The organism is Chryseobacterium sp. HNCC26DJ238 (genome assembly GCF_057180465.1).
Map to the genome: position 1 here is coordinate 1 of NZ_JBXUGI010000008.1, position 115343 is coordinate 115343.

At 35.9% G+C, this 115343-nt stretch carries 110 protein-coding genes and 1 other RNA gene (1 of these 111 running past the window's edge); 31 read left to right on the top strand and 80 right to left on the bottom strand.

Annotation, left to right across the window (positions count from 1 at the left end; translation table 11 throughout):
• Nucleotides 1-99 precede the first annotated feature (99 nt).
• The 3 genes from AC2A07_RS08940 to AC2A07_RS08950 all read left to right on the top strand — a co-directional run bounded on the left by AC2A07_RS08940 (nt 100) and on the right by AC2A07_RS08950 (nt 3226).
• On the top strand, nt 100-651 hold the full coding sequence (locus tag AC2A07_RS08940) for an REP-associated tyrosine transposase (RefSeq protein WP_484050111.1): 552 nt from the start codon (nt 100-102) through the stop codon (nt 649-651).
• 789 nt (nt 652-1440) lie between these two features.
• Entirely contained in the window at nt 1441-2382 is a 942-nt protein-coding gene (locus tag AC2A07_RS08945) for a helix-turn-helix domain-containing protein (RefSeq protein WP_484050112.1), read from the top strand.
• Nucleotides 2383-2467: 85 nt separating this feature from the next.
• A complete protein-coding gene (locus tag AC2A07_RS08950) occupies nt 2468-3226 on the top strand; it encodes an SDR family NAD(P)-dependent oxidoreductase (RefSeq protein WP_484050113.1) in 759 nt (252 codons plus the stop codon).
• A 115-nt stretch (nt 3227-3341) separates the two neighbouring features.
• Here the strand turns inward: AC2A07_RS08950 and AC2A07_RS08955 are convergent, their stop codons facing one another.
• Both AC2A07_RS08955 and AC2A07_RS08960 read right to left on the bottom strand, forming a co-directional pair.
• Nucleotides 3342-3779: a nuclear transport factor 2 family protein gene (locus tag AC2A07_RS08955; RefSeq protein WP_484050114.1), complete on the bottom strand. Its 438-nt coding sequence runs from the start codon at nt 3777-3779 to the stop codon at nt 3342-3344.
• Nucleotides 3780-3821: 42 nt separating this feature from the next.
• The gene (locus tag AC2A07_RS08960) at nt 3822-4205 is read right to left on the bottom strand and encodes a DoxX family protein (protein ID WP_484050115.1); all 384 of its coding nucleotides are present in this window, start codon (nt 4203-4205) and stop codon (nt 3822-3824) included.
• Nucleotides 4206-4320: 115 nt separating this feature from the next.
• Between AC2A07_RS08960 and AC2A07_RS08965 the strand changes: the two genes are divergently transcribed.
• Nucleotides 4321-4728 (top strand): winged helix-turn-helix transcriptional regulator, encoded by a 408-nt coding sequence (locus AC2A07_RS08965; protein ID WP_484050116.1) that lies wholly within the window; start codon nt 4321-4323, stop codon nt 4726-4728.
• 91 nt (nt 4729-4819) lie between these two features.
• Here AC2A07_RS08965 and AC2A07_RS08970 read toward each other — a convergent pair whose 3' ends face one another.
• The 4 genes from AC2A07_RS08970 to AC2A07_RS08985 form a co-directional block, all read right to left on the bottom strand.
• Nucleotides 4820-6550 (bottom strand): UvrD-helicase domain-containing protein, encoded by a 1731-nt coding sequence (locus AC2A07_RS08970; RefSeq protein WP_484050117.1) that lies wholly within the window; start codon nt 6548-6550, stop codon nt 4820-4822.
• 148 nt (nt 6551-6698) lie between these two features.
• The gene (locus AC2A07_RS08975) at nt 6699-7121 is read right to left on the bottom strand and encodes a UPF0158 family protein (protein ID WP_484050118.1); all 423 of its coding nucleotides are present in this window, start codon (nt 7119-7121) and stop codon (nt 6699-6701) included.
• A gap of 406 nt (nt 7122-7527) precedes the next feature.
• A complete protein-coding gene (locus AC2A07_RS08980) occupies nt 7528-8511 on the bottom strand; it encodes an aldo/keto reductase (RefSeq protein ID WP_484050119.1) in 984 nt (327 codons plus the stop codon).
• Nucleotides 8512-8540: 29 nt separating this feature from the next.
• Nucleotides 8541-8924 carry a nuclear transport factor 2 family protein gene (locus AC2A07_RS08985; protein WP_484050120.1) on the bottom strand — a complete coding sequence of 128 codons (384 nt, stop codon included), beginning with the start codon at nt 8922-8924 and terminating at the stop codon, nt 8541-8543.
• Between the two features lie 492 nt (nt 8925-9416).
• Here AC2A07_RS08985 and AC2A07_RS08990 point away from each other — a divergent pair, with 492 nt between their 5' ends.
• Nucleotides 9417-10310, top strand: a complete 894-nt coding sequence (locus AC2A07_RS08990) for a helix-turn-helix domain-containing protein (RefSeq protein WP_484050121.1) — start codon at nt 9417-9419, stop codon at nt 10308-10310.
• A gap of 37 nt (nt 10311-10347) precedes the next feature.
• On the opposite strand, the gene AC2A07_RS08995 is transcribed toward AC2A07_RS08990, so the two are convergent.
• The 3 genes from AC2A07_RS08995 to AC2A07_RS09005 form a co-directional block, all read right to left on the bottom strand.
• Nucleotides 10348-10929: a 5'-methylthioadenosine/S-adenosylhomocysteine nucleosidase family protein gene (locus tag AC2A07_RS08995; protein ID WP_484050122.1), complete on the bottom strand. Its 582-nt coding sequence runs from the start codon at nt 10927-10929 to the stop codon at nt 10348-10350.
• A gap of 22 nt (nt 10930-10951) precedes the next feature.
• Entirely contained in the window at nt 10952-11650 is a 699-nt protein-coding gene (locus AC2A07_RS09000) for a DsbA family oxidoreductase (RefSeq protein ID WP_314491089.1), read from the bottom strand.
• Between the two features lie 77 nt (nt 11651-11727).
• Nucleotides 11728-12894 (bottom strand): MFS transporter, encoded by a 1167-nt coding sequence (locus AC2A07_RS09005; RefSeq protein WP_484050123.1) that lies wholly within the window; start codon nt 12892-12894, stop codon nt 11728-11730.
• A gap of 178 nt (nt 12895-13072) precedes the next feature.
• Between AC2A07_RS09005 and AC2A07_RS09010 the strand changes: the two genes are divergently transcribed.
• On the top strand, nt 13073-13453 hold the full coding sequence (locus tag AC2A07_RS09010; RefSeq protein ID WP_314491095.1) for a helix-turn-helix domain-containing protein: 381 nt from the start codon (nt 13073-13075) through the stop codon (nt 13451-13453).
• A gap of 158 nt (nt 13454-13611) precedes the next feature.
• On the opposite strand, the gene AC2A07_RS09015 is transcribed toward AC2A07_RS09010, so the two are convergent.
• Entirely contained in the window at nt 13612-14745 is a 1134-nt protein-coding gene (locus tag AC2A07_RS09015) for an MFS transporter (RefSeq protein WP_484050124.1), read from the bottom strand.
• A gap of 211 nt (nt 14746-14956) precedes the next feature.
• On the opposite strand from AC2A07_RS09015, the gene AC2A07_RS09020 reads away from it, so the two are divergent.
• Complete coding sequence (locus tag AC2A07_RS09020) at nt 14957-15886, top strand: alpha/beta fold hydrolase (RefSeq protein ID WP_484050125.1); 930 nt, start codon at nt 14957-14959, stop codon at nt 15884-15886.
• Between the two features lie 36 nt (nt 15887-15922).
• Here AC2A07_RS09020 and AC2A07_RS09025 read toward each other — a convergent pair whose 3' ends face one another.
• The 4 genes from AC2A07_RS09025 to AC2A07_RS09040 form a co-directional block, all read right to left on the bottom strand.
• On the bottom strand, nt 15923-16840 hold the full coding sequence (locus tag AC2A07_RS09025; RefSeq protein ID WP_484050126.1) for a helix-turn-helix domain-containing protein: 918 nt from the start codon (nt 16838-16840) through the stop codon (nt 15923-15925).
• A gap of 150 nt (nt 16841-16990) precedes the next feature.
• Nucleotides 16991-17890, bottom strand: coding sequence for an SDR family oxidoreductase (locus AC2A07_RS09030; protein ID WP_484050127.1), 900 nt, complete (start codon nt 17888-17890; stop codon nt 16991-16993).
• A gap of 83 nt (nt 17891-17973) precedes the next feature.
• The gene (locus AC2A07_RS09035; protein ID WP_484050128.1) at nt 17974-18891 is read right to left on the bottom strand and encodes a helix-turn-helix domain-containing protein; all 918 of its coding nucleotides are present in this window, start codon (nt 18889-18891) and stop codon (nt 17974-17976) included.
• A 45-nt stretch (nt 18892-18936) separates the two neighbouring features.
• Complete coding sequence (locus tag AC2A07_RS09040; protein ID WP_484050129.1) at nt 18937-19776, bottom strand: SDR family NAD(P)-dependent oxidoreductase; 840 nt, start codon at nt 19774-19776, stop codon at nt 18937-18939.
• 176 nt (nt 19777-19952) lie between these two features.
• Here AC2A07_RS09040 and AC2A07_RS09045 point away from each other — a divergent pair, with 176 nt between their 5' ends.
• The 8 genes from AC2A07_RS09045 to AC2A07_RS09080 all read left to right on the top strand — a co-directional run bounded on the left by AC2A07_RS09045 (nt 19953) and on the right by AC2A07_RS09080 (nt 24921).
• Nucleotides 19953-20288 (top strand): hypothetical protein, encoded by a 336-nt coding sequence (locus AC2A07_RS09045; RefSeq protein WP_484050130.1) that lies wholly within the window; start codon nt 19953-19955, stop codon nt 20286-20288.
• Nucleotides 20289-20296: 8 nt separating this feature from the next.
• Nucleotides 20297-21049, top strand: coding sequence for a hypothetical protein (locus tag AC2A07_RS09050; protein ID WP_484050131.1), 753 nt, complete (start codon nt 20297-20299; stop codon nt 21047-21049).
• Nucleotides 21050-21123: 74 nt separating this feature from the next.
• Nucleotides 21124-21453 carry an SMR family transporter gene (locus AC2A07_RS09055; protein WP_314491115.1) on the top strand — a complete coding sequence of 110 codons (330 nt, stop codon included), beginning with the start codon at nt 21124-21126 and terminating at the stop codon, nt 21451-21453.
• Nucleotides 21454-21530: 77 nt separating this feature from the next.
• Entirely contained in the window at nt 21531-22253 is a 723-nt protein-coding gene (locus AC2A07_RS09060) for a DUF2071 domain-containing protein (RefSeq protein ID WP_314491116.1), read from the top strand.
• Nucleotides 22253-22747 carry a hypothetical protein gene (locus AC2A07_RS09065; protein WP_484050132.1) on the top strand — a complete coding sequence of 165 codons (495 nt, stop codon included), beginning with the start codon at nt 22253-22255 and terminating at the stop codon, nt 22745-22747. The genes AC2A07_RS09060 and AC2A07_RS09065 overlap by 1 nt, the downstream gene beginning before the upstream one ends.
• Nucleotides 22748-22880: 133 nt before the next feature.
• Nucleotides 22881-23885, top strand: a complete 1005-nt coding sequence (locus AC2A07_RS09070) for an SDR family NAD(P)-dependent oxidoreductase (protein ID WP_484050133.1) — start codon at nt 22881-22883, stop codon at nt 23883-23885.
• Between the two features lie 158 nt (nt 23886-24043).
• Nucleotides 24044-24553: a hypothetical protein gene (locus tag AC2A07_RS09075; protein WP_484050134.1), complete on the top strand. Its 510-nt coding sequence runs from the start codon at nt 24044-24046 to the stop codon at nt 24551-24553.
• A 56-nt stretch (nt 24554-24609) separates the two neighbouring features.
• Nucleotides 24610-24921 (top strand): hypothetical protein, encoded by a 312-nt coding sequence (locus AC2A07_RS09080; RefSeq protein ID WP_314491123.1) that lies wholly within the window; start codon nt 24610-24612, stop codon nt 24919-24921.
• 186 nt (nt 24922-25107) lie between these two features.
• On the opposite strand, the gene AC2A07_RS09085 is transcribed toward AC2A07_RS09080, so the two are convergent.
• Nucleotides 25108-26136, bottom strand: coding sequence for a threonine aldolase family protein (locus AC2A07_RS09085; protein ID WP_484050135.1), 1029 nt, complete (start codon nt 26134-26136; stop codon nt 25108-25110).
• 85 nt (nt 26137-26221) lie between these two features.
• On the opposite strand from AC2A07_RS09085, the gene AC2A07_RS09090 reads away from it, so the two are divergent.
• Nucleotides 26222-26875, top strand: coding sequence for an iron dependent repressor, metal binding and dimerization domain protein (locus tag AC2A07_RS09090; protein WP_314491130.1), 654 nt, complete (start codon nt 26222-26224; stop codon nt 26873-26875).
• A 109-nt stretch (nt 26876-26984) separates the two neighbouring features.
• Here the strand turns inward: AC2A07_RS09090 and AC2A07_RS09095 are convergent, their stop codons facing one another.
• From AC2A07_RS09095 to AC2A07_RS09110, 4 genes are all read right to left on the bottom strand, one after another.
• Nucleotides 26985-28154, bottom strand: coding sequence for an aminotransferase class V-fold PLP-dependent enzyme (locus tag AC2A07_RS09095; protein WP_484050136.1), 1170 nt, complete (start codon nt 28152-28154; stop codon nt 26985-26987).
• 217 nt (nt 28155-28371) lie between these two features.
• Nucleotides 28372-29517, bottom strand: a complete 1146-nt coding sequence (locus AC2A07_RS09100; protein ID WP_314491136.1) for a hypothetical protein — start codon at nt 29515-29517, stop codon at nt 28372-28374.
• Nucleotides 29518-29541: 24 nt separating this feature from the next.
• Nucleotides 29542-30444 (bottom strand): TssN family type VI secretion system protein, encoded by a 903-nt coding sequence (locus AC2A07_RS09105; protein WP_314491139.1) that lies wholly within the window; start codon nt 30442-30444, stop codon nt 29542-29544.
• A 54-nt stretch (nt 30445-30498) separates the two neighbouring features.
• Nucleotides 30499-31440 carry a type VI secretion system baseplate subunit TssG gene (locus tag AC2A07_RS09110; RefSeq protein WP_314491142.1) on the bottom strand — a complete coding sequence of 314 codons (942 nt, stop codon included), beginning with the start codon at nt 31438-31440 and terminating at the stop codon, nt 30499-30501.
• 525 nt (nt 31441-31965) lie between these two features.
• On the opposite strand from AC2A07_RS09110, the gene AC2A07_RS09115 reads away from it, so the two are divergent.
• From AC2A07_RS09115 to AC2A07_RS09130, 4 genes are all read left to right on the top strand, one after another.
• Nucleotides 31966-32757 carry a S1/P1 nuclease gene (locus AC2A07_RS09115; protein WP_484050137.1) on the top strand — a complete coding sequence of 264 codons (792 nt, stop codon included), beginning with the start codon at nt 31966-31968 and terminating at the stop codon, nt 32755-32757.
• Nucleotides 32758-33153: 396 nt separating this feature from the next.
• Nucleotides 33154-34020, top strand: coding sequence for a sigma-70 family RNA polymerase sigma factor (locus AC2A07_RS09120; RefSeq protein WP_034757900.1), 867 nt, complete (start codon nt 33154-33156; stop codon nt 34018-34020).
• Between the two features lie 65 nt (nt 34021-34085).
• Complete coding sequence (locus AC2A07_RS09125) at nt 34086-34718, top strand: hypothetical protein (RefSeq protein WP_484050138.1); 633 nt, start codon at nt 34086-34088, stop codon at nt 34716-34718.
• Nucleotides 34719-35837, top strand: a complete 1119-nt coding sequence (locus AC2A07_RS09130) for an FAD-dependent monooxygenase (RefSeq protein ID WP_484050139.1) — start codon at nt 34719-34721, stop codon at nt 35835-35837.
• 77 nt (nt 35838-35914) lie between these two features.
• Here AC2A07_RS09130 and AC2A07_RS09135 read toward each other — a convergent pair whose 3' ends face one another.
• The 8 genes from AC2A07_RS09135 to AC2A07_RS09170 form a co-directional block, all read right to left on the bottom strand.
• Nucleotides 35915-38692: a multicopper oxidase domain-containing protein gene (locus AC2A07_RS09135; protein ID WP_484050140.1), complete on the bottom strand. Its 2778-nt coding sequence runs from the start codon at nt 38690-38692 to the stop codon at nt 35915-35917.
• 100 nt (nt 38693-38792) lie between these two features.
• Complete coding sequence (locus tag AC2A07_RS09140) at nt 38793-39266, bottom strand: DUF3347 domain-containing protein (protein WP_484050141.1); 474 nt, start codon at nt 39264-39266, stop codon at nt 38793-38795.
• 97 nt (nt 39267-39363) lie between these two features.
• Nucleotides 39364-39741: an HYC_CC_PP family protein gene (locus AC2A07_RS09145; protein ID WP_484050142.1), complete on the bottom strand. Its 378-nt coding sequence runs from the start codon at nt 39739-39741 to the stop codon at nt 39364-39366.
• Between the two features lie 112 nt (nt 39742-39853).
• Nucleotides 39854-42058: a TonB-dependent receptor plug domain-containing protein gene (locus AC2A07_RS09150; RefSeq protein ID WP_314491166.1), complete on the bottom strand. Its 2205-nt coding sequence runs from the start codon at nt 42056-42058 to the stop codon at nt 39854-39856.
• 42 nt (nt 42059-42100) lie between these two features.
• Nucleotides 42101-42910, bottom strand: a complete 810-nt coding sequence (kdsA, locus tag AC2A07_RS09155; protein ID WP_484050143.1) for a 3-deoxy-8-phosphooctulonate synthase — start codon at nt 42908-42910, stop codon at nt 42101-42103.
• A gap of 191 nt (nt 42911-43101) precedes the next feature.
• Nucleotides 43102-43629 (bottom strand): DUF1697 domain-containing protein, encoded by a 528-nt coding sequence (locus tag AC2A07_RS09160; RefSeq protein WP_484050144.1) that lies wholly within the window; start codon nt 43627-43629, stop codon nt 43102-43104.
• A gap of 128 nt (nt 43630-43757) precedes the next feature.
• On the bottom strand, nt 43758-45245 hold the full coding sequence (locus AC2A07_RS09165) for a hypothetical protein (RefSeq protein ID WP_484050145.1): 1488 nt from the start codon (nt 45243-45245) through the stop codon (nt 43758-43760).
• 100 nt (nt 45246-45345) lie between these two features.
• Entirely contained in the window at nt 45346-48831 is a 3486-nt protein-coding gene (locus AC2A07_RS09170; RefSeq protein ID WP_484050146.1) for a glycosyltransferase family 117 protein, read from the bottom strand.
• 223 nt (nt 48832-49054) lie between these two features.
• On the opposite strand from AC2A07_RS09170, the gene AC2A07_RS09175 reads away from it, so the two are divergent.
• From AC2A07_RS09175 to AC2A07_RS09185, 3 genes are all read left to right on the top strand, one after another.
• Nucleotides 49055-50092, top strand: a complete 1038-nt coding sequence (locus AC2A07_RS09175; RefSeq protein WP_314491181.1) for a cysteine synthase family protein — start codon at nt 49055-49057, stop codon at nt 50090-50092.
• 74 nt (nt 50093-50166) lie between these two features.
• Nucleotides 50167-51429: an aminotransferase class I/II-fold pyridoxal phosphate-dependent enzyme gene (locus AC2A07_RS09180; protein ID WP_314491184.1), complete on the top strand. Its 1263-nt coding sequence runs from the start codon at nt 50167-50169 to the stop codon at nt 51427-51429.
• A gap of 256 nt (nt 51430-51685) precedes the next feature.
• Entirely contained in the window at nt 51686-53878 is a 2193-nt protein-coding gene (locus tag AC2A07_RS09185) for a B12-binding domain-containing radical SAM protein (protein ID WP_484050147.1), read from the top strand.
• A gap of 393 nt (nt 53879-54271) precedes the next feature.
• On the opposite strand, the gene AC2A07_RS09190 is transcribed toward AC2A07_RS09185, so the two are convergent.
• The 3 genes from AC2A07_RS09190 to atpD form a co-directional block, all read right to left on the bottom strand.
• Nucleotides 54272-55102: a hypothetical protein gene (locus AC2A07_RS09190; protein WP_484050148.1), complete on the bottom strand. Its 831-nt coding sequence runs from the start codon at nt 55100-55102 to the stop codon at nt 54272-54274.
• A 77-nt stretch (nt 55103-55179) separates the two neighbouring features.
• Entirely contained in the window at nt 55180-55461 is a 282-nt protein-coding gene (locus AC2A07_RS09195) for a F0F1 ATP synthase subunit epsilon (protein WP_314491192.1), read from the bottom strand.
• An 84-nt stretch (nt 55462-55545) separates the two neighbouring features.
• Nucleotides 55546-57054, bottom strand: a complete 1509-nt coding sequence (gene atpD, locus AC2A07_RS09200) for a F0F1 ATP synthase subunit beta (RefSeq protein WP_314491194.1) — start codon at nt 57052-57054, stop codon at nt 55546-55548.
• A 230-nt stretch (nt 57055-57284) separates the two neighbouring features.
• On the opposite strand from atpD, the gene AC2A07_RS09205 reads away from it, so the two are divergent.
• Nucleotides 57285-58205 (top strand): bifunctional riboflavin kinase/FAD synthetase, encoded by a 921-nt coding sequence (locus AC2A07_RS09205; RefSeq protein ID WP_484050149.1) that lies wholly within the window; start codon nt 57285-57287, stop codon nt 58203-58205.
• A 6-nt stretch (nt 58206-58211) separates the two neighbouring features.
• On the opposite strand, the gene AC2A07_RS09210 is transcribed toward AC2A07_RS09205, so the two are convergent.
• Nucleotides 58212-58802, bottom strand: a complete 591-nt coding sequence (locus AC2A07_RS09210; RefSeq protein WP_484050150.1) for a hypothetical protein — start codon at nt 58800-58802, stop codon at nt 58212-58214.
• A 208-nt stretch (nt 58803-59010) separates the two neighbouring features.
• The gene (locus AC2A07_RS09215) at nt 59011-59364 is read right to left on the bottom strand and encodes an MmcQ/YjbR family DNA-binding protein (protein WP_484050151.1); all 354 of its coding nucleotides are present in this window, start codon (nt 59362-59364) and stop codon (nt 59011-59013) included.
• Between the two features lie 149 nt (nt 59365-59513).
• Here AC2A07_RS09215 and AC2A07_RS09220 point away from each other — a divergent pair, with 149 nt between their 5' ends.
• Nucleotides 59514-60170 (top strand): NAD(P)H-binding protein, encoded by a 657-nt coding sequence (locus tag AC2A07_RS09220; protein WP_484050152.1) that lies wholly within the window; start codon nt 59514-59516, stop codon nt 60168-60170.
• Nucleotides 60171-60246: 76 nt separating this feature from the next.
• Here AC2A07_RS09220 and AC2A07_RS09225 read toward each other — a convergent pair whose 3' ends face one another.
• From AC2A07_RS09225 to AC2A07_RS09265, 9 genes are all read right to left on the bottom strand, one after another.
• Nucleotides 60247-60825 carry a glutathione peroxidase gene (locus tag AC2A07_RS09225; RefSeq protein ID WP_484050153.1) on the bottom strand — a complete coding sequence of 193 codons (579 nt, stop codon included), beginning with the start codon at nt 60823-60825 and terminating at the stop codon, nt 60247-60249.
• A 41-nt stretch (nt 60826-60866) separates the two neighbouring features.
• The gene (locus AC2A07_RS09230) at nt 60867-61529 is read right to left on the bottom strand and encodes a histidine kinase (RefSeq protein WP_314491210.1); all 663 of its coding nucleotides are present in this window, start codon (nt 61527-61529) and stop codon (nt 60867-60869) included.
• A 68-nt stretch (nt 61530-61597) separates the two neighbouring features.
• Nucleotides 61598-62329, bottom strand: coding sequence for a 3-deoxy-manno-octulosonate cytidylyltransferase (gene kdsB, locus AC2A07_RS09235; protein ID WP_484050154.1), 732 nt, complete (start codon nt 62327-62329; stop codon nt 61598-61600).
• A gap of 160 nt (nt 62330-62489) precedes the next feature.
• Nucleotides 62490-63743: a pyridoxal phosphate-dependent aminotransferase gene (locus AC2A07_RS09240; protein WP_484050155.1), complete on the bottom strand. Its 1254-nt coding sequence runs from the start codon at nt 63741-63743 to the stop codon at nt 62490-62492.
• 119 nt (nt 63744-63862) lie between these two features.
• On the bottom strand, nt 63863-65578 hold the full coding sequence (locus AC2A07_RS09245) for a phospho-sugar mutase (RefSeq protein ID WP_484050156.1): 1716 nt from the start codon (nt 65576-65578) through the stop codon (nt 63863-63865).
• A gap of 153 nt (nt 65579-65731) precedes the next feature.
• Nucleotides 65732-66433, bottom strand: a complete 702-nt coding sequence (locus AC2A07_RS09250; protein ID WP_484050157.1) for a GIN domain-containing protein — start codon at nt 66431-66433, stop codon at nt 65732-65734.
• Nucleotides 66434-66439: 6 nt separating this feature from the next.
• Nucleotides 66440-67171 carry a DUF3667 domain-containing protein gene (locus AC2A07_RS09255; protein WP_484050158.1) on the bottom strand — a complete coding sequence of 244 codons (732 nt, stop codon included), beginning with the start codon at nt 67169-67171 and terminating at the stop codon, nt 66440-66442.
• A gap of 297 nt (nt 67172-67468) precedes the next feature.
• Nucleotides 67469-68419, bottom strand: a complete 951-nt coding sequence (locus AC2A07_RS09260) for a glycosyltransferase (protein WP_314491224.1) — start codon at nt 68417-68419, stop codon at nt 67469-67471.
• Between the two features lie 17 nt (nt 68420-68436).
• Complete coding sequence (locus AC2A07_RS09265) at nt 68437-69030, bottom strand: DUF4199 domain-containing protein (protein WP_484050159.1); 594 nt, start codon at nt 69028-69030, stop codon at nt 68437-68439.
• A gap of 132 nt (nt 69031-69162) precedes the next feature.
• On the opposite strand from AC2A07_RS09265, the gene ffs reads away from it, so the two are divergent.
• Nucleotides 69163-69260: signal recognition particle sRNA small type (gene ffs, locus AC2A07_RS09270), an RNA gene on the top strand.
• A gap of 67 nt (nt 69261-69327) precedes the next feature.
• Here ffs and AC2A07_RS09275 read toward each other — a convergent pair.
• From AC2A07_RS09275 to gyrA, 8 genes are all read right to left on the bottom strand, one after another.
• Nucleotides 69328-70014, bottom strand: a complete 687-nt coding sequence (locus AC2A07_RS09275; protein WP_314491230.1) for a metal-dependent hydrolase — start codon at nt 70012-70014, stop codon at nt 69328-69330.
• Nucleotides 70015-70403: 389 nt separating this feature from the next.
• Entirely contained in the window at nt 70404-71333 is a 930-nt protein-coding gene (gene menA, locus AC2A07_RS09280) for a 1,4-dihydroxy-2-naphthoate octaprenyltransferase (RefSeq protein WP_484050160.1), read from the bottom strand.
• Between the two features lie 11 nt (nt 71334-71344).
• Nucleotides 71345-72850, bottom strand: a complete 1506-nt coding sequence (locus AC2A07_RS09285; RefSeq protein WP_314491237.1) for a PH domain-containing protein — start codon at nt 72848-72850, stop codon at nt 71345-71347.
• Entirely contained in the window at nt 72834-73379 is a 546-nt protein-coding gene (locus AC2A07_RS09290) for a PH domain-containing protein (RefSeq protein ID WP_484050161.1), read from the bottom strand. Before AC2A07_RS09290 ends, AC2A07_RS09285 begins: the two co-directional genes overlap by 17 nt.
• Before the next feature lie 3 nt (nt 73380-73382).
• Entirely contained in the window at nt 73383-74021 is a 639-nt protein-coding gene (locus AC2A07_RS09295) for a hypothetical protein (RefSeq protein WP_484050162.1), read from the bottom strand.
• Between the two features lie 72 nt (nt 74022-74093).
• The gene (locus tag AC2A07_RS09300) at nt 74094-74930 is read right to left on the bottom strand and encodes a 1,4-dihydroxy-2-naphthoyl-CoA synthase (protein ID WP_484050163.1); all 837 of its coding nucleotides are present in this window, start codon (nt 74928-74930) and stop codon (nt 74094-74096) included.
• 314 nt (nt 74931-75244) lie between these two features.
• Nucleotides 75245-76300 (bottom strand): tetratricopeptide repeat protein, encoded by a 1056-nt coding sequence (locus AC2A07_RS09305; RefSeq protein WP_314491248.1) that lies wholly within the window; start codon nt 76298-76300, stop codon nt 75245-75247.
• A gap of 27 nt (nt 76301-76327) precedes the next feature.
• Nucleotides 76328-78919 carry a DNA gyrase subunit A gene (gene gyrA / locus AC2A07_RS09310; protein ID WP_484050164.1) on the bottom strand — a complete coding sequence of 864 codons (2592 nt, stop codon included), beginning with the start codon at nt 78917-78919 and terminating at the stop codon, nt 76328-76330.
• A 149-nt stretch (nt 78920-79068) separates the two neighbouring features.
• Between gyrA and AC2A07_RS09315 the strand changes: the two genes are divergently transcribed.
• Nucleotides 79069-79383 (top strand): DUF4286 family protein, encoded by a 315-nt coding sequence (locus tag AC2A07_RS09315; RefSeq protein ID WP_484050165.1) that lies wholly within the window; start codon nt 79069-79071, stop codon nt 79381-79383.
• A gap of 44 nt (nt 79384-79427) precedes the next feature.
• On the opposite strand, the gene AC2A07_RS09320 is transcribed toward AC2A07_RS09315, so the two are convergent.
• The 9 genes from AC2A07_RS09320 to uvrA all read right to left on the bottom strand — a co-directional run bounded on the left by AC2A07_RS09320 (nt 79428) and on the right by uvrA (nt 86047).
• Nucleotides 79428-79607 carry a hypothetical protein gene (locus AC2A07_RS09320; RefSeq protein WP_314491256.1) on the bottom strand — a complete coding sequence of 60 codons (180 nt, stop codon included), beginning with the start codon at nt 79605-79607 and terminating at the stop codon, nt 79428-79430.
• A gap of 95 nt (nt 79608-79702) precedes the next feature.
• On the bottom strand, nt 79703-79843 hold the full coding sequence (locus tag AC2A07_RS09325; protein ID WP_314491259.1) for a hypothetical protein: 141 nt from the start codon (nt 79841-79843) through the stop codon (nt 79703-79705).
• Nucleotides 79844-79996: 153 nt separating this feature from the next.
• Complete coding sequence (locus AC2A07_RS09330; protein ID WP_314491262.1) at nt 79997-80491, bottom strand: GNAT family N-acetyltransferase; 495 nt, start codon at nt 80489-80491, stop codon at nt 79997-79999.
• Nucleotides 80492-80495: 4 nt separating this feature from the next.
• Nucleotides 80496-81008, bottom strand: a complete 513-nt coding sequence (locus AC2A07_RS09335) for a DUF421 domain-containing protein (RefSeq protein WP_484050166.1) — start codon at nt 81006-81008, stop codon at nt 80496-80498.
• A 109-nt stretch (nt 81009-81117) separates the two neighbouring features.
• The gene (locus AC2A07_RS09340; protein ID WP_314491265.1) at nt 81118-81522 is read right to left on the bottom strand and encodes a hypothetical protein; all 405 of its coding nucleotides are present in this window, start codon (nt 81520-81522) and stop codon (nt 81118-81120) included.
• 234 nt (nt 81523-81756) lie between these two features.
• Entirely contained in the window at nt 81757-82338 is a 582-nt protein-coding gene (locus AC2A07_RS09345; protein WP_484050245.1) for a leucine-rich repeat domain-containing protein, read from the bottom strand.
• Nucleotides 82335-82541, bottom strand: coding sequence for a hypothetical protein (locus AC2A07_RS09350; RefSeq protein ID WP_484050167.1), 207 nt, complete (start codon nt 82539-82541; stop codon nt 82335-82337). The genes AC2A07_RS09345 and AC2A07_RS09350 overlap by 4 nt, the downstream gene beginning before the upstream one ends.
• 68 nt (nt 82542-82609) lie before the next feature.
• On the bottom strand, nt 82610-83209 hold the full coding sequence (locus AC2A07_RS09355; RefSeq protein ID WP_314491274.1) for a hypothetical protein: 600 nt from the start codon (nt 83207-83209) through the stop codon (nt 82610-82612).
• A gap of 9 nt (nt 83210-83218) precedes the next feature.
• On the bottom strand, nt 83219-86047 hold the full coding sequence (gene uvrA, locus AC2A07_RS09360; protein ID WP_484050168.1) for an excinuclease ABC subunit UvrA: 2829 nt from the start codon (nt 86045-86047) through the stop codon (nt 83219-83221).
• A gap of 194 nt (nt 86048-86241) precedes the next feature.
• On the opposite strand from uvrA, the gene AC2A07_RS09365 reads away from it, so the two are divergent.
• Complete coding sequence (locus AC2A07_RS09365) at nt 86242-86808, top strand: Crp/Fnr family transcriptional regulator (protein WP_484050169.1); 567 nt, start codon at nt 86242-86244, stop codon at nt 86806-86808.
• A gap of 147 nt (nt 86809-86955) precedes the next feature.
• The gene (locus AC2A07_RS09370; protein ID WP_484050170.1) at nt 86956-87255 is read left to right on the top strand and encodes a putative quinol monooxygenase; all 300 of its coding nucleotides are present in this window, start codon (nt 86956-86958) and stop codon (nt 87253-87255) included.
• 139 nt (nt 87256-87394) lie between these two features.
• Here the strand turns inward: AC2A07_RS09370 and AC2A07_RS09375 are convergent, their stop codons facing one another.
• The 3 genes from AC2A07_RS09375 to AC2A07_RS09385 form a co-directional block, all read right to left on the bottom strand.
• A complete protein-coding gene (locus AC2A07_RS09375) occupies nt 87395-89269 on the bottom strand; it encodes a type VI secretion system baseplate subunit TssF (protein ID WP_484050171.1) in 1875 nt (624 codons plus the stop codon).
• A gap of 20 nt (nt 89270-89289) precedes the next feature.
• On the bottom strand, nt 89290-89730 hold the full coding sequence (locus AC2A07_RS09380; protein WP_314491287.1) for a GPW/gp25 family protein: 441 nt from the start codon (nt 89728-89730) through the stop codon (nt 89290-89292).
• Nucleotides 89731-90121: 391 nt separating this feature from the next.
• Complete coding sequence (locus AC2A07_RS09385) at nt 90122-91537, bottom strand: APC family permease (protein WP_314491290.1); 1416 nt, start codon at nt 91535-91537, stop codon at nt 90122-90124.
• Between the two features lie 142 nt (nt 91538-91679).
• Here AC2A07_RS09385 and AC2A07_RS09390 point away from each other — a divergent pair, with 142 nt between their 5' ends.
• The gene (locus AC2A07_RS09390) at nt 91680-92186 is read left to right on the top strand and encodes a DUF4920 domain-containing protein (RefSeq protein ID WP_484050172.1); all 507 of its coding nucleotides are present in this window, start codon (nt 91680-91682) and stop codon (nt 92184-92186) included.
• 1272 nt (nt 92187-93458) lie between these two features.
• Here the strand turns inward: AC2A07_RS09390 and AC2A07_RS09395 are convergent.
• Nucleotides 93459-94568, bottom strand: coding sequence for a M14 family zinc carboxypeptidase (locus tag AC2A07_RS09395; protein ID WP_484050173.1), 1110 nt, complete (start codon nt 94566-94568; stop codon nt 93459-93461).
• 843 nt (nt 94569-95411) lie between these two features.
• On the opposite strand from AC2A07_RS09395, the gene AC2A07_RS09400 reads away from it, so the two are divergent.
• Complete coding sequence (locus AC2A07_RS09400) at nt 95412-95948, top strand: helix-turn-helix domain-containing protein (RefSeq protein WP_484050174.1); 537 nt, start codon at nt 95412-95414, stop codon at nt 95946-95948.
• Nucleotides 95949-96087: 139 nt separating this feature from the next.
• Here AC2A07_RS09400 and AC2A07_RS09405 read toward each other — a convergent pair whose 3' ends face one another.
• The 18 genes from AC2A07_RS09405 to AC2A07_RS09490 all read right to left on the bottom strand — a co-directional run.
• The gene (locus AC2A07_RS09405) at nt 96088-96951 is read right to left on the bottom strand and encodes a lysostaphin resistance A-like protein (protein ID WP_484050175.1); all 864 of its coding nucleotides are present in this window, start codon (nt 96949-96951) and stop codon (nt 96088-96090) included.
• A gap of 76 nt (nt 96952-97027) precedes the next feature.
• Entirely contained in the window at nt 97028-97825 is a 798-nt protein-coding gene (locus AC2A07_RS09410) for an AraC family transcriptional regulator (protein ID WP_484050176.1), read from the bottom strand.
• 149 nt (nt 97826-97974) lie between these two features.
• Nucleotides 97975-99738, bottom strand: coding sequence for a flavin monoamine oxidase family protein (locus AC2A07_RS09415; protein WP_484050177.1), 1764 nt, complete (start codon nt 99736-99738; stop codon nt 97975-97977).
• 15 nt (nt 99739-99753) lie between these two features.
• Nucleotides 99754-100941, bottom strand: a complete 1188-nt coding sequence (locus AC2A07_RS09420; protein ID WP_484050178.1) for an FAD-dependent oxidoreductase — start codon at nt 100939-100941, stop codon at nt 99754-99756.
• 471 nt (nt 100942-101412) lie between these two features.
• The gene (locus tag AC2A07_RS09425) at nt 101413-102579 is read right to left on the bottom strand and encodes a proline dehydrogenase family protein (protein WP_314491310.1); all 1167 of its coding nucleotides are present in this window, start codon (nt 102577-102579) and stop codon (nt 101413-101415) included.
• 64 nt (nt 102580-102643) lie between these two features.
• Nucleotides 102644-103573: a UbiA family prenyltransferase gene (locus tag AC2A07_RS09430; protein WP_484050179.1), complete on the bottom strand. Its 930-nt coding sequence runs from the start codon at nt 103571-103573 to the stop codon at nt 102644-102646.
• Nucleotides 103574-103584: 11 nt separating this feature from the next.
• Nucleotides 103585-104511: a mevalonate kinase family protein gene (locus AC2A07_RS09435; RefSeq protein WP_484050180.1), complete on the bottom strand. Its 927-nt coding sequence runs from the start codon at nt 104509-104511 to the stop codon at nt 103585-103587.
• Between the two features lie 72 nt (nt 104512-104583).
• The gene (locus AC2A07_RS09440) at nt 104584-106062 is read right to left on the bottom strand and encodes an MFS transporter (RefSeq protein ID WP_314491316.1); all 1479 of its coding nucleotides are present in this window, start codon (nt 106060-106062) and stop codon (nt 104584-104586) included.
• Between the two features lie 516 nt (nt 106063-106578).
• Nucleotides 106579-107757 carry an acetyl-CoA C-acyltransferase gene (locus tag AC2A07_RS09445; RefSeq protein WP_484050181.1) on the bottom strand — a complete coding sequence of 393 codons (1179 nt, stop codon included), beginning with the start codon at nt 107755-107757 and terminating at the stop codon, nt 106579-106581.
• Between the two features lie 353 nt (nt 107758-108110).
• Nucleotides 108111-108515 carry a hypothetical protein gene (locus AC2A07_RS09450; RefSeq protein WP_484050182.1) on the bottom strand — a complete coding sequence of 135 codons (405 nt, stop codon included), beginning with the start codon at nt 108513-108515 and terminating at the stop codon, nt 108111-108113.
• On the bottom strand, nt 108512-108895 hold the full coding sequence (locus tag AC2A07_RS09455; protein WP_484050183.1) for a hypothetical protein: 384 nt from the start codon (nt 108893-108895) through the stop codon (nt 108512-108514). Before AC2A07_RS09455 ends, AC2A07_RS09450 begins: the two co-directional genes overlap by 4 nt.
• Nucleotides 108896-109052: 157 nt before the next feature.
• Nucleotides 109053-110135: a hypothetical protein gene (locus AC2A07_RS09460; protein ID WP_484050184.1), complete on the bottom strand. Its 1083-nt coding sequence runs from the start codon at nt 110133-110135 to the stop codon at nt 109053-109055.
• A gap of 92 nt (nt 110136-110227) precedes the next feature.
• Entirely contained in the window at nt 110228-110914 is a 687-nt protein-coding gene (locus AC2A07_RS09465; RefSeq protein WP_484050185.1) for a hypothetical protein, read from the bottom strand.
• Nucleotides 110880-111434, bottom strand: a complete 555-nt coding sequence (locus AC2A07_RS09470) for an RNA polymerase sigma factor (protein ID WP_484050186.1) — start codon at nt 111432-111434, stop codon at nt 110880-110882. Before AC2A07_RS09470 ends, AC2A07_RS09465 begins: the two co-directional genes overlap by 35 nt.
• Before the next feature lie 114 nt (nt 111435-111548).
• Nucleotides 111549-112829 carry an MFS transporter gene (locus AC2A07_RS09475; RefSeq protein WP_314491336.1) on the bottom strand — a complete coding sequence of 427 codons (1281 nt, stop codon included), beginning with the start codon at nt 112827-112829 and terminating at the stop codon, nt 111549-111551.
• A gap of 17 nt (nt 112830-112846) precedes the next feature.
• A complete protein-coding gene (locus AC2A07_RS09480; protein ID WP_314491338.1) occupies nt 112847-113446 on the bottom strand; it encodes a bifunctional nuclease domain-containing protein in 600 nt (199 codons plus the stop codon).
• Between the two features lie 175 nt (nt 113447-113621).
• A complete protein-coding gene (locus AC2A07_RS09485; protein ID WP_314491341.1) occupies nt 113622-114569 on the bottom strand; it encodes an electron transfer flavoprotein subunit alpha/FixB family protein in 948 nt (315 codons plus the stop codon).
• Nucleotides 114570-114610: 41 nt separating this feature from the next.
• Nucleotides 114611-115343: the 3' portion of an electron transfer flavoprotein subunit beta/FixA family protein gene (locus AC2A07_RS09490; RefSeq protein ID WP_484050187.1), read on the bottom strand. 14 nt of this gene lie beyond the right edge of the window; only the last 733 of its 747 coding nucleotides appear in the window; its start codon lies beyond the right edge, outside the window; the stop codon is at nt 114611-114613.

Genomic DNA, 115343 nt, shown 5'->3' on the forward strand with positions numbered 1-115343 from the left:
TTATTAGCACAAGCAGATGCAGTAATGATGAGCAGGTTGTCTGCGCCGGTATTTTGGTTTTTAAATTAGAATTTGTATTTTTATTTTAAACAAAACACAATGAGCAGAAAATATAAATTCCATGAAAAGGATGGTGCCTATTTTATCAGCTTTGCAACTGTTTTCTGGATCGATGTCTTTACAAGAAAAGTTTATTTTGACATTATCATAGATTCTCTGGATTACTGCAGAAAAAATAAAGGAATGATCATTTTTGGTTACTGCATTATGCCTAATCACATCCATCTAATATTCCGTTCTGGTACAGGACAGCCTTCAGAACTTATCAGAGATTTTAAAGGATTCACTTCAAGAAAATTACTTAAAACAATTAAGGAAAATTATCGGGAAAGCAGAAGAGAATGGATGCTTTATATGTTTAAAAAAGCAGGCAGCAAAAATTCGAATGTTACTGAATATCAATTCTGGCAGCAAAACAATCATCCTATAGAATTATGGTCGCTAAAAGTATTTGAGCAAAAGCTCAATTACGTTCATCAAAACCCTGTTAAAGGTGGTTTTGTAACAGAACCTTGGGACTGGAAATACAGCAGTGCAAAAAACTATTATACAGATTTTGATGGAGTTTTGCAGATTGATATTAATAGATAATTAAATAAATAAATGCTGGCACGAGCTGGAAGCTCGCGCCAGCATTTATTTATAGTATAAGTCTTTTTTAATACATCATGTTAGCGCGAGCTTCCAGCTCGTGCTTAATAATAATTATATATTTTACTGCTTTAAATTCAGTAAGTAGATTGTTAAATAATTCTATATTTTAAAAAGTCTTATAATTTATATTATGTTAACTTATAAATTTTTCAGGAATTGTATCTGATTGAAATGCAGCATAAAAATACATATTCTGAAAAACTGAATTGTAGCCTTCTACAGCTTATCAGTATAGATTCCAAATCTCATTGTACTGTTTTATATAATTTTGACAGTTGAATATTCTAAGACATCAGTAAAATCTTCTGTACGAACTAATGTGAAAATTTGTAATTACAATTACTCACAATCTGATATTTTATTTTTAACGGCTGAAATCTAATTCCGGTGATTACTGACATTTCAAAATCTACGTTAGAAATTGTACAGATTTACATTCAATGCATTCGGAATTACAAATTGACTAAAATACCTGGAATTCTTATTTTCATTTGTAGCAAGCGGTATCGGTTTTTGGTGAAATTTCTGTTACATACGCTAAAATTTGCACATTCAAATAAAAATTACTCAGTATGTTCTCCTATTCCTGAAGTATACCAATGACTTATTAAATTTCCAGGATACAGAATAAAGATTGCTACATCGGTAAAAAATTAAAAAAATATATCTACGGAAAAGTCTGTATAAAATTATTTTTTAATACTATATTTGATTTTTACAAACAGAATGAATTCTATCACCATCAAAGAATTTTATCAGGATATTTTAGGTGAAAGCTGTCCTGATATCAGTCAATTTCTGAATGACAATATTCATAAGGACGTTGGTCATTTCAATGTTTTTGACATTTCAGAAATCTCTAAAAACTGCACAGCAAAAACAGGAATGCCTTACAACAGGAGAACCTATTACAAAATAAGTCTTATTAACGGCAAGAATAAGGTGGAATATGCTGACAAAACCGTACATATTGAAGATTGTGCAGTTTTATTTGCCTCTCCAAAAATACCTTACAATTACACGCATCTGTGTACAGAACAGTCGGGACATTTCTGTGTATTTACCAAAGATTTTTTACCTGCTTCCAAAACAGGATTTGAGTTAGATAATCTTGGAGTTTTCTCTCCACAAAGCGACTTTGTTTATCAGATATCAACAGAACAGTTTCAAAAATTTGAAGAAGTTTTCCTTAAAATGTATGAAGAAATACAGTCTGAGTATGTTTATAAATATGATTTATTGCGTAATTACTTAATGGAATTGATACATTTTGGTCAGAAATTAACGCCTATTCTTCCTATTGAGAATAACAAAACTGCAGCATCAAGAACCACATCCCTGTTCATTGAATTGTTGGAGAGACAGTTTCCTATCGAAAATATCAGCCAGCTTCTGCAATTGAAAACACCAGCAGATTTTGCCGGGATTTTAGGCGTTCATGTAAATCATCTGAACAGAGTTTTAAAAGAAACTACAGGGAAAACAACGGGAGAAATCATCAGAAGCAGAATTTTTCAGGAATCTAAAATACTGCTTACCCAGACGCAGTGGAATATTTCAGAAATTGCTTTTACACTAGGTTTTGAAGAAGTCGCTCATTTTTCCAATTTCTTTAAAAAATACAGCAGGCAGTCTCCGCAGCATTTCAGAGAATTATTAATTGTTTGATTTTTATAAACTTTCATTTGATTTATGCAAATGTACTGATGCGCTGATTTTTCAACTTTGTACTGTTAATTAAAACAGTAAAAAAATGACAAGTAAAATAGGATTAGTAACCGGCGCAAGCCGTGGCTTGGGAAAAGATTCAGTTATAGCCCTGGCAAAAAAAGGATTTGACATTATTCTTACCTATCAAACCAAAAAAGAAGCGGCAGACGATGTTGTGAAAGAAATTGAAAGCATTGGGCAAAGAGCTTTCGCACTGCCTCTAGATATTTCAACGACAGCAGGTTTTGACCAATTTGCACATGATGTAAAAAATATACTGGACACTCAGTTCGATTCTGCAAAACTGGATGCATTGGTTAATAATGCAGGAATCGGTATCAATCAAAGCTTTGAAACCACAACTGAAGAGATCCTGGACGCAATGACGAATATCCATTTCAAAGGACCTTACTTTTTGACTCAAAAATTATTGCCTTTATTAAAAGACGGAAGCAGTATTGTGAATACCTCTTCCGGTCTTGCAAGATTTTCTTTTCCAGGATATTCCGCTTACGGGGCAATGAAGGCAGCTGTTGATTCATTATCGAAATATCAGGCGTTAGAATTGGGAAACAGGAAAATCAGGGTCAATTCTATTGCTCCCGGTGCAATTGAAACAGATTTTGGAGGTGGTGTAGTTCGTGATACGCCAGACATGAATAAACATCTGGCTTCTGAAACAGCGCTCGGAAGAGTTGGTGTTCCGGATGATATCGGAAATGTCGTTGCATTCCTTTGTTCTGATGAATCCAAATGGATTAATGCACAAAGAATAGAAGTTTCCGGAGGGTTTAGAATCTAATTCATCCTAAAATAAAGTAGTGAAATCCCATTCGACAAAATGTTGAATGGGATTTCACTACTTGTAATTATTCCTGGATTCTGTTGTCAGGCTTTAGGATATTTTATTTTCATGACTAAGAAAGCGCTCTTGATTCAACAATAATGAAATAAGCTATACGTTCTTTAATAAACCACTTCCCGTTTTGAAAAATATACTGGTCATCATATTTCACACTGTAATCCGTTAAAACATCTCTTCCCTCCTCTTCTCTAATCATTTTTATCTGACTGTAAGATGTACCGGATGCCTTATCACCATCAATTTTCACTGTGTGCTGCCCGTTTAGTGTAAAATACTTTTTCACCTTTGCCGCGTGACCACTGAACTCTTTTTCCATGGTATCTCTTCCTGAGGTATTGCCAACTAAGTTTCCACCCATATATACTTTATAGGTCAAATCCGGAGTAAATAAATTCATTACTTCAGAGATTTTCCATTCGTCACCTAAGTAAGCATAGTCATCAATCAGTTTTCTCAACTCTTCTTTTGTTTTTAAAATTTCTAATGTCATTTTTCTATTGTTTGAATTAATTATTTAATTTTTCAGTTTCAATTAGTAGTCAGTTATCATTTTTGTACCTGAAAACAGAGAACGATCACGTAAAAAAGCGGTGATCCAAATAAGCACAAGCGGAATTAAGGGATTGAGAATTGATCCGTCATGGGAAAGCTCTGTTGCCATTGCGCCTGCAAAATAACAGCTGATTAGAAGAAAACCAATACGCATTGTTTTTGGGAAAACAAATAAAATAATGAATATCATCTCCATTAAACCTAAAGCTGTCGCTGAATTCGGGAGATTAAATTTAGCCAGTCCTTCTACTGACCATGGCAGATGAATTGCTTTCATCAAACCACTAAGGATTACCATCACTGTGACCAGAACAGTAAGAATAAAGATCAATGTTTTTCTCATTTTTGAATGAATTATTTTCATAATATTTTTGTTATAACAGAATTTCTTTTGATTATCACATGACAAAATTATAGTATATTTGATTACAATTTATTAGTTGTTACCTAAAGGTTAGTGACTAACAAAAATAATAGCTATGGCAGAATCAAAAGAAAATCAAATAGATAACAAGGCATTTACTGACGATTGCCATAAAGTTTTAATGGCAGTTTCGGATGCATTATATGCCATAGGAGGTAAATGGAAACTGATGATCATTATTGCTATGGCAAGAGGAAATAAAAGATTTACCGAAATTCAGAGACAGGTTACCGGAATTTCAGCACGAGTGCTTTCGAGTGAATTGAAAGAATTGGAAATGAATGGATTTATCTGCAAAAATGTAGAAACCGGTTACCCTGTAAGCATAACTTATGAACTTCTCCCCTACAGTCACACGTTGGAAGAAGTTGTAGGAGCAATGACAAAATGGGGAATGCAGCACAGAGATAAAATAAAATCTGAAATGTCTTCTCGGAAATCCGATTCCGAAAAACAGAAATAATCATTGATCCTGATATTCTTATCTGTACGGACGATTTTCCTGGTCTTTTAAGAATGTAAAATGTACTGGTTTTTATTATTGACAGATATCACTACAAATAAAAATCATCCAGTTCAAGCTTTCTGATTCTTGCAGCAATTGAACTCTTTGTACGACCGAAATGTTTCGCGAGATCTTTTGCACCGATACCTTCAGAAAACATCTTGCTAAGTTCTGCATCAAGTTTTGGAGTCCAGGGTTGATGGGCACTTTTGTGTTCTTCCCTCACTTTATCCGGCAAGTATGATTTTCCGCTTTTCTTATCTTCAGTGATATTTTTAATAATCTGAATTTGTGCAGATTCAGGAAAAGCAGTCGGCATTAATGATTCAGGAATATGGATTTTGCTCTTAGTCCGGGTGACTGCAACATACAGCAAATTGATTTCTTCATTCAATTTTGCCGTATTGACTTCCCGTTTTTTTTCCTTTTCCAGTTTTTCCAGAGTCTCTTCAGATATGAAATCATTTGCCAAAATCACACGATCATACTCCATTCCTTTACAGCGGTGAACCGTTGAAAAAATCATTTCTGCTTTTTCTTTATCATCACCATCAACATGCTTCTCTTTAATGGTTTTGATAATACCGGGTATCTTATTGCCATACTCTTTTACAATTTCAACCATCATGCCCAGCTGAAGATCTTCCGTTTTTCCGATATAATCTTCCAGTTCTTTGAGGTTTTTCATTGCTTTAATAAGTTTATCTTTGATAAAAGTCCGCTTATCATTTTTTAAATTTAAAACATCATACAGTGATGCACCTTCATCGGCATACGTGTAAGAATTAATATTTCCCTCAAAATAGATATGTTTAACGTTCTTTTTATCCGTAACATATTCTATGGCTTTTAAAAGGAGTCCGAGATTGGTTCTTGCAAGAACGGCTTTCGTTTTTATTTCGCCCTCTTTTCCATTTCCACTGATAGAAATGATTGTATCATCATTGATGTATTTTTTATATTTTAAAACTTCCATCGCAAGATTTGCAATATCCTGACTGAAACGGAAACTTGCAGAAAGATGATGAGTCTCAAAATCAGCTTTTTCCAGAGAATTAACGGCAAAACGCCACCCGTAAATCTGCTGATGGGTATCACCTACAATCACTTTGACAGCATTCTGTTTAAAGAAAACTTCAAGCATTGCCGGAGAAGCATCCTGCCCCTCATCAAAAAGAATATAATCAAAAGGGAGCTGCGGATTGGAAATCTGAAATTTTTTAAGATAAAAATCATGGGTAATTTCAATTTCCCCTTTATCCATCTTACTGAGCAGCAATCTCGTCTGTAACAGGATATATTGATAAAATGTCGTGACAAAAATTATCGCATTCGGATCTGTAACCGTATCCAGATAATTAAGATCCTGAACTTTAATTTTATCACTGTTGCAGAAATACGTGATGAATTTACTGATATGATTGGCAATAATATATTCGGTATGTTTTTCTTCGTTTCCCTGCAGGTTTAAAAGTTCTGCAATTTCGTTGGTTTTATATCCCTGAGCCCTGATTTTATAATTATTTTGATAAACAATATGTTTGTAAGCCAGGGAATGTGCGGTTTCTACCGTAACATTATGAAGTCCTTTTTCTTTGAATTTTCTGGCAGCTTCCAGTTTTACAGACTTATTGAAAGCCAGATACAGGATTCTGCTGTCTGAAGGTCTTGCTCCTGCATATTCAATAATGGTCGTTGTTTTGCCCGAACCGGCCACCGCATTTATTTTAATATTTCCTGTAGAATTGATAATATTTTCTTGTTCCTTCGTCCACTTCATTTCTTAAAATTAGTGAAATTTAATTGATTTACCGGTACCACAGGAAACAAAAAATTCAAGGTTTTTAATGATGTAAATTTTCTGTCTTTATGTATCCAATAAGTCACAAAATATAGAAAAAAATAAAAAATAAGCTATGTATAAAAGATTAAACTGTGATCTTTAATGCGATCAATTGATCTTTTACGAATTCTTTCTGTTGTGATGATTTAAATGAGTACCATTCTTCAAGATTCTGATCATAATCATCCAGAATAGATTTAAAATTTTTAAATGGTTTTGGTTTTGTTAAAGCTTCTGATAATTGAGCTTTCAGGACCGGATGATCATCCATATTTTCTGTAAAGGAAGACATTAATCTGAAAGAATATGAGGAATCCCATTTTTCAATTTCTATATAATGTACAGGATCGCCTTTCAATTTCTCCCGTTGAGTTTCCCAGAATTCATCATCTACAAAAAAAAAATCTGAATCATCAGGAAAAGTTATCAGAGTTAATTCTTTGATATGCAGGTAGACCTTCAGACCGCAATCAAGTTCCTGCTCGATTTCTGTAATTAATTGTTCCATTTCCTGTCTTTATTTTGAAAATATTTAACTGTAAAATTAATAATGTACGTGGATCCAAACGCAAAACTATGTTAATTTTTGCAACAATAAAAATAGCCGGAGTCCTCACTCCGACTGTTTACAACGGTCTTCAATTTTTTTAATATTGAAAAAGGATCATTAGCACAGTTTTTTCTTTGCACCATACTCTGTTGATTTATCAGGTTCTTTTTAGCTCATACTTCTCAAAAGCAAAAAGAGTAATTAAAGAAAAGGATTACTGTGTTTCCTATCGTATTAAAGACATCTCGAAAACTCCCCTATTTTACCGCATGTTCCCTTCCTGATCACATCAAATTCCGGCTGCATTATCCTTATAAACTGTTTTGTGGTGAATGAAAATTAAATTCCCTGAAGTAATCTCATCTTATTTTCCAACTCTACTCTGCAAGTGCTGTGGATACCGTTCTCCTGCAATTTTGATCGCCTCTAAAGATTTTCTGATTTTTGATAAATCTACAGAAGACAGTTCAACAGAGACAGCACCCGTATTTTCCTTCAGACGGTGCAATTTTGTTGTTCCCGGGATAGGAGCTATAAAAGGTTTTTGAGCCAGCAGCCATGCCAGAGCAACCTGAGCAGGAGTTGCATCTTTCTCAGCGGCAACTACTGTCAATAAATCTACCAAAGTCTGATTGGCTTTCCTGTTTTCTTCCGAAAATCTTGGAACAATATTTCTGAAATCATCTTTCTCGAATCGGGTATTTTCATTAATTGCTCCGGTCAAAAAACCTTTTCCTAAAGGACTGAACGGTACAAAACCAATTTCAAGTTCTTCCAGAACAGGGATGATTTCTTTTTCAGCATCCCGGAAAAACAACGAATATTCACTTTGTAAAGCAGTAACCGGCTGTACAGCATGAGCTTTTCTGATGGTTTCAACACCTGCTTCCGATAAACCGAAATATTTTACTTTACCTTCAGTAATCATATCTTTTACTGTTCCTGCAACCTCTTCTATGGGTACATTCGGATCAACCCTGTGCTGATAAAACAAATCGATATAATCTGTCTGCAGTCTCTTCAGAGAATCTTCAACCACTTTTCTTATTCTTTCTGGGCTGCTGTCAAGACCTTTGGTTGAATCTCCATCCTGAAAACCAAATTTTGTAGCAATAAAAACATTCTTACGGATAGGTTTTAAAGCTTCTCCTACCAACGCTTCGTTGGTAAATGGTCCATAACATTCGGCCGTATCAAAAAATGTAATCCCATTTTCATAAGCTGATCTTATCAATGAAAGAGCTTCCTGCTTTTCTGTAGGTTTTCCGTACCCGAAGCTTAGCCCCATACATCCCAGTCCTAATTCGGAAACTTCGAGTCCCTGGTTTCCTAATGTTCTTGTTTTCATTTTTTTATTTTTAAATATGATTATTTTAATTAAAATATTTGGGCAACAGATTTCAGTATGATCCATTTTCCATTTTGTTTTTCCAGTTCCATAGTCTGCTGCAGTCTCCAGGTATTTCGTGTTCCCCAGATTTGGGCATCCAGAAGATTCTGTCCCACAAAAGTAGCATGACAGTTCGTTATCTCCACTGATGTTTTCACCTCCGTGCAGGAATAGTATTTCATACTTTCGTTTTTTATTTCTGACAACCATTCATTTTTAGACTGTATATAACCCGTAATATGGGTCAGCGTAAAATCATGACCCAAAATTTCACTGATTCCGTCAGTATTTTTTTTAATCATTAACTGTGTGAGCTGACGCGTTATCACCAGAATTTCTGACTGATCATCGTCTGTACTTAAAGTTTTCATGTTCAATTAAATATTTAAAACTCATTTTATCTTTCACCCAACCACTTCACAAAAGAAGGATCACGGTGATCAAAAAAAGCGCTCTGTCTGGCATCCAATGTTGCAGTAGCCATCATATCCTCTTTCCCATTTTTCAATAATTTTATTGAGTTCAAAACCACGTTGTGATATGACTGATATGACAATACAAATGTCCGACGATTGCTTATGGATTCTCTTATACCGATTACTGCATTGCTTACCATTTTTACTGATCTTATTTTTATCCGTTTGTTCTGAATAAAAACTCGACTGCATCAAGCGGATATAAAGCCAGACATGATTCCATTATCTGGAAATAGAAAATTCAGTCACTCGGTATCATTTAAAAAAATGGAAAATTGAAGGTGTATGATACAGATTACGGATCTTCTTACCATTATTACTGATTTGATTCAATTTTTACTCATCATTGACAGGTAATGTCTAATTTTGTTCACAATTAAAAAGAATATGGATCGAGTTGTAAATTTCAGTACAGTAAATGACTACAGTCAGTTCAATAAAAATGAGACTTTACATCCGTTGGTCAGCGTAGTGGATCTTTCAAAATCTGATCCCAGAACATCTCATAAAATGACTTTTAATGTTTATTGTATTGTTTTGAAACAGACCCAATGCGGAGATTTGAGATATGGTAACAATACGTATGATTATCAGGATGGAACTCTTGTTTTTTTTGCCCCGGGACAGGTCGTTGAAGTTGTAAGCGATGAGATTTACCAGCCAACGGGTTTAGCGCTGGCTTTTCATCCTGATCTTCTCGTGAATACTCCTCTGGGAAAAAGGATGTCTGAATTTGGTTTCTTCTCTTATCACACCAGTGAAGCACTCCATCTTTCTGATAAGGAAAAAAAACTGGTTAGAGAATGTTTTGATAAAATCTCTCATGAATTACAGCAGTCAATAGATAAACACAGCAAAATGCTGATTACTTCCAATATCGAACTGTTTCTGAATTACTGCATCCGTTTCTATGACCGGCAGTTTATCACGAGAGATAATGCAAACAGGGGGATACTGGAAAAATTTGAAGAACTGATGAATGATTATTTTTCATCAGATAAACCTCACAATATTGGCTTACCATCTGTTGCATGGTGTGCAGATGAGCTGCATTTATCGGCTAATTATTTTGGTGATCTGATCAAAAAGGAAACCGGAAAATCGGCACAGGAATATATTCAGTCAAAAGTGATTGATGTAGCAAAAGAAAGGATATTTGACGCTGACAAATCAATCAGCCAGGTAGCCTATGATTTGGGGTTTAAATATCCTCAGCATTTTACAAGACTTTTTAAGCAAAAAGTCGGAGTTTCTCCTTTGGAATATAAAAATCTGAATTAATTGATCATTTTATTCTGAAAGAAACTCTAACCCTATTTTATGCAAATAAAAGCTTCCTGAAAGCTTCAGAAGCCAAATGAACCTGCACAGCCCAATCATCTGCAGCATCACTTCCCGCATCATCGGATATATATTTTAAGCATAGAAATGGAATATTTTCCTGCAAAGCAATAAGAGCAAGCGGGTATGCTTCCATATCGATAACGTTATATTCTGTATTGATATGATTCATTTCAAAACTGTCGCCGCTGCCGCAGGTTCCCTCCTCAACCTTACTCATTTTCAAACCGTTTTCAAGAATGATCGGAATACCGGATAACGGGGTCTCAAATTTTCTGAAACCAAGACCGCGGGCATCCATATCCCGCTGGATAAACTGAGTGCAGCAGATGATTTCCCCTTTTCGAAAACCCACTCCGCCAGCGGAACCCAGATTGACAATCAGTTTTGGTTTTTTCCCTGCAATTTCTTTTGTCAGTGCAACAGCTGAATTTACTTTTCCGATTCCGGTAATCAGTTTTTGGGTATGATCAAAAGCATCTCCCGCTTCAGATTCTAAAGCAAAAACGAAAACAGTATCCTCAACGGCAAACGTTGTTTCTTCGTTTATTTTTATCATTTTCGATTAAAAAAATATTGGATTAAATACTGCAGCCGTCGGTATCACAGGACAAGTCAGTACTGCCGGAACCTTTAAAAGGTTTTACTGTTTCATTATAGGTCTGCGTTAAAGCCTCTTCAAATACCTGCGAAGGCTGTGCTCCTGAAACTGAATATTTTCCGTTTAAAATAAAAAAAGGAACTCCTGAAACACCATTATTACGGGCCTCCAGGATATCCTGACTGACATGATCATCAAATTCATCAGAGCGTAAAGTCTGTATGGCCTCTTCTTTTGAGACCCCTATATTTTGAGCTAAATCAGACAGGACCTCAATATTTCCGATATTTTCCCCATTCAGAAAATGAGCTTTGAACAGCTCTTCTTCCATCTCTGAAGACTTTCCGTGCTTTTTTGCTAAATGAAGCAGCTTGTGCGCAGGAAAAGTATTGGTGATCAATGCTTGTTCAAAATTAAAATCGATGCCTGAAGCTTTACCCATCTGGATAACCTGTGCTGTCATCTGCTTAGCCTGCTCTTCAGGAAAACCTTTCTTTTCCCTGAAATATTCAGCAGTAGTTTTTGTTTCTGATGGTTCTAAAGTGGGATCAAGCTGGAAACTCTTCCACTCTACTTCCACTTCTTCTTTGAAAGGGAGTTTTTCAAGTGCGTGCTCAAAATTCTTTTTTCCTATATAGCAAAACGGACACATCACGTCTGACCAGATTTCTATTTTCATCTTATTTAAATTTTTAATACCATAATTATTCTGTCAAAGTTAGCGGATCTCTTTCATTGTAAAAAAAATATCACGAATTATTCTTGGTATAAATACGGTAATTTCTGATTTCGTTCTATTGCTTTTCTTATAAAAATCATTAACAGAGCAAGTATTCCGAAAACAAAACCTATCCAGGGATTGTACTCAACACCATAGGAAATAATCATCCATCCGCCTAAGGTTGTACCCAGGGTCACTCCCAAATTTCCAAATGATGTTGCCAGACTGTTTGCGAATTCCATTGATCCGGGAACGGATGAGATCATATAGGTTGATGCATTCAGAAAACTCGGGGAATACAGAAATCCCCATATCCCAATGACAATGATATTAGCTGTAAGATTTTCTCCTGAAAAGTACAACAATACAGGTAGAATGATTGTTCCGGAAAGAAACAATGCGGTAGTATTGGCGATATTTCTGCTTAACATCTTCCCGGCTATCCAGTTAGCAAATACGCCAATGATCCCGAACACGAAAAGCATATAACTCACCCTAACTGTATCCATTCCTTTTGCCTTATTCAGATAATCTGCAAAATAGCTGTACGTAGAAAACCAAGCGGTAATCATAAAAAAATTCATGGCGGTGCTGACAATAAAAGTAGGTTGTGATAATATCTTTAATTGACTGGAGTATGATTTTTTCTCTTTCACAGGTAATGACGGCAGTGAAAAATAAATGATGACAAGAGCAATTATACTTACGCCGGTCTGAACAATAAACGATGATTCCCAAGATGATATACCAGACAGCCATGTCGCAAACGGCACAGTGGTCACCATGGCAATAGCAACTCCACTGAAAACGATACTCATCATTTGGTTTTCATGTTTTTTATCAACCTTTGATATGGCAACAGACAATGCAGTTGCAATGTAAACGGGTTGTAGAAATGCAGGAAGTATTCGTACGAACATCAGCAACCAAAACGGTGGAGACAACGACGAAATAATTCCGGTAACCAAAAAAACAGAAATAGACGTTAGCATTATTTTTTTGCGGTCAAATCCTGAGGTAAGCAAAGTCATAAAGGGACCTGTAAGTGCAATAATTAATGCAAAAGCACTTAATAAATACCCTGCTTTATCAATGCTTATTTTATAATGTTCAGCAATTTGAGGTAAAATTCCGATGACTCCGAATTCTGTTGTGATTACTGCGATAAATCCTAGACATCTAATGTAGGCGTACTTTTTCATTGTTAAATTTTATTTTTTAAATTCTGTGATATTGGGTATTAGTTCTGTATATGCTTTCTTTTTAGGATGAATACTGATTTTCTGCATGTTTCTGTTTTTTAATACCACAAAATTAATCCGAAGACTTAAATTTGCACAGTACACAGCTAATTGTCTGGTACTAACAAATTTGTAAGTAATGGGAACCAGAAAGGAAAATTCGACGAATAGTATTAACGAGCAATACATTACACAGGAATGTGATCTTACCTATGCCGTATGTAAAATTGGCGGAAGATGGAAACTTTTAATACTCTGTAAATTAGAGCACGGAAAATTACGCTTCAGTGAAATCCGCAGAAAAATAGCCGGAATCACAGAAAGAATGCTTACCCTTCAATTAAGAGAAATGGAAAAAGAAGGATTGGTAAAAAGAACGGTCTATGCAGAAGTTCCTCCAAGGGTTGATTATGAACTTACAGAAATTGCTGAAGAACTAATTCCGATCTGGAAGCAGCTAGATCAATGGGGCAGAAAACACAGAGAATTAATTCACAGTCAATCTGTAAAAGAAAATTAAAGTTTATAAAAATCAGTCGGATGTGAGGGATAACTTTCGCCCACGGTTTCCTCTGATTACTATAGATTTTTAATGCCGGAGAAAAAATTCATAAAGATCCGCAGGAAACTTTTCGCTGATTGTTGATTACAAAGATATTTATAATAAACTGCCTATCCTCAAGCACTCACTTTTTTACTGAAAATCAAATGTGCAGCCAATGCCAATGATCCCATAATGACTCCGACAAGACAAACTCCATTCCACTGTGCATATTCCCAGGCTAAAGATGCAAGCCATGTTCCAAGTGATCCACCGATGAAGTAAGACACCATGTAAACGGTGTTTAAACGGTTAACAGCGGTCGTTTTGAGTAAAAAATAATTCGTCTGATTCATAATATGGCTCGACTGCACACCCAGATCAATCAATATCACACCAACAATCAATCCCCAATAGGTGTTTCCTGCAAAATAGGTAAATCCCCAGCTGCCAATCAGAATCAGTAGTGCATACAATATAATGCGGTTTAAACTGATTGCTGCCTGAAGTTTCCCAACTTTTGCAGCAGCTAAAGCACCAACCGCTCCGGCGAGGCCAAAACTTCCCACCACCGAAGCTCCGACTTCAAACGGAGGTCTTTCCATGTGGAAAACCAAAGTAGTAAACAGTGCACACATCGACCCGAAGGCCATCGCTCCACGGAAAGAGGCAAGCTGCAGAACAGGCTGGGTTTTTGCCAAATGGAGGACGGACCTCATCAGTTCAAGGTAAGTCCCTTTAAAGTTCGGTTGTAATACAGGAAGCATTTTGTAGACAAAGAGCCATACCAGAAGCATCAGTCCTGCAGCAATGCCATACATCGTACGCCATCCCCAGAGTTCACCGACAATTCCACCTACAAATCTTGACAGTAAAATCCCCAGTAATAAACCGGAAACTACCAATCCTATATTTCCGGATTTTTCTTCTTCAGAAGATAATTCAGCGGCTATCGGTACAAACAGCTGGGGGATTACAGAGGTGATTCCTATAAGTAAACTCGCTGCATACAGCATCCACAAATCAGTGGCAAATGTCATCCACAACAGTGCCGCAAAAACCAAGATCAAATCGATCAGAATCAGTTTTTTGCGCAAAAACTTGTCGCCTAAAGGTACGATCAGCAATAATCCGCAAGCGTATCCCAACTGGGTAAGAACAGAAATTTTTCCTGCTGCGGTCTCTGAAATATCGAAATCCTTGGAGATAAGTCCTAAAAGTGGCTGGTTATAATAATTATTGGCAACCACAAGTCCGGAAATAACAGCCATAAGCCAGACTACGGTTTTTGAGATACGTGAAAGATTTTGCACCTGATTGTGAAGTTAAATTTGAATATTGTATCGTGGAATTCTTAGTAAAGATAAGGATTAACAATAATCTGACGGATGATAAAACTAAAAACTTCCTGAGTTTTTAGTTTTATCATTTCCTGTTAACAAAAATTATAATGTATATTCGGTTTTAATAAATATTTGCGTAGTGACTAAAATTATACTTCTTCTTTCAACTGTTATAACAGGTATTGTCAACGCTCAAAGCCTGTCTTTATATTCTAAAGCGTATGGAAAAAGTACAGATTCTCCAGTCATCTTTATTCACGGCGGGCCGGGAGGTAACTCTACCCTCTTTGAAGCGACAACGGCACAGAAGTTAGCTGACAAAGGTTTTTACGTTATAGCCTATGACCGTCGTGGTGAGGGACGTTCTGCAGACAGCACCGCAACATTTACTTATAATGAAGCCATTAAAGACCTGGAAGAAATTTACACACTTTACCATATCACAAAAGCAAACCTGATTGCTCATAGTTTTGGAGGTTTAGTGGGAACAATTTTTGCCGACCAAAATCCTCAAAAAGTAAGTGCTTTGATCCTGGCCGGAGCATTATTTTCACAGCAGGAAACTTATGATCATATTATAAGTACAACAAAAGCAATCTATAAAAAGAATAATGACAGCTTGATGCTTTCTAAAATTATTAATATTGAACATCTGGATAAAAACTCTGCCGCTTACAGAAAACAGTGTTTTGACCTGGCTGATCAGAATAATTATTTTAAAATGCCTTTTCCGACAAGACAGGCTGATCATCTGCGGAAAATTTATGAGAAGAGTGATTTCTATAAAAATAATATACGAAATTCTCAGGCTTCAAATGTATTTTACAAAAATGAAATCAAAAATAATATTGATACAAAAACAATCTTGAAAAAACTCAGAAAGCAAGTAAAATTATTTGCCATTTACGGTCAGCAGGACGGTATATTTTCTGATCAGCAAATGAATGACATTCGGAAAACAGTCACTGGAAAGAATTTTAAAATCATCGAAAACTGTTCCCATTACCTATTTGTTGATCAGCAGCATATATTTATTGATACTGTTGGTCAATGGCTGAAAAGTAACTGATTACTACAAAAAATAAAATTATATCATTTGCAGCTCTCAGTTAAATAATTTCCTGAATTCCAGAGGTGAAATATCAGTTTTAGCCTTAAAAAATTTACTGAAAGACTGTGAATGTTCAAAACCGAGTTCATAAGCGATTTCACTTACTGAAAGGTCAGTTGCAGATAATTTTTCTTTGGCTTTTTCAATCAGCTTTTCGTGAATAAGTTGTTGCGTGGTTTGCCCGGTTAATGACTTCAGCATACTGCGCATATACTGTGGTGACATATTAAGTTCAGCAGAAAGATATTGAACCGTCGGCAGTCCTTTTATATTAAAATCATCTTTTTTTAAATAGTCATCAAGCAAGATTTCTAATTTTTCCAAAAACTGATGATGTGCTTTTTGACGGGTAATGAACTGTCGCTGATAAAATCGTTCTGAATAATTCAATAACGTTTCGAGCTGGGAAATAATAATGTTCTGACTGAACTGATCAACGTTGGTCTGATATTCCTGCTTAATATTTTCAATGATTTGCTGAACTTTTATTTCTTCATCTCCTGATAAAAACAAAGCCTCATTAACAGAATAATCAAAGAATTCATACTTTTTGATTGCAGTTGCAATTGGCGTATTCCATAAAAAATCCGGATGAATCAAAAGTGACCATCCTGTAGGATTTTTAGCATTTTCTTCTCTCATGATGGTCAGAAGTTGATGAGGCGCCATACAAAACAGGACGCCTTCATCAAAATCATAATCCTGCTGACCGTATCTGTATTTATGATTCATATCCCGTTTGACAGAAATCATAAAAAAATCAAACAGCAAACTCTGTTTACCACTTTCCGGAGTCGTTGCCATGTCTTCAAAATTAATCACACTGATCAGCGGATGCTTAGGTGCAGGCAATCCCCGCAACGTGTGGAATTGAGAAATGGTTTTTATTCTCAGAGGATTATTTTCCGACATTATTTTAAGTTTGTGATCATGAATATTGAATCAAATTTAGTCAATATAATAATCAATGCTGATTCAAAAATCAATTTAAAAACATTGAAAATCATTTAGAGCCTGCTGCATGAGCGAAAATTAAGCATGGACTAAAGCCGTTGATATTAATTATTGTATCGGCAGGTAAACGTCCTTCTGTAAATCTTCCATTAAAGTGGAATGTTTTGGATTCCAGTATAAAGCTGTCATGGTATCTTCGCTCGAAGTCCTGTTGTCGAGCTTTGCAAAATGGGCAAACCATCCGAAATGTTCTGTGGCCTCATGATCTGTCAGCGACACAACCGGAATATGCAGTCTTTCAGCAATTGCCTCAGCAATATCTCTGAAAGGAATTCCCTGTTCCGCAACGGCGTGGTACCGTGTGCCGCTTTCAAAGGGTTTCTCCAGAGCCAGACGGTATAATTTCGCAGCGTCCAGACGGTGAACTGCCGGCCAGAAATTATTGCCCTGATCAATCACAGCAGATATCCCTTTCTCTTTTGCGATATTGATCAGGGTAGGAACAAAACCAATGATATCACCTTTGCCATGAACGGATGGTGAAAGCCTTATAACGGCAACCTTCACTCCTTTTTTCGCCGCAGCATCAGCAGCATTTTCTGTTGCTATTCTCGGATGCGGGTTATTAGCCGAAAGATCTTTTTCAGTTGTAATTCCGTTTTTTGAAAAAAGTGCAGTTCCTGAAGTAATGAGAAAAGGCTTGTCGGTTCCCGATAAAGCTTCTCCGATGGTGTTGATTACTTTTCCATCAAGGTGACACATTTCCTCAAACCTTGTAAAATCATGGACAAACCCCAGATGGATCACCGCATCTGAAGCAGAAGCTCCGGATTTCAGGCTTTCAAAATCATTTAAATCTCCCCGGTGTGCTTCTGCTCCGGCTGCAATGAGTTTATTTACTGATTCTTCTGATCTTGCCAATCCCAAAACCTGATGACCGTTGGCTAATAATTCCTGTACTACGGCAGTTCCTACGAATCCTGTAGCGCCTGTAACAAATACTTTCATTTTGATGTTGTTTTATGAAGCAAAGGTCAGATTTTCCAGATGCACTCCTGTAGCCAAAAAGTATTTTCCTGTAGCCGAAAAATTTAATTAAATGATTTTCTGAATTCCAAAGGCGAAACTTCTGTTTTTGCCTTAAACAGCTTACTGAAAGACTGTGAATGCTCAAAACCCAATTCATAAGCAATTTCACTCACAGAAAGATCAGTTGTAGAAAGTTTTTCTTTAGCTTTTTCAATCAGTTTTCCATGAATATGCTGCTGGGTTGTCTGTCCGGTTAGCGTTTTAAGCAGGCTGCTTAGATAATTGGCTGAAACATTCATCTCTTCAGCAACTTTTTGTGCAGTCGGAAGTCCGGTATTAATGATCTTTTCACTTATAAAATAGTCTTCCAGAAAGATCTCGAGTTTTTCTAAAATGTGATGATTTGTTTTCTTCCGGGTAATGAACTGCCGTTGATAAAAACGTTCACAGTAATTTAAAAGAACTTCAATCTGAGAAATAATAATGCTTTGGGTAAACTGATCTATTCCGGACTGGTATTCCTGTTCAATACTCCTGAAGATTCCCATCAGTATCTGTTCTTCTTTTTCTGAAAGGAACAAAGCTTCATTCACATCATATCCAAAAAACTGATAATGATGAATAGTCCTGGCCAAAGGAGTGTTCCAGATAAAATCCGGATGAAAGGCAAGGACATAACCTGATGGTTTTATTTTGGGTTTGCTGATATTTAACCGGACAACCTGTCTGGGGGCAATAAATGAAACCAGCCCTTCATCAAAATCGTAAGGACCCTGTCCGTAGTGAAATTTTCCCTGCAGGTATCTTTTTAATCCGATGAAATACAGGTTCTGTACCCAGCTGATTTCCGGTTCATCAATCTGATATTCTACCAGACTGTAATCTACAAGGCTGATCAGCGGATGCTGAGGTTTAGGCAATCCCGAAATTGCATGGAACTCAGACACCGTATTGATGGTGTATAATTTTCTGTCAGTCATAATTTTAAAAAAGGCAACAGCAAAAAAACTGTTGCCTTTACAAATTTAATAATCTGTGGATATACTTAAAGTTTTAAAATCAGAAATTTCGCTTTGAAGTGCAGTCAGTTTTTTTCCTGCCATCTGAAATGCATCAGATCCTAAAACAAGATGTACGGGAGGATTTTCCATTGCTGCCAGTTCTGTTAAAGCCAGGGCTGCTTTTTCAGGGTCTCCTGGCTGATTTCCGTTGATGTCTTTTTCGTGCGCTGCCTGAAGCTGCCTTGCTGCAGTGTATTCTTCAATTTCGTTTTCAGGAGTTCCGAGTGAACCTCCGGTCAGAAAATCAGTTCTGAAATATCCGGGATAAACCACCGTTGCATGTATTCCAAATTCTTTTACTTCTGCTGCCAGAGCCTCTGTAAAACCTACAACGGCAAATTTGGTAGCACAGTATACACCCCATCCTGCAAACTCTCCGGAAAGACCGCCTATGGATGCGATATTAATGACTGATCCGCTTTTCTGAGCTCTGAAATAAGGCATCGATTTTCTGATGACATTCAGTGAACCGAAAACATTGATGTCAAAATTTCTCCGGCTTTCCAGGTCGGTCAGTTCTTCCAAAGTTCCTAACTGTCCGTATCCTGCATTGTTAACCACAACATCCAGTTTTCCGAATTTTGCTATGGTTTCTGAAATAGCTTCAGCAACAGATTCTTCATTGACCAGGTCTACCTGAAGGGGAAGGAAAGCAGAGTCTTCTTCACCGATAGCTTTCTGCAGTTCTGAAATTTTTCTCGAAGTTGCACTCACACAATGCCCTTCTGCCAGTAATTTTTTTACTAAAGTTAATCCTAAACCTTTTGATGCCCCTGTCACGAACCATACTTTTTTTGTGTCCATTTTAATAATTTTAAATTGATTAATGATTACCATGCAAAGTTGTGAAATGAAAAATTTACAAATGGGTCCGAATCAAAGAATATTGTAGCCAAAACAAAGGTCGGTTATGATAAGGCTTACTTTTTTTCCAGTGTTTGTGAAAAAAATGATTAATTTTGAATGAAGCACCACCGTCTATGAAACTAATTAAACATGTATTGATAAGGATTTTAATTGTTGTAATTCCTCTGACTGCGCTTTATCTTTTTTCAATATGGGCATTTGAAGAAAACCGTCACAAAGAGCATCCGACTGATGTAGGATTAGGGATGGCTGTTTTGCTTGCTTCCATATTGTTTTTTCTTTTTATTATATTTCTTATTGATTTCATTATCAGACTGGTCCGGAAAGAGTATAAGATTGCAGTGACAGACATTCCTTTTCTTCTGCTTTTTCTCATCCCCTGTTTATATATCAGCTGTCTTTTTTCAGGAGAAGGCTTTTATTGCGATTTTTTAACCCACTTATTCTAAGATCTCAGATGAAACAAAAACCGGTCATCCTGTTCTTAATTTTTAACTGCTTCATTTCTGCGCAAAGTAAAGAATCAGATTCTTCTGAAAATGAAAATATTCAGAACATCATTACTTTATTTCAGAAAAAAAATATACAGGCCATTTCAAAAATTGTCAGATATCCTTTAACGAGGGAATATCCAATACCGGATATTAAAAATGAGCGGGAATTTGAAAAAAGATTCAATGACCTGTTTGATCAAAGTATGATGAATAATATTTCTGAATCTGAAATTTCAGATTGGTCTGAAGCAGGCTGGCGTGGTATCATGTTTAATCACGGAACGCTCTGGATCGATAGCGAAGGAAAAATAATTGCTTTGAATCATCAGAGTGAAAGCGAACGGGAACTGCGTTTAAAAATAATTGAAGAACAGAGAAATAATCTTCACCGGTCTTTAAAATCATTCAAAAACCCTCAATATCTCTTCAGGACGAAGCATTACCTGATAAGAATTGATAAACTGGAAAGCGGAAAGTACAGATACTCATCATGGAAAAAGGAAGGAATACAATCTTCAAAGCCTGATCTTATTCTCAGCAACGGAGACTTACAGTTCAGTGGCAGCGGAGGCAACCATACCTTTACATTTAGAAAAGGAAACTATACGTATATTGTTAACAGGTTTATAATCGGATCAGAAGAAACTCCTGAAATAAATCTGTCTATAGAAGAAAAAGGTAAAGAGATTCTCAATGAGGAAGGGAAACTGTTATAGAAATAACAGATAAGTTTTGATGCATCTCAAAAAACAATTTCAAACATCGTAATTTTACAATCATACATTAAAAAATGAAATATTTATATTTGGCTGCAGCAATAGTATTTGAAGTTATTGGATCAAGTTTTTTAAAAGCATCTGAAGGATTTACCAGATTAGTTCCTTCGGTCATCAGTATTATCGCACTGATCATCTGTTTCTATACTTTTTCGATCGCAATAAAATCTATTCCTTTAGGGATTGCCTACGCCAGCTGGGCAGGTTTAGGAATTATTCTTACCGCATTGGTCTCTGTTTTTATTTTTAAACAAAATCTTGATCTGCCGGCAGTTTTGGGAATCGTCCTGATTATTCTGGGAGTAATTGTTATCAATTTCTTTTCTAAATCAGCTGCTCACTAGTTTTTTTAAACCTGATCAAATAAATCTGCTGTAAAGTAAAAAATTTCAGACAAACGTCTCTGTAAGAAATTTATATAATGAAGATTCCTGTTATCCACGGTTACATCGATCGCAGAATATTGATTAATTTCACTGCTGACCCAAAAGATGTAGAAAAAATACTTCCTTCTCCTTTCCGTCCTAAAATTTATAAGGACAAAGCCATTGTTGGTATTTGCCTAATTCGATTGAAAAACATCAAACCCAAAGGTCTTCCTGATTTTATTGGAATTAATTCTGAAAACGGTGCTCACAGGATAGCGGTTGAATGGGATGAACACGGTAAAGTAAAATCAGGAGTCTATATTCCAAGAAGAGATACCTCTTTGCTTTTGAATACCTGGGTAGGAGGAAGGATATTTCCGGGAAAACACTATCTGGCAACATTTAATGTGGATGAAAAAAACGGAAATTATCATGTTGATTTTAAAAGTTCAGATAATACTGAAATTTTAATTGATGCTCAGGAAACCGCAATATTTAATCAAAACTCCATTTTTGAAAATTTAGAAAATGCTTCTGATTTTTTTGAAAAAGGAGATTTGGGATATTCTCCCAATAAAGAAAAATTTGAAGGATTAAGGCTTAATGCTTACGAATGGAAAATGAAAGCGTTAAACGTTTCGAATATAAAATCCAGCTTTTTCGGGAATGAAAAAATGTTTCCCAAAGGATCTGTTTTATTTGATAATGCATTGTTAATGACCAATATTGAGCATGAATGGAATCGGGAAAAACATCTGATCTTAAATAACAGGTGATGAAGAAATATAAAATAATATGTTATCTGATTATAGCTCCGGTTATCCTGTTTTTTTTATTTTGGCTGCTGCAGGCTTATGGTGGATGGTATGGTTATCAAAAATGGAGAAATCGCGCCAAAACCGCATCAGTCGCAAAATCAAAAAGCAGGAAGGTTTTTGTGAAAACCCTGCAATATGAAATTATTGATGCTGAAAACCTTTACGATTTTACATTCACTCCCTATTTAGAAAAAGGGTTCAAAGTAGGATTACACACCAGTGAAGAAACGAATATTATAAAAAAAAGTGAATTTCCTTTCAATCTTTCTTATGACCGCAACAAAAATGATTCAATCGCATTGAAGATCATGAATATTGAAGATGCTGACAGTGCAGACGTCGTTTGGGCATACTTTAAAAATACGGAGTTGCATGACACCATAATCATAAAAATTGACGGAGCACGAAACAGAAATGGAAAATTTATCAGCGGAAAAATAAAAGTCTGGTAACATCGCATAGACTTTGTTGTAATTCAAAAAAATACTGCCTATTCATTTTCTTTAAAATAAATTCTCATTCCTATGTCTTTGGTGTAAAAATAGATACGTAGTAAACAGTACTATTCATTTAAAACATCACCATATGAAATCAGAAAATATTTTAGAAAAAAGAAGTCTGCGGGGTAAAACCGTTGTTGTAACCGGAGGAAGCAGCGGAGTCGGAAGAGCAGCTGTTGAGGCCTTTGCTCTGGAAGGCTGTAATATCGTTATTGCAGCACGCGGACAGGAAGCTTTAGATGAAACGCTGCATCTTTGTCAGGAACTTGAAGTGAAAGCCATCGCTGTATCTACTGACGTATCAATTGCAGATGATGTAGATAATCTCGTTAAAAGAGCAATTACCGAATTCGGACGTATTGATATCTGGGTAAACAATGCCGGAGTTATGGCAAGCGGAAAGTTTGAAGAAATTCCTATGGAACTTCATGAGCAGGTCATCAAAACCAATCTTTTCGGTTATATGCATGGAGCGTACAGTGTACTTCCTATTTTCAAAGAACAGAATGAAGGAATCCTGATCAATAATGTTTCTATCGGAGGATTTATGCCTGCACCTTACAGTGCTGTATATTCGTCAACGAAATTTGGTATCCGCGGGATGATGGAATGTCTTCAGGGTGAAATTTCAGACTTTGCTGATATTCACATTGCCAATCTTTACCCGCAGATCCAACGTTCGACAGGAAATGCACATTCTGCAAAATATTCGGGACTGGATTTTAAAGTTCCTCCATTCGCAGCAGACCCGAGAGATACTGCAGCAAAAATAGTCCAGTTGGCAAAAGAGCCTAAAAAAGATCTTTTCCCTGACTTTACTTCAAGAGCTTTGGTCAATATCTATGAATTGTTTCCCAAGTTCATCATCAACACTGCTTCCGCAGGGATGAGACTGATGATGAAAATCAAAAATGGAGAACCTACTTCCGGAAACGTTCTACAGTCATCCCCGGAACCCCATCAGATTTATGGAGAGACCAGTATTCCTGTTCCTACTAAAAAAACGAAAGTAGCTTTGGCAGCCGGAGTTACTTTAGGTTTAGCCTATATGTATTTTACTTCAAGAAAATCAGGAGGTCATAAGAAATAATTAAAGATAAATGCAATAGATGATATGATGTCTTACTTAAAACTACAGTAGAGTTAAATAACGTAGAATTTAATACGTTATTTTCCTTTATAATTTTATGATTCAGATAACTATTCCTATTTTAGCCCTACATTACAATTTAACATAATATAAAATTTATGAAGAAGTACATTTTATTAGGTTCGCTGTCATTTTTTTTAATGAACTGCAATAAAAAAACTGAAACGAACCAGCCTCTCTCCGGCACAGATTCATTAACAGATACAACTGCACAAGCTCAAACTGTTGATACTCTGGGAGCAAAATCTTTCTGTTATCTGGGCGTAACCGGAAAAGACAGTGTTTTTGTAAATATTGATGACAATCTGGGTACGATCACTGGAAAAATGAGATATAAAAACAGTGAGAAAGACAGTTCGAAAGGTGATCTGACTGGTTTTAAATCAGGTGATACCCTTAAACTCACTTACGAATTTGCATCTGAAGGAAGAACCAGCAAAAGAGATATTTTCTTCATCCAGAAAGACGGAAATCTTTCAGAAGGCATTGGAAATCAAAAAGATGAAAACGGTGCAATGAAATATGCAGATGAAAATAAAATTGCTTACAAAGACGGGCAAAAACTTGAACCTGCCGATTGCGCAATGGTTTCAAAAGCGTTGAAGTAAGAAGACATCAAAAAATTCTGTCACAGCAGAAATTATTTATTATAAGCCAAATCTTTATGCAAAATTTAAATATTGAGCCATTTTCAAAAAATGACCTTGTTGAAGGTTTAAGGAGAAAATTTCCACAGTACAAAATTCAAACGAGCTTTGGAGCTCTACAGGTCAGAACGAGCGGTTTTACACTGACCGGAAATGTAAAAATAGATACAAAACCCGAAACAGGTAAAATCACAACCACGACCCAGCTTGATTCAATGCCGTTTTTGATCATTATGTTTCCTATCGGAATGTATGTGTGGGCAAAAAAACAGAAAATAAAAGATCTGGAAGATGAAGTTCTTGAAGGGATCAAAGAAATTTTAAATTAAATTTTTTCTGAAATATAAGAAGACTGTCCAAAAAAAGGACAGTCTTTTTTTTTGCGCCAAATTTTATAATAACTCTGACTGTGATCAATTTACTGCTTTTTATTTTCAGACAAACCCTTCCGGCGTTTCAAACGCTGGAAGGGTTTTCCACTATACAATACAAAATACTTCTTAACCTGTTTATGATTAATGATTCTCAATAATCTTTATAAAATCACTGACCGCTTCATCACCGGTATTCCACGAAGTAATGAGTCGGATTGCTGAAGATTCCTGATCCACATTTTTCCAGATATAGAATTCAAACTTTTCGGATAAGATGTCAATGATAGGATGACTGAGGATAGGAAAGATCTGATTGGTATACGTATCTGAAAGAAACGGCACTCCCTTTTTTAATAATGCATCTTTTATTTTCATTGCCTGCTGATTGGCATGTTTTGCCAACTCAAAATACAGCTCATCCCGCATCAGCTCTAAAAACTGTGTTCCCAATAGCCTTCCCTTTGCAAGCAATGCCCCTTTTTGTTTGATATTAAAAGCAAAATCCTCCTGCAGAAGCCGGTTGTTGATGATGATCGCCTCCCCTATCAGAGCCCCGTTTTTCGTTCCACCCAGATAGAAAATATCCGTTAATTTCGATAAGTCCTCAAGCTTGACGTCATTGATCTCTGAGGTGAGGGCATGTCCCAGTCTTGCTCCATCCATAAAAAGATATAGATTTTTCTTTCTGCAAAATTCAGAAAGTTCTGTGAGCTCCTGCCTGCTATAGATGGTTCCGAGTTCTGTTGAATTAGAAATATAGACCAATTTTGGCATTACCTGATGCGGAATGTTTTGGTGGTTGTCTAATACCGGCTGTATATCTGACGGCTTCAATTTTCCATCTTTCGTTTCGATATTCAGAATTTTATGTCCTGTTGCCTCGATAGCTCCGGTTTCATTATTCAGAATGTGCCCTGTTGAAGATGAAATCACACATTGATATGGTTTTAAAACAGACGAGATCACAATAAGATTTGCCTGAGTGCCTCCTGATACAAAATAAACGTCAGCTTCCTGATTATTTATTTTCTGTCTGATCACCTCTTTGGCTTTTAATGAATACTGATCTTCACCATATCCTGCCTGCTGATCGAGATTATTACGTAACAATGCTTCAAGAATTCTGGGGTGACAACCTTCAGAATAATCGTTTTTAAATGAAAATTTCATGATGCAAAATTAAAAAAAGTTAAAACAGCAAGCCTGAATTTTAAATATTATTTTGTTAGATTTGTAATGAAAATCATCTAACATTTTGAAAACAACATTAACAGAAGAAAATTATCTGAAGGCTTTGTTTCATTTAGTTGACAATGAAGGAAAAGTAACGATTAACGAACTCAGCAAATTTCTCAATGTGAAAATGCCGAGCGTTAATAATATGATGAAAAAATTTTCAGACAAGAAATGGGTTATTTACGAAACCTACAAACCGTTGAAAGTTACAGAAAAAGGCAGGCGTGAAGCAGCTCTTGTTGTGAGGAAGCACCGGTTAACTGAAATGTTCCTCGTTAAAAAAATGAATTTTGGCTGGGAGAACGTACACGAAATTGCCGAACAGCTGGAACACGTACATTCTAAAATATTCTTTGACAAGATGGATGAAATTTTAGATCATCCTAAATTTGATCCTCACGGTGAACCTATTCCCGATAAAGACGGAAATATTATTTCCCAGGATTTACAGAAGCTGAGTGACTGCAAAGTAGGCGAAAATGTGATTTTTGCTTCTGTTACGCTATCAGATGATGCTTTCCTGAATTATCTTACCGAAAGAAAGCTACTTCTTCATACGAAGATTAAAATAATTAAAATCGAAGACTTTGACAGATCGGTTACGGTGGAAGTTGACGGAAAACAGGAAGTATTAAGTAAAAAAGCTACTGAAAAAATACTGGTCAGAAAATAAAACCGCAATGGTGGCTGAGGCTCTCGACGGTAACTGAATCTCCCGATGGTGGCTGAGGCTCTCGAAGCCACCATACTTGAACTCTCGACGGTGACTGAGGCTCTCGAAGTCACCTCCCACTCAAAATCCCCGAAACTTCCTCAATCTCTTCCATTGTATTAAAGTAATGAGGTGAAAAACGGATGGCTCCATCAACATTTTTATCTGTAAAATCAATCAGTGCAGCGAATTTATAGCTTACTGAGAAGAGAATATTATGCTCTTTCAAAACTTTCTGAATATTTTCCAGATCTCGGTCAGCACTGCAGAATGTTACGATACTGCTGAGGCGGTTCCCACGGTCTAACATTTTAAAACCTGAATTCTGTAGATTTTCTCTCAGTTTTTCGGAAAGTTTTTTATTATAATCTTCAATATGATCCAGTCCTACAGTGTTTGCATACTTTACGGCTTCTGTAAAACCTGAAAGTGATGCATATGAGGTTTCAAAATGTTCAAATCTTTTTGCTGTTTTAAATAATTCATAATCGTTATATGCTGACCATTTAGCCCCACTCATATCTAGAAACACCGGTGCATATTGTTGCTCAAGAACTCTGTCTGATACATACAGAAAACCTGTTCCTCTGGGTCCACGTAAAAATTTTCTGCCTGTAGCTGTCAGAAAATCACATTTAATTTTCTCAACATCAACGGGCATCTGTCCTACCGACTGGCATGCATCCACCAAATAGAGAATATTGTACTGACTGCAGATATCTCCTACCGCTTCTACATTTTGTATCAATCCGGAATTGGTGGGAATATGGGTCACTGCTACCAGCCTGGGATGATAGGTTTTAATCAGGTTTTCAAGGTCTTCCAGATCCAGTTCATGATCCGGAAGGTTTTTCATTCTGATGATCCGTATATTCAGTTTTTTCTGTAAAGAAATAAAAGCGATCTGATTAGATACATAATCGTCAGCGGTTGTAATAATACAGTCCCCATCTTTGAAAACTATACTAGACATCGCTTTTGCAAAGGCATCAGTAGCGCTGTTAGTAGCGGCAATATTTGAAGCTTTGCTGTTAATTAATTTTGCGGTCTCCTGATAAAATTCTTCAAGCAGATCAGCATTTCGGTTTGCCGTTTCATAACCTCCAAGTTGTTCTTCCTGCAGAAGATAGTCAATCATTGATTTAACAACGATGCCCGGCATCAGTGATGATCCTGCACTGTTTAAAAATATTTTATCTGACAGGCCTTCTGTATCCTGTCTTACTTTTTTAATATTCATTATTTTTGCTTTTAACAGATGCTTTACAGATTACAACTGCCGATGAAATCTGTATTAAATTTTCATATTCTGATCAACAGTTATCCGTTTTATGAAAGTCTTTTATATCTGGAAAAAATGACTTCAAAGAGAAGATAAAACATCAGTCTTTAATTAAAACTTTAAATAAGAAATCCCGAAATGTGAATAACGGGATTAGATATTTGTAAACCGGATGTTAATCTAAAACGCTCCAGCCTCTTTTCGGATTGGTATTCGAAGAAACTTCCTGTTCGTTGACGATGATATTTTCTTTTCGCTGACCTATATAATCCAGTTCGCTCAGTTTGGAGAAAATAATTTCAAGACTTCTGAGCATCTGCTGAATATACAAAAGCGGCTCACCGCAATTATGGTGGTCATAATTGGTTTCTGCAACCGTTGATAACTGATTGAGTAATGTATGTGGAGCTATTTCACTCCATTCCAGACTGTAGTTGAGCATTTCCTCCAGTTCTGCAGGAACAAGAACCTGTGTTGCATTGTACATTCTTAAGGCCAGTTTCGCAAAAGATTCAATCAGGAATACAGGCGGCTGGTACGGAATGACATTTCTGAACTGGAAATACATATCACCAAAAGTATTCACCAATACCGTACACAGCGATTTTACATTCAGTGCTAAAGCCGTGTTCTGATTTTTATGGGAAGCTTTCTGAATGATTTTAAAAGCATACTGCTGCAGGTTGCCTATCGATTTTGCATAACCGTTATAATAATCGATCAGTGCAGGATGGCTCTGTACTGAAGTACACGGAGGAATAAAATTGGTATTCACCTGGGTAATATTTCCTTTAAAATCAACTTTTCCTACGACCAGATAATTTCCTCCGGAATAACTGCTGTTTAAAGAAGAAACCTGCAGCAGTTCAATATGATAGTTGGCATGGGCATTAGGATGCCTTGGGGGAATCTCTTCAGGATCTATATCTCCAAATGGAACTTTATCAAAAGGATTAACAGAGATTAGGATGTAATATTCGCCGTCAATATGATCTTCCTCCATATTCATGGACTTTGCAAGCGATTTTACACTGACTCTCCTGTCTCTTAATTCAATCCGGTAACCTGCAAGCGTAACGGCACTGCAATGTTTAATAACGAGCTGTACGTCATTGGTAGCCGTATTATGAACGTCAAATATTGTTTTATCCGTAAATTCATTTGGAATCGGCAGTAAACCGAAATTATATGTTGTAATCGCCAGGGAATTGGCATCCCTGATGGTATCAATTAAAAAATTATCCTGATCATTGAGATGTCTTTGAGAAACTTTCATTCCGTCTACCCAGTTGATCGCAAAATGTCTGATTGGCTGTATCATAGTAATACTTTTTAAAATTTGTGATTATGATTGTGTTCTTCTTCCCTCCTCTTCATGCTGAATGACCCTTTTACAGACCACTACTTCATTTTCAGAAATACTGTTTGCTGTAATGTCCTGATCAAAATCGATGTATTTTCTGAAACTGAAAAAAGATTTTTTGGTATAAAATATCCAATAATAGGGTTCTCTCACTTCATTGGACAGATGAATGATTGATTTTGGATTTTTATGATTGTAATCGTCAACCACTCTGAAAAACCAGTCTCCGAAAGTAACGCCAGTAGGTAAAGTTTTAGCTTTTATTCTGAAGCGGTTGGCATCCTCAAGGTTTTTGCTCAATTCCACATTCAGGACCATCAGACGGTCAAAATCTGCTCCTTCAAAGTCAGGTGGTTTCTGATCAGGAGAATACCTCCATGTTTTGTATATGTCAACAGGAATACTGATAAACTGGATATAGCAGTAATGAAAGACCATCGGTACAAAAAAGACCAGTGCACTTGTTGCAGACATCACCGGATATCCCTGATCCTTACTGATCCATCTGAAAATAAGAACAAACAGATAAGCCCCTAATAAAACACATGTTACAGACAGTACAGATTCAAACAGTACACTTAATCCAAAAGACTGAATATGCTTTCGGAAAAACCGGTGCATTAAATTAACATGGATGATGCCGAGTAAAAGATAAACTCCCTGTGAGATCAGATACCAATACGGATTAAATAGATTTCCCGAAAACCCGAAAAACCCCGGAATTGCCAGACATAAACTGCAAAGCAGGACATAGATGATTATAACCCTAATTTTGATTGCAGGCTGATTTCTTCGGATAATGCCCATAATGCCCACCATAATGACTGCAAGCAGTGGTACTAATATATACCTTAAAAACACCCCTTTTACTGATGAAAATTCCATTGAGTTTAATTAATAATGATTGTGAATGATGATTGTAAATATAACTAAAATATTTTACAGAAAAGTAGAGAAACCTAACCTGTTAGAATTTCTTTCATCATCTTCAAGCATGAAGGAATATTCTTCTTTTTCGGTTACAAAATTTTCTTCAATATCTACGTTGACAGGCAGGCAGTAATCATATAAAGCCTGAAGGACTTTTCTGAAAGGATTGCCCGGAATATATTTTTTCATTTCATGGTAAGGAATCGGCCCAACATTCACTACCCAGTTTCTTTCACCGTCCATGTGTCTTCCGCTTGGGATAAAAGTAACACCCAGTCTTGAATTCCCTAACAGGATAGAATCATCCTCATCTTCGATCCTGTCGATAACATTGGGAGCGAAAGTGATTTCGACGGGAACCTGCAGAAAAGAAGTCATGCATCGCTCAAACCATTTTTTATCACCTCGTATCTGGTGAAAAAACGGTAAGATATGAATGAAAATGTAAGCATTTTTTTTATCAAGCATTTTCACAACCGGCCAGAGTTCAGAAAAAACGGTCAGCAGCGAATCTGTTTCACTGGCAAGATCAAAATCATACTCTTTCAGCAGAGCACCAATTTCTGTAAAGAATATCTCAAGTTCGAAAGGCATAAAGAACTTTCTGGCATCTTCTTCTACCCTTTTCTGTTTTCTGATTTCGTTAACAACACTCTCAACATTTTTTCTTGAAGTATTAAGGGAAGGAGGGTGAAAAATACCTTCAGGTAGATAGTCGTAAATACCTTCCCTATAAGTTTTTATGCTGAGAACCTCTTCATCAAAACCGAGGTAATGACTGGAAATACTTTTGATGTCTTTCAGATATGCCCTGTCATTAATTCCAATCCTGTCAATGAAAATATTACTCACTGACCGATGATATTTAAGAAGATTTACTGCAACTGCTTCAGCTTTAAAATCTGTCTGCAGTTTGTTATAATGCATATCTACAATGCTATTGTCGTACATACTCTTGTTCTGTGATTACGGTTGCCTGTATAAGAATAATATATCTCTCAAATTTGATAAATTATTTTTAATATTTTGTCAATCCAATTTAGGAATAAAATTTAGAATTAGCGAATAAAAACAGGCACATTTTTTCAGAGTTTTTTAAATTTTTAAATTTATGTTGTATAAAATTAATTTTTTTTTAATTTATCTCTAAAATAAGACAAAATAATTAATGAATGCATGTATATGATCTTCAGACAAAACATGTTTTCTCATCCTTACTTCAGCATGTTTCTTAAAAAAACTGTATACTACCGGACGACTCTCCTTATATAAAAGGTCTGTTGAGTTTAAATAAAGAGGATGGATGGGCGGTGAATAAGTCTTTCAGGCATACTGAAAATTGAAACTTCCTTTTTTTTACATGGACAGATTAAATTTATTTAACAATCAATAATTATCATGAGAAAAGATCCTTATTTTCACTTGATTTTGAAAACTCTATCCTATCTTTGTCTATCTAAAATTATTACTGAAAAAATGAAAAGTATTTATTCAAAAGTGCTGCTTTTATTAATGATCTCCAGCTCTGTCTATTCATTTGCATGGGGATTGACAGGTCACCGTGTGATCGCAGAAATTGCAGAAAACCACTTGTCCGGTAAAGCAAAAAGAGAAATAAGGAAAATGATGGGACAGGAACGTCTTGCTTATTGGGCCAATTGGCCTGATTTTATTAAATCGGATACAACGGGTGTATGGAAGCAGACTTCTGCATGGCATTATGTGAATATCGATCCGCAGACAGATTTTCCGTCTTTTGAAAAAAATTTAAAAGCACAGTCCGGAGCGAGTTTATATTCTCAGATTAAAACTTTATCTGCACAGATCAAAGACGAGAAAACTTCTGAAAAAGACAGAAAAATTGCCCTGATTTTTTTGATTCATATGATGGGAGATCTTTCACAGCCTATGCACACCGGAAGATCAGAGGATCTGGGAGGCAACAAAATCAATGTCACTTATTTCGGAGAAAAAACAAACCTGCATTCTGTCTGGGATGGGAAATTGGTGGACTCTCAAAAATACAGTTACACAGAATATGCGAAACTTTTGGATATTAAAACAAAAGACGAAGTGAAGCAGATACAGACGGGGACTTTAGAAAACTGGCTGTATGATTCACATCAGATCGCCAATAAGATCTATGCACAGACCCCTGATGGATCAAAGCTTGCTTATGATTATCAGTATAAGTTTAATGACACTGTGGAAAGACAGCTTCTGTACGGAGGTTTGAGACTTGCAAAAGTATTGAATGACCTTTTTTAGAGTCAATAGTAAATAAGTGAATTCTGAAAGTCAATTTTCAAATTACATATATATAAAGTGAAACAGAAGTTTCACTTTTTTTTATTCCGTCAGTTCGAGTGTTTTTTGAAGCAAAGCGGAAAAAAATGTATCGAGAACCCGTGAACTTCGAATAAATTCAGTCATTGATCAACAACTTCTAGATACGCTTTCTTTGAAAGCTCTCGAAGTGACGTAACTGAAAATACTTTGCTAAAAGTAATACATCATTTCGCATGTATAAAAACAAGAGCGATAATTTACAACTAAAAATCCAGCTTTATTTTAATTAAATAAAAAATAATTAAAACATGTGTAACCTTTTGATTGTTTCAAACGTATAATATACAGTAACTCTATTTTTGAGAATAAAAATAAATGAGACAATTAAAAATAACCAAGCAGGTTACCAACAGGGAAACCGCTTCACTAGACAAGTATTTGCAGGAAATTGGTAAAGTAGAATTGATTACCGCAGATGAAGAAGTTGATTTGGCACAAAAAATCCGCGCCGGCGACAGAGTCGCACTGGAAAAACTGATCAAAGCCAACCTTCGTTTCGTAGTTTCAGTATCCAAGCAGTACCAAAACCAGGGTCTTTCTCTTCCCGATCTGATCAACGAAGGGAATTTAGGATTGATGAAAGCTGCAAAAAGATATGACGAAACAAGAGGTTTTAAATTTATCTCTTACGCCGTATGGTGGATTCGTCAGTCAATTTTACAGGCATTGGCTGAACAGTCAAGAATTGTAAGATTACCGCTGAATAAAATTGGTTCGATCAACAAGATCAATAAAGCATACGCTCACCTTGAACAGGAAAATGAGAGACCACCTTCTCCGGAAGAATTAGCAGAAGTTCTTGACATGAGTGAAGAAGACATCAAGGAATCAATGAAAAACTCCGGAAGACACCTGTCGATGGATGCACCGTTGGTTGAAGGTGAAGATTCTAACTTGTATGACGTATTGCGTTCAGGGGAATCTCCAAGCCCGGATAAAGATCTTATGCTGGAATCTCTTCAGATTGAAATTGAAAGAGCTTTGAACACGCTGACGCCGAGAGAGGCAGATTTGGTAAGACTCTATTTCGGACTGAACGGTAAGCATCCAATGACTCTGGAAGAAATCGGTGAAACTTTTGACCTTACAAGAGAAAGAGTTCGTCAGATTAAAGAAAAAGCGATCAAAAGACTGAAACACAATACCAGAAGTAAGATTTTGAAGTCTTATTTAGGTAAATAATTTAGTTTTAATAAGTATTAAGCGGAGTTTGATTTTTCAGACTCCGCTTTTTTGTATTTTTGAATATGGAAGAAAATAAATTAAATCAAATAATTAAAAGCGAAGAATTTGCTTTAGCCTCTGATATTGCAGAAATATCATTAGATAGTTTTACAAATGAAGGTATTATAAAAGATATACCGATAATTGGAACAATTATTAAATTACTGAATATTGGAAATACAATTGGCGATAGAATTTTCACAAATAAACTAATTCATTTTTTAAAAGAAATAGATAATTTAGATCAAGAATTTATTTTAAAAGAAATCCGATATATTGATGATTCAGAAAAACATAGTCGCAAAGTTGGTGAAAAAATATTAGAAATAATAAACAGGATTGATTCTGAAGGAAAACCTCAAATTATTGGTCGCCTATTTAGAAATTTCATTAATAAACAATTTAGCTATCTTGATTTTTTAAAATTGGCCGATATAGTTGAAAAATCATTTTATTATGATCTTATATTATTGAAGGAATCTAAAGACGGAAAATTTTATATCCCACTAGAAGAAGAATTATATAATTTTGGTTTATTAAATGAAAATGGTATTGGTAGTTTTAACGCAACCAATGAAGAAAGAGAGGAATTTAGAAAGATTACATATTTGTTATCGGAAAGAGGCAGCCTATTATTAGAATACGGACTAAAATAAATGAATCCCATCTCAATCATAGGAGCCGGTATCGGCGGTCTGACCTTAGGAAATATTCTTAAGCAACGGAATTTAGATTTTAGCATCTATGAATCTGCACCGGAAATAAAACCTGTCGGAGCCGGAATTATGATGGCAGTCAACGCAATGCAGATTTTTGAAAAGTTAGGTTTAAAAAACGAAATTGAAAATGCAGGAAACAAGATTCACGGGATTTTTATTACGGATGAAAAACTTAAAACCATTTCAACAACCAATGTTCTGGCTCTGGAAAATAAATTCAATTCCTGCAATGTTGCTATCCACCGGGCAGATTTACAGCATATTTTAGCTTCAAATATCGGTTTTGAAAATATCAGACTGAATCAAAACCTGCAGTTTATTGAGAAAAATGAAAATTACCGTTTAAAGTTTGAAAACGGAACCGAAATTAAAAGTAAAATCGTTTTCGGAGCAGATGGAATTCATTCTAAAGTACGTAAACAGATTTTAAAAGCCAGAAACGTCAGAAATGCAAAACAAAAATGCTGGCGGGGACTGACGAATTTTGATCTTCCTGAAAAATATCTTCATCACGCTTTAGAAATCTGGGGGAAAGGAAAACGTTTCGGTTTCGTAAAGCTTACTGGAAACAAGGTCTACTGGTATGCTTTAATCAACGAAAGTAATTATACAGAAAGCATTAATTTAATAGAAACATTCAGAGATTTTGATTCAATAGTTGTAGAGATTTTAGCCACGACAAAAACTGAAGATATTATTTTAAATGATATTATCGACCTTGCTCCTGGTCCAAAATGGTTTTCCGAAAATCTCTGTCTGATTGGTGATGCTGCTCATGCTACCACTCCGAATATGGGACAGGGTGCCAGTCAATCAATCGAGGATGCTTATGTGATCGGTCAACTTTTACAGAATGATACAAATTTCAATTCAGTTTTTGAAGAATTTCAAAAGATCAGAAGAAAAAAAGTTGATTATATCGTCAATACCAGTTGGAAAATAGGAAAACTCTCTCAATGGGAAAATGGAAACTCAATCCGGAATTTCTTGATGAGATCAATTCCTGAAAGTTTTAATCAAAAAATGATTGAGAAAATTCTACAGCTGGAAATGTAATTGTTTTCCAATGCTGACTAAAAGTTTCTAAACAGATAAATAAAAAAGGCTGCTAAAAAATCAAAGCAGCCTTTGTCTTAGTAAGTCAGCGTAATTCCGCCTCCCCATCCCATTTCGTTATCGTAATTTCCGGAAACGGATAACCATTTTTGTAAAATATATCGTAATCCTGAGGTAAATTCTCCATCAGAATTCACACTAAAATTCCCTCTTAATCTTCTGGAAATCGGAATGTCTTCGCGACTTAATTCCAACAGTACTTTTCCATTTTGGTCAACACTTGCATCAGCTGTGATCAGCATCGGCAAAATGTATTGGGCACCAATGATAAAAACAGCTTTATTTTCCGAAGCTTTTTGCTGACCAAACCAGGTTTTCTTTCCATGAAAATCTTCTCCCATTTCTTCAGCCATCTGTCGCTCCATTATTTCATGATTTTTTTGAATCCTCAAACCGGCATATGGTATTGCCCATTGGAATTTTCCTAAAAATCTACCCACTTTGAAGTTTCCGTCAAAATGATCAAATTCCCAATTCGAATGGAACTCATTCAGATTTGCCCATCTAGGTCCGAACATCGTCATGGTTTCCGCATGTATTTTATTGCTGTGAAGATCGACCATCGCCATCGAGCTGATCATTCTATTGTCTTTTAAAAAGTTTTTCCATGCTAATTTTCTGTTGGGCAGCTGCGGATTGGGTTTTGAATCTTCATAACTGAAAATCCTTCCCATTCCCGCCATCATGTGATACAGAATATGGCAGTGAAAAAACCAGTCGCCATCCTGATTGGCAGCAAATTCAATCGTGTTGGTTTCCATCGGCATAATGTCTACAACATTTTTTAATGGCGAATATTCTCCTTTTGAATTGATCAGCCTAAAATCGTGACCGTGTAAATGCATAGGATGTCGCATCATCGAATTGTTGTACATTGTAATTCGCAGGACCTCTCCTTTTTTCACTAAAATCTTATCTGTTTCAGTAACTGTTTTATTATCCAGGGTCCACAAATAGTGATTCATATTTCCTTCCAGCACAAATTTCATTTCACGAACATTCTCCGCGGAAAGAATCGTTTTTTCAGGAGATTTTAAAATATTATATGATAATCTTTTGATTGATTTCTCTTCTTCCATGCCCGAGTGTTGAGAATGATCTTCTTTTTTATCTGATCTCTTTTCTTTTATTCCCATCATTTCATTCATATGCTTCATTGTCATTTTTCGCTGATTTTCAGAAAGTTCAGGGTACATTACTTCATTCATGTCCATCATTTGATTTCCCATTATCATGTTCATCGGTTTCATATTTCCGCTCATCTTCATCATGCTGTTCATCATTTTCATCCCTTCGAAAAGCTTTAATCTGGGTAAATTCGGCGCTTCAATTTTCTCACCAGAACCTAACCATAGTGATGCATAACCAATTCGGTCTTCTGAAGTCGCCCGAAATTCAAAACTTCTGTTTTCCGGAATCGTCACTTCAATATCATATGTTTCCGAAACACCTACAATAAGACGATCCACTTCTACAGGCACTACCTCATTACCGTCGTTTCCGATCACTTTTATTTTTCCGCCTCCGAAATTCAGCCAAAAATAGGTAGAAGACCCTCCATTGGCGACTCTCAAACGGACCTTATCTCCCGCTTTCAGATTTGGATATTCAGAAACCGGAAGTCCGTTAATCAGAAATTTATCATAATAAACATCACTAACATCCATAGCTTCCATCCTTTTCCATTCATTAAGAGCTTTTGTTCCGAAGTTTCCGGATTTTATCGCTTCCCAATAACTCTGGACTGCATTTTTCTTAATTGCATACCAATCCGTATTCGCCATATGAAGTCTTCTTGCAATCTCCATCGGTTTCTCGTTACTCCACTCTCCTAAAAGCACAGGAATTTCTTTTGTGTATTGGGTATTAGGCTCGCTTTCTCTTTTATTGAAAACCAAAATTCCATTCATCCCGATTTGCTCCTGTAAACCTTCATGTGAATGATACCAATAAGTTCCGTTTTGAGACACTCTGAATTTATACAGATGAGTTTCTCCCGGCTTAACAGGTTTCGTTGTCAGGTAAGGAACCCCATCGTGCTCATTTGGTAAAATAACACCATGCCAGTGGAAACCTGTATTCTCTTTCAGCCTATTATGAAGATAAATCTCCGCAGTATCTCCTTCAGTAAAATATAAAGTCGGAGCTTGTAATTTCCCATTCACGGCGATTGCTCTGCGGTTTTCTCCAGTAAAATTGACAATCGTATCTTTTACATACAAATCATAACGAACCGTTTTTCCTCCAAAAGACACTTTTCCGTTTTCAGAATTTCTTTTTAAAACAGAGTGTTTAGGTTGACCTTCGGACTCAGATTGAGAATTATTTTCAACTTCCGCCAAATCCATTCCGCACTGAGGGCATTTTCCGGGCTTGCCGGAAATTACTTCAGGATGCATTGGACAGGTGTAATTTTTTTTAGGTTGAGACTTAGGCTTAGTTTGAATTTTTGAATTTAAAACAGGTTGAACAGCAATAAGAGTTTTACTTAATTTTTTAGATTTCTTATCACTGCTTACTTTTTCAATCTTACCTTTTTTATCAATCTCAGGCTTAGTCTTGATTTTTATTTCTGACTTTTTTGCTTTCGGTATATTTTGTAATGGTGGTTTTTCTGCTGCCTTTGTTTTTACAGCAACTTTTTTCCGTACCAAAGTCATTCCACATTTAGGACAGTCACCGGGCTTTGATGAAACAACATCTTTATCCATTGGACATATGTACTGCGTCTTTACTGATTGTGAAAAACTGAAAACAGATAATAAAAGCATCAGAAACATTATTATTTTTTTCATAACATTTCAAAATTCTTTCCAGCTGAATATTAATCAATATTTTAAAGTAAATTTTAATTAAAAATACCCAACTGATTATTTTACAGACGAATGCAAATATTTACTTGATTTCTGATTTCACAGAACCGCAGGAAAGCATAGAGCTTCCGTAATAAGGATTGATGATTTTTTTCTCGTTGCTCAGCCAGCTTCCGTCTGCCATGGGACAGTATTGAACGAAAACCGGGCTTACTGAAACTTTGAACTCTTTGGCCAAAGTAATCATATTGTCTGAAAGATTAAAGAAACTCTCTCTTTGAACTGCAATATCTTTAGTACTTGAAATTGTTGTTGCATCTTTTTTAAGAGCACTTACATTTCCTTCAGAAAGAACTTTGTAATCTATAGCTGAAGCAGTTTTAATAAACTCTACTGCAGCCTGAGAAGTTTTATCGGCACTATCTGATGCCAATGCGTCTTTAATTGTAATATAGTTCTGATAAAGCTTTGTTACCTGTACATCAGATTTTTGCTGAGCACGGAAAGAAATGACAGCAAATAAAGAAAACAGGGCTGTAATGATATAATTTTTCATTGTTTTAAAATTTTAGAATAAATAATAATTTGAAAATCGCATGATGCGACTAAGCCTGTCGTTAATTATAATATGATTATCAAACGACTGACAGATTTTAAATTCTAAAATTACAATGATGAACAAAAATCGGAACCGAACGGTTTCCCGGTGGTGCATTGATCTGAATCTGAGTGAGTTTTGTAGCTGAAAATGATTTGTCTGTAGAGAAAAAGTGATGATACTGAACCTCTGAAATACTTTTCAGAAAATCAATTTTCAAAAAATCTGATTTTTGAGAATCATCAACCTTTACAAGTTTTATTTCGGTTTTGCAGCAGTCCTTTTTTTCTTTCGTTCCGCATTTGCTGCAGGTATCATCAGATTTTTGAGTTACTGAAACCAATTCTTTCATACAATAATGCATGCTAAAAACTGCTCCGGAAGAAAAACCGAAGTAGAATACAGAAAATATTATTGCAAGAATCTTTTTCATAAGCTGAAACAAAGGTAAAAATATCTGCTGAATGATTGTTACAGAATTTGGTGATATTGTTATAAAATTATGAATAAAAAAAACTCCTGAAAATTTCAGGAGTCAGTTACGGTTATTTAATCTTAAATTCGAGTTTTACGTTAAAAAATCTTCCTGTCAGACGTACGGGAACAGGATACATCAAACTGGTATTGGCATCAGTGATCCACTGATTAGCTACGGTATTATTAATATTGAAGGCATTAAAGACCTGAACACCCAAAGTCAGTTCATCAAAATTACTCAGGAAGCCATAGCTTTGTTTTTTTACTTTTGCATCGACAAATGCATAAGAAAGCCCCAGATCTACGCGCTTGTAAGAAGGTAAAGTTTTCTGGTACTGATAAGGATCTGTGAAAACAGGCGCTCCGTTGGGCAGCCCCATCGCATACGTTAATGTAAGATTTACACGCATTTGTGGAAATTTCGGCATATAATCCTGGTAGAACATAGCAAATCTGAATCTCTGATCCGTAGGTCTTGGAATATTTCCTCTACCATCAATATTTTCATAAACCCTGGCATAACTTGCAGATAACCAAGAATCTACTCCCGGAACAAATTCACCGAATAATCTGGTATCAATTCCATAAGCATATCCGGATGCATTATTTTTACCTGAATAACGGATTCTTACATTATCCATATAATAAGGAATCAGATTATCCATTTTCTTATAGTAAGCTTCTGTTGTCAGCTTAAACGGACGGTTGTCAAACTCAAATTCGAAGTCGTTGGCAACAATTGCCTGAATCGAACGCTGAGATTTTATATTGTTATTAAAATTCCCGTTCAGGTCTTTGATTTCTTTATAAAAAGGTGCCTGATAGTAGATACCTCCGGAGACCCTGAATAACATGTCTGTATCCCATTCGGGTTTTATGGCGAATTGTGCTCTTGGTGAGAAGATTGTTTCATCATTGAAACTCCAGTGTGCAACTCTCGCTCCAGCGTTTACAAAAATCTTGCTTGAACCCCAGAAAAACTTCTGGGAATATTGTGCGTATGCTGATAATCTTGTTGGTTCGATATGATTATTCCCTGCAATACTGTAAAACAGATCTAATTCCGAAGCATCAGGAAATCTCGGATCATCAACCGGATGCGGTATGCTGTATCCTGAAGAGTCTACCAATTTCCACTCATTGGTCAGATCGCGGAGATTTTCCTTTTCAAATTTAAATCCGACTTCAATATCCGTATTGACATTGGGTGAAAAACGGGTTCTGAACTGCGTTCCGTAGGTTCTTACAAAAAGGTCATTTCTTGCATGTTCGATCTGCCCTCCTACATCATAAGACGTAATAGGAGTTCCTGTAATCGGGTCAAAGGTCTGCAAAATATAGCTTGATGCGATCGTGTAATATTCTTTTTCCCTGTTTTGATATGAGAAACTGTCTAGAGTAAATCTCCATTTATCTGAGGGCTTATAATTCATTGAGAACGTGCCCATCATGTTTTTATACTGGTCATTTTCCTTACCGTTATAAAACACCGAAAGATTGATTGGCCTCTGCAGAGAACCGAAGTCTACACTTCGCTCTTTTGGCACCATTTCGTAATCGTTCTTTGAGTAGTATCCGATGAACGACATGGTAAATTTATCACTTACATGATAGTTCAGAAAGGTTTGAAAATCATAATAAACAGGGTTAAAATCAGTATCTTCATTCAAAGTATTCAATACTAAATTGGTATTCCTGTATCTTCCTGAAAATAAAGCTGTTAATTTCTTATTTTTTGAAGCAAGACCTGTTGTTAATCTTCCTCCTATTAAACTGGCTTCACCTGCAACCTCAAATTTTTCCGGCTCGCGGTAATAAATATTTAAAGCTGAAGACATCTTATCACCATATCTCGGTTCAAAACCTCCGGCAGAAAAATTCACTGTAGATACCATATCAGGATTGATAATACTTAAACCTTCCTGCTGTGAATTTCTGATCAGAAAGGGTCTGTAAATCTCAATATCATTGATATAAATAAGATTTTCGTCGTAGTTTCCGCCACGGACCATATACTGCGAAGAAAGTTCTGTATTCGAATTGACAGAGGGTAAAGTTTTAATAATTCCTTCAATACCTCCGGAAATGCTTGCAACATTCTGAGCATCTTTAGCAGATATTTTTATAGTCGTAAGGTCATTCGTGCTTCCGGTAACCTTTTTCTGGAAAACGACTTCCTCAATATCTGTTGTTCTTGTTGTATCTCTTTTTTTGGTTTGGGAGAATACTAACATCGGAACCATGAGGCTCAGTGGTAAAACTAGTTTTTTCAAAAGAAATTATTTAGAATTCTAAAATTAAGGATTTTTTAACAATTACAAAATGGATTCTCTAACTCTTGTTAATTTTTGTAACAAATCTTCCAATAAATCCAGCCGAAGCATGTTGGCACCATCAGATAAAGCGGTTTCAGGTGTAGGATGGGTTTCGATGAAGATCCCGTCTGCTCCGACGGCAATTCCCGCTTTGGCAACGGTTTCTATCAGATCCGGCCTTCCACCTGTTACTCCTGAACTCTGATTAGGCTGCTGAAGAGAATGGGTGACATCTAAAATTACAGGAGCATAGGCTCTCATCGTAGGAATGCCTCTGTAATCAACAATTAAATCGGTATATCCGAAAGAATTTCCTCTTTCAATGATGGCTACTTTTTGGTTATCTGAATCCGTTACTTTCTGTACGGCAAATTTCATCGATTCCGGAGAAAGGAACTGTCCTTTTTTCAGTGAAACACATTTTCCTGTTTTTGCTGCAGCAATCAATAAGTCGGTCTGACGGACTAAAAATGCAGGAATCTGTAAAACATCAACATACTGTGCTGCCAAAGCTGCGTGGTCGTTTTCATGAATATCTGTAGTAGTCGGAATAGTAAAGGTCTCACCTACTTTTTTAAGGATTTCCAAAGATTTTTCTTCACCAATAGATGTGAAAGAATCTACTCTGCTTCTGTTGGCTTTTTTAAAACTTCCTTTAAAGATGTAAGGAATATTGTATTTGTCTGTCAGTTCAAGTACTTTTTCTGCTATTCTCAATGCCATATCTTCACCTTCGATGATGCATGGTCCTGCAATTAAAAAAAAGTTTTTTGAATCTTTGTGGCGTATGTTGTCTAAGTACTGAATCATTTATATTTGAATTAAAAAAGTTCAGTAAAAATACTTATAAAGTTTCAGAATTCGAAATTATTTATTCTGCTAATATTTGTAATGTGTAAAGGATTCTCACGAATACTTTTCTCACTAATTCAAAATTTTAACAGATACGACGCAGGACTAAAAAATTAATTTAGAAAAAGAAGACAGTTGAGTTCATAAATCTATGGCTGCTTCTTCAGAATTTTCTCAAATGTATTGATATTCCTGCTTGTCAACTGATCTTTCAGATTTTTTCTGCCTAAAATTTTCCCGAAAGTAGAATCTAAAGTATTGCCTTTGGGAACCTGCCAGTAAAAATTTCCATTAACGATTTTTGCATGTTCATTTTCAGTTTTTAAAGCATTCTGAAATTCATTCATCAAAATATTTTCAACATCATGATTCCCGATAAATGTATACACATGCAAATCTTCATTTTTACCAAAAGGATTAGAGTTCCAAAAACATTCAATTTCTTCTTTGGATTTAATAAAAAGAAAAGCTTCATAACTGAAATGTTCTGACATTGCTTTTTCGAGAATTACTTTTAGCTGACTGACATTTTTATCAGAAGTAAAAATAATATTCCCTGATGCCAAAACTGAGGCAACATCATCCATCCCTGCTTTTTTGAAAACATTAGAGACTTCTGCCATTTTCATATTAGTGCCTTTAACATTGACACCACGCAGAAAAGCACAATACTTCATAATTTTAGTTTTAAGTTACCGTTCAGTTAAAGTTACAAATTCCACAATTTCAAATATTATTTAAATTTTTCAATCTTTAAATCTTTAAATCCTTAAATCTTTAAATTTTTAAATCCTTCAATCCCTCTCTATTTTACCCTCTCATACAAATTATAATCACTTCCCGACGGCTTCAGCCTGTAAATTTTTTCTAAAATACTGTTATCACTCTGTAAGTGATTTTTGATCCGGAATTCATTAAGAAGTTTGTAATGCGTTTTATAATAATAGGCATCTTTTCCTTCAAACAGATTATTATAAGAGAGCAGGTATTTTGGTTTTCTCTTTTTAACCGTATTCAGCCAATAATGAGGTTTGTCTTTTTTGATTTCCTGCTGGATTTGTTTGTCCACCAGTCCTACTTCATCAATGGTTTTCAATCCTGAAAAATACGGAATATAACCTGCCGGTTCGAGCAGAATCCATTGTTTCTTGTCTTTCTCGTACATATTAAGAAACAAGCCGATAGATCGTCTGTAATTCCATTCAGCATTTCCTGTTGCAATAGAATGTATGGTTTGGAAGGCCAGCATCGGAAAAATATAGAAGATGATCAGTGCAGAGAGCCACCAGTTTCTTTTAACTTTCTGTTCTAAAACAAATATGAGAACGGGAACAAAAAGCAGAATCTGCGGAACCCAGTAATACCAGTCAAAAAGACTTTTCTGTGAAAGAAAAATGATTTGTTTCGACCATGCAAACAGGAAGATAATCCACAGAAAATAATTTCTTCTGTCTCGCTGTCTGATCAGGAAAATAAAGCACAGCAATTCAAAAACGGCAATGACCACAGTCAACGGATTAAAATCTCCCGGAAGCTTCAGCATTCCCCAGAAATTTCCGTAATTTAACCTGAAATATTCAAGATCCTGATGCAGCGTATATACTCTGTCATAGGCAAGTTTTTTAGCAATAATTGTATTATTGACAATTTCACCGAAGTAAAACCAATTGAACGCCAGTGTTGCAGAAATCCCTAAAATTCCACCTGAAATGTAAGCCCATTTTATTTTTCTGTTCCAAAACACATCAACTGAAAAGACAATTCCTAAAAAAATCACCGTATCAATTCTAGTGAATAAAATCAAAACAGGCAGTACGATCAGCGCCCATTTTTTCTCTTTTTTTAAGCCATAATAAAGCAGAGCCATTTCAAGGAAAAAAAGAATTCCGTACTCCATTCCTAAGATCGATATCTTGATAGCCGGTGGTAAAAGACCAAATAAAAAGATAAAAATTGCTTTATGCCATGGATTTTTTAACAAAAGATGCGATAGAAACAGACTTCCCACTGTAAACAGAATGGTGTTCAGCACCAAAAGGGGTTCTATGAAATTTTCTTTTCCAAAAATTAAATTAAAAAAATAAGAAACAAAAACGTACAGATGGGTCGTAGAAGCGGAAATTTTAGTTTCACCATTAAAACCGATTACCCCATAATCCAGTAAATTCTGAGCGACCCTCCAGGTGATAAATGCATCTTCCTGAATATGATGGGTTAAAAGAAAATAAAGTTTTGCAATCACTGCAAAGATTACCGCATACAACGGGAGATTTTTACCTGTGTTTTCGTCCATCGCGTTTTTTTGATGCACAAATATAATTCTATTATTTATGAATATCAAAAATAAAAAAAGCGGAACCGAGGTTCCGCTTTGAAGTATTTATGTACTTGTTTTATTGTGTTGCTTTGATTATGGATGAAGTAATCTGATCCTCTTTTTCTTTTGAATAAGTAGAATCAAACGGTTCCATAATATCAAACAGATACTGGTAGAAAGGAGTGATGGTCTGCACTTTTTCAGACTCCTTCATCGCTTTTTCTTTACCCATCTGCTGCAGATCTTTTACAAAAACGTTGAATTTTTTATCGATCGGTTCAATAGATTTTACAAGATAAGCGTATGCTTTTTCGTTCTGTCCTATTTTTTTATAAGCATCTGTAACTGCAGTGACTACTAAAGAATATTCCATCGGCTTTGATCTCATCTCTCTTCCTGCAAAGGCCTGTTCAGATTTACTTAATGTTAAATAATAATCATATTCTTCAAAAATTCCCTTCTTTAAAATTTCAGCCAGCTGTAACGCTTTCTGTTCCTGCCCGGCAACGATATAACCGTAAACCATTGAACTTAATGATCGCGGATCATTGTATTTTTCTGCAGGAATCTCTTTTGCTGCAAGATCCAGAACTTCGATCGCTTTGGCTTTCTGTCCGGACAATGCTAAAGCCGCAGCTGCCCTGCTCGCAGAACTTCTGTAGCTGATGATATTTGAAGTGGCCGTTTCATCGAAATGAACATTCAGATCTTTAAAATTACCCCATCTGAAGTTTTTTACAACATTGTATAATGAGTTGGCATCTACTCTCCCCATCTCTCCGTCACTGCTTCTTGGTGTATACACAGGAATCAACCTGTAACTGAAGCCGTCAAACTGAAGATAATCATCTAAAAAGAAAATGTTCTCACTCTCATAAACTCCTCCGGAAGAGAAATTAATTGGACGTTTCCAGTCGAAGTTGGCCAGAATATCAAACATCATCAGGTTATTTTTGTATAACGTTCCTGATTTGTAATCAATCATAATCTGATCAACTGTATTGGGTAGATCGGAGGCATTGATAATTCCCGCTTTAAGAGCATTCTGTTTATTGACAGGCAAAATAAATTTGGATACCGGAAGGAAATTGTACTTTTCATATCGCGCCTCACCAAAGATCATTTTTAAAATTTCATCTTTTTCAGGAGATTTTACCTTCAGGAAATTCACTGCTTCCTTTAAGGTCATTGAGTCCTGAACCAAATATTTCTCAAACGGTTGCAACAGATTATCAGGAGCTCCTGATTCTTTAAGATTGGCTAGAATATTTTTCCAGTCGTCTTTTTTCATCAGATAGATCTGATCATTCACACCGTCCCTGTAATCTTCATGAGTTAACTGGCTTGGGATCCCAGCGGCGTTGTACGTTCTTCTTTTAACCTGATCAATATTCCATGGGGTTGAAAGAAGTGTAAAGTTCACAACCTTTACATCATCACGGAATCTTTCAGTTTCCTGCATTGCCCATACCGGATAGGTGTCATTATCACCATATACAAAAAGAATATCATTTTTGGGTAAAGACTTCAATACAGAATATGAGTAATCATAAGCAGTGTATCTACCGCTTCTGTCGTGAACATTATAATTCTGAAAGCCCATCATCAATGGAATAGCCATTAAAACAACTCCAAAACCGATATTCGCAGCATTAGATTTTACTTTAGACTGCAGATACCAAAGAATTGCTCCTGCACCCAGACCTATCCAGATGGCAAAGGCATAAAAGGAACCGACTACTGCGTAATCTCTTTCTCTGGGTTCGAAAGGTTTCATTCCGGTATAGAAAACGATTCCCACACTTGTTAAGATAAATAAAGACAACAAGGCGTAAAATCTTCCGAAATCTCTCATAAACTGGAAATAACATCCAACGATTCCTAACAGTAAAGGTAAGAAGAAGAAGACTACCGTACTTTCATTTTTAAATTTAGAAGGCATCGCATCCTGATTTCCCAGGATGGTATTATCGATAAAAGAAATACCTGATATCCAGTTTCCTCTTGTATTTTCGCTGCTTCCTTCAAGATCATTCTGTCTTCCTGCGAAATTCCAAAGCAGATATCTGATAAAGTAGTATCCGTTTTGGAAAGTAATGAAATAATCCATGTTCTGAGCAAATGAAGGACGCTGAACTGTAATCAGTTCGTAAGGCTTTACTTTCAAATAATCCTGAACTGTGATTGATTTATCTTCATATTTGGCTCTGAGTTCGTCAAAAATCTGTTTAGCCTGCGGATCATCCGCTACATTTTCGTTGCCATAATTAAACTGGAAATCCGGAGCTCCATACATCGAGATATAATTACCCATCACTCCTTTATCCTCATTAAACATTCTCGGCATCAAGCTGACATGCGAAGGATTAAATACGTAGTTAAAACGGTCGCTGGTCTTTAAATAAGTCCCTGTCTTTTCATCTTTTTCATAAACTTCACCGGTTTTTGTCGTTTTAAAACTTCCGTCTTCATTCTTTTCAATCCCGTTGTTATCTAAAAAGGCAGTATAGTTCTGACCGTAGATTGTAGGCCAGTCTCCGTACTGTTCCCTGTTATAGTAATCAAGCATACCGATTGCCGTATCAGGATCATTTAAGTTCATCGGCGGATTGGCATTGGCACGGATCGGAATTACCATCCAGCAGGAGAAACCAATCATCATATAAACGACAGATAACGCAACTGTCTGATATATATTTTGCTTTGCCTGTCTCGCATATTTCAGGATGAAATAACAGAGAGCAACCAATATAATAAAACCGGCAATGGTTCCTGAGTGGAAAGGAAGTCCCACCCCATTCACAAAGAATATCTCAAGCTTCCCGAATAATGACATGATCACCGGGAAAATAATCTTAAAAACAATGATCAGAATCCCCAGAGTAATCACATTCGCCCATAAAAAATTCTTCCATGTAAACTCGTAGTTTCTTGCATAATATATTAAACATACTGCAGGAATTGCCAGCATACACATCATATGAACCCCTACAGAAAGGCCTACAATAAAAAAGATCAGAATAATCCAACGCTCATTGTCAGACTCTTTATATTCATTTTCCCATTTGGTGATCAGCCACACCAAAATGGCAATAAACAGGGAAGCCATAGAATACACCTCTCCTTCAACAGCGGAGAACCAAAATGTATCTGACCAGGTGAAACAAAGCGATCCGATCACTCCCGCAAAGAGAATAGCAATTTCCTGATGCTTCGTAATTTCTTCAAAATCTTTATTGAGAAGTCTCCGTACAAAATGAGTTATCGTCCAGAACAGAAACAGAATGGTAAATGCACTGAATAATGCAGACATTGCATTAATAACAACAGAATAATTTTCACCTTTTCCAAATGCAAACATTGCGGCAACGGCACCTACAATCTGGAACAGGGCTGCTCCCGGTGCATGCGTCACTTCCAGTTTTACGGCTGAGGAAATGTACTCACCACAATCCCAAAAACTAAAATTGGGTTCTATTGTTGATAAGTACGTGAAAAATGCAACGACGAAAATCACCCATCCGAGAAGGGTGTTCCATTGCCTAAAAGTCCAGTTTTTCATAGTATAAAATCAATTAGTGCGAAAATAAGGTTTTTACTTCATTTTATATAGATTTTAACAAAATTTAAAAAACTGGCGTGCTTTTTGTCGGCGTTTTTCGGCTGTTACAGAAAGCTTAAAACAGATAATTCTACTTTCAACACTTATAATTTCTGAAAAGTTTAAGAATTATTTATTTTTTTGTATTTTTGCGGTCAGATTTTTATTTGAAAAATAACAAATAATGAGTAATGTTTACGATAATATTCTTGGCTTGATTGGGAACACCCCTTTAGTAAAACTTAATACGGTAACTAAAGAGATTCCTGCAAAAGTTTATGCCAAGTTAGAATCATATAATCCTGGACATTCCACAAAAGATAGAATCGCACTTCATATTATTGAAAACGCTGAGAAAAAAGGTTTATTAACGGAAGATTCTGTTGTTGTAGAAACAACTTCCGGAAATACGGGTTTTTCACTTGCAATGGTTTGCATCATTAAAGGATATAAATGTATTCTTGCCGTAAGTGACAAAACAAAAGCTGAAAAAATAGCTTATCTGAAAGCTCTTGGTGCCACAGTATATATATGTCCTGCGAATGTACCTGCGAATGACCCGAGATCATATTATGAAGTAGCAAAAAGAATTGCTGCCGAAACCCCAAATTCTGTTTATATCAATCAGTATTTTAATGAATTGAATGTTGATGCCCATTATCAGACTACAGGACCTGAAATCTGGGAACAGACTGAAGGAAAAATTACTCATCTTTTTGCCTGTACCGGAACTGGAGGAACATTATCCGGTTCTGCAAAATTCTTAAAGGAAAAAAATCCAAATATTAAAATCATCGGTATAGATGCTGACGGATCTATTCTGAAAAGTTATCACGAAACCGGAGAGATACATAAAGAAGATGTTCATCCTTACCAAATTGAAGGAATGGGAAAAAATTTAATCCCTTCTGCCCTTCTTTTTGATAAAGTCGATGAGTTTGTAAGAGTAAATGACGAAATGTCTGCTTACAGAACCCGCGAGATTGCTTTAAAGGAAGCTATTTTGGGAGGTTACACTACAGGAGCAGTTACTCAGGGTTTAATCCAGTATGCCCAATCCCATGAACTGACAGAAAATGATTTTGTTGTAATGATTTATCCTGATCACGGTTCACGTTATATCACAAAAGTATACAGCGACAAATGGATGGAAGAGCAGGGCTTCATCAATAACTGTTTCCATAATTACGATGAAGTTTTCAAAACAGAATTCATCAAATAAGAAAAATATATTAATAAAAATCAAGCCTTTTAGTCAATCACAAAAGGCTTTTTTAGATAAAACGTACTCATACAATGGTAGATATTTTTGAAAGAATAAAACAAAATCCCGGACCATTAGGTCAGTTTGCAGATTATGCCGAAGGATATTTTGTATTCCCAAAATTGGAAGGGCCAATTGGTCCGAGAATGAAATTTCAGGGTAAAGAAGTGATTTTCTGGAGTGCCAACGATTATTTAGGATTGTGTAATCATCCTGAAGTATTGGAAGCGGATGCTAAAGCTGCAGCAGAATTTGGAATGTTTTATCCGATGGGCGCAAGAGCAATGTCCGGTGAAACTCAGCAACATCAGCAGCTGGAAAAAGAATTGGCAGAGTTTACTCAAAAGGATGCCGCTTATCTTTTAAATTTCGGTTACCAGGGAATGGTTTCTGCAATTGATGCATTGGTAACAAGACATGACGTCATTGTTTATGACGCAGATTCTCATGCCTGCATCGTTGACGGAGTACGTCTTCACATGGGAAAAAGCTTTACATTCAAACATAATGACATTGAGAGTTTAGAAAAAAACCTTGCAAGAGCAACTAAAGTTGCGGAAGAAAACGGAGGAGGAATTCTTGTAGTTACTGAAGGGGTTTTCGGAATGAGAGGAATGCAGGGGAAACTGAAAGAAATCTGTGAATTAAAATCAAAATTCAACTTCAGATTGCTTGTAGATGATGCACACGGATTCGGAACTTTGGGTAAAACCGGAGCCGGAGCTGGTGAGGAGCAAGGATGTCAGGACCAGATTGATGTGTACTTCTCAACTTTTGCAAAATCCATGGCCGGTTTCGGAGCATTTCTTTCAGGAGATGAGACCATTATCAGGTTCTTAAAATACAATCTCCGTTCTCAGATTTTCGCTAAATCTTTAACGATGCCGATGGTAATCGGAGGATTGAAGAGATTGGAATTATTAAGAACACGTCCCGAAATTAAAGCTAAATTGTGGGAAAATGTCGATAAGCTTCAAAACGGATTAAAAGAAAGAGGTTTTAACCTTGGAAATACAAATACCTGTGTAACACCTGTTTTCATCCAGGGAACAACAATTGAAGCTACCCTATTAGCTAAAGATTTAAGAGAAAATTATGGTGTATTTACTTCAGTGGTAGTATATCCTGTAATTCCAAAGGGAATGATTTTGTTGAGATTAATTCCGACAGCTTCCCACACCGATTCAGAAATCAATGAAACTTTGGCAGCGTTTGAAGGAATCAAGGAAAAATTAGAATCCGGAGCTTACGCAGAAATGGAAAAACAAATGAATATCGAGTACAAGCAAATGTAATTTCGATTTCAACTAAATAATTAAAACCGTTAGAGTTCTCTGGCGGTTTTTTATTTTTTATCATCATCATAAAACTTATTCTCTACATACATATTCCTTTTCAACGATCGGTGATATGTTTGTCATTTCGTAGGAATTAAGTTTTGATGTCCTTTGTTGAAATTCTTACGGACGGACAAACATCGCTTTATAATTATTTATTCAAAAAATTTTCTTCCATTTCCATTTAAACCCATAAATTTGCAAAAAATTACTTTTGAAAGATCTTCTTCTTATTACTCCACCTTTCACCCAACTCAATACTCCTTATCCGGCGACAGCTTATATTAAAGGTTTCCTGAATACCAAAAATATTTCAAGCTTCCAGATCGATTTAGGGATTGAAGTGATTCTGAAGCTATTTTCAAAAGAAGGAATTAAGAATATTTTTTCAAAAGATCCTGATCTTAAAAACGGCTCAGAAAATACTCAGCGGATCTATGCTTTAAGAAATGAATACATTAAAACCATTGATCAGGTTATTCTTTTTTTGCAAAATAAAAACCCTACTTTGGCGAGACAGATCTGCTCCATGAATTTCTTACCGGAAGCTTCCCGTTTCAATCAGCTTGATGATATGGATTTCGCCTTTGGAAACATGGGTTTGCAGGATAAAGCTAAACACCTGGCAACATTGTATTTAGAAGATTTATCTGATTATATCGTTGAACATGTTGATTTTGATTTCGGTTTCAGCAGATATGCTGAAAGATTGGGGAAATCTGCCAATTCTTTTGACGAGTTGTATGCAAAATTAAATTCAGATCAAACTTTTATTGATGACATCACTTTAAAAATTCTTCATGAAACACTGGAATCAGTTCAACCTAAACTGGTTTGTTTTTCTGTTCCTTTTCCTGGGAATTTATATTCAGCTTTCCGTTGTGCAAAATTGATCAAAGAAAATTATCCGGATATTAAAACAGCAATGGGCGGAGGTTTTCCAAACACAGAACTTCGTGAAGTAAAAGATAAAAGGGTCTTTGAATTTTTTGATTTTATTACTCTGGATGACGGCGAAGTTCCACTTGAACTTCTTTATGAAATGATCAGAAATCCGTTGGCTGAACCTATAGAAGCCAAACGTACCTTTTTAATTGAAAATGACGAAGTCACCTACAAAAATAATTCTGCAAAACACGATTACAAACAGGCACAGGTCGGAACGCCGGATTATACTGATTTAAAATTAGATCAGTACATTTCTGTTATTGAAATTGCGAATCCCATGCACAGTTTATGGAGTGACGGAAGATGGAACAAACTGACTATGGCGCATGGATGCTATTGGGGTAAATGTACTTTTTGTGATATATCTCTAGATTACATCCGGCTTTATGAACCTGTTTCTGCAAAAATTCTCGTCGACCGGATGGAAGAACTTATCCAAAGTACCGGAGAAACAGGATTTCATTTTGTAGACGAAGCTGCACCACCGGCTTTAATGCGTGAAGTTGCTCTTGAAATTTTACGTAGAAATCTCGTAGTCACGTGGTGGACCAACATCAGATTTGAAAAAAGTTTCACTCAGGATCTTTGTTTTCTTTTAAAACTTTCCGGATGTGTAGCCGTTTCCGGAGGATTGGAAGTGGCAAGTGACCGTTTGCTGAAATTGATTGAAAAAGGTGTTTCAGTAGATCAGGTAGCAAGTGTAACAAGAAATTTTACGGAAGCAGGAATTATGGTTCATGCTTATCTCATGTATGGCTACCCTACTCAGACCATTCAGGAAACAGTCGATTCTTTAGAGATGGTCCGTCAGCTTTTCGAAATGGGAATTTTGCAGAGTGGCTTCTGGCATCAGTTTGCAATGACTGCACATTCACCTGTAGGAATCAATCCTGAAGAATACGGAGTTGTTCCGATCAGGCAGGAAATTAATTTCGCGAACAATGATATTGATTTCACAGATAAAACGGGTATCGATCACAGCAAATTCAGTTTTGGTCTTAAAAAATCACTCTTTAATTTTATGCACGGAATCAATTTTGAATTGCCCCTGCAAAATTGGTTTGACTTTAAGATTCCCAAAACAACCATACATCCTGACTATATTCATGATTCACTCTTAGAAGATGACCCGTTTAGTTTCAAAGGGAATTCAAAAATTGTTTTTCTGGAAAAAAACGTAATCGCTGAGAATTACATAAAAACAAAAAAACAAAACTCCTGGGCGTACACGAGAATTACGTTCCACTTAAAAACAAATATTGTTACGGTAGATTTTGAACAGGAAAAAGGAGAATGGCTGTTTAAAGTCCTACAGGAAAATACTTTTGAAAATCCAAAACGCATCACTCTGCAACAGCTGAAAACAGATTTCGAAAACAGTATTGAAGATTTTGAATTATTCTGGTTTTCAAAACCAATGCAGCAACTGAAAGAAAATGGAGTAATTTTAAGTTTATGATATTTTGGTTTTAGTTTTTAAAATTACAAACTTATTCTAAAAATATGAATAAAAATCACTGAAGAGTGATTTCTCAGGATTTTTAAAGTTTTGACTAATGCCGATTGAAGTTTTAATGTATAAAACAGGATTCCTTCGACAGGCACAGGACAACCTGCCCGTTTCTATGGAACAACTATCTCAATTCCATTAAAAATTTGTTTAAAAAAGTCATCTTACGAATGTCCATTTTTAATCATAATACTAAGATCATCAGTCCTTTTGTTATTGACTACGTCGAATCTTAGATTTCCGCAGGAATTTAAACTGCTTTATTTTCAAAATGTTGAGATTCCTACTGAATGACAAACAAAGCGTTAAAAACTAAGTTATTACAAATTACGAACATTCATTTTATTTTTTATCTTTTTCAATTCCATCTTTGATAACATCTCCAACAATTACCTTTTCCTGAACTTTAATAAAATTAGGATCCATAATTGCCATGCGTTCAGCAATTGCTTTATAGGTTGGATATTTTAAAATGGAAGCTCTTCCGGACATCTCTCTGTATAACGTAAAAGTTTTTCCACCTGCAGTTTTGATCTGTTTTGTAGTGGTGATATATTTCCCGATATATTTGCTTTTCGCATCATATATTTCAATATCAACAAAAGTTTTGTCTGTTATCCTGTCATCAGAACCAAAACTGACCGGTAAATTTGTAAAGTAACCAACCGGAACTCCATTGCTTAAAATTTCACCGACACTGTTAACCTCAAGATTCAACTTATCAATTTTTGTTTTTGTTGTATACGCTTCTTTGGTTTTACTGTCAAGTTTCCGTTTGGGCATGTTTTTAAAAAGTTCATCCAGATTTTTGATATTGATTCCTCTTTCATCAATGATCTTTAATCCTTTTATACAGGTATAGACTGCAGATTTCTCATCACCCGAAAATGCTGATGGTGAAATATAATCTAAATCCAATGTTTTTTCACGGTTGTATACTCTGTTGATTTTAACATAACTGTCACGCACAGAGTCTACCACACTTTTATCAACAAATTCAACAGTAAAAATGGGAGTTTCCTTTAAATCCATAAATGTATATTCATTAGATTTATTGGTAATTTTGGCTACGTGAGTTCCGTCGAGACTTACAATTCCTCTTTTAGTTTTAATAATTTGAGCATTCCATATAAAACTCAGAGCTGTAAAGAATAAGATTAAACTTTTTTGCATAAATCAGATTTCACAGGGCATAAAAAAAGTGTAACAAAGTTACACTTTCTTGAAAATATATTTAGCTTATAATTTAATTATTCGCAAAGGATAATTCCTTTATCGTGATTAAATTCTATCACACCGCTTTTTATAGGGTAAGAAAAAACAGAGTCTTTTTCATTTTCTTTAGTAAAGTTTTTTGCAAAAGATTCGTTGACAGAATTTGTATACAATTTAACTTTACCGCCAACTAATGAAGAAACGATTCCTGCGTGGTTTTTCATGATGTGGAATTCACCATTTTTTCCAGGCAACAATACAGAGTTTACCTCTCCTTCAAAAACTACGTATTCTGGTGTTAAAATTTTTATATTCATTTTAATTTAGATTTGAAGATTTCAGATTTCAGATTTCAGACAACACTAAAGTCTCATGTCTGTTATCTACTATCTTACGTCTAATTAAGCGTTATCCGCTAACATTTTTTGTCCGGCTTCGATCGCTTCTTCGATCGTTCCTTTCAGGTTGAAAGCAGCTTCCGGTAAGTGATCCAATTCACCATCCATAATCATGTTGAATCCTTTGATAGTATCTTTGATATCTACCAATGATCCTTTAAGACCTGTAAACTGTTCTGCTACGTGGAAAGGCTGAGACAGGAATCTCTGAACTTTTCTTGCACGGTAAACTACTGATTTATCTTCTTCAGAAAGTTCTTCCATACCTAGAATTGCAATGATATCCTGAAGTGCTTTGTATCTCTGAAGAATTTCTTTTACTCTCTGAGCACAGTTATAATGTTCTTCACCGATAATTTCCGGAGCAAGGATTCTTGATGTAGAAGCCAATGGATCTACTGCCGGGTAAATACCTAATGAAGCAATTTTTCTATCTAATACTGTTGTCGCATCCAGGTGGGCAAACGTAGTTGCAGGAGCCGGGTCAGTTAAATCATCCGCAGGTACGTAAACCGCCTGTACTGAAGTAATTGAACCATTTTTAGTTGAGGTAATTCTTTCCTGCATCGCACCCATTTCAGATGCTAATGTTGGTTGGTAACCTACTGCTGAAGGCATACGGCCTAAAAGTGCAGATACCTCAGAACCTGCCTGTGTAAAACGGAAGATGTTGTCTACGAAGAACAATACATCTCTACCCTGTCCGCTTTCACCACCATCTCTGTAGTATTCAGCCAATGTAAGACCTGAAAGGGCAACTCTTGCTCTTGCTCCAGGTGGCTCATTCATCTGTCCGAAAACGAATGCAGCTTTAGATTCTTTCATTACCTCAAGGTCAACTTTAGAAAGATCCCAACCTCCGTTTTCCATAGAATGCATAAAATCATCACCATATTTGATAATTCCTGATTCCAACATCTCTCTCAAAAGGTCATTCCCTTCTCTCGTTCTTTCACCTACTCCGGCAAAAACAGAAAGACCACCGTGTCCTTTTGCAATATTGTTAATCAACTCCTGAATCAATACCGTTTTACCTACACCGGCACCACCGAACAATCCGATCTTACCTCCTTTTGCGTAAGGCTCAACCAAGTCGATTACTTTAATACCTGTGAATAAAACTTCTGCAGAAGTTGAAAGTTGATCAAATTTAGGAGCTGGTCTGTGAATTGGAAGACCACCTTCCTTAGAAATATTTTGAAGCCCGTCGATAGCATCCCCAACAACGTTGAATAGTCTTCCGTTTACAGCTTCACCGATTGGCATTGTAATAGGATTTCCGTATCCGATCACTTCCTGCCCTCTTTGAAGACCGTCTGTAGCATCCATTGCGATACATCTTACTGTATCTTCACCAATATGTTGTTCTACCTCTAAGACTACTTTTTCACCGTTCCCTTTGATAATCTCTAACGCGTCATAAATACTTGGAATCGCTTCCACATTATTAAAAACTACGTCGATTACAGGACCAATAATTTGAGAAATTTTTCCTTTAATTTGGTTTGCCATTGCTAAATTTTTTCTTGGTGCAAATATAATGAATCTTCACAAACCTGCAATTGCTAAAAAAAAGATTTTTATCATACTTTTTTACACAATGCAGCTATAGATCAATCTGACAATTTACCAATAAATGACTATGGAAAACAGGTAATTTTATCGTCACGTTATTACATTAGTAAATTGTTACAGTAATAATGTTACATTATACTTATATTTGCTGTCAAAATTTTTCTGTTTTGAATATCTTCAAAAATTTTAAAGATTACCGCTCTGAAAAGCCTTTAGCACTGTCTCTCGGTATGTTTGACGGTGTACATCTCGGTCACAGATACATTATTAACGAATTGAAAAAAGCAGGTTCTGTGAATGATCTGGAAACGGCAGTCCTCACTTTCTGGCCGCATCCCCGTTTTGTTTTTAATCCCAATGAAGAGTTAAAGCTTCTGAATACCATTGAGGAAAAGAAAGTATTGATGGAAAAATACGGCATCAGGAACTTATTCTTAAAAGAATTTGATGATGAATTCAGAAATCTCACCGGTGAAGAATTTGTCCGTCAGATTTTAATTGAAAAATTAAATGTAAAATATCTCATCATCGGTTACGATCATTCTTTCGGAAAAAATAAAAGCGGAAACTTTGAACTGCTTCAAAAATTATCTGCCGAACTTGATTTTGAGGTTGAACAAATGGAAGCCATCAACATTCATGAGAACAATATAAGTTCTACGAAGGTCAGAAATGCTCTTTTATCAGGAAATATCAGGGAAGCAAACGAAATGCTGGGCTATGCCTACCCTGTTTCAGGAAAAGTTGTCCACGGAAAAAAATTGGGGAGAACCATTGGTTATCCAACTGCCAATATTGAAACTGAATCTATTAAACTTTTGCCTAAGAAAGGTGCGTACATCGTAGAAGTTTTAATCAATGACCAACAATACAAAGGAATGTTGAGCATAGGAACAAACCCCACTGTCAATGGTGAGAAATTAACTGTTGAAGTTTATATTCTTGATTTTAATGAAGATATCTATGATAAAAAAATCACGGTAAAATTCAGGGATTTCCTTCATGAAGAAATTAAATTTGAAGGTATTGAAAAGCTTGTTGAAAGACTGGATGAAGATAAAAGGCTGACGGAAATTTTTAAATTTTAAAAATTCTTATTGATTCCTAAAAACGATGTGACGTGGAATCAGCCTTTGAGTGTACAGGCTCTCACTAATATTGGATATCGAATATCGCTGAAAACTATCTGAATTCAAAAGATTATTTCCCTGCACAAAAATATTTACCTTGTATTTTTTTGATATATAATTTGCTTTAATATCCCAGAACTGAGTGGTTCTCTGACTGGTATTTCCGAATTTATAATATTCTACAGATGATTCTATTCTCAATTGTGGATTTACCGTGAAATACATATTTACAAATCCTTTTTGATCGATATAACGATTCGAATTTATATCAGAAGAAATTCTGTTGAAATTCCATTCGTAACCTAATTCGTAATTGATAGATTTCATCCATCCTGATTTCATTTCAAATCCTGTTTTAAAACTGGTAAATTTAGTTTTGATTAATCGCTGATTATTAATACTGTTTTCATAATCAGAGTTCATATAAGAACTTAATAGACTCAATCTTGATTTTAAAAATTTCAGATATTTTCTTAATTCTAAACTTGAAGATAAGCTGCTGTTGTTCTTAATCAGAATCGTTTGACTAAAAGTGTAATCAGGATTGACAATCATATTATTTGAAAGGTAATCTTCACTTCCGAAAAAATTTACGCTAAAATTAAGATATTGAGATGTTTGTTCACCTAAATTATAATTTAATCCAAAATGGTAAGCTGGTAAAACGGTGAATCCGGTATTATTCTGTCTGAAAATTATGTTTCCCTGATAAATGTAATTATTATAATAAAAATAATCATATTACATTGAATGAAAAATAATTTTAGGAATCCTCAATTTCCTCTTTCGCCTTTTTCGTTAAAGATTTAAATACAAGATCATACGAATGATCAATCATTTTTAAAACAAGTTCTTTTTTCAGACCATCCAGAGAGACAGAATTCCAGTGGGTTTTATTCATGTGAAAAGCTCCTGTAATCTGTGGGTACTGCTCGCGAAGTTCTGCACTCCATTCAGGATCTGTTTTTACACTGATCCCTACAGGCTGTCTTTCTAAAGACATCAGTAAAAACATTTTTGTTCCTACTTTCATCACAAGTGTTTCCTGATCAAATGGAAAACTTTCTGTAACTCCTCTTTTAGTAAGGCAGTAATCTAAAATCTCGTTGGCGTTCATAAGTGATAAGTAATAAGTAATGGGTAATGGGTAATAATTTTAATAGCAAGTAATAATTGCCGGTTACTATTTTTAAACTTTGGTCTAAATTTAGTAAATTTAAGAAAAGGTAACAAAGGTTATCTCTCCAACATCTAAGTTAAATTATTATGAAAGCTTTAGTTATAGGTGCTTCAGGCGCTACAGGAAAAGATTTGGTCAGCCAGTTATTAAATGATAAGGATTTTGAGGAAGTAAATGTCTTTGTCAGAAAACCTTTATCCATTCAGAATGAAAAACTAAAAACACATATCATCGATTTTGAAAAGCCTGAAGAATGGAAAAATTTTGTACAAGGTGATGTGGCATTTTCATGTCTTGGAACCACTTTAAAAGATGCAGGAAGTAAAGAAGCACAAAGAAAAGTGGATTATGATTATCAATTACAGTTTGCAGAAGCAGCTAAAGAAAATAATGTCGAAGATTATATTTTAGTTTCTTCCTACGGAGCCAATCCTCAATCTAAAATATTTTATTCTAAAATGAAAGGCGAACTGGAAGATGCAGTAAAAAAACTTCATTTTAATAAAATTACCATTTTCAAACCCGGAATACTGGAAAGAAAAGATTCGGAAAGATCCGGAGAAGTTCTGGGAAGCAGAATCATAAAATTCGCAAACAAAATCGGACTTTTTGAAAGCCAGAAACCTTTACCTACAGAAATTCTGGCAAAAGCGATGATTAATTCAAGCAAAATAAAAAGTAATGGCTATTCCAGCATTGAACTGGGAAATATTTTCAGTTTTGCAGAGAAAAGTAATGAATAATTTGTTCAGTTTATATATTTAAAACTCCGCTCAGAAAAGTTCTGAGCGGAGTTTATTATATTGATCTTAAAAATTTTTACTGTAAATATTTAGTAATCGCTTTATCAGTAGGTTTTGTAGTACTGATAAAAGAATCTACCAGCTTACCGTTTTCGTCTACCAAAAATTTAGTAAAATTCCAAAGGATGGTTGTATTTTTCACTCCATTCAGTTCTTTTTCAGTCAGGTATTTAAAAATCGGTGCAGTATCATCACCTTTTACAGATACTTTTGCAGCTAAAGGAAATGTTACTCCATAATTCTTCTGGCAGAATGCACCGATCTCAACGTTGGAACCCGGCTCCTGTCCTCCAAAATTGTTTGCAGGAAATCCTATGACAACTAATTTATCTTTGTATTCGTTGGATAATTTTTCAAGGTCAGCATACTGTGGAGTAAATCCGCATTCTGAAGCGGTATTGACAATCAAAATTTTTTTTCCTTTAAAATCTGCAAAGTTGATTTCTTTCCCTTCTTCAAGAGCTGCAACTTTATAATCATAAATTGTTTTTCCCATAAGTTCTTTACTTTTAGCTTTAGAAGCACTGGTCTTTTTCTGAGCGCAGCTGTTAAAAAATGCTACGAAAGAAAGTAATATTAAAAATATTTTTTTCATTTTTTATTTATTTTACAGCTTTGCTGTGATTTTAGCGAAATTTAAAATTTAAAACTATTGGCAGGAAATACTTTATTAATCTCCACTTTATTCAATAGAATAACGTAATCTCCGTCTTTTTTGGAACTTGAGGATTCTATTCTGAAAGGCATCAGCAAGTTACCTACTTTTTTATAATCTGAATAATTTAATGTTTCTTCTTTTTTCACCTCTTTCAGAAGCATATAAGATTTAGTATCAAAATAATATAGATTTTTATTGACATTCTTGGTCAGTTCAACTTTATGACAATAGATATCCCCTACTTTTTCTTTACCCAGATATTTAGCTTCAAAACCTTTATTTTCCCAGTCTATAAAATCATTGTCAAAACTTTCTGAGACATATTCCGGATATACCTGAAGTTTATTGGCTGCGTAGTTCATGGCATACCCTTTTGTTCCGTCATAGCCTTCAATTGCAGTATCTTTTCCATTGATCGTAAGAACAGTCCTGGTTAAATTCGGACGCTGCTGATAAATTTTGATCGGATATTCATCTTTTATTCCCAAAATTACTTTTCCTTGAAGCAATACTGAATTTAAAAGTTTCCAACTCGTTAGTCCTCCGGATAATTCGATGTTTTTATCAATAATTTCTTTAGCAGTCTGCGCTAAAAAAAAAGGGGAAAATATCAGGACGAAAACTAAAAATAATTTCTTCATTCAATCAATTTATAAATTCAAATATAAGGCTTTATTACTTTACCGATGCATCCGTTTTTTATAATTTATTAATTATCGGATAGTAATTTTCTTGCTTTTTCGAGATCTTCCGGCGTATCGATGCCGACTCCTGTAAAACTGGTTTCTATCAGTTTGATTTTCATACCATATTCCAGATAGCGGATGCATTCGATCTTTTCTGAAATTTCCAAAGGTTTCATTTCCAGCTTTGAAAACTGCAGCAAAGCGTGCTTTCTGAATGCATAAACACCTATATGCTTAAAGTAGCTCACATCATAAGAAATCTCACGGTGAAAAGGAATTACCGAACGGCTGAAATACAAGGCAAAATCATTGTTGTCTGTAATTACTTTAACATTATTTGGATTTTCAATCTCTTCTTTTTCAGTAAGCTTAATTTTAAGTGACGCTAACGAAATTTCCTGATTGTCATCTTCTTTAAAAACTTCAATCAGTTGTTTTAAAGGTTCTGTTTTAAGGAACGGTTCATCTCCCTGAACATTGATGACAATATCACAGTCAATATTCTGAACAGCTTCTGCGATACGGTCACTCCCGGTCTCATGTGAACCGGTCATCACAGCTTTTCCGCCCTGATCCTGAATTTCATTAAATATAATTTCAGAATCCGTTGCTACAAAAACTTCATCAAACAATCCTGTTTCCAAAACATTCTTATAGGTTGTGGTAATCACAGTGTCTTTACCCAGAATCTGCATCAGTTTTCCCGGAAAACGGCTTGCTTCGTAACGTGCCGGAATAACGGCGATAATTTTCATAAGTTATGAATTTGTCGGTTGTCAAAAATTAACTACTGGATTGTAAAATGCTTCGACTTTCCCTCGCTTGACATTTTTTACATACTCTGTTATTTCACAGATTTATAATTGATGTCCCGCTAAGATAAGTCGAAGCATTTATTTATTATTAACTGAAAAATTATTTTAAACTGTTCAGCGCACTTTCAAGCTTCGGCATCATAGCTTCAATTTCACTGATATCCAGCCCGCCTACGGAAGCCCTGAACCAAGGCTCGGATTTGGCTTCACCAAATGCTGAGAAAGGAACAAGTGCTACTCCTGCATCATTGATCAGGTAAAATACAAGATCTGAAGAATTTTCAACAACAGATCCATCCGGTTTGGTTTTTCCTATATAATCAATTTTAATGGTCAGGTACAGTGCACCCATCGGTTCGATGCTTTCTATGGCAAGGCCTTTTCCTTTAAGGTCCTGGATCCCTTTGTGAAGAACCTTTAAACTTGCTTCCAGCTTATCCTTAAACTCATCAACAAAAGTATCTACCTGTTCTGCATTGGCATAGAATTTTGCTGTAGCTTCCTGCTCCGGTTTTGGCGCCCAGGCTCCTACATGGGTCAGGAGAGCTTTCATCTTGTCAATAATATGCGCAGGACCAAATCCCCAGCCTACACGCACTCCTGTAGCAGCAAGACATTTAGAAATACCATCGATGTATACGGTATATTCTCTCATTTCAGGGAAAAGAGATACAGGATCTACATGTTTAGCACCAAATGTAAGGTTAGAATAAATCTGATCATACATGAGGTATAACGGCTTTTCGCCTGCTCCCCTTTTTCTATTTTCTTCTAAAACCATTTCACAGATTTCGCTCAGCTGAGCTTCTGTAAACATTGTTCCGGTAGGATTTAATGGAGAACAAAGTGCTAAAAGGACAGCCCCGTCCAAATGAGGTCTCAGTTCGTCTGCTGTCGGAAGGAAATTATTTTCCGGAGTTGTCTTTACTTCAACTGCATCGGCAGAAGTAAGGTATGCATAATGATTATTATTCCATGACGGAGTTGGATAAATTACTTTATCACCCTCGTCAACGATAACTTTATAAACGGCAAAAATCAATGGTCTTGAACCTGCCGTAATCAGAATATCATTGGCATCATAATCAAGATTCCATCTCCTTTTAAGGTCATTTGAAACTTCTTTTCTCAAAGATAAAAGTCCGTTTGCAGGCGGATAATTTGTTAAATTATTCTGATACGCTTTCTGAATTTCTTCTTTCAGCTGTGCCGGGATCGGATACAGATCAGAATTCAGATCGCCAATGGTAAGGTTGGCTATTTCTGCTCCTTTTGCCTTTAAATCATTTACTTCATTACCAATTTTTACAATTTCAGAACCAATCAGGTTCGCCGCTAATTTTGAAACTTTCACTTTATTTACTTTTAAGATATTTATATTTGGGCTGAAGGAATTAAATTAAAGGATATGCGTTATCTGACATAATTCTACAAAGCAAACTTTTATCTACAACCTAATTCCCGATGCCTTATTTAATTTAACTGAAGATCTTTTCTTACTTCTTCTATCTTCTGTTCTAAAGATTTTAATGTCGATTCAAAATCATCTTTAGAATTTAAATTTTGTTTTACAGAAACATAAAATTTAATTTTAGGCTCTGTTCCTGAAGGTCTTACGCAGACTTTTGTTCCGTCCTGAGTATAGTAAATCAATACATTCGATTTCGGAATATCGTCCATTACTTTTTTATTATTTTCAGAAACCACAAAATTAGTCTGCTCCTTAAAATCTTTTATTTCTTCAACTGCAGAACCAGCCAGAGATTTTGGAGGATTCTCCCGGAAATTCTTCATCATATTCTGAATTTCCTCCGCTCCGTCTCTTCCTTTTTTGGTGATATTGATCAGACCTTCATAATACATCCCTGTTTCCCGGTAAATCTCGATCAGGTATTCGTACATGGTTTTTCCATTTGCTTTGCACCATGCAGCAATTTCACAGGCTAATACAATACTTCCGCAAGAATCTTTATCCCGAACAAAATCTCCGGTCATGAATCCGAAACTTTCTTCACCACCACATATGAATTTTTCTTTACCTTCAACATCACGGATCATTTTTCCGATCCATTTGAAACCTGTCAATCCGACTTTACATTCAACACCGAATTTCGATGCAATATCAAAGAAAATATCAGAAGTTACGATGGTTGAACCAATGAATTCTTTTCCGGTAATTTTACCCTGTTTTTTCCATTGATCTAAAATATAATACGTTAAGATCGTATTACACTGGTTACCGTTAAGTAACTGAATCTCTCCTTCAAGGTTTCTAACGGCAATTCCCAATCGGTCTCCATCAGGATCTGTTCCGATGACGATATCAGCATTGGTGATTTTAGCTAAATCCATTGCCATTTCCAAAGCTGCGGGCTCCTCCGGATTCGGAGAATCTACTGTCGGGAAATTTCCACTGGGAATCATCTGTTCCTTTACCAAATCGATTTTCTTAAAACCTGCTTTCTCCAAAGCCTGAGGAACTGTTGTATAGGTTGTACCGTGAATAGAGGTAAAAACAATATTTAAGTTACCCTTTCCGACATCCTGATATGTTGAATTTTCGATACAGGCATCGATGTATACTTCATCCTGCTCCTCTCCGATCCATTCGATCAGATCATCGTTTCCGTCGAATTTAATTTCTTCAAATTTTACGGAGTAAACTTCATTAATAATTGCTTCGTCATGAGGCGGAACAATTTGTGCACCGTCGTTCCAGTAGACTTTATATCCATTGTATTCGGGTGGATTGTGAGAAGCTGTCAATACAATCCCTCCATTACATTTTCTTTCACGGACAGTGAAAGATAATTCGGGAGTTGGTCTGTGGTTTTTAAACAAAAGAACTTTGATCCCGTTTGCCGTTAAGACATCTGCCACCAATTTTCCGAATTCTTTTGAGTTATTTCTGACATCATAAGCGATCGCAACACTAATACTTTCGCCTTGAAATTGCTGCAGCATATAATTCGCAAGTCCCTGTGTTGCCTGCCCTAACGTGTACTTATTTAAACGATTGGTTCCAACACCCATAATCCCACGCATTCCTCCTGTTCCGAACTCCAGTTCTCTGTAAAAAGAATCTTCAAGGTCCGGTGAGTTGCTGTCGATTAATGTTTGAACAGCATCTCTTGTTTCTTTATCGAAAGTGTCACTCAACCAAAGTTTCGCTTTTTCTAATGTTGTCATATAGTATTCGTAAGTTTACGGCAGAAAGTTGGAGGTCTTCCAATTTTCTGCCTATTTGTTTTTTATTATTCTTTTATTTAATTTTCTGAAATCTGATTCTAAGGCGGTAATTTTCATTATCTCATAGATTATTCAGATTGAAGCAGTTCTCCGCTAATTTAATTTTTTATTCTCAACTTTCGTTGTTTTATCAACATTAAAAGCTCTGATCGGATCATTGTAATACAAAAATTTTGCAGTATTCTGTATGTTTCCTTTTAGTGAATCGATTACGTTAACTTCTGCGTAATTCCCGTTTTTTGAATCAATCGAAAGGTTAACAATTTTCCAGTAAGGAGCAATCAGGCTTGCAGTATCAGAAATCTTGATCACAGCATCTTTGGTTTCTCCCAAAAAATTTGCACGGCTCCTATTCATCATTTCCACCTCTGCTCTTCTTGTGTTGACCGAACCCATAAAAGTAGCATTATTTTTTAAATTAAGTCTAAAATTATCGGTTTTAATTTCGCTTGAAATATTCATTTCAACAGAATCTGAAAGAGCTACTTTTTCTAAATTATATTTTGAATAAATTGTCACATTATAGAAATCTACCCCTTTCGTTCCCCTGTTTTCTTTAATCGAAAGGGTCTTTTCATCTACATCAATATCCAGATTATCAGCTACGTTTGGGTAGGTTTCGATCTCAACAAAGTTTTTTGGACCTCTTGCATAAAACACCCTGAATTTCCCTTCTAAATCCAGATTGACAAATTCTTCAACATCAATTTCTTTTTTTTCTAAGTTTCCTTTGGGAGAAATTTTTCCGCAAGAAACCACCGCCAATAATAATAAAGTATACACTGTATTTTTCATTTCAAACTAATATAGTTGATATAAAACTGCAAAAATCACAAAACTTTCTATTCCCATCAAAACATACAAAGCCGATACTCTCCAGAGTAGAACTGGTTTTGAGTATGATTTTTTAAAAGCATTCCAAAAAGTAATTGCCGGAAAGAGAATAGAAAGACCGAATATGATTTTGTCGATAAAATTGAAAATCTTTGAAATCGGTTTCCACAAACCAATCAGACTTACGATATCGCTCAACAAAAATAAGATTAAAATTCCTAAAAGACTCACTGTTGCAATGATAAAATGCTCGGCAATGTTGAACTTTAATCTTTTAAAAATCAAATATCCGTTAATTGCCAACATCGGAATGATGACAAACAGTATTACCTTGGAATATTTTGAGAAAAAATCTTTTACATCTGAAACATCATCCGAAAGAACCGGAGCCGGAGCAAATTGCTCGTAATAATGATAACTCAATACATTAAAACCAAAAAGAATCAGTAACAACGAAATAAAATTGTTGTATCTGATTCTTTTTCCTGAGATATAATCCATCGCCGTTTTGCCGGATCTGAATAAGATATCTTGTAAAGTTGAGAAAAATTTAGCTTCAACATGCCAAATCGAACCGAGAATATCATTTTTAATGAGCGAATTAACTGTAATTCTTGCCGTGTCTGCTTTCTGTCCGCAATGAGCACAAAACTCACCGGAAAGAAAATGACCGCAGTTCAGACAAGTTTTATTGCTCATTTTTAATTCATTCAGATAAAATTTTCTAAATATATTGGATATCCTATTAAATAAAAAAGAATAACCAAATCTATCGTTATCAAAACTTTAGTTAAAATAAATTTCTGACTTTTTACGATATGCTTTTCAAAATAATAGTTGAATACAAAAAGTAAAACGGGTATAAAAAATATAAAAGCTTTTCTTTTAGCAACTTCTGTAAAAGATTCTATTACTCTGAAATACTGCCAATACAATCTTATCAAGAAAAAGATAACTAAAATATTTATTAATATCAGAATTACTTTTTTGATCATTCTAGATTACTTCATCAATATTATAATTCTTATGTTCTCTATTAGTTCTGATAATCATTTCGCCCAAAAACCCTGCAATGAAAAGCAAAGTTCCCATCAACATCATTGTTAAAGCAATGAAAAACCAAGGATTATTAGTAATTAAATGTCCGTAAATTCCTCTTGCAACATCAATTAATTTTGAAACTCCCAACCAAAATGCTGAGAGAAAACCTACAATAAACATTAAAGTTCCTACAGCTCCAAAAAAATGCATGGGTCTTCCGCCAAAACGGCTTACAAACCAAAGAGTTACCAAATCTAAAAATCCTCGGACAAATCTTTCAGTACCAAATTTTGAAGTACCGTAAGGTCTTGCCTGATGCGGAACTTCTTTCTCTGTAATTCTTCTGAATCCCGCATTCGCAGCCAAAACAGGAATGTAACGGTGCATATCTCCATATACATCAATTGACTTGACGACCTGTTTTTTGTATGCTTTCAGACCACAGTTGAAATCGTGAAGATACACTCCTGAAACTTTTCTAGCCGCAGCATTGAAGAGTTTCGAAGGAATATTTTTAGTCATAACGTTATCAAAACGTTTCTTTTTCCAACCGGATACAATATCATAATTATCTTCGATCACCATCCGGTACAGTTCAGGAATTTCTTCCGGAAAATCCTGCAGGTCAGCGTCCATCGTAATGATCACATCACCGTTTACCCTTGCAAAAGCAGCGTGTAAAGCCTGAGATTTCCCGTAATTTCTGGAAAATTTTATTCCGTGGATCTGGGGATGCTGGATTTTTAAATTTTCAATAATGCTCCACGATAAATCGGTACTTCCGTCGTCAATAAACCAGACTTCATAGGATAAACTGCTGGTTGTACAGACCTTATCAATTCTCGTAAAAAGCTCTTCGAGAGACTCTTCTTCGTTAAGCAACGGAATAACTATAGATACATTCATTTAATTTCAATAAAATATTATTCTTCAATAATTTCCTGAGGGATGGTTTTCTTTCTAAAAAATGCCCCGAAAAATACTGACAAAACTACGTAAAATATAAGAATTGCTGCAAAATATCCTGAAAAATGACTTGCAGTCAGCATATCTTTTCCTTTAATTGTTTTAGGATCAAATCTCTGCAGTCCTTCCCGGTATTTCTGTTCAAGCTCATCAATATCTTTCTGGTGTTTCAGGATTTTTTTAGCAGACAGGTATTCTTTGTCCAATTCTGATTTCTGTCTTTGAACATATTGATAATTCAGGAGCTTTTTCGCATCAGTATCAATGAAATTTAAGAAAGAAAAAATGCTGACAATGGATAAAATTCCACCGATGAACATGGGAATGAAAGCTCTTTTAAACGCTTCTCTGAAGCCCATCCGATGGGTGTTCCAACGGGATTTTACAGACCAGAATGCTGCTAAAGCATAAAATATTGGCAAAACGAATGCATTGACTTTCAATGAAGTATCAAAATATTCAACACCGGAAAAAAGAAAATACACACCAAAAAAAATCAACATGGTAGCTGCGTAAAGTAAAATTCCTAAGGTTACTGGACTTTTCGTCATAATTTAATTTTTTAGAAAAATTTTCAAAAAATATTGGTCTAAATGTCAGCCTTTTAGCTTCAATAGAGGATTTTTTAGAGATTTTTTCTGTAATAATATTTTTAAGTTTACAATTAATTCCTATCTTTGCAACGGCAAGTCCTAAACAACCAGCTCCTGAGAACCCTCCAGGGTGGGAACGCAGCAAAGGTAATTGGTCGTAGCGGTGTGATTTAGGTAGCTTGCCATTTTTTTATTTTTATAAATTAAGAGATTAAGATGATTTTATATAAATTACTTAATCTCTTAATTTTTTTGTTATATCTCGAAACTGTCTCCTACTTTTGGAAGGACGAGTTCTACATTCTTCTCTTTAAAATCATTAACTGCTTTTTCATGATCAATTTCAATAGCCGGAAAAGTATCAAAATGACATCCGATCACTTTAGGCGTTTTTAATAATTCTGATGCTGCAAATGCTGCTTTTCTCGAACACATAGTGTAATGACCTCCAACCGGAAGAATAGATAGGTCTAAGTAGCCATATAGCTGCGGAAACAGCTGCATATCTGCCATAACTCCTGTATCACCTGCCAGGTATACATTTTTACCTTCAGGAAGTCTGAAAATATATCCTGCAGGAACACCGCCGTAACTTCCGTCCGGAAATGAACTTGTATGATGAGCCGGAACCATAGAGATTTTAAGATCATTGATTTTTGCAGATCCTCCAAGGTTTACATCGTTCGTATTTTTAGCATTTTTGAAATAAGCACAAATTTCCGGCTGCCCGATAATGGTTGCTTCAGGATAGTGCTGTAAAACCTCTCCAACATCAGCAATGTGATCGCCATGCGCATGCGTCAGTAAAATGTAATCTATTTTCTGAGCCGAAATATCAAACCCTGATTCTGCTTTTTTAAAATTATAGAAAGGGTCACATAAAATAGTTGTCTCCTGATAAGTGAACAAAAAACAGTTTTGTCCTAAAAATTGTATTTTCATTTTTTATTTATTTTTAAATATTTAATATGAACTTATAACACTGTCTGCTTTTACCGATACCCCACTATTGTAATAATAGATCAAGTATAAACAAAAGACTATTATTATAATTTGAATAATAACAATAACAATAGGTGGTTCGATTTTCCGTTTTAAAATTATGAAAGAAATAACAAAATCTATTAACAACACTGTTCCTAAAACAATCGGTATAACAGCAATTTCAGATATAGAAAATTCTTCAAATATCAATTCTTTACCTAATAAAATAAAAAAACCAATTAGGATTATTACCGATATCCACGTGATAATTATGTAAAATTTATTATTTACCATTTATCTCTCAAAATAGATTTATCCTTATTTAGAACCTAATAAAACTAGATTTTTTAACTGAAAAAATTTAGTCCGCAAGCAGTAAGTACTGCCATCATAAAAGTGATAATTCCTACCTGCTTCAGGAACGGGTCAAGCTGTTTAGGTTCTCTTACCGCCATGATCTTTCTTCTAAGTTTAGCAAGCGGTATCAGAAGGATCATCACAATAAAAACGTAATATTGCTGAGACTGAATAAAGCCGTTAATACCCAGAAAAATAAGAATCAGGATCAGGGGGAACTGAAGCAGAACCATCTCATAGATCATTGCATTTTTAAATCCGATTCTTAAAGCAAGACTGTTTTTACCTGATAATCTGTCGCTTTCAATATCACGCATATTATTGAGGTTAAGAACCGCCATACTCATCATACCTACAGCTGCCCCGGGTAAAAGCATATCACAGCTGAATGTTTTTGTGAAAAGAAAATAACTTCCGCACACTGAAACCAAGCCAAAAAAGATGAAGACAAAGAGATCTCCCAATCCCATATATCCGTAAGGTTTTTTTCCTACTGTATAACCGATGGCAGCCAGTATACTCGCAACTCCCAAACCGATGAAAAGATAAAATTCTTTCATGTAATCCGGGATAAAGGCCAGATATAAAAGTGCCAGGGTCGCTGCAAAAGATAAAACTGAGAAAATAATGACTGCGTTTTTCATCTGCTGTGCGGTAATCTTTCCGGATGCCACTGCTCTTGATTCGGCTTCGTTGATTCTTTTTGCATCGGTTCCTTTCACTCCGTCGCCGTAGTCATTAGCATAATTTGACAGCACCTGGTATAGCAGTGTAACTAAAAGGGCAAGAGCAAAAATTTTCCAGTCCCAGGTTCCTCCTTCGCCCCAAAGGCGCCATTTTGCAATGAATGACCCCATAATAATGCCGCTCAGGGAAAGCGGTAATGTTCTCAGCCTTGCAGCTTTTATCCAATCTGACATTAAATTTTATTTTAATTATTCTTAGAATTTTCAATTTTGAAAATACAGTAATTCAGCAGTTTTTTCAATTTTAAATAGTTTAACGCAGCTATTTTAAAGTGTCCTGCAGAGGTATAAAAAGTGACTGTTCCCAAGTTTGTTTTCCGTTGCCAAAAATACTGAGAAATTTTCACAGTTTGAAGTTTTTCGACCTCAAAAGTTCGGTTATCTACATCCCAGATCCCTGATTTTAGCCTGATAAATCTTTCGTTATAGAACAATCTTAAATTTCTGAAATAAATCAAAATAAACAATTCAGCTAAAACACTGTAAATGACTGCCATGAACCAATAGTTTACCAAAAGTTCTTTTTCAATCAGGAAAATTAAAAAAAGGGGAATTACAATCCACTGAAAAGTACTTAAAAGAATGAATCTGAAATTTGGTTTTAAAGAATGTTCAAAAACAGGATTTTCTGTCCAGACCGCTTCCGTCAGTTTTACTTTTTCACCGTTATCAATTCCCGGAACGGCTGCAGCATTCTTATGATCTTCCTCTTCATTCTTTCCTATCTGAAGAAATTTCACGTACGAAATTTTCATTTTCTTCTGGATCCAGTTCTGCGTTTCGGTAACCACCTGTACTTTAGACTTGTTCACGATCGAATTCCGGGTATTGAATAAACCGTATTCAAAAGAAAAACTCTGATTGTTTTCTGTAATTTTAAAGTTGAAAAATTTAATGAGCGTACGGACTGTATTGATCAGTATACCGATAATAACAGCACCTAACACAATTCCAAGGATCACCGGAACCGAAAATGCCAAAAAATGGGATTCCACCGTGTCATAATCTAACGGTGTTTCAAATTCTGCTTTTCTGAGCAGGTTGGTAATTTCGGAAAAACCATAAATGATTAAACTGACCAATGCTAAAAAGCTCTGAACATAATTTGCAGTAATTCCGTATTTTAAAATGCTCAGGGTAGATATTTTGATGGAACGGATGAGTTGAATATCTTTATCCTGAAGTGTCTCATCAGATTCTTCTGACTTTTCAGCAATCTTTTTTTCTGTTAATAGATATTTTTTTAGGTCTACCGCATTTTGTTTAGTCAATGCTGAAATCTTCACTTCTTTGCCCGAACTTCCGGGAGTATCAATTTCAAGTTTATAGATATTGAAGAAACGGTGAACAAAGGGTTGTGAAATATTGACTTCCTGAATATTTTCTCTTTTAATTTTAGTTACGGAAGTATTGATAATGCCTTCATGAATGACAAACTCTTCATTTTCTTCGTCAATGTAATATTTGAAATGATAATACTGGAGAACAGCGGAACCGATTAAAATCAAAAGAACCGCTATCACCGAGGGAATGATCATCCATAACTGCATTTTTTCGTTTCTGACAAAAAAAAGGATAACGAAAACCCATAAATTTTTGATCACCATTCCGATATTATACAGAAAAAGCAGGACAATTCCCGTTTTAGACTGTCGCTGCGGCTGAAAAAAAGAATTACGCTTCTCCTCCATCTTCTTTTTTTTCTATCGAAATTGCGGTTCTGACATGATGATTGATTCCTTCTGCAATATCTTCCGGCAGACCATTGATGGTGATATCTCCACCGTTAACTCCTGCGGTAAAAACAGAAACAGATTTTAGATTTAATATTTTCGAAAACCAGCCCTGCTCAACTTTAATATGCTGAATTCTGTTAAAAGGGACGATAATGATACTGCGTTTCAGCCAGCCATACTGATACACCAAATCTTTTTCACGGACAGCATATTTCCTGAATCTGAAACCGATCACAGCATTGAGAAAAAGAAAAAAAATGAACAGAACAGCAACAGTAATTACAGCTGAAATCTGCAGGGAATTGAGATTGAAATAAAAAAAATAGAAGGCCAAAGCTACAACCCCGATCAAAAAAACGGAAAATAAACCGAGATTCAATAAGATGATCTGAAGATATTTTGGTGAAACATCCATCAGTTTCAAATCACTGAAATCCGGAATCTCAAGGTGAAAAATCTGGTCGTTTTTAAAGTTTTGTTCCATAGATCAGATATTAAAACTGAGTTTAGGTTTTAACATAACGCAGTAAATGAGCATCAGGAAACCAAAGATCAGATAATAGGATTCTTTAGGAGAATAGCAGATCATTTTTTTCCAGAAGCTGGCCTGAGAGTAATTGTAATCGCTAATAGTAAAAGAACTTATCCCACAATCTCCGTTTCCACCTGCTCCGTAATGGCTTTCATTATTTATTTTTCTGTAGGCTAAATATATGCTGTTGGTTTTACCGGTATCTAAACCACATTGCTTATATTTTGTTTTCTCTACAATATTTAACAGATGAACTAAATCGGCATAAACATTTTCATCCGAAAACTGAAATCTGATTCCGGTAAAATCAACATCTTTTACCCTTAGCTGATTTATTTCTTTAATAAAATCGTCTTCTGTTTTCTGATCAAAACCGGGCTTAACATTAATTATCTTATAAGTCCATCCTTCGGTTGGAATCTTTGCGAATTCCTGAGTTTTTTCACCTTTTTTAGCTTTCGCAGGAAGTCCGATATCCATCACTCTCATGTTCATCTGACTGTAAACAGGAGCAGCATAATAGACAAACAAAAGAGGAACTAAAAGCGCACTGATAATTCCGCTAACATAATATATTCTTTTATGTTTTTTCATTTCTTTTGTTTTTATATTAAACAGCTCAAAAAAACAATAGGCAATACATTACCCATTACCCATTACTCATATTCAAGAAATCCACTGATCTTTTCCAAAATCCGGTTTTCTTTTTTCCAGGAATGCATTTCTCCCTTCTTTTGCTTCCTCTGTCATGTAAGCCAGACGGGTAGCTTCACCGGCAAAAATCTGTTGCCCAACCATTCCGTCATCGGTAAGATTCATCGCAAATTTCAGCATTCTGATGGATGTAGGTGATTTAGCTAAAATTTCCTGCGCCCATTCATAAGCGGTATCTTCGAGTTCTTCATGAGGAATTACAGCATTGACCATTCCCATTTCCAGTGCTTCCTGAGCAGAATAGTTCCTTCCTAAAAAGAAAATTTCACGGGCTTTTTTCTGTCCCACCATTTTCGCCAGATATGCAGAACCGTATCCACCGTCAAAACTGGTCACATCAGCATCGGTCTGCTTAAAAATCGCATGCTCTCTGCTTGCTAAAGTCAAGTCACAAACGACATGCAGTGAATGACCGCCTCCTACAGCCCATCCAGGGACTACAGCGATGACAGCTTTTGGCATAAAGCGGATAAGACGCTGAACTTCTAAAATATTTAAGCGGTGTCTTCCGTCTTCACCTACATATCCCTGCTGTCCTCTTGCATTCTGATCACCTCCGCTGCAGAAAGCCCAGCCCCCATCTTTGGTGCTTGGTCCTTCCCCGGAAAGCAATACAACGCCTATCGAAGAATCTTCGTAAGCATCGTAAAAAGCATCGTATAATTCTGAAGTTGTTTTGGGTCTGAAAGCATTGCGGACCTCAGGTCTGTTAAAGGCAATTCTCGCTACGCCGTTACATTTTTTATAAGTAATATCTTCGTATTCTCTGACGGTTTTCCACTCGATCATTCTGTAAAAATTTTTATCAAAGATAAGGAATTGCAGAGAATTTTAACAGTCCTTTTTTGGATAATCACCTGAAATTTTAAAGAAACGGGATCAGCTGTTTTCAGAAAAAGGACCTTCTGAATTTGCCTGCTTTGCAATCTGTGTAGTTTCAAAACTCATTAACAATATTATGAAAATAGATCACTTATATAGGATCTTATTATCAACTTCAGGTATAAAATACTCATATAAGTAAATGAGAAGATTAATTCCTTTAATAAAAATAAAAAACCGAAACAAAAATGTTCCGGTTCCATATAATTAAAAGTGTGGTCTTACTTTGGCTGTTTTGCTTCAAGTTCAGCTTCTTTAGCTTTCATTTCATTCATTTTTGCCGTGTTTTTCGTAATGGCATAAATTTCTCTTAAAACAGAAACAGCATCCCTGCTTTCAGGGTTAGTCTGATACCACTTTTCAGCGAATGGAAGTGCCTTATTAAACCTTTCTTTTCGGGCTTCTATTAATTTGGTAGCCTCGTCAGGATTCGATTTTCTTAATGCATTAATACTCTCAACTGCTTTAGCGTCATCCCCCAGTGTTGTATATACTAAATTCTGATGAGCGTTATTAGAAAGAGTCGGATTATTTGAAGAAAGTTCGATGGCTTTCTGGAAAGAAGCAATCGCATCATTTGCTGTTGCCGGGTCTTTTGACTGAAGTACTCCTAAATTGTACCAGTTGGTTCCGTCATTAGGATTTTTAGCCAACTGCTCTTTTAAGTTCGCCATAAATTTATCCGTATTTCCGGATGCATACAATGCAGATCCCTGATATTCCTTTAATTTAGCATTATTTGGATATTTAGCTAAACCTTTTTCGATCAATGCCAGAGCTTCATCGTTCTTTTTGGCATTTAAAAGTAATGTTGACAATGTTTCGTATAAATCAGGCTCTACACTTTTTGTCTGTTCACTTTTAAAATCCGAATAATCTTTTGAAGAAGATTTTTTCAGAAGCTCCCAGGTATTTTTATCGTAAGTAGCCACCTGTCCTGTCTTGTTTTCTTTCGCCGTGTATTGAGTCTGTACTCCTGTATATCCTGAATTGATCAAATCAGTATAGATCTTAATAGCTTCGTCTACATTATTAGCCAAAGCATAGCTCAACCCTGCATAATACATATACACTTTATCATCCTGACCGCTTGTTTTCATCAGGTTATAAACTTCTAAAAACTTAGGTGCTGCGGCTGAATAGTTTTTCGCCTGATAAGCATCCATTGCTGCTTTATTAGAAGCCTGTAATTGCGCATTTACATCCTTAGCATCCTGTTTCTGTCCGAAAACGAATGCCGATGAAACGATTGCTATACCTAAAATTAGCTTTTTCATAATAATAACAATTTTATTTTTATTTAATTATTCTTCAGAACTTTCTTCAGTATGATCGTCTGAATTCTCTATTTCTGAATTGTTTTCGATTTCCGGAGCGTCACCTTCTTCAGTTGGCAAAACTGCAGTTTCTGAACCTTCTGTAAGTTCATCCTCTTCTACTACATCCTTATCCATTTCAACTTTTGCGATGGCTGCAATTTCATCATTCTTTTTCAGATTGATCATTTTTACACCCTGGGTATTTCTACCCATGACACGCATCTCGTTCATATTCATCCTGATGGCAACTCCTGATTTGTTGATGATCATCAGTCCGTCTTCATCGGTAACATTCTGGATAGCGATAAGATTACCTGTTTTTTCTGTGATATTTAGGGTAATAACTCCTTTTCCACCTCTGTTCGTCTCTCTGTAGTCCAGTACAGCAGTTCTTTTACCATATCCTTTCTCAGAAACTACCAGTACAGTATCATTGTCAAGATCGTTCACAACAATCATACCAATTGCCTCATCATTATCTTCCATACTGATCCCCCGAACACCAATCGAACCTCTTCCCACTTCTCTTACTTTCTCTTCAGGGAAACGGATACATTTTCCGTTTTTCGTAGCGATCATAATCTGAGAAGTTCCATTGGTTAAATAGGCTCCTAACAACATGTCATTATCCCTGATTTCAATGGCATTAACTCCATTGATCCTCGGTCTTGAATAGGCTTCAAGTGAAGTTTTTTTAATGGTTCCGTTCTTAGTAACCATTACAACACTCATTTGGTTGACATATTCAGCATCTTTCAGGTTGTTGGTTCTGATATATGCTTTAATCTTATCATCCGGCTCGATGTTGATCAGGTTCTGTACTGCTCTTCCTTTTGCGGTTTTTGAACCTTCAGGAATTTCAAATACTCTTAACCAGTAGCATTTTCCTTTTTCTGTGAAGAACAGCATATACTGGTGGTTGGTGGCAGACACAATATACTCCAGGAAATCTGAATCTCTTGTTGTAGCCGCTTTGTTTCCAACACCACCTCTGCTCTGAATTTTGTATTCGGAAAGTAAGGTTCTTTTTACATATCCGGCGTGAGAGATTGTAAGAACTACGGCTTCGTTCGGGATAATATCTTCAATAGACATTTCTCCTCCTGAATAATCGATTTCTGTTCTTCTTTCATCACCATATTTTTCTTTAATTTCAATCAATTCATCCTTAATGATCTGAAATCTTCTCGGCTCATTAGCCAGGATATCTTCCAAATTATTAATTTCTTTCATTATTGCTTCATACTCATCACGGATCTTATCCAGTTCCATTCCCGTTAAACGGGCCAGACGAAGATCAAGAATTGCCTGAGCCTGAATTTCAGAAAGATCAAATTCCTGAATAATTCCTTCTTTTGCAGCTTGTGGATTGGCACTGTGACGGATGATCGCAATTGCTTTATCCAATGAATCCTGAGTCCCGATCACTTTCATGAAACCTTCAAGAATATGGGCTCTCTCTCTGGCTTTTTTAAGTTCGTACTCGGTTCTTCTCACAATGACCACATGTCTGTGCTCAACAAAGTGGTGAATAATATCTTTTAGATTCAGCTGTTCCGGTCTTCCGTGTACCAGGGCAATATTATTGACACTGAAAGAAGTCTGCAGTGAAGTATATTTATATAATAAGTTGAGAACAACATTTGGAATGGCGTCATTTTTCAATTCATAAACCACACGCATCCCGTTTCTGTCTGATTCATCCCTGATTTCATAGATACCCGGGATTTTTTCATCCTTCACCAACTCCGCTGTTCTGGCAATCATTTCAGCTTTGTTGACCTGGTAAGGGATTTCAGTTACAATAATTGCATTTCGGTTATGCACTTCCTCAAAGTTAACTTTTGCCCTGAGAACGACTCTTCCTCTTCCCGTGTGGAAAGCGTCTCTCACTCCATCATATCCGTAGATGATTCCTCCTGTTGGAAAGTCGGGAGCAACGATGTGCTGCATCAGCTCGTCAATGGTAATCTCCCTGTTGTCAATATACGCCGTGATGGCATCTACTGCTTCAGACAGGTTATGGGGCGCCATATTAGTCGCCATCCCTACTGCAATACCTGAAGTACCGTTGACCAAAAGATTCGGAATCTTAGTAGGCATTACGCTTGGTTCCGTTAAGCTGTCATCAAAGTTATTCTGAAAGTCAACCGTTTCTTTATCAAGATCAGATAAGATCTCGTCTGAAATTTTCTTCAGCCTTGCCTCGGTATAACGCATTGCTGCAGGCGGATCTCCATCCATTGAACCGAAGTTACCCTGCCCGTCTACCTGTGGATATCGTAAACTCCATGGCTGAGCCATTCTTACCATTGCATCGTATACAGAAGAATCTCCGTGTGGGTGATATTTACCTAAAACATCCCCTACGATTCTTGCAGATTTTAAGTACTTTCTGTTTGAAAAAACCCCTAATCCATACATACCGTAAAGCACTCTTCTATGAACAGGTTTCAAGCCATCTCTTACATCCGGTAAAGCTCTTGAAACAATAACGGACATTGAATAATCAATATAAGATGACTTCATTTCATCAACGATGTTGATAGGAATCAATCTTTCTCCTTCTCTTTGCATATATAACTTTTATTGTAATGATAATCAGATATTTAAAAAACAACCTGAAAACTATTAATTTTGAATATTTAATAACGGGCTAATTTACGAAATTTTTACCGATTTTTGCGGAACTATTTATTCAAATAATCTTAAAAATTCTTAAAAAAATGAGCGTATTAAGCATTACTTTCCATTGTACAAAAGACAATATAGGAGAATGGGAAAATTACGTGGATGATACATTGGTCCTGATGACTGAAAACCTGCTGGATGTAGAAAAATATATCCTCTCTGAAGTTCACAGCGACTTCATCGAAGACGGTAAAAATTACAACCTTCTTCTGATTTTTGACAGCGAGGAAAAACGGGTTGAGTTTATGGAGAGCGAACTGAAGAATATCAGTGAAATCATCGAGAAAAAGTTTGGCCAGGAAGTCATGATCTTCAACACTTTTCTGAATCCAAAAAAGACAAGACTTTAGATATAACAGTAAAAAATCCCCAATTCAGATTGGGGATTTTATTTTTAATGTCTTCCGCGGTGATGTCCTCTACCGGGATGCGGATGATGATGTTTCGGGCCATGCATTTTTCTGCCGTGACCCGGCGGCGGTCCCGGTCTCCGTCCATGATGGGGCGGAGCTACACATGAGGCCAGCATAATCACGGTTAAAAATATACCTAAGCTTTTTATTAAAATCTTCATATTTTTTCTGTTTTAATTTCCAGGCGTACTTAAAACAATGTTAATGCCAAAGAATTCAAAATAGCTGAAGTACAGCAGGTATCATCCGTGAGTTATTACCTGTTTCGGTGTTCCTTTATTTTTTCCACTTTTTTATCGTGCCCAGGTGGCATTGGTCTGCGTCCCGGATGTGGAAGACATGAGGAAAGAAATGCGGCTGCGGTTACCATTAAGATTGTATTTTTCAGAAGTTTCATATTGTATAATTTTAGATTGGTCACCTGTTCAGATACAATCAAAATGCCAAAATCGTCGCATTAAAACTCACTGTACATTTCCGGGCGACGTAATGCATGCTTTCAGTAAGGTTCAGGTAAATGTAAAATATAAAGAAGTGTTTATGTTAAATCCTAAAATAGACTGTTACTTCTTCTTTCAAGCATCACAAGGTCTTTCCATTTGCCGTGAAGCTTCCCTACCTTCTCCCGGATTCCGACGCTTCGGAAACCATTTTTTAAATGAAATTTTATGGACGCTTCATTTTCAGGGAAGATATTAGACTGTAAAGTCCAGAATCCGTGGTTTTCGCTGTCAATTATGAGTTTTCTCAGCAAAAGAGTACCAAGGCCTTTCCCCAAATAATTCTGATCAAAATAGATGCTAACTTCAGCCACTCCTTTGAAACATTCTCTTTTACTAACCGGTTTCAATGCACACCATCCGATCACTAAGCTGTTTTCGTCTTCCAACACCCATCGGCAGTCATTGATAAAACTCGTATCCCATACTTCGGGGTTAGGAAGTTCAGTATCAAAAGTTGCAATCCCGCCATCAATCCCCTGCTGAAAAATTTCCATGACACGGGTCTGATCTTTAGGAAGCATTTCTCTTATTTCGTAGTTCATTTTTTTAATGATATTTTCTTCTGTTTTTTCTTTTGATCCTTGAATAGTGGGTCTGCCGGTCTTTCTGATCTTCAGAGATTACGCTTATGTTCCCGTCAACTTCCAGGATAGAAAGTTTTACATTTTCAATGCTTTCTATCCCGTGTTCCCTGATCGATTCGTTCAGTTCGTCAAAAGTAATTTTCACTTTCCGCAAAGCAACATAATCCACCACTCCGTCCTTGACAAGAATTACCGGATCCGCTTCCATAAAAATTGAAAATGACCGACTGGAAAACATAAACCTTTTAACCGTAAAATTGGCAGCAAAGAGAACGAGTGCGGCCACGATTCCACCTTCAAGCGAAGTATTATTTCCTACCATGGCGTTCTGTACTGCATTGGAGATCAGAAGCAGTAAAACGACATCTCCTGCATTGAGCTGTGAGAGCTGGTTTTTTCCAAACAGGCGAATGGCTGCTACCATAAAGAGGTAAACACACAGCGAGCGGATAACAACATCAAGAATCGGATTCAAAGGATGAAAATTTAACATCAAATGTATGGAATTACGGGAAATAAAAAAACTGCTTTTTCAAGCAGTTCATTGGAAATTGAATTCCTTTTTCTGATCAATTATTTTTTGATTATCTATTGTCGATATCCACTCTTACCGGCATAACATAAGATGATGCGATCATATTTTCATTCAGTTTATTTGCATCAATTTTATATTGAAGATGGCTCAACACGCTTTCAATTTCTTTACTCACATTTTTACAGTCTCCTTTGGAACGTACATTCACGATTTTACCATTTTCGTTGACATCAAATTTTACTTCTGAGTTAACAATTCCAGTTTTATAGTCAGAGTTGGTAAAATCAAAATTCTGAATCAATAAACTCCTGATTTCATTGAAAGCATCATTTTTACCTACCTGAACCTCCTGAATGGTATTATTAGAAGTAGTTTGAGCTTTTACATTTCCTGCTATTGCTGTTAATCCCAATGCGAAAAGAGAGGCAACAAATATTTGAATTTTATTTTTCATAATGTAGATTTTTTAATTGTTTAAATGTTATTACCAGTTTTGCTATACATCTAAATCATAAAAACCGACTTCATAAGTCTCTGGTTATATAGTATTTATCAGATGTATTCTGATTTCTTAACCAAAGATATAAAAAATTATTCATACAAATTTCACATTGAGTTAACATTGGGTTAACATTGGAGTTTAAATTATTGATATTCAGATTATTAAATTTTAAAAATAGTTGAATTGTTAATATTGGGAGATAAAATACTTGCGTAAATCTTCTAAATGATTCTCATAACCATAACCACATAACCCCAAATCTGTTTTGTTTAAAAATGGATTGCCTTCAACATTTATAAAATTCAGCTGCTTGAAATTTAAAATTTCTTTAATAATTCCAACCTCATCTATCTGATTATAAGTTAGATTTAGATGCTTTATTTCTTTAATAAATTCCAAATTCCTGAATTTGTTAATCCAATTATTGCGTAAGTCTAAATGAGTTAGGTTACAATTACTCAATACTTGAAAATCAACCTCTGTTAAAGCATTAAATTCAATTTTCAAAATTTCAAGACTTTTCAGATGATCTGTGCCATTAATCTCTTTAATCTGATTTCTCGTTAAATATAGTTCTTCCAAATTTTTAAGATTTTCAAATCCTTTTATTTTAGTTATATAATTATTTGAAAGATTCAATATTTTTAAATCGGGATTTGAAAACTCATTTAACTTTACAATTTTATTATTGCCAATAATTAGTATTTCTAATTTAGAAAATGCCTGCAGACCATCAGTAACCGATAATGAATTTCCGTATAGGTTCAGATAAAGTAATTCTTTGAAGTTTCAAAGCCTTTAATACTCTCAATATTATTATTTGAGAGGTTCAGACCTATAACCTTATTTTTCTTATCGGTAAGAAATAGATTGGTGTGTTCGCCAGTTACAATATCAACTTTATCAAATACCTGGTTAAGTTTTATGTTATGAACTTTTTCGAGAGCTATAATTTCGTTTGGCTTTTTCATAAAGTCTGTTTGTATAAAATTAAAAAAGAATCTGCATTCACAGATTCTTTTAATAATTGAATGGATGTTTAAAGTCCTTCAATAATTCTTTTATTTTCTAATTCATCAATAATAAATTTTGCATCACTTTCGTTAATATATTTATTTTCATAAAGCCAGTGAATTCTACTAATTTGTATATGAACCGGAATTAAATTATCAACTTTATAATATTCCTTTAGGAAAAACTGTTTTTTACCCTCCTTTATATTTAATATAAAAGCATCAACTTCTTTCATTTCCTTTTTCTTATAAGAAAAGATAAGCGGCTTTGCAGCTGTAAGACTTTTAGAATTTTCTTTTCTGAATTCACTGTTACAAATAGCAGTGACAATTAAAGAAGGAATCAACGCAATAATAAAAACGGTCATACCCATCGTATAGGAAAGCTGATAACCGTCATTTATAACAATACTTAATAATATTGAATTGAAAACCATAGAAACTGAGATCCCAATTAATACAGGATCTTTCTTCTTTATGAATACCGTTTCATCAAACTGGATATCCGGAAAATAGATCTTATATTCATTTAATTCTTTTACAAAATTACTTTTTACAAAAACTCCATCTTCCTGAATCTCAAAATACCTAGAGTTTCTTCCATCTTTTTGTTTTAGTACAGTCATCCGATAAATCTACATTTCCTTCTTCAAATACTTCCCTGTCAAACTCTTCTTCGATTTAATAATCTCTTCCGGAGTTCCCTTAGCTATAATCTCTCCACCATATTTTCCACCTTCAGGACCTACATCAATAATATGATCTGCCAGTTTGATGACATCCATATTATGTTCGATGATGATAAAAGAGTTTCCTAATTCTACCAGCTTATTGATAGCATCCATCAGAATTTTCACATCTTCAAAATGAAGTCCTGTAGTCGGTTCGTCAAGAATATATAAAGTATTTCCGGTTTGTCTTTTTGCGAGTTCTGTTGCCAGCTTGATACGTTGCGCTTCCCCTCCGGAAAGCGTAGTTGACTGCTGTCCCATGGTAATATAACCCAAACCGACATCCTGTAAAGTTTTCACTCTTGCAAAAATTTTTGGAATCGGCTGGAAGAAATCTACCGCTTCATCAATCGTCATGTCCAAAACATCGGAAATTGATTTTCCTTTGTAACGGACTTCCAGCGTTTCTCTGTTGAAACGTTTTCCGTTGCAGGTTTCACAATGCACGTAGACATCGGGTAAGAAGTTCATTTCAATGACTTTCAAACCACCTCCTTGACAAGTTTCGCATCTTCCGCCTTTTACATTGAAAGAAAATCTTCCCGGCTTATAGCCACGGATTTTACTTTCAGGCAGTTCAGAAAATAAATTTCTGATATCGGTGAACATTCCTGTGTAGGTTGCAGGATTTGAACGCGGCGTTCTTCCGATCGGAGTCTGATCTACATCTACAATTTTATCAATATTGTCAAGCCCTTCAATTTTCTTGTATGGCAACGGTTCCTGAACCGCTCTGTAAAAATGTTTGTTCAGGATCGGATACAATGTTCCGTTGATCAGGGAAGATTTTCCGCTTCCTGAAATTCCTGTCACCACCACGAGTTTTCCCAATGGAATTTCAAGGTTTACATTTTTAAGATTGTTTCCTGTAGCTCCTTTCAGTGAGATACTTTTTCCGTTACCCTCTCTTCTTACTTCCGGAATGGCAATTTTTCTTTTCCCGTTGATGTAGTCTGCGGTAATGGTATCTGCTTTCAGTAACTCTTCCGGTTTTCCCTGCCAAAGAATTTCCCCACCGAATTTTCCGGCTCTCGGACCAATATCCAGAACCTCATCGGCTTCCATAATCATGTCTTTATCGTGCTCAACCACCAGTACCGAATTTCCGATATCACGGAGATTCTTTAGTGAATTGATAAGTCTTTCGTTGTCTCTCTGGTGCAGACCGATACTCGGTTCATCAAGAATATAGAGAACATTCACGAGCTGAGAACCGATTTGCGTTGCCAGACGGATCCTCTGAGATTCTCCTCCGGAAAGGGTTTTTGAGCTTCTGCTCAGACTTAAATATTCCAGACCGACATCCAGCAGGAACTGAAGCCTGGTTTCGATCTCTTTCAAAATCTCATGGGCAATAATACCGTTTTTTTCTGAAAACTTATCTTTGACCTCCCTCAGCCAGTCTTTCAGATCCGATAAACTTAGTGCATTGATTTCAGCAATGTTTTTTCCATCGATTTTAAAGCTTAAACTCCCCGGCTGAAGACGTGTCCCTTTACAGTCCGGGCAGGTCTCTTCAGTCGTGAAATGTCTTTCGAGCAAAACACCTTCGTACGATTCTTTTTCATCGATGATCTCTTCCATGAAAGGAATCAGACCATCAAAGCTGATTTTTATTTTTTTGGTAATTCCTGCGTATTTCAGGTCTTTGTTAAATTCTTTATGACATCCGTTGTACATGTAATCCAGCGCTTCTGCCGGAATATCTTTAAACGGAGTTGTAAGTCCCAATCCAAAAATCTCCAGAATACTTTTGATCTGTGCCAGAACCCATTTATTCGATTTGATGTCTTCCAAAGGAAGAAGACCTCCCTGATTGATGGATAATTTAGGATTTTCAACAAAATAATCAGTGTTTATTTTTTTGATTGTTCCCAAACCTTTACAGCTTGGGCAGCTACCTTTAGGCGAGTTGAAAGAAAAGGTATTCGGTTCAGGCAAGGCTAATGAATGACCGGTTTCAGCATCCATCAGATTTTTTGAAAAATATTCTATTTCCGTACTTCCCAGTTTTTGAATTCCTATGACTCCCTCACCCATTTCCATGGCCGTTCTCAGTGATTTCTCCATTCTGGCTTCAGAAGCAGATTCACCGATTATCCAACGGTCGATGACAATATCGATATCATGGGTTTTATACCGGTCCAGTTTTAAATCATATTCGATATCCTGCAGTTCGCCGTCAATTCTCGCCTGTCCGTATCCTTTCTTAGCCATCTGAACGAACAGTTCATGATAATGCCCTTTTCTTGAACGTACCACTGGGGCCATCAGCATCAGTTTTTCACCTTTATAGTTTTCTTTAATGGTATCAAGAATCTGATCCTCGGTATAGCTGACCAGTTTCTTTCCTGATGATAATGAATAGGCATCTGAAACTCTTGCAAACAAAAGTCGGAGATAATCATACAGTTCAGTCACTGTTCCTACGGTAGAACGTGGGTTTTTATTGGTCGTTTTCTGCTCGATGGCAATAACGGGAGACAGTCCTTCAATCTTATCGACATCCGGACGTTCCAGGCCTCCCAGGAACTGGCGGGCATAGGCTGAGAAAGTTTCGATGTACCGACGCTGGCCTTCAGCAAAAATCGTATCAAAGGCCAATGACGATTTTCCGCTTCCGGAAAGCCCGGTAATAACCACCAGCTCGTTGCGCGGAATTTTGACATCAATGTTTTTAAGATTGTGTTCTCTGGCTCCGTAAACTTCTATATATTCTTTTGATTCACTCATAATCTGGGGTGATCTCACATGAAAATCACGATTTGCAAAATTACGGAATTTTATGGAATTTATTGGGTTAAAAAATACCATGAATTACAGTTTAAGCATATCAGTTTTTTAAATTTTGAAGCCCGTTATTGCGGTCGGATTATCCTGATCCTGATTAATTTTAGTTACTTTTACATGGTATTTACTCAACATTCATGGACAGACTGCGAAAACACATCGAAGACATAACTCCCATCACTGATGAAGAGTTTGATGAAATCAAAACATTTTTCACGCTTAAGAAAGTTCGTAAAAACCAGTTTCTGCTCCACGAGGGAGATCAGGTACTTTTCGAGTATCTGGCACTAGACGGCATTTATAAAGTATTTTATCTTGACGGGAACGGGAAGGAACACATCGTACAGTTTGCCAAACAGAACTGGTGGATGACTGATTACACGGGTTATTTTAAGCAGACCCATTCTACGGTGTTTGTCGAATGCCTGTCGGAGGGAGAAGTTCTGTGTCTCAGTTTGGATGGCAGAGAGCAGCTGGCGTCAAAATTTCATTCCATGGAACATTTTTTCAGAGTCAAACTGACGAATGGATATGTCGCTTTACAGGAAAGAATTAGACTTCTTTTGTCGGGTAGCCCTCAGCAGCGGTATGAAGAATTTTCAAAATTATATCCGGATCTGATCCTTCACATTCCCAAAAAATATATTGCAGAATATCTTGGAGTCAGCAGGGAAACGTTAAGCAGGCTTCATGTCAGCAAATAGTTGAGTGTGATTTGGGTCACGCTTTTTCTGTGACTTCCCTCCTTGCGTTTTGAGGAAAAGTCTGATAAATTTGCTGTAAACATTCAGAGGTTTTTTCAGTAAGCAACATAAGCTGATTGGCCAAACATAATAATTTAATAAAAAAAGATGAGTCAAAAAGCAGTATACGTTTATGCCAAATGGCAGGTCAAAGAAGGAGAACTGGATACAGTCGTACAGATCATGCAGGAAGCTGCGCAAAAAAGTTCCCGGGAAACAGGAAATCTTTTTTATAAAATTCATCAGAGCCAGACGGACAGAAATACACTGATTTTATTTGAAGGGTATGAAGATGAAACTGCCCTCGAGTTCCACCGTAACTCGGAACATTATCAAAATCTGGTTGTAAAACAAGTAGTTCCATTATTGGAAAACAGGGAATTTTTGATCATGGATCAGATTATTTAACTGAGAATTTGTATTTTGTTAAACAACCCCGTCTTCGGCTTTGGCCTAATTTACCACTCCGATGGAGGGGAATTCTTATGAAAGAGCCTTAATGAAATGGATTTTGAAAAAAGGATATTAATAAAAATCTTACCTTTTTTTAAAAATCTACATCTTCATTGCTGATCGTTACAAGGTACTCGATTCCGTCAATGGCTTTGGCGATAATCTGGTTACGGATAATATTCGCCATATTTTCCCAGTACACCCTGCCGTAGAAAGAATAATTCTGAGGAATAATTTCTACTTCAACAGTGCGGACAAATCCTTCTTTGGGCTTGTTGCTGATCATGGTTCCTCTTCTTACACGGACATCTTTCAGTTCGTCCTTCAGAATCATTCTGCAATAGTTTTTGACATCTTCCAGAGAAATGATCTTGTCTCTTGTCGTCAATGCGTATTTATATGCCTGAATACTGTCTGAACCTTTCTGTTCTTCAGCTCCGCCGATGGTCTCGGTCAAAAGTACAAGGGATTGTGATTTTAACTGGTTGGTCAGTTCAGTCCCGGGACGCATGTGATTGGCAAAAGTACAGTGGGTAATCCAGAATGATGCATAGGTATGATCTGTTTTTTCAACAGGTTCCATAATCACATAATTAAGCTCCTGCCTGATATTTCTTTTTGCATTGTTGACCTTCTGCACCATGGATTTCATCTTGTCAGACATTTCACTGAGCATTCCTTTTACATTGTCACGGTTCAATAAGGAGAAGGCGGCAATCTCATCCCTTGTCAATTCCAGCACATTGGAGATCATATCAACGGCATTCCTGTTGTTAAATCTTTCCATACCGCCTTTTCGAACCGTATAAAGACCTTTCTTGAGATCATCTGATGGGGTAAAAGGGATTTCGGTATATTTTCTTCCTTCTCCGTCCTGCACTTCATCGACATACAGGAAATGTTCACTTTCTTCTGTAATCAGGGGAATATTATTTCCCATAATATCAAGGCTGTATTCTGTTTTTTTCCAGCCCCGGTTATAAATAGGAAATGCATTAAGTACGAAGGTAAAATTATCCAGGATTTCTGCAGAGAACTGAGGAGGAAATTCAAATGTGAGCCAGAGGAAATTCTTGCCGTCTATGTATTTGTGGATCTCTTCCCTGCCGTTAAGGAAATCTAAATCCTGAGGCAGTGCTCCTGCTTCTGAAAACAAATCTCTTGACAGACCGGTAACCTCAATGAATTTATGATGATAAATACTTTTAATATCTTCTATTATTTTAGTCTGGATCGACTGCTCATGAAAGAGCTGTTCATATCCTTCGGGCTGATCTTTTTTAAGATAAGTGATTCCTTCTTTTACGAACAGAGGATTGCCATTACTGGACACCTTCGTATAGGGAAGAAGTTTATATACGTAATCCAGATGTTCAAATGCAGGATTTGAGCAGTATATACTTAATGATTTGGGGAATTTTTCATTGGAATATTTTGAAACATTGATCCCAATGGTCACTTTCCGGTAATCTGACGGTCTGCCCTGAAATCTTGAAATCGGAATCTTATTTAATCTTTCATCAACACTGTAACAGGTATTCCCAACAAACATGACGGCTGTCTGCGCATGGTTGGTCCTTACGCTTCCAATCGGTGTAAAGGGGATATTCAGCTGTTTGTCTGATTCTGATTTAACTGTTGAATTCATCTGCTTTCTGAAGAAAAACTCGGTATGATCCAATAGAATCTCTGAGGACTCAAAGGGCACGGTAAAAGCAACAGCATGTGCCGGAATCGGATGGGTATAAATGGAAGGAGTAAGAAGCTTTGCCAGTTTTTCCAAAATTCTCGCGTTGACGGTCTGAATTTCATTATTGGCTTTGAAAACTTCTGTACTGAATGCATCAATTAAAAGTTTTACAAAAGGATCCAGTGACTGCGGACTTTTGAGTCCCCATACTTTGGTTGCATTTTGCAGCATTCTTGCTTTTACAGATTCTTTGGAATATATATTCTGATCTAAATTCATATTTGTGATAAGGTGCGTGATTAATCAATGGACATCGGGCTTAAAAAAAGCTCGGTGGAAAAGCTGAAGCGTTCCCCGGTAGCCTCCATTTTTGCGTTGATGGCTATTTTTACTTTTTTTTTGATTTCCGTATGTTCTTTGGTGTCATAATTGTGCTCTACGATCTCTACATGGGCATCAACCTGCGGCTGTACAATTCTGGGCTCAAATTCCAGAATCTGCCTCTTGAGGCTTTTGATAAAAACATTTTCCCATACAGCAGAGGTAACTCCGTTGTCAAATTCCAGGTTCCAAACATCATTTCCGTAATTTTCATCATATCTGTTTTCCCCTTTTTTTGTAGTGATCAGCAACATGATGTTGTGGGCAATACTTTCACCCATATCGCAGGTGTCTATACTTCCACCTTCAGACATCAGTGTTGACGGCACAAAGGGCATTCTGTAATTTGGTGTGTCCATAGATTTGTTTCTCTATTTTAATTTTTTTTGGTGTCATTATTTAAAATGAAATACCAAATTAATCATTTTCGTGAAATAATGTATGGTAAAATTTTGAAACTTTCCTGAAAACTATTGAATTTGATAAAAGTTGTAAGGCATGATTAAAGCTACTGGCTGCAGAAGACTTTTTAACAGACCTTAAAAAATCTAATTTCCATATAGTCTTCTAATAGCCTTTCAAAAAATAAATATCTTAAGAACACGCCGAAATTGATCGAAGAATCAGAATATTTTACCGGTACTCAATTTCATAGCCCCGATTGAACGGTATGTTTGAGCTCTTTTCTTATTTTCGCACGGCGAAAATAAGAAAAAGCGAGTAGTGAAAGCGGGATTAAGCTCCTAAGTGTTATTCTCCTGTCTTTTTACTCCGGTTGATGAGATAGTACACGGGAAGTCCAAGCAGAACAATCAGGAAGCCCGGCCATGTATATTGCTGTTTATAAATAAGGAGGAGAACACAGAAAACAGTTCCTATCACGAGATAAACAATCGGTGTCACAGGATACAGCCATGTTTTATACGGTCTTTCAAGATCCGGCTGTCTGAATCTCAGATAAATCACTCCGAAAACCGTGATCATGTAAAACAGAACGATAACAAATGAGATCATATCTAAAAGGTTTCCGTACTGTCCGCTCAGGCAAAGAACTGATGCCCATACTCCCTGCATCCAGAGTGCATTCGAAGGAACATCATTTTTATTGTTGTCAATGGCTGATCTGAAAAACAAACCGTCTTTTGCCATAGTCTGGAAAACCCTTGCTCCTGCCAGAATCAATCCGTTGTTGCATCCGAACGTCGACACCATTACGAGAACGGCAATAATCACTGTTCCTGCGCTTCCGAAAATGTTTTGTGAAGCTCCTACAGCAACCCGGTCATTAACCGCAAAAGCAATGGAATCACGGTCTATGGCATTGAGATATACAAAATTTACCGCAATATATAAGAGCATTACTGCGGAGGTTCCTAAGATCATTGCTTTGACAACATTTTTCTTTGGATTTTCTATTTCACCGGAAACAAAGGTCACACTTTCCCAGGCTACAGAGCTGAATACCGATCCTACCATGGCTGCAGCGATTCCGCCCATCAAAGTCATCCCGTCAATGGATTCCCATCCTGTTTTAAGAAAATTCCCCTGTGCATCTTTATTGATATTATTAAATGCATTATTTCCGAAACTGAAATTTTCTGCCAGATGTGAAAAATCAACAAAAATAAAACCTGCCGCAATTAACCCGAGTAAAGCTAAGATCTTTGAGCCTGTAAAAACGTTCTGAAGTATTTTTCCGCTTTCGACTCCTCTGGTATTGATGTAGGTAAGAAGAAGAATAATAGCAATAGCGAGCATCTGAATCCAGGTAATCATGAATTCGCCACTCTGAAAAATAGGAGCAGCATCATTGAGTGACGGAACAAGATAAGCAGTAAACTTACCGAAGGCCATTGCAACCGCAGCGATGGTACCGGTCTGAATTACCGTAAAGAGTCCCCATCCGTAAAGAAACCCCATTTTTTTTCCGAAAATCTCTGTGAGATAGGTATATTGTCCACCTGCTTTGGGGAATAAAGCTGAAAGTTCGCCATAGCTGATAGCAGCTGCCACTGTCATGATTCCTGTAATGATCCAAACGACGATCACCCAATATCCTGAACCGAGGTTCCGCATCATATCTGCGCTGACAATAAAAATTCCGCTACCGATCATAGAACCCATAACGAGCATCGTAGCATCCCAAAGTTTTAGTTTTTTCTGCATATCTGAATATTCCCCTCAAATATAGATAAATCTGTAATTCTTTTTCACTTTTGTTTTGAATAATGAAACGAACTGTTTTTTATCAAGTTTTTATTAATTCTAAATTCAATTTTTATTATTAATTTTGGAAAAAATATTAAGAATGAAATTCAGATCCCTATTATTTTTATTAGCTGTAAGTGCTTCAACACTGGTACTTGCACAGGAACAGAAAAAGAACGGTCCTCCTGCCGGAAACGCTATCGTTGGCGACACCTACGGTTCTACCGTAACTTCACCGGAATCTAAGGCTATCAGCGTAGAGAAACTAGCAAAAAAACTTAAAAAAGACAACAAAAAAGTCGAGAATGTTGCGATCAAAGGAAAAGTAATTGATGTCTGTGACAAAAAAGGATGTTGGTTAACAATCCAGACTGAAGATGACACTCAGTTTTTCGTAAAAATGAAAGACTATGGATTTTTCGTACCAACTGCTCTGAAAGGTAAAAATGTAGTTCTTGAAGGAAATGCGGAAAGAAAAGTAACTTCTGTTGACGAGCAGAAACATTATGCAGAGGACGCTAAAAAACCTCAGGCAGAAATTGATGCGATCACCAAGCCAAAAGAAGAAATCAGATTTGTTGCTAACGGAATTAAGGTCGTTAACTGATATCAGATAAAACAAAAAAAAGCGAAACTTGATGTTTCGCTTTTTTTATTCTTCTATTTTAAAATTGACCTGTACATCTCATGTAGGATTCTTTACACTATACACTTTTTTTGCTCATTAGGTAAAATTTACACAATTGGCCTTCTTTTCACTTATCATAAGAATATCAGTTTTCTTTTTTTCGAAAAATCTCCTACTTCCTCCTTTCGGATTCCATATCGTTTTCACAAGTTCAGAATAGTCAATGTTATTCCTGATGAGATTTATTGAAAGTTCTTTCCTCTGAAACACTTTAAACTTTTTATATTGGAAAACCCAGCCAACGTTTAAAACGCTGGAAGTATTGAGCGTTGGAAATAAAACATTGACAAAGCTTGATTAATTTGTTAAAGATGATGTCGCATAAAACACTTTATATTTTTTATATCGGAGAACCCTGCCAGCGTTTAGAACACTGGCAGGGTTGAGCGTTGGAAATAAAACATTGACACAGCTTGAGTGATTTGTTAAAGATGATGTCGACTAAAACACTTTATATTTTTTATGTTGAAAAACCCTGCCAGCGTTTAGAACGCTGGCAGGGTTGAGTGTGGGAAAAAAAACATAGACAAAACTTTATTCATTTGCTAAAGATGATGTCGTCTAAAACACTTTAAATTTTTCATGTTGGAAAACCCTGCCAGCATTTAGAACGATGGAAGGGTTGAGCATGGGGGAAAAAAGCATTAACAAAACTTGATTGATGTGTCGAAGGTGACGTCGCCTTAAATACTTTATATTTTTTATATCGGATAACCCCGCCAGCGTTTAGAACGCTGGCGGGGTTGAGCGTGGGTAAAAAAACATTGACAAAACTTTATTCATTTGCTAAAGATGATGTCGCCTAAAACACTTTAAATTTTTTATGTTGGAAAACCCTGCCAGCGTTTAGAACATTGGCAGGGTTGAGTATGGGAAATAAAACATTGAGAAGATGCGATTGATATGTTGAAGGTGATGTCGCCTAAAACACTTTAAACTTTTTATATTGGAAAACCCTGCCAGCGTTTAGAATGCTGGAAGGGTTGAGCGTTGGAAATAAAACATTGACAAAGATTAATTCATTTGTTAAAGATGATATCGCCTAAAACACTTTAAATTTTTTATGTTGGAAAACCCTGCCAGCGTTTAGAACACTGGCAGGGTTGAGCGTGGGGAAAAAATATTTAGAAAATTAGATAGATTATCTTAAATAAAAAAAGGCTATCCTAAAAGTACAGACAGCCTTGTTTTTTATTCCTCTATTTTAAAATTGACCTGAGCATCCAATTTAGGATACTTTGCTTCGCTGACAAATCTTTTACCGGTACAGTCAATTTCAAGCCATCCCTTTCTTTCCGTTACATCACCTGCTTCCATTACAAACGGGATAAAAGATATTTCGTCATTTCCTTCTTCGAGAATCTCTCTGTACTGAACGGCAATATCAAGAATACATTCGTGATCGGTATTCAGTTTTACATTTCTGTAAATGATATCATAATGGGTTTCCTGATTTTCGGGGATCTCAAAATACTTCTCCCATCCTAACGTACCAGATCTTAATTCACTGATTGATTTTAAGGCATAATATAAAGCAACCGTGTAATATTTTCTGGTATTTTTTCTCGTATAATCGTCTATAAAATGTCCTCCTTCAAAGAGAATTGTCGGCATTCCTGCTTTAATAAAATTATCGCCTGTAGAGGTAGGATAGAACTCATCAGAATATCTGCCGATCTGATTTGGAATGATCTCCTTCAGCTTCTCATAGATTTGACCGACTACCGCCATACATTTTTTCCTGTTTTCTGTAACTGTCCTTGCTTCATCTTGTGAGGGAGCTAAAAAAGAGAGTGTAGCAGGATGGATTCCGTCTGTTGTAAAAATGGTTCTCTGCTCATGAAGGTTGAGTGCGTAATCATATTTTTTTTCAGAAACCATTTTCTTGAGAAATTTAATCTCTGTACTTGCTTCATTATGAAAATCCCTGTTAAGATCAATATCAGCGGCATTGAGCCTCGTCCATTTTTCTGATCCGTCTGGGTTTAACATAAATATGAACTCTAAAGTAATGATACTGAAAAGATCTTCTTTGAGTTTATGGTGGTGATCAAGAGTCGTTAAAAGGTCAAGCATGGCATGCGTAGCATTAGATTCATTACCATGCATCTGAGACCATGCAAGAACATTTATATCACCTTTCCCAATACATAACCTGTAAATAGGCTTTCCTAAATATGATTTACCGATCTCCTGAATGTAATCGCTGAGATCAGCCTGAAGATAGGAAAATAATTTTCCGGGAGAAATATAGCGATTAGAGAATCTAGGATTTGGGATATACAAATGTTCAAAATTCATTATGAGAAATTTACAAGAGTCAAATTTAGCAATTTTTCAGGATAAAATAAAATTTACATTTGTAATATTGTTAAACATAAAGAATTGCCATAAAGTCTGTTAGTTAAAATGTGGATTGATAATAATTTAATACAATGTATTTAAATTGCTTACATTCAATTAATTAAAAAAACTATCTCAATGTATAGTTAATATATACTTTAAGTGTTGATAAGTAGGTTTCATCTCATTTGAGCGTAATTATACTAAACGTGTAAATTGTGGATTAACTACCATATTCACAGTATTATACAAATGTAAATCGAGTAAAATTAAATTGTTTTCAACAGTTTTTCAGCCTTAAAGTTGATTGAAGTAATTGTCATAAGATGAATGCAAATATTTATAATAATCCGATGTGATTCTCCTCTTAATTTTTTGTTAAAAACACCTGCGGCAGGGTTTTTTAAGCGAAGTAATTTATACTTACCGGATCAGTCAGTCAAAATGTCGGTCTAAATCAGTTATTTAACCACTCTCCCACTCTATATACCAGAGACAGGTCTCAAAATACCTGCAGTAAAGCAATCAGGTAAAATATGGGCTTATTAAAGATAAAACCTAAGCCCCATAATTTTTATTAAAAATTCTATGTAGAGTTATACTTTAAGTAGAAATATATCTGTTTATCTCTTTTGTGGATAAAATACAATTATATGATGCTTATAAATTTAAAACACTGATAATTAGATATTTACATCAGTTTACTTTTGTATATCAATAATTGATCATATTGTTTACTTTTGTATTTTGCAATTGTAAACTTTATATTTACATTTGTAACTTAATTAAAGCTTATTATTTATGAGTTTGAATGAGAGAATTTCAAAAGTTATCGAGTATTCTAAGCTAAGCTCTTCAGAGTTCGCTGATGAAATTGACGTACAGCGTTCCTCGATCTCACACATTACTTCCGGCAGGAATAAGCCCTCCTTAGAATTTATCATTAAGATAAAATCAAGATTTCCGGAGATTCTTTGGGATTGGCTTGTGAACGGTGACGGTGAAATGCTGAAATCAGATTTACCGGAGAATGAGTTCATACCTGAAAATGAAAGTTCAGAAGAAAAGACCAGGCCTACATCACTTCCGGATTTATTTACGATGATGAACACTGATGAAGATTTTGGAATTGAAGAGCCTGAATCAGAAGAAATCCCAATCGTGCGAGAACCTGATATTCCTCAGCCAAGTAAAGCTCAGTCAAGAATATCCGATTCTCAGCCATTAGAAAAATCAAACGAAGAAATAATTAATCAAGTTATTGAAAATCAAACCAGTAAGATAAAACGTATCGTTCTATTTTATGAAAACGGAAAATTTGAAAGTTTTGAACCTTAAAAATTAAAGTCTGACCAGTTTTTGATCAGACTTTAATTTATATGGAATATCCGGTACCTAATTTTAACACTAAGTAAGCTCACAAAGTTTTTTCAGTTATGACAGATTAAGGACAATCAAAAATTTTATATTTAAATTTTTATTTTCTTTCCCAAAATGGTTTTATAATTTTATTTTCTTTACGGCTTAAAACTAACAGTCCAACAGTTGCAATAAAACAAATTACAGTTGCCTGGATACTGCCTTCAGGACCAAATGCTCCCCCGGTAATTATTTCCGGACCGTGTATCTTTACAGTGAGCAGGCTACCCGTTTTTTCATTCCCTGATGTTATTGCTCCGAAAATTCCTGTCTGTGTAAAATTCCATGCAAAGTGTATCGCAATCGGGAACCATAGGTTACGTTTATAAATAAAAGTAGCGCCCAATAAAAATCCTGCGGTAGTAATACATAATCCCGAAAGAAAACTACTGTTCGGATTTGCCAGGTGTAACGCTCCGAAGATAAGAGATGAAATTATAAGGGAAATGTAACTTCCCAGCTTTTCTTCTATAATCCTCAGAATAATTCCCCGCACCAGTATTTCTTCTATAACAGCTACTGTAAACATAAGAGCAAAAGGGATGAGGATATAAGAAATCGGATTTAAGGCAATAATCTTGTAATTTCCGTTAAGATATATGACTAAAATTGTAAGAGACTGCAACACAAAACCGATTATGCCACCTGTAATGATATTTAATGCCAATCCCTTTGATGTTAATTCTTTTACCTCTCTATTTTCATACTTTTTAAAGAAAAAGATATAACTTAACACAGCTGCTGTGGAAACAAAAAGTCCCTTTAACAGGTTTCTGTAGTTTTTATCCAGCGATGTCAAACCAAGTATTTTTGATGCAATCAGCTGTCCTGTAACTACAACTGTCATAAATACCAGTATGGCAAGAATGATTTTGGTAAATGAAGAATTGAATATTTTTTGTTTTAGAGTAAGAGTTTCCATTTTATTGGGTTTAAGGATTAATTGCTGCAAATATCAATCGTCTTAAAAACATAAAATAGAATGAAATTTGCCTCCTCTATAATTTCTGAAATCGCTTAGGTAAAAATCCGGTCTGGCTTTTGAAAGTCCGGATGAAGTGACTTTGATCGGCAAATCCGCATTCAAGACCGATCTCTGTTAAAGTATGTTTATTGGATTGTATTAAAGGAAGTGACCGGTTTATTTTTAATCTTCTCATATATTCGCCAAAAGTGCAGCCAAAATATCTCGGAAAATGCTTAGAGATTGTAATTGAATTTAACTGTAAAATTTTCGCCAGATCCTGCAGATTAGGATTTTCATTCCAGCAGTCATTCAATAGTTCATTTAAACTTTTTATCCAGAGCGGACCTTTATTGAACTGTTCTACGTGTTGATGGTTATCGGATAGCTGAGAAAACAGCATAGTTATCGTATCCCCGGAAAATGAATCAGGCGTAAGGGTTTCTTTAAAAATTTTCAGAATCAAAAATTTGGCAGAAACGGTATTTAGAATAGATTTTCCGATGATCTCTTCAGTTACATCAAGTTCTTTAAGAAGGTTTTCTTGGATTTCGATATTAATATTCCGGGATGGGAAAAGCGTATTATGATTCAAGTGCAGTTCATCACTGTGGTAAAATAATAGTGAACCAGGTCCAACATTTTCACTGTAATTTTTTCGTTTTTCGGTGGTTCCCCCTTTTAAAAAAAGAGTAATGTGTGCGTTATGATGAGAATGCCAGCCTTCATATACTTTTTTTTGATACTCTGTTTCTACAACAGCAATTCCCTGCTGGATACTGAAGCAGTTTTTGGTATTGCCTAAATAAGTCTCTTTCTGAAGTTCGTACATTTCAGGAACCAAATTACTTATTTATTTTGCAATAAATAGTCAAAATAGTTTTGATTATTATTAATGTTTTTATTATCAGATATTGACTCTATTTAATTTAAACAAAAAAGCCTCAGAAAAAGTCTGAAGCTTTGTATCATGTGCTTTTTTTACCATCCTAAATAATAATCTTTGCTCAACCAGTGAGGCCGGTGCATTCCAAAATATTCCTGCAGCATTTTTTCAGCTTCACAGAATGCGCCTTCTACCCAACCCTGCTGATCAGAATAAGCTTCTCCGCAAATATGGATCTGTTCATCAGCTACAGGTTTTCTCATATACTTCATGACATCTTCTACTGAATATCCGGCTTTCCATGCATGATAACCGGCTCCAAAAGGTTCTTCAGACCAGTCCCTGAAATAGGTTACATAAGGTTCCGGAATAGTGACTTCAGCACCGTGAAGCTCACGGAGCTGATTCATTAATTCATTCACCATCAATTTTGTTGCCTGAACATCATCTAACTGATGCAGCTCTTTTAAAGATGCAGATTTAGCAGGCTTTACTTCAAAAAGCAGTTTGTCATCGCTGAGTGCTTTCCAGAATGTCTCCGTTTCCATATCCCCGTAACTTCCCAGCAACATCGAATTATCAGTATGTTCGTCTGTTCCGAAATAATAGCATTGTCTCATCGGCAGATCCGTAATAGAATGTCCGGAGTCGATTCCAAGTTTCTGCCACCATGGATATTCAAAACCCATTAATATTTTAAAGGCAGGTTCCATAATAACAGAACGGATATTCTCACTTAGAACTGAGTTCTCGTTTACATCGAAAAAGAAATTGTTCTGATCCAAAAGTTCCAGGGATTTTCTAGGCATTGCAAGAACCAGTTTATTCGCATATACTTTCCATTTCGTGTTGGTTCTGAGATTTAGAAAAACCAATTCATATTTATGCGATTGTGCCAGACCGTGATTTTTTGTAAAAGTAAGCAGTTTATTCTCTGACCAGATACAGGCTCCCTCATGATCCATATAAGAATTAGCGAGAGCATAGGCAATACTGTCATATCCTTCTTCAATGGTTTTATAAATCGTTCCTGCTGAGAAATCTCCTACCATATAGGGAAATGCTTCTGCCGAGTTCCAGTTGATCGTATTTGAATAGTACCCTCCTGCATTCGCCAAAAACATATAACCTTCCTGTGAGACCTGATCTTTGATCAAATTCCAGAATCCGATATCATTTACTTTACGCTGATCATAAGGAGAATTTGGGAAACTGTATATCAACCGGGGTTTGATAACGTCCCAGTCTTCACTGGTTAATTCAAAAGAGTAGTCATATTCAGAGTCTTTGCCTTTTATGATTTTGTTTTTATATGTTTCAGCCACCCATTGATCAGCCATCAGAACTTCATAAATGATCTTATTAAAAAGCTGGTCCGAACTGAAACCATAGTCATCATCATTCAGGTAATACCGGGTCTGGAGTTTTTCACCTTTAGCCTGAGCTTTGTTCCACGCATCCTGTTTGCACCGGTCCTTTCTGAGATACATTAACAATTTTGACGCTTCACCCATTGGAAACGGAACAGGAGTCATGGTATCTTTTAAAACAGGGATACGTTTATCCGGATCTTCTTCAGGTGTATAACCTTCAATTAAAGTCGTTACAATTTTCTGTGAAGTCAGGTAGCGCATCCCACCCAGTTCGCCCCAGAAATTCATTCCCGGCATGATAACAGATTCCAGTCTTCCTCCCAATTTATTGTTCATGTCAAAGATCTGCACTTCACTGGCTTTGAATTTTTGATCCGTAACCAGGCGATATGCTGTGTATAATCCTGAAGTTCCGGCTCCGATGATGGCAACTTCAATCTTTAAATCAGGATGTTTTCCTGAATTTAATGGAGTGTTTTTATTCATGATATTTTAGTTTTATTAAAGTGCTTTAAAATATTTCCGCCCTAACTGGAAAGGGGTAATATCAAAATCTGTATGCCCGTCTAATGCCAGATCTGACATGATTTTTCCTAAAAAAGGAGTAAACTTGGCTGCCCATCCTGTAGCATACAGCACGATATTTTTGTGGTTGGGAACATAACCCGGTGCGAAATCGATCAGAAGTTCCTTGTTCTGGATTTTACTTAAAGCTATAAGACAGGTTGAAGTATATTCAGGTTCAGCCTGTAATCCGGTCATATGCTTTTCTACCCATTCTGAAGTGTAGGCAAGTTCCTGCGGATTTGGAATTAATGTTCTGTCACCAGGTTCTTCCAAAGGATTGATCACGAAATCAGGTGCGACCCTGATGTATTCCGGGTGATCCCAGTCAACGGAAGGAAAACCATAAAACTGATTGCCGTTTTCACCGTCTGCATTCTGAAATACAAACCAGGTCGGATATTGTATGTTGGGATCAGTCTTCTTAAAGTAGGCTGAAGACATATTCCAGTAGGTTGCTTCAATTTTGAAATCAAGTAAGTTGATGACACTGTTGATATAAGGACCTGGAATAATAGCCAGTTTTTTTGTGATATAAACTCCGTTGGGTGTAGTGACTTCAAAAAGTTCACCGGTCTGTTTAATTTGGAGAACTGGCGAATTTTCTCTCAGCTGAACGGTTTCTTCTTTTTTACACAGTTCCAGAAGCGCATCGATTGTTGCTTTAAAATTGATACTGGCACCATCAGGCTGAAAAAGGCCGGTGTAGGTTTCAGGTAAGTTTCTGAAATGGTACTTCTCTTCTATTTCCTTCGCTGTTAAAGTGGTATAAGGAACGTTTAAAGCTTTTAATGCTTCCTCAGCTTCAGCGATATTTCCTTCTGTGGAATGTACTTCAGGATCTCCAAACCACAGGGTACCTACTTTATCCAGTAACTGATCCCCGGTTGTTTTTTCCAGTTCATCCCAGTAAGGCTGAGCTTCTAAAGCCATCTTTACCATATATTCCTCCGGATAGGGAATTCTGAACTGGCGTGAAACGCCTGCAGAACTTCCCAGTTGATTGGCAAAAGTAAACTGCTCAAGAACTAACGTGCCTGCTTTTCTCTTACCAAGATGATAAGCGGTAGCAAGACCGATCGCTCCGCCGCCGATAACGATGACGTCATAGTTTTCTGTATTCATGATATTATTTTCAGTTTTTCACTTAATTAAATGACAGTAACAGACCTGATGTACCATCTGTAAATACCTCTTATCCTGTAGAAGTGAATATTAAAATATATTGATAAACTTTCATCTGTACATCGGAATACTGTTGTTCAATCATAAGCTGTTCAAAGTAACAAAGAAGAAAATATTTCCTATAGAGTAGAAATAACCAATCGCTGTCTTGAGTAGAAATACCTAATATCGTAAAAGAATTTGTGAGAGAAGATTTATTAATAACTCATTCATTCATTTATTAATTTATTTATTAATTGATATAATAATGGGCAGATCATTCATAAAGGCAAAATAACCCTGTAATAAAATGTAATCGGCCGTATTTAATGCAACAAAAAAAGCAACCCTGCTGACCACAGGATTGCTTGCTGTCTGAAAAATTTGCTTTCCGGTATTAAAGGGCACCGCAAATTTTTTCTTATGATAAAATTATCTTTTTCTTCTCTGAAGCTCTTTCTGAATCAGACCTAATTCTCTTCCCGTCTGTCCTGCTACGGAAGTATTTTCTCTCGCTCTTCTTGTAAGATACGGAACAACATCTTTAACGGGTCCGTAAGGCAGATATTTTGCCACGTTATAGCCTTTATCAGACAGATAGAAGCTAATGTTATCGCTCATTCCGTAAAGTTGTCCGAAATAGACGTGTGGATTATCATTATCAAGTCCTTTGGCTTTCATTTTATCCATTACCAACTCTGATGAAACTTCGTTGTGTGTTCCGAAAAATGCGGAAACTTTATCCAAATGATTCATAACAAAATCAATTCCGGCATTGTAATTTATGTCTGAAGCATCTTTATTCGGCTGAATGGGATCAGGATATCCTTTTTCTGCAGCCCTTGCTCTTTCTTTTTCCATGTAAGCGCCACGGACGATTTTGTAACCTATAAAATAATTCTTTTCCCGTGCACGCTGAAGATTGCCTTCCATATATTCCAGGCGATGGGTTCTGTACATCTGGATGGTGTTCCAGACAATCGGTTTTTCCTGATTGTATTTCTCCATCATTTCCTCGCAAAGCTGATCTGCTGCGTCCTGCATCCATGACTCTTCGGCATCGATCATCACCTTTTTATCATGCTCATGGCAAAGTCTGCAGACCTCGTCAAATCTCTTTACGACCCTTGCCCATTCTTCTTTCTGACTTGACGTCAGTTCTGTATTTTTACCTACTGCTTCATACAGATCGATCCTTCCGAAAGCTGTAGGTTTAAAAACAATAAAAGGAATGGCAGGATTTCCTACGGAAAACTTTATGATATCCTTTATCTCCTGGCAAACTGAATCAAAAGTTTCCTCATCTTCTTTACCTTCAATCGAATAATCGAAAATACTTCCAACCCCTCTTTTAAAAAGCTGTTTCACAGCCTTCATACTTTCTTCACGGGTTTCCCCACCTACAAACTGCTCAAATAAAGTTTTTTTTACAATTCCATTGACAAACGGAAAATTATTATGAACCGTAAAATTAAGAACAGAAGTTCCAAGATTGGTCAAAGCAGGCTGTTCAATCATTTTAAACATCCAGTACGCTTTTCTTAACTGTGCATCTGTTTTGTCGGCAAATGCGACTTTGGTATCGTTAAAAATGGGCATTCCTTTTATTAAATTTTATTTTGGCAAATGTAAGAATAACCTGAATCTTTTTAAAATATATTTTCTACAATTTGCCCTCAATTCCATTCAGCAGCATTGCAATAATTCCGACGAAAACCCAGAAACGTAAAATATTGAGGGTGAAAAACTTAGATTTCTTTGAGGAATTCAGAAGTAAATAAATGCACACGATCATAATCAATAATCCTGATGTAAAATAATAAGCCATAAAACCGGAAATTCCTGTTCTTGCAATCAATTTCATCGAAACTGCCATAGTAATGATAAGTAAAGAAATAATGATCGTTTTGGTGGTCTGACTCTTAAAAAAATTGGGGATCGTTACATAGCCGAAAGTCTTGTCTACTCTCTTTGTCAGGGTGTCTTTGACAATATCTATACATAAAAGTATTAAAAAAAGAAAGACTGCCATCAGGAGAACTTTTTTGGAAAAAGTTTCATAATAGACCATCATTCCAAAAAAAGGATATAGCGTGAGGCTTACAAAAGTCAGATTGTTCAGAATTATCATTCGGCTCAGTTTGTGACTGTAAAACCACATAAAAAACTGATAGATCATAAAAAATATGAAAACCCTGTAGGAGATCAGACTTGCCGTACCTAAAGAAATGACAGTTAACACAATGTATGCGTAAAGAAAATATTTCTGCTTAATGAAACTCTGAATTCTTGTCCGGAAAGGTTTTACAATATGATCTTTCTCAAAATCATAAAACTGATTGATAATGCCTCCGGCGAGTATGGACAGTACAGTACAGAAAATAATTCCGTGGACTTTAAAATCAAAAACAAAGTTTGAAAAAGATTCTTCCTGATTAAAAAGGAAAAATGTAGAGACATATAATGCAAAAGTAAGTAAAAGTGCTACAAAAAACCTTGCTCCTAAAAGAAAACCAATGAATTGTGAAAACCGGTAAAACAAGGATTTTGATACAAAACCCTTTTCCCGGAAAGTTTCTTTTTCAGAATTCATTCACGGTATTTTTAAAATCTGTAAATCACTTCTTTATGGAACCCTTCAAGCATTTTTTCAGCTTTTTCATAATCCTGTGTGAATCCTAAAATGTAGCCTCCGCCTCCGCTTCCGCAGAGTTTCAGATAATAAGCGTTTGAGTCCAGTCCTTTCTTCCACACATTAAAAATGCTTTCAGGAATCATAGGACGGAAATGCTCGTATGCCCAGTGAGAAAGTTTTTTTAGATTTCTGAAAAAAGGATTCATGTCCTTTTTCAGAAAAGCTTCTATACATGCGTTGTTGTAACGGATAAATTCTTCTTTCAGTGTTTTGCGGAAACCTTCAGTTTTCATTTTTTCAAAGAAAATCTGAACCATTGGTCCTGTTTCTCCTATACTTCCCGAATCGATCAGGAATATTGCCCCTTTTCCCTCCACACTTTTCGGGATGGCCACTTTGTCTACACTCTCCCTGTTTTCAATAAGGATCGGCAGGTTCATATAACAGATCAAAGGATCGATACCCGAACTTTTTCCGTGAAAATAGCTTTCCATTGATCCGAAAACCTTTTTCAGATTTTTCAGCTGATCTTTGGAAACAGATTCAGGGGTATATTTTGTAACAGAATATCTTTCGAAAATTGCAGCAACCAAAGCACCTGAACTTCCGACTCCATATCCCTGAGGGATATTACTGTCGAAAAACAAACCTTTTGAAATTTCTATTTTAAACTCAGATACATTTAAGTCAAAACCTTCAGGAAGTTCCAGATTCTGTAAATATTCAGCATATTTTATCAGATGTCCGTTAGATTTCTTTTCAAAATCAGAATCTAAGGCTGAGAACTTTAATGTTCCTTTATAAAAGCTGTAAGGAAGTGTCAAACCCTGAGAATCTTCAATGATTCCATATTCTCCGAACAGAAGGATTTTTGCGTAAAATAGAGGGTTCGTCATTGTGCAGTAATTGTTTAGTGCAAAGTTAATGCATTCTTGCGAATATTAACAAATTTTAAGCCAAATAGTGATTTAGACCTTAGATTTTAAGAATCTTATCGTAACCGCTCCTGCAGCGAAAAACGTGGACATAGCAATAAATGCGTACTGCATATTCCCGAATTTCTGAATAATGACACTGAAAATAAGCATTCCGCAAATGATAGCAATCTTTTCAAGCACATCATAAAAACTGAAATAGGTTGTATTTTCCATTGAGTTTTGCGGTAAAAGTTTCGAGTAGGTAGATCTCGACATTGCCTGCAGCCCTCCCATTACCAAACCGATAAGACCTGCCAGTCCGTAAAACTGAAGCTGAAGGTTAGGATTTTCCTTGTTAAGGGAAAAAGCTGATACACAGCAGATGATCCATATAACCACGGCAATAGTAATCACGTTTTTATTCCCAATCTTTTTTGATAATCTTGAAAAAAGAAAAGCTCCGAAAATGGCTATAATCTGTATCACTAAAATCGTAATGATCAGCTTATATTTATCAGCCTGTTTTGGGAAAATATCTGTACTTCCGAAAGGTACAGCCATCAGGAAAATCGTCTGCATTCCCACACTGTAGAAAAAGAAACTCAGCAGGAAAAACTTTAAACTTCTGTCTGCAAACAGTTTGCTTCCCACTCTGAACAATTCTCTGAAACTTTCTTTGGCGATATCTTTATAAAAGCTGATATTGTCTTTTAAAACTTCAAAAAACCCACCCTGTTCTTCGTGTCTTTTAAAAATATTTTTATAGTTCAGAAGCACCAGATCCTTCGGAAGTTTTTCTTTGATATCACCAAACTGAGGAAGATGTTTGAATGTATACTGTGAAAAACCAAACCACCATGCACCAGTCAACAGAAAGCTGATTCTGATAAAGGTATTAGTCTGTTCCGGACCTTTGGCAACCATCTGGATCAATACCAGGCAAATGATCAGTAAAACAACGGATCCGAGATACCCGTAAATATATCCTTTTGCGGAAAGTGCATCCTGTTTTTCAGGGGTTGCGATATCCGGTAAAAATGAATTATAGAATACGAGACTCCCCCAAAAACCTACACTTGCAGTAATACTGAAGAGCAACCCAAGAAATATATTTTCCATGCCCGTAAACATGGCCAGACCCATACATGAAGTTGCCCCCAGGTAACAGAAAAACTGAAGGAATGATTTTTTATTGCCGATCGTATCTGCCAGTGAAGATAAAAACGGAGATAAAATAACAACAAGGAAAAAAGAAATCGCATAGGAAAAGCTAAGTACCGCTTCAGGTTCGTAGGCTTCTCCGAAAACCTTGATCATATTTCTTACAGGAATTTCCTGAACCTCGTTAGCAGCAGCAACATACTCTTTTCTATTATAAGCAGTAGTGATAATGGTATAATAAATAGGGAAAATTGCAGAAGTAATCACTAAAGAATATACCGAATTCGCCCAGTCGTATACCGCCCAGGCTTTCATGATCTTGGGATTGTTTTTTATATTTTGGGTTTGTTGCATTTCAGTTTCAGACATTTCAGATGAATTAGTTGCACAAAAATAGAAAAACCGCTGAACATTCTGAGGTTTTTCTTTTGCTTAAGAGAAATTTATTGTTGGGTTTACATTAAAATATGCACTTTAAAGATTTTAATTGAAACTGGAATAAAAAATCATACTGCATAATCTAATACTGATTAAACTAAAAATTTGTACGTAAAATTATTTTGGTAACTCAAAAATTATGATCAATTTAGAAATTTTAGATGTACTATCTATCTAAAAAAAACCAAAAACAAAATGTTTTTGGTTTTCTATTTATTTTATTTTTTTTTACTTATTTAGAAATTCCCTGAATTTAGGATAAGTAAAAACCTTGTAGATTACTAATATAATCCCTAAACTCTGAAGAACAGAGCCGATTGTTAAACATGTGCTTCCATTAACAGCTCCGAACGAGATGTGAGTAATTTTAAACCAGGCTCCCGCTACATTCAGTAAAAACCCCGTTAAAAATATGAAATGGCATATTTTGCTTTCATGGATATTATTTTACAGATTCTCAATAACAATCGCAGTAGCTCCGCCGCCGCCGTTACAGATTGCAGCAGCACCGTATCTTCCGTTATTTTGTTTTAAGACATTGATCAGGGTAACAATGATTCTTGATCCTGAGCTTCCCAGCGGGTGTCCCAAAGCTACTGCTCCTCCATGTATGTTTACTTTGGCAGCATCCAGCCCTAAAATTTTATTGTTTGCAAGACCTACTACTGAAAAAGCTTCGTTGAATTCAAAGAAATCAATATCTGAAATTTCTAAACCTGCCTTTTTAAGCGCAATGGGTAATGCTTTTGACGGAGCTGTAGTAAAGTTTTCCGGTTCATGAGCCGCATCAGCATAAGAAATAATTTTGGCTAAAGGCTTCAGACCTAATTCTTCCATTTTCTCTTTAGAAACAAGGATTAATGCAGATGCACCGTCATTTAAAGTAGATGCATTGGCAGCGGTTACCGTTCCTTGTTCTTTCTTAAAAACTGTGGGAAGTGTAGGAAGTTTGTCAAAATTGACCGCTTTATATTCTTCATCTTCAGCAAAAATAACAGGATCACCTTTTCTTTGTGGAATTGAGACAGGAACTACTTCGTCGGCAAATTTACCTTCGCTCCATGCCTTCGCTGATCTCTTGTACGATTCGATTGCAAAATTGTCCTGGTCTTCTCTTGAAAAACTGTAGTCAGTTGCGCATTTCTCTGCACAGACACCCATATGAACTTTGTTATAAACGTCTGTAAGACCATCTAACACCATTCCGTCCTGCATTTTTACATCCCCTAATTTCGTAGCATTTCTGGCATTATAATAATGCGGAACCATAGACATATTTTCCATACCTCCGGCAACAACTACCTCTGCATCACCTGCTTTGATTGCCTGTGCAGCCATTGTCACTGCTTTCATTCCCGAAGCACATACTTTGTTGATCGTTGTAGATGGAGTTTCATTTGAGAGCCCTGCCCCTAAAGCAACCTGACGCGCCGGTGCCTGACCTTCACCAGCCTGCAACACATTACCCATATAAATTTCCTGAACATTTTTCGGATCAAGATTTATTTTATCCAATGCTCCTTGGACTGCTGTTGCTCCCAGTTTTGTAGCCGGTACTGTTGACAAGCTTCCCATAAAACTTCCCATAGGCGTTCTAACTGCAGAAACGATGAATACTTCTTTCATATGTAAATTTTTATTGTTTTTTAAAGGTCATATGGTATCGCTAATCTTTACTAATCAGTAGTACGAAAACCGGACATGCGATTTCATATGTAAATTTTTATTGTTTTTTAAAGGTCATCCCGAATAGTCGGGACAAGTATTGTTATCGCTAATCTTTACTAATCAGTAGTACGAAAACCGGACATGCGATTTCATATGTAAATTTTTATTGTTTTTATAAGTCATCCCGAATAGTCGGGACAAATTTTATTTTCGGTAATCTTTCTTAATCTTATGTACCAAAAACCAGACGTACGATTTCATACTTAAATATTTATTTTTTTAAAGTCTACAGTAAACATCTGACAAAGAAATCATTCCACTTTTTCAAGAATAATTTCACTTGTTTTATTAAAATACTGAGAAGAAATTTTTATATACTGATGATCTGTTTCTATAATTGTATTGGTCATAGAATCTCCAATTCTGATTGGGTTTTTACCGTCCGATTTTCCAACAACTGTAGTTTTATAAGTACAATCGTCAAGAAACTCAATTTTGTATTTTATGTAATCTTTGCCATTGTTAGTATACTCTCTCTGAGAATCTTTTTTGATGACTATATTCCAATTTTTTGCTGATCCACCTTCTTTGATAAACTTTCCTTCTTTGATAAGATGGCATTTTGGAGGTGTGTCAGGCAATAAGAAATGTTCCTGAGATTTTACTTTAGCGGATAAGAAAATAAAGACAATCAATATAAATGAATATGTTCTCATATTTTTTTCTTTGTTGCAATGAGCATAATAATCGCTCCTGAAAATTCTACAGCCCAGCCCCATTTTAGTTTTACTGTTGCTGCTAAAGTTTCTGTCCATGATTTAAAAGGAAGAAAACTGAAGTAACTGAATGCCTGATATTTTGTAGCAAAAATGGTAAAAAGAAATAACAGAATTAATAAAATACTAAAAGTTCTCACGATTTTCGGACTGTTGTTCATGATTCCAAACAAGGCAACTGCTGAGAAAGCCCAACATGAAACTGCTAAGTAGTGATCTACTTTCCAATAGTTCCAATTTCCGATGATCGGCACATGAACAAGGGGCAGGAAACTCCCTATAATCACCAGGATAAAACCAACTAACTGTATATTTTTCATTTCCTAATTACATTCTAAGAATGCCAAAGTACGAAAAAAAACACATTCAAAATAAATGTGTTTTCAAAATAATAATTTTCACTGCCACAATTATAATTAATAAAAAATGCAATAAAAAATTAACAAATCCTTAATAAAATTAAAATTATACTATTAATTAAAAATTTATATATAATAATTCTAACCCAATCTGAATCCCATATTTATTGTCGATCTGAGCATTGTTGTTAAATACAGGCGTAAAATCTTTCTTTAAAAATACATTCAGTGCACCATACCCTAAAGACAGCTTCCCCCCGAAAAGAAAATTATTAAGCGAACCGTTAATATTTTCTCTGTAACTCACTCTGTGACCTTCTTCATCTTTATAGATAATCTGATTCTGGCTCAAATATCTTACACCTCCATAAATTCCGGCTGAAATTCTAAAATTACCTTTTGAGTTGTCAAGCATTTTGACATTATTTTCAGTGATATATTTAGGATTCAGAACAAAAACAAAATCAACAGGAATAGTAATATAATTATTTGAAATTTTTGAATTTCGTAAACTTCCCTCAGTAAAATCATCAAGGTAAATCTGACGGTCCTGCTGGACAATAACTTTAGAATCACCTATTCTGTAATTATCATTTCTTAACCCCAAACCGAAACGGTAAAACACAGGTGAGGTCAGTGACCCGAACTGTCTTGTTCCACGATATTCAAAAATCAGGGATGTAGACCTTCCGAATCTTACTTCGGAGGATTTATTAATCAGATTTAAAGAACCGGCAGATTTTGTAAGATTGGTAAATCCAAAAGAAATATTCAGATCATCTCCTTTCAGCAATTCCCTTTTTGTGCGTTTAGAATCTTTAAAACTTAAAAGAGCATTATTCTGCGCAAATCCTACCTGATCGAAAACTTTCCCTTTTCCCATCACAGAACTTTTCACCAATTCTCTGGTCGCATTTTCCAGACTGTTTTTTTGATCATCTACCTTTTTATTGATGACATCTTCATATTTTTCAGCAATTTCAGTCTTTTGTTTCAATTTTTCTTCCGGTGAAAATCTCTTTTCCTTAAATATTTTATCCAGTTCATCCAATTCATTATTCATCTTCGCTTTTTCAGATATAACAATACTATCAATTTTTTTAGAATAGTTTCTCATTTGGACATCTGTGTATGGCTTTTCCTGGGCATGGACATAGGAAATACCCATAAGAGCTGAAATTAAAGCAATTTTTGTTTTCATATTGAGGTTATTGTTAGACATTATTATACAACCGTTCAAATTTTCAGGAACGACTGTTAATTCCTTTATGAATGGAATTGACAAATTAAAAGTTAATTGGTCTCCATAGAATCAGAAATCACTGTAAATCCTAAAATTTTCAGAGAGCTTGGGCCTTTGATTTTAATTTTGTTCCTGTCGAAGACCCCAAATTTTCTTTGATCACTGTAATTTTCCTCTCTTGTCTTATCAAGTTCTCTACTTAAAAGCAAATCCTCTGCGTTAATGTAGGATGATTGTTTATGCTCTGCAGTAACCGCTCGTACATCAGAAGTTTTTATTTTTTCTGCAGGAACTTTCTGAAAATCTACGATTGTACTTTCTTTATCATCAAGTACTACTCTCTCCTCAGATTTGATCATGGTATCTTTATCCTGTACTATGGCATCTAATTTTTCTATCGTGGACTTTTCAGGTACAGATGATTTTTTCATCTCATTTTTACCGGAAATCACGTATTCCGCCTTCTCTTTTAATTTTAAATCACCAGACAGAGTATTTTCAGATTCGTTAAACTGATAATTACTTGACGGATGATCATCATTTAAATAGAACAAACCACCTACAGTGATTAACAGAATAATGACCGCAGCATATTTATGCCATTCAAAAGTTGGCTTATGAGTATGATCAGCTGCCTGATCGATCCCTGCTTCAATTTCAGACCACAAACCTTCTGAAGGCTTCATTTCGAGCTCTTCGTAATCAGACTTTAGCTGTTTCAGTATTTTTTTGTCCATTTTCTTTTGCTTTTAAATAATCTGCTATCCATTTTTTGGCTTTGCTTAACTGGCTTTTGCTTGTACCTTCTGAAATATTCAGGATTTCAGCAATTTCCTGATGTTTTTTGTCTTCAAATACATAAAGATTAAAAATCAACCTATATCCAGGAGGCATTTGCGAAAATATTTCATTGAGATTAATCCCTTTAAGCCTTTCGTCAATTTCATCTTCGGCATAATCAGGGGCAGTTTCAATATCAGCATACAGAATATTCTTATTTTTCCTGACAAAAGTTATTGAATCATTGACGACGATTTTCCTCAGCCAGTAGGGAAAACTTTTCCATTCTTTACAGTCTTCTATTTTAGTGAAACATTTCAGAAAAGCATTCAATAAAATATCTTCAGCATCATGAATATTATTGGTATAAGAGTTTGCCACTGCCAGCATTTTTGCTGAGAACATTTCATAGAGCGCTTTTTGGGCTCTCCGGTCCTGTTTTTTGGCAAGTTTAAAATACTCTTCTAAATTCTTCATGGATCAGTTTCTGTATATAAGACAGCAGAAATTTAAAATGGTTGCCTTACAAATAAAAAGATTGCACTTTTTTAATAAAAAGTGCAATCTAATATTTTAATAATGAATAATAATTTAGTGATTTATTTTACTCAGGGCTTTGGGATCATGTTTATGTTTAAAAACTATGGCAAAAAGTATTGTTACCAACAAAGCATAGCCTGCAAAGATATACCATGATGTCTGCCATCCTGCAAGTTGAAGAGCAGGATCGGTCTGTGAAAACACATAATGATTCACCACTTCCTGGGCTCCAAGCATTCCGATGGTTGCTCCAAAACCATTGGTCATCATCATAAATACGCCCTGGGCACTTGAACGGATACTTTTGTCTGTTTCTTTATCCACAAAAAGTGATCCTGAAACATTGAAAAAGTCGAATGCGATACCATAGACAATCATAGAAAGTACAAACATCCAGACTCCTCCACCAGGATTTCCTAACCCAAATAACCCAAATCTCAGGACCCATGCAAACATTGCCATCAGCATTACTTTTTTGATTCCAAATCTTTTTAAAAAGAAAGGAATCAGAAGAATACATAAGGTTTCTGAAACCTGAGAAAGCGATATTAAAGCATTGGCATGATTGGCCCCCCAGGTATTCTGAAACGCAGGAATATCTTTAAAACTGGTTATAAAAGGATTCGCATACCCGTTTGTTATCTGTAATGAAACTCCCAGAAGCATTGAAAAAATAAAGAAAACAGCCATCTTTCTGTCTTTGAAAAGACTGAATGCCTTTAAACCTAAAGCATCTGAGAAGCTCTTTTTTTCTTCTCTTTTATTAACATGACATTGTGGTAAAGTAAAAGAATATATAAATAAAATAATTCCTAAAACCCCGGAAACGAAAAACTGAGAATAGTTATTCTGAAAACCTGTAAAATCTACAAACAGCATCGCACAGATAAAACCAACGGTTCCAAAAGTACGAATAGGAGGAAATGCTCTGATCGTGTCAAAATTATTAGTAACCAAAATAGTATACGCAACAGAATTTGAAAGGGCAATGGTCGGCATATAGAAAGTAACACTTAAGCTATATAATAGAAATAGTTTGGAAAACTCTACATCAGCACCAGCAGACATTCCATAATAGCCTGCCGCTATAAGGAAAACAGCAGCAAAAAAATGACAGATTCCTAAAAGTTTCTGAGCCTGTATCCACCGATCTGCAATAATCCCCATAATAGCGGGCATGAAAATAGAAACTATTCCCTGCATTGCATAAAAAAGTCCTATTTTAGATCCTAAGCCAACTGAGCCGAGATAATTTCCCATGGAAGTTAAATAAGCTCCCCATACTGCAAACTGCAGAAAGCTGAGGACGGTCAATCGTAATTTTAAACTCATGTTTATTTTATAAATCTTTAATCAATTTTCTTTTTTCTTCTTTTGATCTCTTCCTGAATTTCAAGAGCAGTATCAAAATCTTCTTCCTTGACCGCTTCATCCAGCAATTTCTGCAATTCTTCCATAGAAACACTCTTAAGACTGTCTTCGTGCTGTACGGTTTCAGAAAAAACCTCTTCTTCTTTGGATGTATCTTCCAGCTCCAGTAATATTCCTGCTTCACTTAATACCTGCTGAGTGGTAAAAATAGGGGCGTCAAACCTCACTGCCATTGCAACGGCATCAGATGTTCTCGCATCAAGAATCAATTCTTCTTCTGTTGCTGAGTTTTTAAAATTGATGTTTGAAAAAAATACGCCGTCTACAATCTGATAGATGATGACAGATACCAGCTCAAAATTAGCAGAAACTATAAATTTTGTAAATAAATCGTGGGTAAGCGGACGGGGTGGATGAATATCTTTTTCTAATCCTAATGAGATGGATTGGGCTTCAAAATTCCCGATAACAACGGGCAATTTAACGTTTGTTTCTTCATGTTCCAATAATAAAGCGTAAGCTCCCGATTGGGTCTGGCTGTACGATATTCCGCGAATGATTAGCTGTTTATAATCCATGGCTACAAATATAAATTAATTTTTTATTGTAGGTTTTACTTTTTAGACAAAAATAAAAGCCCGGAAGCCGAGCTTTTATATATAAATTGTGAAATTAAATGCGTTGTCAATCTTGCATCGCAAGTGAATTTTAAATTGACAAGCGGAGCGAACTGACTATCGCCAATTCCCTTTTTTATCCTTTAATTGCTTTGATTTTTTCTGTCAGTGCAGGAATGATCTGAAAAGCATCTCCAACTACACCATAATCCGCTGATTTATAGAAAGGAGCTTCAGCATCACTGTTGATTACAACAATGGTCTTGGAGGAGTTTACACCAGCTAAATGCTGAATAGCTCCTGAAATACCGATTGCAATATATAAATTGGGAGAGATCGCTTTCCCGGTCTGTCCAACGTGTTCTGTATGAGGTCTCCATCCAATGTCTGAAACTGGTTTTGAACATGCTGTAGCAGCACCTAAAACGTTTGCAAGCTCTTCTACCATTCCCCAGTTTTCGGGACCTTTCATTCCTCTGCCTGCAGAAACCACTACTTCTGCTTCTTTTAAGTCTAATTTACCTGAACTTTGCTCATGAGAAATGACTTTAGTATCTTCATTGGCAACTGAAAGATTTTTCACTTCTTCAGAACCGCTGACTGCACTTTCTTTAACACCAAAAGCATTCTGAGAAACAGTAAGAATTACCCCTGCAGCTTCAGCTTTCGCATGCATAAAGCCTTTCCCTGAGAAAGCTTTTCTCTTCACCTGAAATGGAGACTGGCTTTCCGGTGCTTCCAAAACGTTGGTGATTAATGAGAAATTCTTCATTACAGCCAACATCGGTGCTACGGATGAAGCATCTGTTGTGTGAGGAAAAACAAGGATATTTCCTTCAGCTACTTCGCTTACTGCCTGAGCATAAGCTTTTGCTGAAAAGTTTTTAAGACCTTCGTCTTTAATATTGATTACGTTCGATGCTCCGTATTTATATAATAAATCTGAAGAATCTGTCGGGTTTACAGAGATTGCTGTTACGGTATCTCCCGCCTGATCTGCAACTGCTTTAGCATAAGAAACTGCCTCAAAAGCTGCCTTCTTGTAAATTCCGTTTATATTTTCTGCGTATACGAATACTGCCATTTTTCTTGAATTTAAAATTAAAAAATTGAATAAGTAAAAGATTAGATAACCTTCGCTTCCTCGTGAAGTAATCTTACCAATTCATCTAAATTATCCGGAGAAACCATTTTTACTGCTGCTCTTGGCGGAACACTGTCATAAGAAACCCCCTGAACTTTTACCTCAGATGAAACAGGCTCAACAACCTGCAACGGTTTTGTTCTTGCTGACATAATTCCTCTCATGTTAGGAATGATCAGGTCTTTTTCGTCAACCAGACCTTTCTGTCCTGCAATGACTGCAGGCAGTTTAACAGAGATAGTTTCCTTCCCTCCTTCAATTTCTCTCACTGCGGTCGCTTCACTTCCGTTTACTTCTAAACCTACAGAAGCATTAACAAAAGGCTGGTTTAATAACTGAGCCACCATACCGGGAACAGAACCTCCATTATAATCGATGGATTCTTTACCACACAGGATTAAATCATATCCACCGTTTTGTGCTACAGAAGCAATCTCTTTTGCTGTGGAATAACTGTCCTTTGGGTCAAGATTCACTCTTACCGCATCGTTGGCACCTATAGCAAGTGCTTTTCTGATAACAGGCTCTGTCAAAGCATCTCCTACATTCATCACCGTTACTGTTGCACCCTGAGATTCCTGTAATTTAATTGCTTTTGTCAGTGCAAATTCATCAAGAGGATTAATCACCCACTGAATTCCGTTTTTGTCGAAAGCAGATTTGTCTGCTGTAAAGTTAATTTTAGAAGTAGTATCAGGAACACTACTAATACAA

Excerpts from the sequence above, each read along its gene's own strand:
- AC2A07_RS08940 (WP_484050111.1), top strand. The coding sequence starts at position 100 with ATGAGCAGAAAATATAAATTCCATGAAAAGGATGGTGCCTATTTTATC.
- AC2A07_RS08945 (WP_484050112.1), top strand. The coding sequence starts at position 1,441 with ATGAATTCTATCACCATCAAAGAATTTTATCAGGATATTTTAGGTGAA.
- AC2A07_RS08950 (WP_484050113.1), top strand. The coding sequence starts at position 2,468 with ATGACAAGTAAAATAGGATTAGTAACCGGCGCAAGCCGTGGCTTGGGA.
- AC2A07_RS08955 (WP_484050114.1), bottom strand. The coding sequence starts at position 3,779 with ATGACATTAGAAATTTTAAAAACAAAAGAAGAGTTGAGAAAACTGATT.
- AC2A07_RS08960 (WP_484050115.1), bottom strand. The coding sequence starts at position 4,205 with ATGAAAATAATTCATTCAAAAATGAGAAAAACATTGATCTTTATTCTT.
- AC2A07_RS08965 (WP_484050116.1), top strand. The coding sequence starts at position 4,321 with ATGGCAGAATCAAAAGAAAATCAAATAGATAACAAGGCATTTACTGAC.
- AC2A07_RS08970 (WP_484050117.1), bottom strand. The coding sequence starts at position 6,550 with ATGAAGTGGACGAAGGAACAAGAAAATATTATCAATTCTACAGGAAAT.
- AC2A07_RS08975 (WP_484050118.1), bottom strand. The coding sequence starts at position 7,121 with ATGGAACAATTAATTACAGAAATCGAGCAGGAACTTGATTGCGGTCTG.
- AC2A07_RS08980 (WP_484050119.1), bottom strand. The coding sequence starts at position 8,511 with ATGAAAACAAGAACATTAGGAAACCAGGGACTCGAAGTTTCCGAATTA.
- AC2A07_RS08985 (WP_484050120.1), bottom strand. The coding sequence starts at position 8,924 with ATGAAAACTTTAAGTACAGACGATGATCAGTCAGAAATTCTGGTGATA.
- AC2A07_RS08990 (WP_484050121.1), top strand. The coding sequence starts at position 9,417 with ATGGATCGAGTTGTAAATTTCAGTACAGTAAATGACTACAGTCAGTTC.
- AC2A07_RS08995 (WP_484050122.1), bottom strand. The coding sequence starts at position 10,929 with ATGATAAAAATAAACGAAGAAACAACGTTTGCCGTTGAGGATACTGTT.
- AC2A07_RS09000 (WP_314491089.1), bottom strand. The coding sequence starts at position 11,650 with ATGAAAATAGAAATCTGGTCAGACGTGATGTGTCCGTTTTGCTATATA.
- AC2A07_RS09005 (WP_484050123.1), bottom strand. The coding sequence starts at position 12,894 with ATGAAAAAGTACGCCTACATTAGATGTCTAGGATTTATCGCAGTAATC.
- AC2A07_RS09010 (WP_314491095.1), top strand. The coding sequence starts at position 13,073 with ATGGGAACCAGAAAGGAAAATTCGACGAATAGTATTAACGAGCAATAC.
- AC2A07_RS09015 (WP_484050124.1), bottom strand. The coding sequence starts at position 14,745 with ATGGCTGTTATTTCCGGACTTGTGGTTGCCAATAATTATTATAACCAG.
- AC2A07_RS09025 (WP_484050126.1), bottom strand. The coding sequence starts at position 16,840 with ATGTCGGAAAATAATCCTCTGAGAATAAAAACCATTTCTCAATTCCAC.
- AC2A07_RS09030 (WP_484050127.1), bottom strand. The coding sequence starts at position 17,890 with ATGAAAGTATTTGTTACAGGCGCTACAGGATTCGTAGGAACTGCCGTA.
- AC2A07_RS09035 (WP_484050128.1), bottom strand. The coding sequence starts at position 18,891 with ATGACTGACAGAAAATTATACACCATCAATACGGTGTCTGAGTTCCAT.
- AC2A07_RS09040 (WP_484050129.1), bottom strand. The coding sequence starts at position 19,776 with ATGGACACAAAAAAAGTATGGTTCGTGACAGGGGCATCAAAAGGTTTA.
- AC2A07_RS09045 (WP_484050130.1), top strand. The coding sequence starts at position 19,953 with ATGAAACTAATTAAACATGTATTGATAAGGATTTTAATTGTTGTAATT.
- AC2A07_RS09050 (WP_484050131.1), top strand. The coding sequence starts at position 20,297 with ATGAAACAAAAACCGGTCATCCTGTTCTTAATTTTTAACTGCTTCATT.
- AC2A07_RS09055 (WP_314491115.1), top strand. The coding sequence starts at position 21,124 with ATGAAATATTTATATTTGGCTGCAGCAATAGTATTTGAAGTTATTGGA.
- AC2A07_RS09060 (WP_314491116.1), top strand. The coding sequence starts at position 21,531 with ATGAAGATTCCTGTTATCCACGGTTACATCGATCGCAGAATATTGATT.
- AC2A07_RS09065 (WP_484050132.1), top strand. The coding sequence starts at position 22,253 with ATGAAGAAATATAAAATAATATGTTATCTGATTATAGCTCCGGTTATC.
- AC2A07_RS09070 (WP_484050133.1), top strand. The coding sequence starts at position 22,881 with ATGAAATCAGAAAATATTTTAGAAAAAAGAAGTCTGCGGGGTAAAACC.
- AC2A07_RS09075 (WP_484050134.1), top strand. The coding sequence starts at position 24,044 with ATGAAGAAGTACATTTTATTAGGTTCGCTGTCATTTTTTTTAATGAAC.
- AC2A07_RS09080 (WP_314491123.1), top strand. The coding sequence starts at position 24,610 with ATGCAAAATTTAAATATTGAGCCATTTTCAAAAAATGACCTTGTTGAA.
- AC2A07_RS09085 (WP_484050135.1), bottom strand. The coding sequence starts at position 26,136 with ATGAAATTTTCATTTAAAAACGATTATTCTGAAGGTTGTCACCCCAGA.
- AC2A07_RS09095 (WP_484050136.1), bottom strand. The coding sequence starts at position 28,154 with ATGAATATTAAAAAAGTAAGACAGGATACAGAAGGCCTGTCAGATAAA.
- AC2A07_RS09100 (WP_314491136.1), bottom strand. The coding sequence starts at position 29,517 with ATGATACAGCCAATCAGACATTTTGCGATCAACTGGGTAGACGGAATG.
- AC2A07_RS09105 (WP_314491139.1), bottom strand. The coding sequence starts at position 30,444 with ATGGAATTTTCATCAGTAAAAGGGGTGTTTTTAAGGTATATATTAGTA.
- AC2A07_RS09110 (WP_314491142.1), bottom strand. The coding sequence starts at position 31,440 with ATGTACGACAATAGCATTGTAGATATGCATTATAACAAACTGCAGACA.
- AC2A07_RS09115 (WP_484050137.1), top strand. The coding sequence starts at position 31,966 with ATGAAAAGTATTTATTCAAAAGTGCTGCTTTTATTAATGATCTCCAGC.
- AC2A07_RS09120 (WP_034757900.1), top strand. The coding sequence starts at position 33,154 with ATGAGACAATTAAAAATAACCAAGCAGGTTACCAACAGGGAAACCGCT.
- AC2A07_RS09125 (WP_484050138.1), top strand. The coding sequence starts at position 34,086 with ATGGAAGAAAATAAATTAAATCAAATAATTAAAAGCGAAGAATTTGCT.
- AC2A07_RS09130 (WP_484050139.1), top strand. The coding sequence starts at position 34,719 with ATGAATCCCATCTCAATCATAGGAGCCGGTATCGGCGGTCTGACCTTA.
- AC2A07_RS09135 (WP_484050140.1), bottom strand. The coding sequence starts at position 38,692 with ATGAAAAAAATAATAATGTTTCTGATGCTTTTATTATCTGTTTTCAGT.
- AC2A07_RS09140 (WP_484050141.1), bottom strand. The coding sequence starts at position 39,266 with ATGAAAAATTATATCATTACAGCCCTGTTTTCTTTATTTGCTGTCATT.
- AC2A07_RS09145 (WP_484050142.1), bottom strand. The coding sequence starts at position 39,741 with ATGAAAAAGATTCTTGCAATAATATTTTCTGTATTCTACTTCGGTTTT.
- kdsA (WP_484050143.1), bottom strand. The coding sequence starts at position 42,910 with ATGATTCAGTACTTAGACAACATACGCCACAAAGATTCAAAAAACTTT.
- AC2A07_RS09160 (WP_484050144.1), bottom strand. The coding sequence starts at position 43,629 with ATGAAGTATTGTGCTTTTCTGCGTGGTGTCAATGTTAAAGGCACTAAT.
- AC2A07_RS09165 (WP_484050145.1), bottom strand. The coding sequence starts at position 45,245 with ATGGACGAAAACACAGGTAAAAATCTCCCGTTGTATGCGGTAATCTTT.
- AC2A07_RS09170 (WP_484050146.1), bottom strand. The coding sequence starts at position 48,831 with ATGAAAAACTGGACTTTTAGGCAATGGAACACCCTTCTCGGATGGGTG.
- AC2A07_RS09175 (WP_314491181.1), top strand. The coding sequence starts at position 49,055 with ATGAGTAATGTTTACGATAATATTCTTGGCTTGATTGGGAACACCCCT.
- AC2A07_RS09180 (WP_314491184.1), top strand. The coding sequence starts at position 50,167 with ATGGTAGATATTTTTGAAAGAATAAAACAAAATCCCGGACCATTAGGT.
- AC2A07_RS09190 (WP_484050148.1), bottom strand. The coding sequence starts at position 55,102 with ATGCAAAAAAGTTTAATCTTATTCTTTACAGCTCTGAGTTTTATATGG.
- AC2A07_RS09195 (WP_314491192.1), bottom strand. The coding sequence starts at position 55,461 with ATGAATATAAAAATTTTAACACCAGAATACGTAGTTTTTGAAGGAGAG.
- atpD (WP_314491194.1), bottom strand. The coding sequence starts at position 57,054 with ATGGCAAACCAAATTAAAGGAAAAATTTCTCAAATTATTGGTCCTGTA.
- AC2A07_RS09210 (WP_484050150.1), bottom strand. The coding sequence starts at position 58,802 with ATGATTGTCAATCCTGATTACACTTTTAGTCAAACGATTCTGATTAAG.
- AC2A07_RS09215 (WP_484050151.1), bottom strand. The coding sequence starts at position 59,364 with ATGAACGCCAACGAGATTTTAGATTACTGCCTTACTAAAAGAGGAGTT.
- AC2A07_RS09220 (WP_484050152.1), top strand. The coding sequence starts at position 59,514 with ATGAAAGCTTTAGTTATAGGTGCTTCAGGCGCTACAGGAAAAGATTTG.
- AC2A07_RS09225 (WP_484050153.1), bottom strand. The coding sequence starts at position 60,825 with ATGAAAAAAATATTTTTAATATTACTTTCTTTCGTAGCATTTTTTAAC.
- AC2A07_RS09230 (WP_314491210.1), bottom strand. The coding sequence starts at position 61,529 with ATGAAGAAATTATTTTTAGTTTTCGTCCTGATATTTTCCCCTTTTTTT.
- kdsB (WP_484050154.1), bottom strand. The coding sequence starts at position 62,329 with ATGAAAATTATCGCCGTTATTCCGGCACGTTACGAAGCAAGCCGTTTT.
- AC2A07_RS09245 (WP_484050156.1), bottom strand. The coding sequence starts at position 65,578 with ATGACAACATTAGAAAAAGCGAAACTTTGGTTGAGTGACACTTTCGAT.
- AC2A07_RS09250 (WP_484050157.1), bottom strand. The coding sequence starts at position 66,433 with ATGAAAAATACAGTGTATACTTTATTATTATTGGCGGTGGTTTCTTGC.
- AC2A07_RS09255 (WP_484050158.1), bottom strand. The coding sequence starts at position 67,171 with ATGAGCAATAAAACTTGTCTGAACTGCGGTCATTTTCTTTCCGGTGAG.
- AC2A07_RS09260 (WP_314491224.1), bottom strand. The coding sequence starts at position 68,419 with ATGAATGTATCTATAGTTATTCCGTTGCTTAACGAAGAAGAGTCTCTC.
- AC2A07_RS09265 (WP_484050159.1), bottom strand. The coding sequence starts at position 69,030 with ATGACGAAAAGTCCAGTAACCTTAGGAATTTTACTTTACGCAGCTACC.
- AC2A07_RS09275 (WP_314491230.1), bottom strand. The coding sequence starts at position 70,014 with ATGAAAATACAATTTTTAGGACAAAACTGTTTTTTGTTCACTTATCAG.
- menA (WP_484050160.1), bottom strand. The coding sequence starts at position 71,333 with ATGTCAGATTGGATAAAAGCTGCAAGGCTGAGAACATTACCGCTTTCC.
- AC2A07_RS09285 (WP_314491237.1), bottom strand. The coding sequence starts at position 72,850 with ATGGAGGAGAAGCGTAATTCTTTTTTTCAGCCGCAGCGACAGTCTAAA.
- AC2A07_RS09290 (WP_484050161.1), bottom strand. The coding sequence starts at position 73,379 with ATGGAACAAAACTTTAAAAACGACCAGATTTTTCACCTTGAGATTCCG.
- AC2A07_RS09295 (WP_484050162.1), bottom strand. The coding sequence starts at position 74,021 with ATGAAAAAACATAAAAGAATATATTATGTTAGCGGAATTATCAGTGCG.
- AC2A07_RS09300 (WP_484050163.1), bottom strand. The coding sequence starts at position 74,930 with ATGATCGAGTGGAAAACCGTCAGAGAATACGAAGATATTACTTATAAA.
- AC2A07_RS09305 (WP_314491248.1), bottom strand. The coding sequence starts at position 76,300 with ATGAAAAAGCTAATTTTAGGTATAGCAATCGTTTCATCGGCATTCGTT.
- gyrA (WP_484050164.1), bottom strand. The coding sequence starts at position 78,919 with ATGCAAAGAGAAGGAGAAAGATTGATTCCTATCAACATCGTTGATGAA.
- AC2A07_RS09315 (WP_484050165.1), top strand. The coding sequence starts at position 79,069 with ATGAGCGTATTAAGCATTACTTTCCATTGTACAAAAGACAATATAGGA.
- AC2A07_RS09320 (WP_314491256.1), bottom strand. The coding sequence starts at position 79,607 with ATGAAGATTTTAATAAAAAGCTTAGGTATATTTTTAACCGTGATTATG.
- AC2A07_RS09325 (WP_314491259.1), bottom strand. The coding sequence starts at position 79,843 with ATGAAACTTCTGAAAAATACAATCTTAATGGTAACCGCAGCCGCATTT.
- AC2A07_RS09330 (WP_314491262.1), bottom strand. The coding sequence starts at position 80,491 with ATGAACTACGAAATAAGAGAAATGCTTCCTAAAGATCAGACCCGTGTC.
- AC2A07_RS09340 (WP_314491265.1), bottom strand. The coding sequence starts at position 81,522 with ATGAAAAATAAAATTCAAATATTTGTTGCCTCTCTTTTCGCATTGGGA.
- AC2A07_RS09350 (WP_484050167.1), bottom strand. The coding sequence starts at position 82,541 with ATGAAAAAGCCAAACGAAATTATAGCTCTCGAAAAAGTTCATAACATA.
- AC2A07_RS09355 (WP_314491274.1), bottom strand. The coding sequence starts at position 83,209 with ATGACTGTACTAAAACAAAAAGATGGAAGAAACTCTAGGTATTTTGAG.
- uvrA (WP_484050168.1), bottom strand. The coding sequence starts at position 86,047 with ATGAGTGAATCAAAAGAATATATAGAAGTTTACGGAGCCAGAGAACAC.
- AC2A07_RS09365 (WP_484050169.1), top strand. The coding sequence starts at position 86,242 with ATGGACAGACTGCGAAAACACATCGAAGACATAACTCCCATCACTGAT.
- AC2A07_RS09370 (WP_484050170.1), top strand. The coding sequence starts at position 86,956 with ATGAGTCAAAAAGCAGTATACGTTTATGCCAAATGGCAGGTCAAAGAA.
- AC2A07_RS09375 (WP_484050171.1), bottom strand. The coding sequence starts at position 89,269 with ATGAATTTAGATCAGAATATATATTCCAAAGAATCTGTAAAAGCAAGA.
- AC2A07_RS09380 (WP_314491287.1), bottom strand. The coding sequence starts at position 89,730 with ATGGACACACCAAATTACAGAATGCCCTTTGTGCCGTCAACACTGATG.
- AC2A07_RS09385 (WP_314491290.1), bottom strand. The coding sequence starts at position 91,537 with ATGCAGAAAAAACTAAAACTTTGGGATGCTACGATGCTCGTTATGGGT.
- AC2A07_RS09390 (WP_484050172.1), top strand. The coding sequence starts at position 91,680 with ATGAAATTCAGATCCCTATTATTTTTATTAGCTGTAAGTGCTTCAACA.
- AC2A07_RS09395 (WP_484050173.1), bottom strand. The coding sequence starts at position 94,568 with ATGAATTTTGAACATTTGTATATCCCAAATCCTAGATTCTCTAATCGC.
- AC2A07_RS09400 (WP_484050174.1), top strand. The coding sequence starts at position 95,412 with ATGAGTTTGAATGAGAGAATTTCAAAAGTTATCGAGTATTCTAAGCTA.
- AC2A07_RS09405 (WP_484050175.1), bottom strand. The coding sequence starts at position 96,951 with ATGGAAACTCTTACTCTAAAACAAAAAATATTCAATTCTTCATTTACC.
- AC2A07_RS09410 (WP_484050176.1), bottom strand. The coding sequence starts at position 97,825 with ATGTACGAACTTCAGAAAGAGACTTATTTAGGCAATACCAAAAACTGC.
- AC2A07_RS09415 (WP_484050177.1), bottom strand. The coding sequence starts at position 99,738 with ATGAATAAAAACACTCCATTAAATTCAGGAAAACATCCTGATTTAAAG.
- AC2A07_RS09420 (WP_484050178.1), bottom strand. The coding sequence starts at position 100,941 with ATGAATACAGAAAACTATGACGTCATCGTTATCGGCGGCGGAGCGATC.
- AC2A07_RS09425 (WP_314491310.1), bottom strand. The coding sequence starts at position 102,579 with ATGCCCATTTTTAACGATACCAAAGTCGCATTTGCCGACAAAACAGAT.
- AC2A07_RS09430 (WP_484050179.1), bottom strand. The coding sequence starts at position 103,573 with ATGAATTCTGAAAAAGAAACTTTCCGGGAAAAGGGTTTTGTATCAAAA.
- AC2A07_RS09435 (WP_484050180.1), bottom strand. The coding sequence starts at position 104,511 with ATGACGAACCCTCTATTTTACGCAAAAATCCTTCTGTTCGGAGAATAT.
- AC2A07_RS09440 (WP_314491316.1), bottom strand. The coding sequence starts at position 106,062 with ATGTCTGAAACTGAAATGCAACAAACCCAAAATATAAAAAACAATCCC.
- AC2A07_RS09445 (WP_484050181.1), bottom strand. The coding sequence starts at position 107,757 with ATGAAAGAAGTATTCATCGTTTCTGCAGTTAGAACGCCTATGGGAAGT.
- AC2A07_RS09450 (WP_484050182.1), bottom strand. The coding sequence starts at position 108,515 with ATGAGAACATATTCATTTATATTGATTGTCTTTATTTTCTTATCCGCT.
- AC2A07_RS09455 (WP_484050183.1), bottom strand. The coding sequence starts at position 108,895 with ATGAAAAATATACAGTTAGTTGGTTTTATCCTGGTGATTATAGGGAGT.
- AC2A07_RS09460 (WP_484050184.1), bottom strand. The coding sequence starts at position 110,135 with ATGAAAACAAAAATTGCTTTAATTTCAGCTCTTATGGGTATTTCCTAT.
- AC2A07_RS09465 (WP_484050185.1), bottom strand. The coding sequence starts at position 110,914 with ATGGACAAAAAAATACTGAAACAGCTAAAGTCTGATTACGAAGAGCTC.
- AC2A07_RS09470 (WP_484050186.1), bottom strand. The coding sequence starts at position 111,434 with ATGAAGAATTTAGAAGAGTATTTTAAACTTGCCAAAAAACAGGACCGG.
- AC2A07_RS09475 (WP_314491336.1), bottom strand. The coding sequence starts at position 112,829 with ATGAGTTTAAAATTACGATTGACCGTCCTCAGCTTTCTGCAGTTTGCA.
- AC2A07_RS09480 (WP_314491338.1), bottom strand. The coding sequence starts at position 113,446 with ATGGATTATAAACAGCTAATCATTCGCGGAATATCGTACAGCCAGACC.
- AC2A07_RS09485 (WP_314491341.1), bottom strand. The coding sequence starts at position 114,569 with ATGGCAGTATTCGTATACGCAGAAAATATAAACGGAATTTACAAGAAG.